Raw genomic sequence first — 112,038 nt, forward strand, 5'->3', positions numbered from 1 at the left:
GCCGGTGGTCATCTCCAATGTCGGCCCCGGCGTCGCCGGCACCGACGCGGTCAACGTCAACCAGCTGAACCAGGGGCTGGCCACGAGCATCAACACGTCCAACACCTACACCGACAAGGTGGCGGCCACGACGTTGCAGCAGGCCAACACCTATACCGACCAGAAGCTCAGTCAGCTCAATTCCGACATCGGCGGCATACGCGACGAAGCTCGGCAGGCGGCGGCAATCGGCCTCGCGGCTGCCTCGTTGCGCTATGATGACCGGCCCGGAAAATTCAGCGTCGCGGCAGGTGGCGGCTTCTGGCGGGACGCTGGCGCCTTCGCCTTCGGCGCCGGCTACACCAGCGAGGACGGCCGTATCCGCGGCAATGTCTCGGGCACGGCCGCGGGCGGCAATGTCGGCGTCGGCGCCGGCATCAGCTTCACATTGAACTGAGGCGCGAATGAAAGGACTTGCCGCACTGACGTGCCTGGTGCTGTGCGGCGGTCTCGCACCGGCTGCCGGGCAGGTTGCCTCGCCGTACCGGATCAAGCCTTCGGACGTGGCGCTGCCCCCCGAGGTGAAGCTCGGCGACTATCAGCGGACCATCCGTCCGTTCGAGAACTGGACGCTGATCTGCGACGAGAACCTCAAGGCCCGCAAGAAGGTCTGCAATGTCTCGCAGGTGATCGAGGATACCTCGGGCAGGATGGCCTTCAGCTGGTCGCTTGCGGCCACGCAGGACGGCAAGCCCTACATGATCCTGCGCACCGCGCCCAATGCCAGGAGCGATGGCCTGGTGTCGCTGAAGTTCGATGGGCGCAGCCAGGCGATAGACGTTCATCTGAACGGCTGCAACGAGATGGTCTGTGTCGGCATGCTGCCGGTCGGGCCGGTCATGCGCCAGCAGATCTCGCAGAATGCGACGCCGGCGATCTCCTATCCGACCGTCGACGGCAAGACGGTCACCGTGACCGCAACGCTCAAGGGGCTGTCGGCAGCCCTTTCGCCACTCAAATAACCGGGGCAGTACAATGAGCCAGCAGGACCAGTTCATGTCCGCAAAACGCAGCACCTCGGCCGTCGAGCCGGATCGGCAGAGGTTCGTCGAGCCCGCGCGGCGTCGGCGCTGGCCACGCGTCGTCGGATTTTCGTTGCTGGGGCTTGTCGTTGCGGGCCTTGGCTTTGCCGCCGGCAATTATGCCGCTATCGCCAATCTGGTCGGCAGCGCGACGGCCGCCCAGCCTGAGGCTGCCAACCCAGCGCTTCCCGACACGCCTTTCCTCCAGCACGTCAAGCAGGCCGGGGTGCAGGCCTGTTCGACCGTCTTTCCGGTGCTTGGGCAGATCTTGACGACCGGCACGAAGTACAGCGTCAAATCGCTGTGGAACGACCAGGCCGCCGACAAGCATGCCGTCCAGGCCTTTGTCGGCATGGACTATGCGACGGAACGCTACAGCGGGCCTGCCGCCGGCGTCGTTTTCGCGTCGCCCACCGCTTCGGGCTGCGAAGGGGCGATGGTGCGGGTGGCACCGTTCGCCAGCCCATGCGCCGACATCGCGTCCATTCTTCCGCAAGGCAGCAAGATCACCGACCATCTTGGGCAGGTCGAAGTGTACGAACTCGGCGGCAACGCCGGTGAGGCTCTTCTCCTGCCGACGGGCAAAAGCTGCGTGGTGATCTCCGTCGCTTCGGCGGCGAAGTAGGTGAAGCGAATGGGATCAGGGAAAGGGGTGCCGACCATGAGATTGCAGGCTGTCACAGTTTTGGGCTTGGCCGTGTTGTGGAGCGGACAAGTCGTCTCGGCCGACCTGTTGGCGCCTTCGGAGCCCCAGCAGGAGGAAAAAGGCATCTGGGCAGCCATCGCCTACTCTCAGACCGATAGCAGATACGGCTTCTTCTGGGGCGCCGACAAGCGGCAGGAGGCGAAGGACATCGCGCAGAAGCATTGCGAGAATGCCGGTGGAAAGGCCTGTAACGTCGTCTCCGTGTTCCGCAACCATCGCCATTGGAATGATGATGACGAGACCGGCTTTCCCTACAAGCACTGCGGTGCGCTCGCGGTGGCCGACAAGGTCGAGAACCGTTTCACGCCCTGGGGCGTGAACTCGGCCGAGACCCGCCGGGAAGCCGAAGACCTTGCTTTGCAGGCCTGCGAAGCGGCAGGGAGCAAATGCAAGGTCCGTGAATGGGTCTGCACATGAAGCCTGGCCTCAAGGCCGCCTCCGCATGTGGGGCAATCGTATTTTCGTTGATGTCGTCCGCTTGGGCTGAACAACAGGCAGCGGCTCCTGTGGATGGGCCGTCGTCGCTGCGCGAGGTCTACCAGGACTGGAGCGTGGCTTGCTCTATCCAGGACAATGCCAGGGTCTGTTCGCTTTCGCAGGATCAGGTCCAGCAGAACGGCCAGAGGCTGCTCGCCGTCGAGATCCAGAGGCGCGCGGACGGGTCGACGGTGGCCACCCTGCTTCTGCCCTTCGGCATCCTGCTCGATCCGGGCGTGACGCCCCAGGTCGACGATCAGCCGCCATTGTCCCGGCAGCGATTCAGGACCTGCCTGCCAACGGGTTGCCTCGCGGTGTTTTCCATCGATGCGGCGACGCTTGGAAAGCTGAGGGGAGGTTCGGTGCTGAAGCTCAACGTCACGACCGACGCCGAGACCCCGCTGACCTTCCCGGTGTCGCTGCACGGGCTGACCGCGGCTCTCGACCGCATGGTCGCGTTGAGCGCACGGTGAGGAGCGTCGTTGCTGAAGGCGTCGGATCGTAAAACTCGAGACACAAGGAGCGGATCATAGGCGACCATGCGGTGAGCGGCACGCAGCCGCCCGGCCATGGTGGATCGGGAGGCCATGGCGGCCGGTGCCGTCAAGCACCGCGATGCCGCCCCGGTTGGTTCTACCCGGCCTTTCTGTGACGAACCAGGGAGAACGAACCGGCAGCCAGCAGCGTCAGCACGCCGACGATGCAATATTGCAGCGCCGTGTCCGCCTGGAGGAACGATGACGCGCTGATGGTCGACTGGATGAGCAAGGCGCCTGCCATGGTGGCAAGAAATGAGCCGCGGCCGCCCGTGACGGCGGCGCCGCCAAGCACGACGGCGGTTATGCTCATCAGCGTATAGTCGACGCCCGCGCTTGCCGTTCCCATTCCCACCTGGCCTGCCAGGATGATGCCGGCCAGGCCGCTCAGGAACCCTGACAGTGTAAAGCTGATCACGGACATTCTCCCGGCGTTGACGCCGATGCGCTGGCACTGGTCGGGATCGGACCCGACGGCGCGCAGCCGCCGCCCGAAATCCGTCCTGAACAGGACAAGTTCAAGCAGCAGCGCGAGACCGATCGCCAGCCAGGCCGCGAGCGGGACCCACAGGAACATGGCCGAGAATCCGTCGGCCAGGCCCATGGCTATGGATCCGCCGGGCGTCGGGCGCAGCAGCAGCGACATGCCTTGCAAACCGACGAAAGTGCCAAGAGTCGCGGTGATCGCCGGCAGCCGTAGCCCGACGATGAGCAAGCCTTGCAACAGGCCGAACAGGGTTGCGCCCGCGAGCACCAGCAGCGTCCACAGCACGAGTTGCGCGGGCTCGAGGCTGTCGGGAAGGAGATAGGATGCGCTCACCACCACAAGCCCCATCAGCGGCCCTGTCGAGAGATCGATGCCGCCCGTGATCACCACGCAAAGCTGGGCCAGGCAGACGATGGTGAGGATGGCCATGAAGATGATCATGCTCTGGATGCTGAGCTCGGTGAGGAAGAACTCGCTGGCCCGGCTGGTCGCGAAGATGATCGCTGCCGTCAACAGCGCCAGGACGGCGATGGGGAAATGGTCGCCGCCAAGCAGCCGCGACCACTTCACCGGGGCCTCGACCGGTTCCGTCTTCGTCTCGCGAAGGCCGGTCGCCGACAGATTGGCGCCGGTGATCAAGTGATCGGTCACCTCGTCGCCAGCCAGCTCCCGAACCACCCGGCCTCTGGCGAACACCAGCACACGGTCGCAAAGTCCTTCAAGCTCGATGCCGTCGGACGCGGCGACGACAACGCCGACGCCATCGCTGGAGATGGCGCGCAGCTTGCGGTAGATCTCGCTGCGCGCGCCGATGTCGACGCCCTTGGTCGGTTCATCCGCCAACAGAACTTTCGGCCTGGTGGCGATTTCGCGGCCGACCAGAACCTTCTGCTGGTTGCCGCCGGAAAGCGACAAGATCGGCGACTGCGTCCCTTCGGCCCGCACATTCATATCGGATATGATGGCCGAGGCGCTGTCACGCTCGTCGGCGCCTCGCACAAGGCCCCAGCGCGCCAAGGTCTTCATCAGGCCGGCCCCGACATTGGCCTGGATGGTCAGTTCGGAAAAGAGGCCTTCGGCATGGCGATCGTCCGATACGAAGGCGATGCCGGCGGCGCGTGCCGCATTCACACCGGTGCCGTAAGGCGCGCCGTTCAGCGTGATCGTGCCGCTGCCGCGCGATTGCAGTCCCGCCAGGGCCCGGATGAATTCGCGCTGGCCTTGCCCCTCGACCCCGGTCAGGCCAACGATCTCGCCTGCCGCAACGTGGAGCGAAATGCCGGCGAAACCGTCGCCGGAGAGGTTGTCGACGGCAAGGACCGTTGCCCCCGCCTGTTCGGCCTTGGGCGGGAAAACCTGGTCGATGGGCCTGCCGGCGATCAGCGTGACGATCTCTTTGGTGGTAAAGGCGGAAGCCGGCCGGGAATCGACGATCTCGCCGTCGCGGATCACCGAAATGCGATCGGCGATCTGCTGCATCTCGTGCAACCGGTGCGACACGTAGATGATGGCGACGCCGCGCGACCTGACCTGGCGCAAAACGCTGAAAAGCTTTTCGACGTCCTGGGCCTGAAAAGGTTCGGTCGGCTCATCGAGGAACAGGACTTTCGGATCACCCGCCAACGCCCGGGCGATCTCGACAACATGCTTGCGCGCCAGAGTCAGCGTATCGACGCGCTGCCCGAGCTCAACCCGCAGATGATCCGTCGCCACCATCGCCAGCAATTTCTCGGCCTTCCCGCGGCCGGCGGTGCCGGAAAATTCGTCCGATACGAGCTGCAGGTTTTCCAGAACGGTGAGGTCCGGCAGCAGGGCAGGATGCTGGAACACGACAGCCACGCCCGCCTTGCGAATGCCGTCGATCGACGCATCCTTGTCGATGGGATTGCCATTGAGCCGGATCTCGCCCGCGCTGCGCGGCACCACCCCCGCCACCGCCGAAATCAGCGTCGACTTGCCGGCGCCGTTTTCGCCGATGATGGCGTGTATCTCGCCGGGAAAGAAGTCGAGCGTCGCATGCTTGAGCGCATAGGCCTCGCCATAGGCCTTGGACACCTCGATCAGCGACAGCGCCGGCTCCAGGCTCACGGAGCCGGCTTGCGCGACCATCGGCGGCTTCGATGCGATGATGTTCATGAGACACTCCACGCTTGCACCACTTCGTTCACCAGGACTAGGCCCGATTGGGGTTGAGGAGGCCGGTGAGAGCGACGCCGCCGATGATGATGACGGCCTGGATGATCTGCTGCAGGGATCGGTCGAAACCAAGTCCGAGCACGAGCTGGCTGAGATAGGTCAGGAAGAAGGCGCCAATCACCGTGGCCATCACGCTTCCCTGTCCGCCGCCGCCAATGGAATTGGTTCCCACCACAACCGCCGCCACGGTCCACAATATGTAGTCGTTGCCGAGAAACAGGCCGGGCGTGCTGAGAAAGCCGGCAAGCAGCACGCCGGCAATGGCATAGAGCGCCCCGGCCGCGGCATAGGTGCCGATCCGATAGAGCGTGACCGGCATGCCCAGCGCATGCGCGGCCGTGGCGTTCGCGGCGACGGCGACGAACTTTCGCCCCCAGACGGACACGTTCATGAAGCCGATCGAGGCACAGGCGATCAATGCCGCCACGTAGAGCGTGTTGGGGATGCCGAGGGTCTTGCCGATGATTGCGGAGGACAGGACCGTCGGGGCCTTGCTTGGCACGCCGCCGGAAGCGACGAGCGCGATGCCGATCAGTACGGCGTTGACGCCGATGGTCGTCACCAAAGGCGGCAAGCGGACAATCGTGACGAACAGGCCGTTGACGATGCCGGCCACCATGCCGACCGCTATCAACAGAAGCACGTAGAGAGCGACGCTCCACGCGCCGGCTTCGACGCCCGGCAAGAGCGTTACCAGAACGGCCGAAAGGGAGATCACTCCGGCCACGGACAGGTCGAGGCCCCGCTGCTGCACGACGATGTGCTGGCCGATCGCGGCAATGGCAAGCATCGCCGCGAAGGGGAGCATGGAGAGAAGCGCCGTGGACGAGAGCGAGCTCGGCGCCGCGACGCCCCCGATACAGAGCAGGACGACGACCGCCAGCGATGCCCTTCCGACGGTCGAGTTGAGCGCGGACAGGCCCGGCAAGGGGAGCTTGCGTGCGGACAACACCGAACCGCTCATCCTATGATCTCCCCTGGCTTCTTTGTGGCTGAACCGTTGCCTACTTGAACAGCTGCTTGAGCTGATCGACGGTGAGCTGCGAGGACAGCAAGGCGTCCGGCGGCAGCTCGCGGTTGCATTTCGGCTGCTTGCCGGGATCGTCGCTGTTTTCGAACAGCGGCAGCTTTATGATGCTCGGCTCGTCGTTGTTTATGCCCTGGGCGGCGGCCATGCCCTTGCGCAGGGCCAGACGCACCATCCAGTTGCGCGATGACGTGGTGGACAGCTTGAAGCCTGGATTGGCAGCCTTGTTGTCCTCCCAGAAGCAGGCAAGCTCATTGGCATCCTGCACCGCCCAGAGCGGGATGGGACGGCTGGCGGCGACGAAAGCACGCAGCGCCCCGACGGAGCCCAGGCCGTAATCGCCCATCACGGCATCGATCTTCGGATATTTGGCGAGCAGGCTGGCCATCACGCGCTGCGTCTCGGCCGGATCCCAGTTGGTGTCGACCGGACCTTCGAGCAGTTTGATGTTCGGATGGTCCTTGAATATCTCCTTCGCGCCTTCGACCAGGTTGATGCTGAGCGGATTGCCCGGCAGTCCGCCGAGCGAAATCACGTTGCCGCCGGCCGCGCCCAGCGTATCAACGATCCACTGTGCCTGCGTGCGTCCCTCGTCGCGAACGCTTTCGGTGGTCAGCGTCACATATTCGACCCCCGGCTTTCCCGGGAACGTCTCGCCGATGGAGTAGGGCACCACGGCGATGCCGGCATTCATCGCCTGTCGCATGACGCGAAACAGCGCCTCGCCGCTGTCGGGGAACACCAGGATGACATCGAACTTCTGGGCGATAAGGCCCTGAATGTCGGAAATCTGCTTTTGCGGATTGCCCTGGCCGTCCGTATAGCGAACCTCGGTGATGTTCTTGCATTTCGCGGCTTCGTCCTTGAACTCCGCCAGCGTGATCTTGCGCCAGGAGTTGCTGCCAAATCCATCGGACAAGGCCACTTTCACCGGCTTGGTGCCGCAGTATTTGGAAATGTCCTGCAGCTCGTCGACCGTGCCGACCTTGCCTGGCGAGACATCGACCTTGTCGAAGGACCCGGCGTGCGCGAACGATGATCCGAGCACCGAAACGGCGCCGGACAGCAGCGCCGCCGATAGAATTCGAGAGACGGTTTTCACTTGCTTGCTCCTCCACTGGGCGGCGCTCAAGGCCGCTTTTCCAAGACGTCTGTTGGTCTTTTGTTTGCGCAGGACCGGATGTCCGCGCGAGGCGCGCCCGGCTATTGGGCCAGGTAACCGCCGTCGATCACCAATTCGGCGCCCGTCATGAAACTGCTCTCGTCGCTGGCCAGAAACAGGCAGCCATTGGCAATCTCGCGCGGCGTTCCGGCGCGCTTCATCGGCGTAGCCGCTATTACGAAGGCATTGATCTCCGGAGCCTGTGACTGAGTGAGCGGCGTATCGATGAAACCCGGATGGATCGAATTCACGCGGATGCCGTCGGCGACATAAGTCAGCGCCGCGTTCTTGCTCATATTGGCCACGGCCCCCTTGGTGGCGTGATAGGCATGGGCGCCGGCAACGGCAGCGCTTCCCCAGATCGACGAGACGTTGACGATCGAGCCGCTTTTGTGCTGCCGCATCACTTTCACGGCCTCGCGCATGCCCAGGAAAACGCCGGTCTGGTTTACGGCGACGACTTTCGACCAGGCCGCGACATCCAGCTCATGGACCGGCTCATAGGCGATAATGCCCGCGTTGTTGACGAGGATATCGAGGCGTCCATGGCTGCGCACGACACGCTCGATGGCGCGCTCCCAATCCGCTTCATTTGCGACGTCCAGCTCAATGCCAATGACCCCGGCGGGGTAGGCGTCGGCTGGATTGCTCGTGCTGCCGGCGTAGACGACCGCGCCTTGCTCGCTAAACAATTCAACGATGCCGAGCCCGATGCCGCGTGACGCACCCGTCACCAGGGCAACCTTGTCCCTAAGCCTCATTGCCATTCCCTCCCTGGACGATCGTTACACCGTCATCCTGTATTACGGTATTCGTATAATATTTTGTTGTCAAGCCAGTCGGCTGCGGCGGAGTCCGGCGTCGTTTGGGCACGGCAGGCCAGCGGAATGTGCTTTCTTGCAGCTTCAATAATACCGTATTACGCAATTATTGACTGCCTGCCCGCGGAGTGCTACCCAATCGGCAAAGGAGGCTCGCATCGCGAGCGCAGGCATGGAGGAGGAACGCATATGCAAGCAGGCAGGGTCGCCGGAAAGGCAGCGATCGTCACGGGAGGAGCTCGTGGCATCGGCAAGGCCGCGGCTCTTCGCCTGGCGCAAGAGGGTGCCGCCGTGGCCATTTTCGACGTGCTTGCCGATGGCGAGGTGGTCGCCGAGGACCTTCGCGCGACCGGCGCGAGGGCGCAGTTCATCAAAGTCGACCTGACACAGGAGGCCGATGTCGAGGCCGGCATCGCCAAGGTGGCGGCCGACTATGGAACGGTCGATATCCTGGTCAACAACGCCGCCATTCCAGGCGTGAACAAGCTCACCCACGAGATCACGACGGACGAATGGGACCTGGTCTTCAAGATCAATGTAAGGGGCACTTTTCTGACGTCGAAGCACGTGCTGCCGCTGATGATGGCGCAGAACGCAGGTTCGATCATCAACCTGTCATCCATCTACGGCCTTATCGGCAGCAATGACTTGCCGGCCTACCACGCCACGAAGGGCGCGGTGCTTCTCATGACCAAGACGGACGCCATCTGCTATGCGCCACATGGCGTTCGCGTCAACGCGGTTCATCCCGGCTCCACCAAGACCGAACTGTTCATGCAGGCGGCCGAAACCTACCCCGACGGCAAGGACGCCTACCTGGCCATGATGAAGGTGAAACACCCGTTGACCCTCGGCGAGCCCGTGGATGTTGCCAACTGCATCCTCTTTCTTGCCTCCGACGAGTCACGGTTCGTCACCGGCACCAGCCTCGTCTGTGATGGAGGCTATACCGCGCAATAGCGGAATCGACGCAGCAATCGGGACCCGGGCGAAATCACGGCGCTCTTCGAGCGCACCCGGTCCGCGGGTCAAGACTTTGGAGGAAAGGAACTGACTGACATGAAAGAACAAACGAGAAAGCCCGTCGAAACACTCGACGCCGTGGTGCTTGGCGCCGGATTTGCAGGCATCTGCATGCTGCACAAACTCCAGAACGACCTTGGATTGAAGGCGCGCGTCTTCGACAAGGCTGGCGGGGTGGGGGGCACATGGTACTGGAACCGCTATCCCGGTGCGCGCTCGGACACGGAAAGCTGGGTCTATTGCTATTCCTTCGACCCGCAGCTCTATCGCGATTGGAAATGGACCGAGCGATACCCTCGTCAGCCTGAAATTCTCGCCTATCTCGAACATGTCGTCGATCGCTTCGACCTGCGCAAGAACATCCAGCTTTCGACGCTCGTCACCAAGGCCCACTACAACGAGGCGACCGATCGCTGGGACGTCGAGACCGACAAGGGCGACCGGGTTTCGGCAAAGTTCCTGATCACCGGCCTGGGCATTCTATCGGCCGCCAACAAGCCCTCGTTCAAGGGCGAGGAAATCTTCGAGGGGCAGGTCCTGCATACCGCTCTTTGGCCAACGACGCCCGTCGATTTCAGGGGCAAGCGGGTCGGTGTCATCGGCAACGGCTCGACGGGCGTGCAGGTGATGTCGGACCTGGCTTCGCAAGCAGGCCATCTGACGCTCTTCCAGCGTTCGGCACAATATTCGGTTCCGGCGCGCAACCACCCTATCGACCCTGCCTTCCTGGAAACGATTGCCGGCGATCTGGACGGTTATTTCGACCGGGTGCGCCGCACCGCGACGGTGTTCGCGTTCGAGGACGCCAAAAACGGAGCGATGGAGGTTTCGGCCGCGGAACGGGAACGTGTCTACGAACAGGCATGGCAGAGCGGCGGCGGCTTCAACTTCATGTTCGGCACCTTCAACGACATCGCCGTCAATCCGGATTCAAACGCCACCGCCAGCGATTTCATCAAGAAGAAGATCGCAGAGGTGGTGAAAGACCCGAAGAAGCGCGCGCTCGTGATGCCCACCGATATCTATGCGCGCCGGCCGCTCTGCGACAATCACTATTACGAGGCGATCAACCAGGACAATGTCGACGTCGTCGATATCAGAAAGCACCCGATCGTGGAGTTCACGCAGAACGGCATACGCACCGAGGAAGGCGAAATTGAACTGGACATCGTCATTTTCGCCACCGGCTTCGACGCGGTGACCGGCAATTTCGTGCGCATCGATTTCCAGGGCCGCAACGGCCGGAAGATGAAGGACCATTGGAAGGATGGTCCGCGCGCCTATCTCGGCCTGTCCGCTGCCGGCTTCCCCAACATGTTTTCCCTTTACGGGCCGCCGGGTCCCTTCACCAACCAGCCGCCAGCCATCGAATGGCAGTGCGAGTGGGTGTCGAAAGCCATTCGCGACGCCAATGCCGGGAATATTGCCTCGATCGAGGCCACCGCGGAAGCAGAACAGGCCTGGCTGGACGAGTGCATCCGCATCGAGGGCATGACGCTTTTCGGCAAGATCGACTGGTGGGTGTCCGGCGCCAACATTCCGGGCAAGGTGCGCGCGGTCAGCTTCTACATGGGTGGCTTCGGCGAATACATGAAGCATGCCGAGGCCTGCCGGGACAACAACTACCAAGGCTACAAGCTCACGGCGGCAAAAGCGGCGGCTGCGTGAACAAACGACAGAGCAAGGTGTCCGGAGCCTCCGGGCACCTTGAGGACAACGGGAAATGGGATCAATGACGCAGTCTTGCGCGGTTGTTACAGGCGGTGGCCGAAACATAGGTCAGGCGATCGCGCTGCGTCTGCAGCAGGACGGCTATCGCGTCATCGCGCTCGACATTGTCGAGCCGGAAGCGGACAGCCTTCGCGCCGATGCGCGGATCGTCGACCTTTCGGACCGTGCCGCCGCAGAGGCGGTTTTTGCCGAAATCGCCGGCGCGCTGCCGGTGACCTGTCTGGTCAACAATGTCGGCATTGTCGCCCCCGCTTCGTTCGACGAGGTGGATATCGGCGATTTTGACCGCCTGATGCATCTCAATGTGCGCACGGCAATCATCGCCGCCAAAGCCCTTGTTCCGGTCATGCGTCGCTCTGGCGGCGGCCGCATCGTCATGAACACCAGCCGCGTCACGCTGGGAAAACAGGCGCGAACCCTCTACAGCGCCACCAAAGGCGCGATGCAAAGCATGGCGCGCACCTGGGCGCTTGAACTGGGCAAGGATGGCATAACGGTCAATTGCGTTGCGCCGGGACCGATAGGCACCACGGCCTTCTGGAAGAACAATGCCCCGGATTCCGACTATACGATGGATCTTGTCCGCAGCATTCCCGTCGGCAGGATCGGTACAGCGGAGGACGTGGCCAATGCAGTCAGCTTCTTTTGCGACAGCCGCAGCGGTTTTGTGACAGGCCAGACGCTTTTTGTATGCGGTGGCGTTACCGTGGGATGATCGCACAGTGCGTCATTCCCGTATTACTGCCCGACAGGAGGCTCTATGACCCTGGGGTGTTAAGCGTTAAAATGAAACCGACTCAAATCTTGGGTATTGGGCGATGAAAACGGACAGGACAGCTCAACGTACCGCGGCCCCGCTTCGGCAGCAGGTGGTCAAGCTCATTCGTGAGGACATCCTGAATGGGCAGCTTGTACCGGGGCAGCGTCTGGTCGAAGTGGCGATGTGCGAGACCTACGGCGTATCGCGTACAGTGGTTCGCGAAGCGCTGCGGCAGCTCGAATCCGAGTATCTCGTCAGCGTGCTTCCCAACAGCGGGCCGATCGTGACGGTGCTGACCCAGGCGGAAATCAAGGCGATTTACGTGGTGCGGGCCGCACTCGAGGGACTTGCCGGAAAGCTGTTTGCGCAGAATGCTTCGCAGAAGGATTGCAACGCGTTCCTGAGGCTGCGCGACAGGCTCGACCGGGACTACCGCAAGGGTGATGTCGACAGCCGCGAGGAGTTCAAGGCGGAGTTTTATGCAGTGCTGTTGCGCGGCGGCGGCAACGAAGTGCTGAAGGAATCACTGCGCAGCATGCATGCGCGCATCGCCATGTTCCGCCGCTTTGCTTTCGTCGACGAAGCCCGCACCGAGGGCTCGATCGTCGAACTGGAGCACATCATCGATGCCGCCGCGAAGGATCGCGATGCGCAAGCCGCCTGGCATTGGTGCGAACATCATATCCTGGAAGCCGCCGATCTGGCGATCTACGAGTATGTCCGCCGCAACAAGGATCTGGCCAGCGTGGCCTGAGCGCCGGCGGCCGCGGCGTAAGACGGTCGCCAAGTCTGCCCTTCATGATTGTATGGCATAGGCGGCCAGCAGTTCCCTCATCTCGCGTTTGATGGCGATGGGTTGTCTCCGTTCGAGATCGAACGAGACTATGACGGTGCGGCTGTGTGCGGCGCAAGACTCGCCAAGGAACACTGCCTGCAGGATGTGGATCGAGCTGTTGCCGACCTTTTCTACCCCAACCGCCGCCGTGACCTGGGCGGGCCAGCCGATTTCGCGGACAAAATCGATATCGAGATGAGCCATTGTGAACCCGGTTGATGCCCCGGCTTTCCCCGCCGTTTCGACGAGGAGCCGCGTGCGGCTTTCTTCCATGATCGACATGTACGCCGCATTGTTGACATGTCCCATCGGGTCTAGGTCGGAAAACCGGATGTCGTGAACCGACCGCCAGGCAAATGTCGTCAGGTTCGGCAGTTCCGAGCGCATCGCTTCCCACCCGCTTCCATGAGCGGCCGCCAGCTTGCCCTGCCGCATCGCCGTTCGCAATCGGCGTTCCTGCCTCTCCGCCTTCGAAAAGGTCCGCGGATGCGTGCCGTCGCGGCCCGAGCCGGCACTTGCGAGTCAGATAAACATTCAGTATGATCGTAATACGGTATTAGATTATGTGAAAATGACCTGGTCGCGAACGGCAGGAGAGGCCCCCATGAACGAACAGTCTTCGAGGCTCGTTGCCACCCGCACGCCAGCTCCGATGGTGTCGCCCGAGCTCTACATCGATGGCGAATGGCGATCCGGTAGTGAGACCTTCGCGGTCCACAACCCCGCCGACGGATCGGTCCTGTGGGAAGTCGCCGACGCGACAGCCGACGATGCCACGGCCGCGCTCGATGCCGCCGTCGCGGCGCAGCCATCGTGGCGCAAGATGGCGCCCCGGGCGCGTGCGAACCTGCTTCATGCGGCGCATCGGCTGATGCTCGCCCGGGAAGCCGACATCGTGCTGGCCATGACGCTCGAAAGCGGCAAGCCGCTGACCGAATCGCGCGCCGAATTCAACCTGTCTGTCGACTTCCTGCTCTGGTTCGCCGAGCAGGTGGCCCATGTGCACGGTACCTATGCGGACAGCTCGAACGGGGGGTTCAGGATTGTCGTCTCGCACCAGCCGGTCGGGCCCAGCCTGCTGATCACGCCCTGGAATTTCCCCTTGCTGATGATCGTCAGAAAGGCGGGAGCGGCCCTGGCGGCCGGCTGTACCATCGTGGCGAAATCCGCACAGGAGACACCGTTGACGAACGCCTTGTTCGTTCAGGTGCTTCATGATGCCGGCTTTCCCAAAGGCGTGGTGAACCTGCTTCACACCTCGACATCGTCGGCGATTTCGGAAACGCTGATGGCCGACAGCCGGCTGCGCAAGGTGAGCTTCACGGGGTCCACGCGTGTCGGCAGCGTTCTGTTGCGACAGGGCGCCGAGAACATCTTGAACTGTTCTCTTGAGCTTGGGGGCGACGGCCCCTTCGTCGTTCTCGATGATGCCGATGTGGACCTCGCGGTGGCTCAGGCGGTCATCTGCAAATATCGCAACGCCGGCCAGGCTTGCGTGGCGGCGAACCGCATCATCGTCCACCGCGCCGTCGAGAAGGAATTCACCGCGAAGTTCGTGGAAATGGTCAGGGGACTCAAGGTCGGCAACGGGCTCGATGTCGTCGATGTCGGGCCGATGATATCGGCTCGACAACGCGACCGGCTGCAGGCAACGATTGCCGATCTGGTCAGGGGAGGTGGCGAGGTGCTGGCCGGCGGCAAGGCCATCGACGGGCCCGGTTATTTCTTCGAGCCTACCGTGGTCCGCTTCGGGCAGCGCAGCGACGTGATGTGCAATCAAGAATTGTTCGCGCCGGTGGCCACCATCTTCGCGGTGGACAGTGTGGCCGAAGCACTGGCGTTCGCCAACGATTCACGGTTCGGGCTGGCGTCCTACGTCTTCACGCAGGATCTGACCCGGGCCGTTGCCTTTGGCGAGCAGCTCGAGTTTGGAATGGTTGGCATCAATCGCGGCATCATGGCGGATCCCGCGGCGCCCTTCGGCGGCACCAAGGCGTCCGGGCTCGGCCGGGAGGCCGGACACGACGGCATCTATGAGTTTCTCGAAAAGAAATATATGGCCGTTACCGTTGGCGAGCCGACGGAGAGGTTCTGATGGCATTGGAAAATCGGCTCGGTCTCGGCTTTGCGCGGCAGCCCAAGATGGTGCTGTTCGGGCCCGGTCAGCGCCGGCAACTGCCCTATACGGTCAAGGCGGTTGCCCGGCATGCCCTTGTTGTCACCGACGAGCGCATGGCGACCACGCCGCAACTGAAAGAAATGGTCGCCTCGATCGAAGCCGCCGGCGTCAAGGTTTCGCTCTACGACCGCGCACTGCCTGACCTGCCGCGCGCCAACATAGTCGAGGCGACCGGGCGCTTCGCCGGCACGGGCATCGATGCGGTCGTCGGCATTGGCGGCGGCAGCTGCATGGATCTCGCGAAAGCGGTCGCGGTGGTGCTCGCCAATGGCGGCGACGTGCGCGACTATTACGGCGAGTTCAAGGTTCCAGGTCCGGCGCTGCCGATCGTCACCGTGCCGACGACGGGGGGCACGGGCGCCGAAGTGACGAGCATCGCCGTCATCTTCGACGACGAGAAGAACATGAAGATGGCTATCGCCGATGCCCACATCGAGCCACATGCCGCCATCATTGATCCCGAGCTTACGATTTCGTGTCCTCCAGGGCTGACGGCCGCGACCGCGGCGGATGCTTTGTCCCATCTCGTCGAGGCGTTCACCGCCCGGCCGAAGAACCCGTCGGCGGAAGAGATCGCCACGAAAATATATGTCGGCAAGAACCGGATCACCGACATGTTCTGCGCGCAGGGACTGGCCCTCATGAACACCGGGCTGGCACGCGTCGTGGCCGATCCGGGCGACCTCGCGGCGCGTTCCGACGTCATGTTCGCGGCCTATTGCGCTGGCATGGCGATCAACACCACCGGCACGGCCGCCGCACATGCGATCCAAAGCCCGATCGCCGCCGTCAGCCATGCCTCGCATGGCTTCGGCGTTGGCGCGCTGCTGCCTTATGTGATGCGCTTCAACCTGCCCTATTGTGTGCCGGAGTTCGCGGAGATGGCGCGCATCCTCAAAGCGGCGGATGGATCAGAGCCGTTGCTCGAACAGGCGCGCAACGGAATTGTCCGCATCGAGGCGTTGCTGGCAACGGTAGGCACACCGCTCAACCTCAGGGATATCGGCCTGCGGCCCGAGCATTTCCAGCAAGTCGCGAGACAATCCATGCTGGCGTCCCGCCTGGTTGTGAACAACCCCGGACCTATGAGCGAGGACGCGGTCGCCGCACTTCTGGCGCGCGGCTACAATGACGATCGAAGCTGGTGGGAGAGGCCCTGATTTCGCACCGGGGCGCCAGTTGAACGACACGCAAGGACGAACGTTGGGAGGTTTTATGGCGGCGCCGTTTCGCAAGAGTCAGAATGCCGGCTGGTTCCGGTTCTATCTCGGTGACTTCGAATGCACGGTGGTCTGGGACGGCTACATCCACCATGGATATGAGGGTATTTTCCCCAATGCCGATCCACAGGAGATGGGCCGTCTGCAGCATGACTGGCACCTGCCTTCGGACCATATTCCGATGGATCTCAACCCGGTGGTCGTCAATACCGGCGAGAAACTGATCCTGGTCGACACGGGAATGGGCAGGACGTCCACCATGTTCGGGAACACGATGGGGCGCATGCTGGAAAACATGCGTGCGTCCGGCATCGAGCCCGAGGAAATCGATGTCGTGCTGATGACCCATCTGCATCCGGACCACTCTTTCGGGTTGATCAATCCGGACGGGTCCGCGACCTTTGCGAACGCCGATCTTTACGTGACGCGGACCGATTGGAACGAATGGGCCAACGAAGCCAACCTGACGCGCAACGATTTCAAAGCGCCGTGGTCGGAAGGAACGCTGGCCGCCGTGGCGCCTTACCGGCAGCGGCTGCATTTCGTGACGCCGGGCAAGGAAGTGCTGCCCGGCATCGTCGCCTTCAGTGTCGCCGGTCACAGCAGCGGCCAATGCGCCTACATTTTCGAAAGCAGGGGCGAGAAGGTGGTCTTCACCGGCGATGTCGCACATCACCAGATCTACGATCCCGCCCATCCGGAATGGTTCTTCCACATGGACTACGACAGCGATCCCGAAATGGGGGCGGCGGCCAAGTCAGCCATTTTCGCCAAAGCTGTCGACGAGGGTATCCGGTTCCATGGCTATCATTTTCCCTACCCCGGCCTTGGGGACATGGTCCGGCGGCCGGACGGGACATATCGCTTCCATCCCCAGACCATGAATCCACGGCTATATCCCAGCGGTCAGGAAGGATAGTCCGTGGCTCGCTCCGCTCCGGCGGACGCAACTCGGATGCGTGAAAGCCTGTCCGCTCAAGGGTCAACGGAGCGCTTTGTGGCCGAACTTTCTCGGCAATGAATGTCGGCCCCGGGGGGTTCGAGAGCTTACGTTTCCTCAACGGAGCCGGCAGAATAGCCGGCTGTCGGCCTCTCCACGGCCGGGGTAAACCCGTTGCGCCCAGGGAGCGCAAGCGCGGAGGCGCATCTGCGATGCGGCTCTCGTCTTCGAGCAGTCGAGGTCGAAATCGCCGGGCGTCTGACCCACTCCTGGACGAGAAAGCCTTCTTCCCGACGGTGCGCCCAAGATTTGACGCGGCGACAGCCAGCATTCACCAAGCCCCAGGCTTGCGTCTGGCAAGCGCCTAATTTTCTGAGACTGGTCGATATTAATCATCGCTAATACACAGCCCGGCAATCAAAATACACTAGAAATTTTGCGATCACTTCAATCGATTCGACTGCGTTAAGCAGGTCGAAACCGTCTTGTGATTGTATAGTGCCATTGAGGTGTGCGGGTTACAGGGTTTATTGTGGAACAGCGTGAACGGCGGCACGACATCGACCTGTTGCGTGTGCTGAGCTTCGGCACGCTGATAATCTACCACACGAGCCTGCTGTACGGCACGAAGACCTGGCTCTTGAATTCTGAAGAAGATATCCGGCTGATCGATCTGATTGCGGTCGGATCTCATCCGTGGCGGATGAGCCTGCTTTTTTTCTTGTCGGGTCTGGTAACGTCGTCACTTCTCGACAGAAAATCCGTTGGCGAAATCCGGAGGTCGCGGACACGGCAACTGCTGCTGCCTTTGTTTGTGGGTGTTCTCCTGATCGTGCCTCCGCAAATATATCTATCCCAGTTCAACCCTCTCCCCGAATTGTCGTACTGGGAATTCTGGAAGGCTTACGTGATCTCCGGCCTTCGTCTGGAGCACATGTGGTTTCTGGCCTATCTCTGGATTTATATCTTCGTGTGGTCACTCGTATGGCCACGGCTTGCGAGGCACTGGCCAGGACTATCCGGCGCTTTCGCGTCTTTCCTCAAAGGCGCAAACCTGTTCGTGGCTCCGATAGTATACCTTTCGATCCTCAGGCTGTGGCTCTACCCGATCGTTGGGGAAACCTTGGTCATCACGAACGACCCCTATGCGCACATCCTTTATTTCTCGATGTTCATGGCGGGCTCCCTCCTGATGAACGAACAGAGTTTCTGGCGCGAGATCGACCGGCAAAGATGGATGAGCTGCGCCCTTGCAGTCCTCTCGTTCCTTGCCCTGGCGACAGTCGTGGTCGCCATTCCGCGCGAGCAGTGGCCAGATGCGCTTGTCGCGGTGATGCGTGTCGTCAGATCGATATTCCAGTGGTGCGCGATCATTGCATTGCTGGCGTTCGCAAGACGGATCGCCACGCGGCCCAACCGGGTCGTCGCGCATCTGAACAAGTCGATACTGACGTATTATATTGTCCACCAGACTATAATAATCATCCTGGCCCATTTCGCCGCGGTGTTCGGATTTCTGGATGTATCGTCTTTTGTTCCGATCGTATTGGCTACGGCACTCGTTTGCATAATGATTGCCGAGACGAAGAGACTATCGGCCGTTTACCTCTGGCCTTTGGCTCCAAGGTTGACGGCCTTTCGAAGGGCGGAGCGGGCGCCGGTATCGTGATGGGCAGGCTGGGTTTCCCCGAGGCAATCGCCGGTGGGGTTCTGGCGTAACCGGTTCAGTTCATTGCGGCGGCGCGGGCGTGGCGTTGCCGGAAAAACCAAGCCCGTCGGTGGTGCGGGATGCAAACGGCAATTCGATTGTCGATGGAGCCTCTGAACTCTTTGGCAATGAAACACAGGATGGCTTTACGGCCCTGGCGGCTTTCGACTCCATGGGGCAGGAGGTGGCCCTGAAGCTCTCGGCCTTCAATCAGCGTGTGACGCCGGAACTGAACGGGGTTGTCGAAGAGATCGCAGCTGATCTCAGTGTCGACGAGCGCAGCGGCGCGGGCTTCTACACGGTTCGCGTCAGCCTGCCGCTCGGAACTGAAGAAGTTGAAAGGCCTTACCCTGGCGCCGGGCATGCCCGTCGAGGCGTTCTTCTCCACCGGCAGCCGGACCATGCTGTCCTACCTGGTAAAACCACTGGCCGATCAGATAGCGCGGGCGTTCCGTGAGGAGTGACATGGAGGCCTTTGGGCAAGCTTCAATTCCAGGCGGTTCGGTGGCTGCCCAGGGCTCTTCTTCCGGTGCCATCCAGCGATGGTCGATCGGGCCATTGCTGGCAATGCTGGTGATCGCGACAGCAGGCTTGGCCCTTCGTCTTTTTGGCGCGCGGGGGGATCTCTGGCTTGATGAGATATGGACCTTTGCGCTGCTTGAGCCGCTGACCTCGGTCGATCAGATATTTTGGCGGATAAATCACGACAACAATCATTTCCTCAATTCGGTCTATCTCTATCTGGTCGGCCCTGACGCATCGTCACTGCTTCAACGTGGCCTGTCGGTGGCATTGGGCGTTGGGACCGTCGTTGCCGCCGGCCTGGTGGCGGCTTCACGCGGACGGCGCACCGCCATCGTTACCAGTGTGTTGTTTGCGACCAGCTACCCGATGGTCCACTACGGCTCCGAGGCGAGAGGCTATGCTGGTCTCGTGCTGTTCACGCTGCTCTCCATCCTGTTTCTGGAACGCCGACTGCAAGACCGCGGTTCCGCCATCGCCTTTGCGGCGATGGTCCTGCTTGGCTTCCTGTCCCATCTCACCATGGCAGAAACGGTGGCGATCCTTGTTGCCTGGGCTTCTTGGCGTGTCTGGTCACGTACGGGCAGCCTCGCCGCCACCAATCACGAGGTCGGCCTGATTTTCGCGCCGGCCTTTTTGGCCGTTCTTCCGCTTGCAGCTTGCGTGCTCCTTGGCGGTGTATTGTTCGGGTTCCAGATCGGCGGCGTTTCCCCGTTTACGTTCCAGACCTTCGCCCAAGGATATGGCGGTATGATCCGCTATCTGTTGGGCCTGCCTTGGGGGATAAGCGATTGGGCCTGCATAGTCTCGGCTTGCGGTCTGGTCCTTGTTTCTGCCGGAGTGTGGCGCGACCCACGGTCCAGCCTCTACGTCATAGGGATCTGCGGGCTGCCCCTGCTGATCGCGGTGGCGCATGTGCCGAATGTGGAGTTTCCGCGCTACTTTCTGGTCAGCGGAACGCTGTTGTTGCTTCTCGTTGGCCAGCTGTTGGGGCGCGGCCTCTACGCAGGGAGAAGAGGTATCGCGCTATCCGTTGCCGTCCTGGCGGCAATTCTGATCGGCAACACAGGCTCGCTGATTGAATTCTACAAATATGGGCGTGGGTCCTATTCAAAGATCGTCGACCAGGTCGCGCTGGGCGACGATTCCTCCTACGCGACAAGCCATGATCTTCGAACTGGGATGGTCGTCGATTATTTCACCGACCGTCTCGACCGCCAGGCAACGTTGGTGCCCGTGGACAAAATGTGCTTCGCACCCCCAGCCTGGCTGATCCTGGAGCGGGCTACCAATGAACAGCAGCAAATCGTCCAAGCGGCGCCGGGTTGCACCCTGACATTCGAACGGACTGACACGGCAACAGCCTGGGGTCTCGCAGGCACTGGCTGGACGTTGTATCGGCGCCACAACTGATGCGTCTCGAAGATGCCACCAGGAGGTAGCCACTCCCGATCTAACAGATGGATATTATGAGAAACCAACCGTCCGCCGGGAGGAGCTGTGCCGGCGCTGGTACGATATCCCCGGCGCCGGAGGTCTTCCAGCCACCATATGACTAGCCGAGCCTAGAGCGGTTCAGCGTTTCACAGAATCGTCGAACCGCTCTAAGCCTTTGTTTTTACGCAATTCCGAACGGAAAACCGCTACGCACTTTTCCTGGAATTGCTCTAGCCTTTCTCCAGTGCTGGGCAGGATTTTACGTCCCGTGCCGCGCTCCTTGCAGGCTTGCACGAAATTTCATGTGCTGATTTTTCCACCGGGTGCCTTGACGAGCATTGGCAAGCCGCATATGCAGTGTTGCGAGGGATTTCATGTGATGAAATTTCTTGCACAAATGCAGGTGATGGGCTTCTATCACCATGGGCTTCAAGCGGAGGAAAACATGAAAAGGGTAAAACTGGCCGGCGCGCTGAGCGCGGCCACGATGGCTGTTGCGCTCATGTCCACGGGCATCGCATCGGCCCAGAGCAAATTCCAGTGCAAGGAAGGCGAGACCTACGTCATGAACGTCATGGTTTCGGCGCATCCCTATTGGGTCCCGGTCTACCAGGGCTTCAAGCAGGCCGCCCAGGCTATGGGCTGCAAGACGGTTTTTTCCGGAACCCCGGACTATGACATCACCAAACAGATCGCATCGTTCGAACAGGACCTGATCAAGAAGCCGGCCGGCGTGCTGCTGCACCCGATGCAGGCCGATCCGTTCATCGAGCCCATCAACGCCGCGATCGCCAACGGCACCACTGTCGTGACCTTCGCCGCCGACTCGCCGAAGTCGAAGCGCGTCTCCTACATCACCTCGGACAATCTGGCGGAAGCCAAGTTCGCCGCCGAGGAGATCGTCAAGCAGGTCGGCGACAGCGCGGAATATGCGGTTCTCGAGAATCCCGGCCAGAGCAACCATGATCTTCGCGTCACCGCGCTGATCGATTATTTCGCCAAGAACTACCCGAAGATGAAGCTGGTCGGCCGCCAGGCCTCGAACCAGGACGCCACGGTCGCCAACAAGGCGGTCGCCTCGATGCTGCAGGCAAATCCCAACCTGAAGGCGCTGTGGATTCCGGAGGCCGGCTCGGCTGAAGGCGCGGTGGCCGCGGTTCTGGAAGCCAAGGCCAAAGTGCTGATCATGCACGCCGACATCACGCCGGCGACGCTCGAGCAGATCAAGGCCGGCAACATCCATATGGCGCTCAGCCCCAACCAGGGCATGCAGGGCTATCTCGGTTTCGTCGCAACCTTCATGGCGGCGCATCCGGACCTGATCGATCCTTTCAACGACTACAAGACCTCTGGCTTCAACCCGATGGCGATACCCTTTGCCGACAACGGCTTTGCCGTCATCACCAAGGAGAACGCCGACTCGTTCGACCTGAACAAGTACATGGAAGGTCGCGATCCGAGTTAGGATTGCAACTTTCTCGGCCCCGCGCCTCTTCATGGCGCGGGCCTGTCCTTCCAACGCTGTCGTGAATGCAATGGATCATCCCGTCATCCTCAAGATATCGAACCTCAGCAAGTCGTTCGGACCGGTCCGGGCGCTGCGAGGTGTCGACCTGGAACTGCGCCGGGGCGAAATCCACGCGATCGCCGGCGAGAACGGCGCCGGCAAATCGACCCTGATGAAGGTCATTGACGGTATCCTTCTTCCCGACGGTGGCGACATCGTCATCGACGGGAAACCCGTGACCATCGCGTCGCCGACCGAGGCGCAAAAGCTCGGCATCGGCTTCGTGCATCAGGAAATCGCGCTCTGCCCGGATGTCTCGGTCGCCGAGAACATCTTCATGGGCGTGACCAACACCAGCAAAGCCCTGCTGATGAATTACGCGGACCTCAGGAAACGCGCCTCGGCCATCCTTCGGCAACTCGGTGACATCAATGCTTCCGCCCTGGTGCGCACGCTTTCCATTTCCCAGCAGCAGCTGGTCGAGATCGCCAAGGCGCTGACGCTCGACTGCCGCATCCTGATCTTCGACGAGCCGACCGCCGCGCTGACCGAGCGCGAAGCCAAGATCCTGTTCGAGATCATCCACCGGCTGGCAAGCCGGGGCATCGCCATCATCTACATCTCGCATCGCATGGCCGAAATCTTCGACAACTGCGACCGCGTGACGGTCTTGCGCGACGGCCGTTACATCACCACGCACGACATCAGGGATACGACGCCCGAACAGGTCGTCGCCGCGATGGTCGGGCGCGTCATCGACAAGCTCTATCCGGAAAAGCAGCGCGCGGACGAGAGGTCGGAAGAGGTCATCCTCGATGTTTCCAACCTCTGCGAAGCCACGCGCTTCCGCGACGTCTCCTTTCAATTGAAGAAGGGCGAAATCCTCGGCCTCGGAGGATTGATCGGCGCGGGACGCAGCGAAATCGTCAAAGGCATCTGCCGCCTCGAAGGGGAGGTGACCGGCACGGTCGCCTTGCACGGCAAGCCGCTCTCGCTGGCGCATTATGGCGACAGCATCGACGCCGGCATGGTCTATCTCTCCGAGGATCGCAAGGGCGACGGCCTGTTCCTGGACATGTCGATCGCCTCGAACATTTCAGCGCTCGCGGTCGAACGGGTCGCTTCCCGCGCCGGGCTGATCAACGCTGGCCGCGAAACACGGCAGGCACAGGAATTGGGCCGCCGCCTGGCGCTCAAATGTGGCCATGTCAACGATGCGGTCTCCACGCTCTCGGGCGGCAATCAGCAGAAAGTGGCGATCGCCAAGATGCTGTCAGTGGCGCCGAAAGTGATCTTTCTCGATGAGCCGACCCGAGGCGTCGATGTCGGCGCGAAGGCCGAGATTCACCGGATCGTCCGCGACCTCGCCCGCAGCGGCGTCGGCGTGATTATCATCTCATCGGAACTGCCTGAACTGATCGGCGTCTGCGACCGCGTGCTGGTTGTGCGCGAGGGGCGGATAACAGGCGAGGTCACCGGCGACGACATGACGGAGGAGAACATCATGTACCTGGCATCGATCGCGGACGAACGGCCGCGCGCGGCATGAGTGTCGAGGGAGCCATGGCAACGACAAGCAACCCCGTGAATGGCGAGGCGGGTTCAACCGGCAACGCGCTTGGCCGCCTGTTCAGGATGCGCGAGACCGGCCTTATCCTGATCATCGCGGTGCTGTTCATCGTGATGTCCTTCGCGTCACCCTACTTCCTCACCTGGGACAATATGCGGGCGATGGCGATGGCCTTCGCGGTCGAAGGCATTGTCGTCGTCGGCATGACAATCCTGCTGATCTCGGGCGGCATCGACCTTTCCGTCGGCTCGGTCACCGCGCTGGCGATGGTGATCGCCGGCTGGCTCTTCCTCAACGGGCTGGACCCCTGGACGGCTTCCCTCGTCGCCATCATGGCGTGCACGGCGATCGGCGCGATCATGGGCTTTTTCGTCACCAAGGTGGGCCTGCATCATTTCATCGTGTCGCTGGCGGTGATGGTCATCGCGCGTGGACTTTGCCTGCTGGGCACGGGCGGGCGCCCGCTCGGCCTCTACACGTTGCCGCCGGAGTTCAAGTTCATCGGACAGGGTTCGATCGGACCGATCCCGGTGGTGATCGTCATTTTCGTGCTGTTCGTCGTGGTCTTCGACTTCATGCTTCGGCGCACGACGATCTTTCGCAAGGTGTTCTACACCGGCAGCAACGAGAAGGCGGCGGCCTATTCAGGCATCCGCACGACCAAGGTGATCTTCCTCACCACCACGCTCTGCGCGGCGCTGAGCGGAGTCGCGGGCATTATCTACATGGCGCGGTTCGGCTCGGCGCAGCCGACCTTCGGCGTCGGCATGGAACTGAACGTGATCGCCGCCGCGGTCATCGGCGGCGCAAGCCTCAAGGGCGGTTCGGGCACGATTCTCGGGGCAATCCTGGGGACCATCCTGCTTTCCGTGGTTTCCAGTTCGCTCGCCCTGCTGGACGTTTCCATCTACTGGCAGGACATTATCCGCGGCTCGATCCTGCTGACCGCGGTAACGATCGACCACTATCTGAACAAGCGTCGCGGCTGACCGGGGATCGAAAAAACCATGGCTGACGGCAAAGAAGAATTCTCGACCATCCGGCAAATCCACACCGTGCTGGTGCTGCATTTCATAGACGGCATGAAGCAGAACGACATCGCCGCCGCGCTCAACCTGTCGCCATCCAAGGTGAACCGGCTGATCGCGCAGGGGCGCAAGCTCGGCATGCTGAAGATCGCCATCGAAAGCCCGTTCCAGTTGCTGGTGGAGATCGAGCAAAAGCTTGTCGCGTTCTCGGGGCTCCAGAGCGCGCTGGTGACGCCGACGGTGATCGGCAGTCCCGACAGCACCCTGCAGCAGGTCGGTCGCGCCGCCGCGAACCAGTTGCTCGAAACGTTGCGTGATGGCGATGTCATTGCCATTACCGGGGGCAAGGCGGTGAGCGCCGTGGTCGAGAATATCGAGGCCGAGCGTGCGTTCGACGTGACGGTGGTTCCGCTGACCGGCGGGGTTCAGGGCAAGTTCTACACCGATGTCAATCATCTCGCGACGCGTCTGGCCGAGCGGCTCGGCGGCTCGACGCTCCTTCTGCACGCGCCGCTCTTTGCCGAAAGCTCCACGCAGCGCGACCTCCTGATGGACATGGCCTCGGTACGCGAGGTCTTCGATCTTGCCCGCAAGGCTGCCATCGCGCTGGTCGGCATCGGCTCGATCCAAACGCCGGGGTCGAGCTACTTCGACCTGCTTCCGACCTCCGGTCCAGATCGTGAAATCCTGGCCAGGAGTGGCGCTGTCGGCGAGTTCCTGGCCCACCTTATCCGAGAGGACGGGACGATCGCCGACTATCCGCCGAATTCGCGCCTGATTGCCCTGGACCCAGCGGACCTTTCGCGTTGCCGCACGGTCATGGGCGTCGCCTCCGGCGTCGAAAAGGTACAGCCGATCCGCGCCGCACTGAGCGGCGGCTATCTGAAATCGCTCGTCGTCGACGAAGACACGGCCCATGCCGTATTGGGCAATACCGGGAGCATTCGTAATGTCGCTTGAAACCTTGACGCGGAAGATCGGCCGATCCGGCATCGAAGCGTCCGCGGTCGGACTGGGCACGTGGGCGATCGGCGGGTGGATGTGGGGCGGAACCGACGAGAGCCAGTCGATCGACGCAATCCGCGCTTCCATCGACGAGGGCGTGTCGTTGATCGACACCGCGCCGGCCTATGGTCAGGGCCTGTCGGAAGAGATCGTCGGCAAGGCCATCAAGGGACGGCGCGACAAGGTCGTTCTGGCGACGAAGCTGGGACTTGTCTGGCACACGACCAGGGGCAACTTCTTTTTCGACTACGATGGCAAGCCGGTGCACCGTTATCTCGGGCGCGACTCCGTCGTCTATGAAGTGGAGCAGAGCCTGAAGCGGCTCGGCACGGATTACATCGACCACTACATCACGCACTGGCAGGATCCTACGACGCCCGTCGCCGAAACGATGGAGGCGCTGGAGCGGCTCAAGGCTCAGGGCAAGATCCGGTCGATCGGCGCCAGCAATGTCGTTCCGGCCGACGTCAAGGCCTACCTTGCCGCGGGCCAGATCGACGCGATCCAGCAGGAATACAGCATGGTGGCGCGCGACCTTGAGGTCGAACTGGCGCCCTATTGCATCGACAATGGCGTCTCAATCCTGAGCTATTCGTCGCTCGGTCTTGGACTTCTGTCCGGAAAGGTCGGCCCGGACCGGGTGTTCTCTGGAGACGATCAGCGCAAGGACAATCCGCGCTTCTCGAAGTCCAATCGCGAAAAGGTCGCCCGGCTCATGGGCGCCATTGGCCTGATCGCGCAAGCGCATGACGCCACCGAGGCTCAGATCGTCATCGCCTGGACGTTGCAGCAGCCGGGGATCACCTTCTCGCTGTGCGGTGCGCGCAATCCGCGGCAGGCGAAGGAAAACGCCAGGGCCGGGCGTATCCGGCTTTCAAACGACGAGATCAAACGCATCAGCGAGGCGGCGAAACAGAACCTGACTGATCTCGACGCCTGACATCGAACGCACAATCCGACGAATGATCGGCCACGCCTCAGGTGGTCAACAGCGAAGCCATGCCCGAACAAAGAGACGAAAATCTCAGGAAAATCCGCCTCGACGGTGCGTTCGACGTCATTGTTCTTGGCGGGGGCATCAACGGCATCGGCGTGTTCCGCGAGTTGGCCCTCCAGGGCGTGCGCGTGCTGCTGATCGAACGCAATGACTTCTGCTCGGGCTGCAGCGCGGCGCCATCGCGCATGATCCACGGCGGGTTACGCTATCTCGAAAACGGCGAGTTCGACCTGGTGCGGGAATCCCTGGCGGAGCGCGACGCCCTGTTGGCCAATGCACCGCACATGGTGAAGCCACTGCCGACGACGATCCCCATCCGCTCGACATTCTCCGGCCTACTGAACGGAGCCGCAAATTTTCTGGGATTGTCCGAAACGCCGTCAAATCGCGGAGCCCTGGCGGTAAAGGCCGGTCTTGCCCTTTACGACTGGACCACCCGCTATCGCCGGGTCCTGCCTCGCCACGTGTTTCGCGGCGCGCGGCAGACCTTTGCCCAATGGCCCGGTCTGGATCCGAAATTGCGCTATTCGGCCACGTATTACGATGCATGGATAAGCCACCCCGAAAGGCTCGGCGTCGAGCTGCTCCTCGATACCGCGCGCCTCGCCCCGCAAAGCGTCGCGTTGAACTATGCGCAACTGTCTCGGGAAGGGGCGGGATTGACCGTTAGCGATGGCGTCGCCGACATGCAGCTGGAGGTCACGGCGAAGGCACTGGTCAATGCCACCGGCGCATGGGTCGATCAATCCCTCGCGCAGCTTGGCATTGGCGTTCCCACCGAGGGCCGCCTTGTCGAAGGCACCAAGGGATCTCACCTGATCCTCGACTGCGAGCCGCTCTATCGCGCGCTCAATGGTCACATGATTTTCTACGAGAACCAGGATGGCCGGGTGTGCATCGTCTTCCCGTATCTGGGCAAGGTGCTCGCCGGGTCGACCGATATCCGCGTGAGCCAGGTCGACCGCGTTCGCTGCGAGCCCGAGGAACTGGACTACATCCTGGGCTCGCTGCGCGTGGTCTTCCCCGACATCGACGTCAAGGCCTCGCAAGTCGTGTACAGCTATAGCGGCATCCGGCCTCTGCCGAAGAGCGATCATGCCTTCACCGGGCGCATCTCGCGAGGGCATTTCGTGCACCGGCTCGACGGCGACGTTCCGCAATTCTGCATGATCGGCGGCAAGTGGACGACCTTCCGCGCCTTTGCCGAACAGACCGCCGACGCCGTGCTGGCCGAACTCGGCAAGCCACGGCTGACTTCAACCCTGGCGCTGGCGATCGGTGGCGGCGAAGGTTTCATCGGCGATGGGGCTGATACGGCCGAAGCACTGGTCAAAGGGTTCGGCATCGACCAATCGCGCGCCGACCATCTGGTCGCGGCATATGGAGCCAATGCCGTCACGGTGATGGCATTTTGCCACGGCCGGGCCGACGATGTCGGGCTTGATGAGCGCACCGAAATCACCGGCGCCGAGATTGCCTACCTGATCTCGAGCGAGTTCGTTGTCGGCTTGTCGGATCTGCTGCAACGGCGCACGTCGCTGGCGATCAGGGGGCAGCTTTCGAGGGAACTGATCGAGCGGGTCGCCACCATTCTCGGGCACGAGCAGGGCTGGAGCGCGACGCGTCGGCTCAAGGAAGTGCAGAGCTTCATCGGCGACCTCGAAACCTATCACGGCGTCTCCGGCGAGACGCTCGACCAACGCACACAAGACAGGAGTACCGCATGCGCCTGAGCACCAAGGCCCGCATGAACCGCATGTTCACGAACGGCAAATGCCTGGACGTGGCTCTGGACCACGGCGTTTGTAACGAGCCGAGCTTTCTGGCGGGTCTCGAAAACATGCCTGATGTCGTCGATGCCCTGATCCGAGCCAGGCCGGACGCGATCCAGATGGCTTATGGCCAGGCGGACCTCCTGCAGGCGCGTCCGGAGCGGGACAAGCCGGCGCTTGTGATGCGCATCGACATGGGCAATCCTTACAATTCCCAGCGCCATCGCGTGATGTGGTCCTTGCTGCAGAATGCCGACGAACCGATCATCGGCGCGCTCGAAATGGATGCCGCATGCGTGGTGGTCAATCTCTTCATGCTGCCCGATGAGCCCGAGCTCTTCCGCCAATGCGTCGAGAATATCAGCCGCGTGCGCGCTGCCTGCCATCGTTATGGCATGCCGTTGATGATCGAGCCGCTTGTCATGCTGCCCAACGATGTGCGAGGCGGCTATCAGGTCGACGGTGACGCCGAGAAGATCGTCACGCTGGTGCGGCTGGCATCGGAGATGGGCGCCGACATCATCAAGGCCGACCCGACCGAGCATGCCGACGATTTCCACAGGGTCGTCGAGGCGGCCAGAGTGCCGGTGCTGGTTCGCGGCGGCGGCAAGGAGGATCTGAAGGTCGTCCTGAACAAGTCGGCGGCGCTGTTGAACACCGGCGCCAGGGGACTGGTCTATGGCCGCAACATCTACCAGCATCAAAACCCGAAGGCCGTCGTTGGCGCCTTGATGGCCCTGATCCACAATGGGGCCAGCGGCGACGAAGCATGGGATATCTACAATCGTGGCTGATCGACAGCGCTATCTGCTAGGCCTCGACGCCGGCAACACAGTCATCAAGGCCGTCCTGTTCGACCTCGCCGGCCGACAGATCGCCATGCACGCGATCGACGGCCGCTCGCATACGCCGCGGCCCGGGCATGTCGAACGCGATCTGAACGAGCTGTGGGCCAACGCGCGCGAGGCGATCCGCAGCTGCATTTCGACGGCCGGGGTTGATGCATCGGCGATCGCAGCCGTCGGATGTGCCGGCCATGGCAACGGCCTCTATCTTGTCGACGCGACCGGCAATCCCCTCCTGGGCATCCAATCGCTCGATACGCGCGCCGCAGACCTCGCAGCATTGCTGGACGCCAGGGCAGGCGATGCGCTGCACGCGATCTGCCTGCAGAAGCCCTGGCCATCGCAGACGCCGACCCTGCTTGCCTGGGTGAAGGCCAATCAGCCAGGACTGTATGCCACCGCGGTCACCGTCATGCTGTGCAAGGACTTCATCACCTTCCGGTTGACCGGAGAGCGGGTGAGCGACATTTCCGATATGTCCGGGGCCGGCTTCGTGCGAATGCCCGAGGCGACCTACGATGACGGATTGCTGGCGCTCTATGGGCTCGAGGATGCCAGGGCAAAACTGCCAAGCCTGCTCGACCCGGCTGACATAGCGGGTTTTGTAACGGCCGAAGCCGCGGCTCAGACAGGTCTTGCAGCCGGTACGCCGGTGATCGCCGGCTACTTCGACGTGGTGTCGAGCGCGATGGGCGCCGGCGTTGTCGGGGCAGGCGAGGCGTCCATCATCGCCGGAACGTGGTCCATCAACCAGGTATTTTCCGAGACGGCGGGGGTCGATGCCGGCGTCTTCATGGTGGCGCGGTTCGGACCCGGCCGCTTCGTCAACATCGAATCCAGCGCCACTTCGGCGGCAAACCTCGAATGGTATGTACGTGAGCTTGTCGAACGCGGCCACCACCATGACGACCCGTTCGGACATTGCAACGCGCAGATCGCCAATGTCACGCCGTCGGCCGACGATCCGATCTTCCATCCGTTTCTCCATGGCTCCCGCCTCGGTTCGGATTATCGTGGCGGCTTCTATGGTTTGGGCGGATGGCACAGGGAAGGCCACCTGCTGCGCGCGCTTTTCGAGGGCGTCATGTTCGAACACCGACGGCATATCGAGGTTCTGGCCAAGGCTGGCGTGACCTTTGACCGCGCCGTCCTGTCGGGCGGTGGCTCGCGCAGTCCGCACTGGCCGCAAATGTTCGCCGATGGCCTCGGCGTGCCGATCACCGTGCCCGAGGCGCGCGAGACCGGGGCGCTGGGCGCGGCGATCGGAGCCGGTGTCGCTGCGGGATTGTTTGCCGATTATGAGGCCGGCATCGCCGCAATGACGCGCCCGCGCTCCGTCTATCAACCCGATCTGGCAATGACCGCGCATTACGACAGGCGCTATCGCCTCTACAATGCCATTGCCGATGCCATGCGCCCGCTGTGGAACGATCTGATTTCGGGGCCCAAGCAGGCATGAGCCAGCGCGCCGACATGGGGACGTTCGACTATGTGATCGTTGGCGCGGGTTCGTCCGGCTGCGTGCTTGCCAACCGGCTGAGCGCCGATCCGGCCAAACGCGTGCTGCTGCTGGAGGCCGGCGGGTCCGACAACTACCACTGGATCCACATCCCGGTTGGATATCTCTACTGCATGGGCAATCCGCGTACGGATTGGTGTTACCGCACGGGTGAGGAGCCGGGATTGAACGGCCGCTCGCTCGCCTATCCACGCGGCAAGGTGATGGGCGGCTGCTCCTCGATAAACGGCATGATCTACATGCGTGGCCAGGCCGCCGATTACGATCAATGGCGCCAGCTCGGCAATCCCGGTTGGGGCTGGGATGACGTCCTGCCGCTGTTCAGGAAGTCCGAGGACCACCAGCGGCTGGACGGCGCGTTCCACGGCCAGGGCGGCGAGCTGCGGGTCGAACGCCAGCGGCTGTCGTGGCCGATCCTTGACGCGGTGCGCGAGGCCGCCGAGGAGCTTGGCGTGCCGAAGGTCGACGACTTCAACACCGGCGACAATTTCGGATCGTCCTATTTCGAGGTGAACCAGAAGGCCGGCTTCCGTTTCAACGCGGTTCGCGCCTTCATCCGCCCGATCCGCCACCGTCGGAATCTCACCATCCTGACCGGGGCGCAGGCAGAGCGTGTGGTGTTGACGGGCCGCAAGGCGACAGGCCTGGAGTTCCGGCACAAGGGCGTGCCGACAAGGGCTTCCGTTGCGGGCGAACTCATCTTGTCCGCCGGCGCCATCGGCACGCCACAGATCCTGCAGCTCTCCGGCATCGGACCGGGATCGCTGTTGCAGCGGCACGGCATCGACGTCCTGCACGACTTGGCCGGCGTTGGCGAGAACCTGCAGGACCACCTCCAGATACGCACCGCGTTCAAGATCACCGGCGCGCGGACCTTGAACGAGCGGCAGGGGTCGCTATCGGGCAAGGCGCGCATCGCGCTGGAGTACGCCTTCAAGCGCTCGGGTCCGATGTCGATGGCTCCAAGCCAGCTCGGCATCTTCATGAAATCCGATCCGCGCTTCGATACCGCAAACGTCGAGTTCCACGTCCAGCCGCTGTCGCTGGAAGCCTTCGGGCAGCCGCTGCACAATTTTCCGGCCATCACGGTCTCCGTCTGCAATCTGAGGCCGGAATCGCGCGGGACCGTGCGCATCGTCTCGCCGCGCTTCGAAGATCATCCGGCCATCGCGCCGAACTATCTCTCGACCGAAAGCGACCGCGAAGTCGCGGCCGGCTCCATTGTCGCCGCGCGCCGGCTGATGGCGACGAGGCGGATGGCCCGCTTCAAGCCGGAGGAGTTCAAGCCGGGCGTGCATATCCAGACGCCCGACGACCTCGCTCGCGCAGCGGGCGACATCGCCACGACCATCTTTCATCCGGTCGGCACCGCCAGGATGGGAGGCGACACCGCCGCCGTGGTCGATCCCGAGCTGAGAGTGCGGGGCCTTGAGGGCCTGCGCGTCGCCGACTGTTCGATCATGCCGACCATCGTATCCGGCAACACGCACGCGCCCGCCGTCATGATCGCCGAAAAGGCGGCGCAGATGCTGCTGGCGGTGCACTGACGAAACAGAGGGCAACAGTGCCGACTTCCTTTCCGGGCGACTGCCCGCCGGTATCGACGCCGCGACGCCAGGCTGCTTCCCTGGCCGTCGTATGGTCACCGGCCGCGCACCTGCACGCACAGGGTTCGAAATAGAGGTCAAGCTCGCCGCCCTTGTTGGCGGAGCCGCGTTCCCTACCGCACGCTACACTGGAAAGCCCGCCCCATTGGGCGATCGCTATGGTGCCGCGGTCGGAGACGATAATGGGTTTGAAGTGGTAGCGGGAGGGCGCTACCGCCTTTCCTCCCACACATCGAACCATCAGTTCCGGCTTCGTTGTCTTGGATGACGATCCATTTGAATACCACTACTCAACGCAGACGTTGGTATCTTGTCCGCATATGCAGGAAAGACAACTGACCCTTGAGGCTGTCGACCGGTTCGCTCGTTATGTTCAAAACGATCTGGCTGACTATGGAGCAAGGATGCCCTGCTGAATGCCGAGTGCTACAAGTTTGTCCGCCAGTGAACCGAGGGTTGAGGAGGCTTTTGCTATCGGGACCTTGCGTCGATCGACATCGGCAGCGGTTACTCCCGTCGTGCGCCAGGTGCCCCCTCGGTGAAGAAATTGTGCAAGAACGGCTGCAGGCGGTCCATGGCATTGGCAAACCGTGACTCGGCGGAGGCCTTGGCCTCGAATTCATCCCAGAGCGCCCGAAATTCCAAGGCCTGGTCCGTCGGAAGCAAGGCGAATATGCGCTCGGCGGCCCTCATTTCCCTGTCGGCTTGATCGCTCAGGCCGACACTGCCGAAGGCGAACGTGTCGCCCGCATCGATCTCGACAATATCGTGTATCAACAGCATTTTGAGGACGCGAAGCAGATCGACGGGCTCGTTGGAATGTTCGACAAGCACCATTGCCATAAGGGCTAGTTCCCAAGTGTGCTCGGCGTCGTTTTCTACGCGGGATTTATCGAGTAGCGGCGTTTTGCGCAGGACCGTCTTGAGCTTTTCCACTTCGAAAATGAACGCAAGTTGCTCCACGAGACGTCTATCGCCGAGAAGCGTCTCCAGATAGTCCGCATTGATTGGTCGCGTCATATCGATAATCCTCAACGAAACGGCTTTCCGACGAGAGTCGAGACACTGCGATGACCCGCCTTCCTGTCGAGACCTAAGGCGGCCCTTGCCAAGGGTTATTCAAAAGGCGCCTGGTGGAAGCCGACCTCCAACTCTATTGCTCGGCGGAAGTTGGCGCCGATGGCCTCGGCCTGTGCCGGGTCGGCGGCATCGACCTGCCGCCGCAGCCAATCGGCCTGGGCCAGAAACTCGGGTTCCGCATGCAGGTCGACCCAGCGCCTCAGGATCGGGTCGCTGATAGTGTGACGCGCGGCGCGCGAGCACCAAGTCGCGTATAGCCACTCGGCCGCCAGCATGATCGCCACGCCATCGTGATAGGTGCCGTCGCGCGCAATGGCCAGCATGCCATCGCGGAAGGCGAGCACCGAGGCGGGCAGGGCGCGCGCACGGTCCTGCGGCGTGATCTTCAGCGCAGCGAAGGTACGCTCGAAATAGCCGATCTGCTCGACCGCGAGCGCCTGCAGCACGCCGGCCAGCCAACGCCGCTCTTCCAGGCCAGGCGCCTTGACCAGCATATGGCCGAAGATTAGCATCGCCGTCTCGACGAAATCGCATTCGTAAATCAGGTAGGCGCGAAAGGCCTGTGGGCTCAGCCTGTCGGCCTCGATGTCGACGACGAAGCGATGCGCCTGCATCTTGTCCCAGACATCGGCGTTTGCTTGGCGGATGCGGTCGGAAAGCCTTGCCTTGGTCATCGGTGTCGTGTTGTCCTTGGCCGTCATGCTGAACGGATCCCGTTTACCTTGTCCATGAAGGCGGCAACCCTATCGCGGTCGACCGCGTTCCACCACCGGCCGCCCTTCTTCAGCGCACTGGCGATGATGACGCCGTCAAGCAAGGGAAGGATCGTGCCGATATTGTCCAGCGTAGTGCCGCTGCCGACAAGCAGCGGCAGACTGGTTGCCTGACGCATGGCCGTGATTTCTTCGACGGTCGCGGCATCGCCAGTGCGCTGCCCCGTGCAGATGACTGCGTCGGCGTCGAAAAACTCGACATCGCGCACGAGCTCGGACAAGGGCCGGTCGGCAACGATGGCATGGGCGCCGTGCTTGACATGTGCATCGGCGAAGATCGCGACATTCTCGGCCGCGATAGCGGCTCGGTAGCGCAGCGCGGTCGCTGCAGCGCCCTCGACGAAACCTTCATTCGCGACATAGGCATTGGCCCACTGGTTGACGCGAACGAAGTTGGCCCCGGCGGTCTTGGCGATGGCGAGCGCCGGCAGCGCTGCGTTGGCAAGCACATTGATGCCGATCGGCACGTCCGTTTTCTGGCGGATGCGATCGGTGATGATGGCAAGCCCGGTCGAGACCTCATGGCCGATCTCATCCGGTTTAAGGAAGGGAATATCGCCGTGGTTCTCGACGATGAGGCCGTCGACGCCGCCGGAGATGTAGGCAAGGCCATCCTCGACAGCAGTATTTATTGAAGAGATAAAATCTCCACGAGAATATCTAGGAGTTCCAGGCATTGGAGGGCAATGAATTACTCCAATAATTACTTGGCTTTTACCAAATATTTTGTTGATTGTGTTCTGCTTTTCGTGCGATATGGTTCCCACAATTTACTCCTGCAGGTTAAGTGATATGTTGTTGATACTTGGAAACGCTACTATCGATGAATCGATGGAGGTCGAAGCGTGGCCGTCGCCGGGCCAGACCGTCCTGGTCGGCGCGCCCAGGCGCGATCTCGGCGGCAAGGGCGCCAACCAAGCTCTCGTCGCAAGCCGGGCCGGAATGGATGTGCGCTTCGTCGCCGCCATCGGCCGCGACGGCAATGGCGACCATATCGCGACCATGCTGGCGGGAGTGGGCCTCGATCCGGCCGACCTGATGCGGGTCGATGCCGACACCGATCGTTCGATGATCTTCATCAGCCGTGAAGGCGAAAACGCGATTGCCAGCACCACCGACGCCGCGCGCGCGATCGGCAGCCGGCAGGCCGACGCCATTGCCGCGCGGCTCGGGTCCGGCGATCAACTGCTGATGCAGGGCAACCTCTCGGTCGATGCCACCAAGGCGGCGCTCGCCTCGGCGCGCCGGGCGGGCGCGACGACGATCTTCAATCCATCCCCGGTGCATGCCGAATACGCGGAGCTTCTGCCATCGATCGACCTCCTGGTGCTCAACGAAGGCGAGGCCGCGGCCATTAGCGGAAGGACTTGTCACGAGGAGGCGGTCGCTGCCCTGCGCGAAGCCGGCGCGCGCACGGTGGTGCTGACGCTGGGCGGCAAGGGCGCGATGTTCGGTTCCGGCGAGGGGACGTTCCACGTGCCGGCCAGGCCGGTTCGCGTCGTCGACACGACAGGGGCGGGCGATACCTTCATGGGCGTGCTCGTCGCCGCGATGTTCAGGGACGCGATGTCGCCCCGCGCGGCCATCGAAGCCGCAAGCGCCGCTGCCGCCATCACGGTGCAGCGCAAGGGCACGTTCACGGCGTTCCCGAGCGCGGCCGAGATCGGCGCGATCCTGCGCGGCTAAAGCAATTCCGGGAAAAGTGTAAAGCGGTTTTCCGTCAGGAATTGCTCCAGGCAGGATCCGCGACCAAACCGGCCGCTTGTGCGACACGGATCTGTCGTGGAACCTGCCTGGATCGTCGAAAGACTTTTGGGACGGATCGTTCATCGCGTTCTTCAACGCTTCCCGCCGCCTCGATCGAAAATGCGCATGTTCAGCCATATCGCGATCAGGATGATCGAGCCGGTGACGATCTGGGTGTAGAAGGCATCGATATGGGCAAGGATCAGGCCATTGCCGATCACCGAGATCGTCAGCGCGCCGAGCACGGTGCCAAGCATCGTGCCGCGACCGCCGGCAAGCGAAGTGCCGCCAAGCACCACTGCCGCGATGACGTCGAGTTCCATTCCGACCGCCGCGTTGGACGAGCCGGAGCCAAGCCGGGCGGCAATGACCAGCGCTGCGAGTGCCGCTGCGCCGCCGCTCCAGACATAGACCGACAGCAGGATCCGCTTGGCCGGCATGCCGACGCGGCGCGCCGCTTCGGTGTTGGCGCCGACCGCGCAGACGCGTCTGCCGTATACGGTCGAGGTCAGCACGACGTATCCGACAACGGCCACCACAAGCCCAAGCAGTGCCGGCAAGGGGATCCCCAGCAACGTGCCGCGGCCGAGCGTCAGGAACAGGCTTGGCGGGATCAGGATCGAGAAGCCGCCGGTGAGCACCAGGGCGACGCCGCGAATGGCCGACAGGCCGGCGAGCGTGACGATGAAGGCCGGAATCCTCTGGTAGGCGATGAAATACCCCTGGAACGTACCGATCAGAGCACCGAGTACGATCATCAGCACCGACACGATCGGCCAGTCCCAGCCGTCCCGCAAAAGGATCGCCGCCACCGCGTTGACCAGCGCGATGATGGAGCCCACCGAAAGGTCGATGCCGCCGGTGGTGATGACGAAGGTCATGGCGACCGCCACGATCAGCGTCGGTGCGGCCTGGCGCAAAAGGTTCAAAAGGTTGCCCGGCGACAGGAAAACGTCGTTGAGCACGGTGAAGAAGGCGCAGCACGCGACCAGGAACAGCGCGATCGACAGCACATGCGCATTGGCTTCGAGAAAGTCCTGCAGGCGCGATCCCTGCTGGCGTTCGGTGTAGAGCGTCATGTGTGATGTCCCTCGCCAACGATCAGGCGCACGATCTCCTCGAGATTGGTCTTGTCCATCGCGCGCTCGGCGACCTTGGTGCCTTCATACATCACGGCAATGCGGTCGCAGACGCGGAACAAATCCTGCAGCCGATGCGTGATGAGGATCACCGCCACGCCTTCGGCCTTCAGCCGCATGATCAGCGCGAGCACGGCCTCCACCTCGGCCACGGCAAGCGCCGAGGTCGGCTCATCAAGGATCAGCACGCGCGGGCCGAACGAGGCCGAGCGCGCGATCGCGATCGATTGCCGCTGTCCGCCGGAAAGCTGCGCCACCTTGGCCGCCACGTTCGGGATGCGGACTTCCAGGCGCTTCAGCATGGCGCGGGCGCCGTCCTGCATCGCCGCTTTGTCGAGGAAGGGGCCGCGCCGAAGCTCGCGCCCGAGATAGAGATTGCCGGCGACATCGATCGTGTCGCACAGGCTGAGGTCCTGATAGACCATCTCCACGCCATTGTTGCGCGCTTCGGCCGGGCCGGAATAGCGCACGCCCTTGCCGTCGAGTTCGATCGAGCCTTCGTCGGGGATATAGGTTCCGGCCAGGATCTTGGTGAAGGTCGACTTGCCGGCGGCGTTGTCGCCGACGATGCCGAGGCACTCGCCCGCCCAAAGGTCGAGATCGACGCCGCGCAACGCCTGGATCGAGCCGAAGCTTTTCCTGATCCCGCGCACGCTGATGCGCGGGGTTCCGTCGCGAGGGATCGAGGCGGCTTTCGCCGCCTCCGCCAGATGCGCGTTCATTGGCTGAACTGCGCGCGGAACTGGTCGAGATTGTCCTTGGTGACGATCGTGACCGGCACCTTGATGGACTTCTCGACCTTGCCGCCGCCGATGAGCGTGACGAGCGATTCCACGGCCTTCTTGCCTTCGCCGGCCGGATCCTGCTGCACGACGCCGACTAGATAGCCCTTGTCGATGGCCGCCACCGCCTGGGCGCTGAGATCCCAGCCGAAGATCTTCAGCCTGTCGGTGCGGCCCTGGCTCTCGGCCGCCGCGATGGCGCCGATCAGAGCCGGCTCGCCGGTGGCATAGAGGGTCGGCAGGTCGGGGCTGCCGGTCAGAAGATTCTCGCCGGCGGCCAGCGCCTGATCCTGGATGTTGCGGCCATCGACGACGCCGGCATTGGTTGCCATGCCGGAAGCTTTGACCACGTCCTCGAATCCCTTCTGCCGCATGTTCTGCAAGTCGGAGTTGAGCGCGCCGAGCACGCCATAGGCTGCCTTGCCGCCAAGGTTCTTCTTGACGTAGTCGACGTAGAAGTCGCCCATCAACTTGCCGGCGGCGTAATTGTCGACCGAGATCTGCACCGCTTGCGGGCCGTCGGGCAAGGCGGCGTCGACCGCGACGACCGGGATGCCGGCACTGGCGGCTGCGCGCACCGCCGGCATGATGCCATTGGTGTCGATGGCGACGATGATGATGCCGTCGACCTTCTGCTGGACGTAGTTTTCGAAGGCGCTGTCCTGTGCCTGGGCGGAGTTGCTGGCGTCGAACGTCAGCAACTTGTCGCCGGACTTGTCGGCGGCCTCTTTGGCGCCGCGCGTGATCTCGGCAAAGAACGAGACCTGCTGGTTGTACTGGATCAAGGCGAAGGTCTTGCCGGCGGCGTGCGACACGGTGGTAAGCGACGTTGCCAGAAGTGCCGACAATGCGATTTTGGTGATGATTTTACGCATGGTGGATAGTTCCCCTTACTGTTGGTTACGGACGCTTTGTTTTTCTTGTTATTGCTTCCCGCGGAGGCCTGGCGACCGACTGTCGCAAGACGAGTTCCACGGGAAGATGTTCGACCACCCCATCGACGTCCTCACCCTTGAGGCCGCGGATCAGAAGATCGACGGCCCGCCGCCCCATCGCTTCAACGGGTTGGCGGATTGAGGTCAGCGGTGGATCGAAAAGGACAAAGGGCGCGATGTCGTCGAAGCCGATCAGCGACAGCTGGTCGGGCACCCGCACGCCCTCGCGGCGGAAGATCTCGAGCGCGCCGATCATGATCTCGTCGCTGGTGACCAGCAGCGCGGTCGCGCCGAGGCCGGAGCTCAGGAAGCGCTCGGCGCAGGCGCGCCCGTGCTCGGGCGAATAGCTGCCGAAATAGATGTCGCGAAGTTCGGCCGGCTCGCCGGATTCCTCGATGGCGCGGCGCACGCCGGCCAGCCGCGCCTGTGTGCTGCGCATGGCCTCCGGGCCGCCGAAGAAGGCGATCTGACGATGGCCCATCTCGATCATATGACGGCCAGCAAGGTAGCCGCCCTGCTCGTTGTCGCTGAACACTTTTGAGCCGCGCACACCGGCGATGTCCTCATCGAGGATGACGATGCGCCGGTTGCTGGAATTGATCGGATCGCGCAGCGATCCGTCATCGGCGTGGTTTGAGACGAAGATGATGCCGTCCACCGCGGTGCGGCTCAGCCGCGCCAGATATTCGCGCTCGCGCTCCTGGGTGTTGAGCGAAGCACAGAGCGTCAAGCCATAACCCTGGCGCGCCGCCTCGCGTTCCACCGCCGCCGCCAGCCTGGCGAAATAGGGGTTGGCGATATCAGGCACGACCAGGCCGAGCGTTTCGGAGCGGCCGAGGCTGAGGCTGCGGGCGTGCGGATTGGGCTGGTAGCCATGCTGCGCGATCGCCTGGCGGATGCGGGTCGCCGTGTCGTCGGGCAGCTGCAGCTGATTGTTAAGGTAACGCGACACGGTGGCGACCGACACCTGTGCGGTGCGCGCCACGTCAGCCAGTCGTGCAACCTTGTCGCTCATTTACGTAACCGGTTTACAAAACGAGGCCACATTAGCAGTTCGAAATGGGTGCGCAAGTCCCGTGTTGGAAATTTTTATGAAGCCAAAATGGCAAGAAATGGCGGAAATGTGAGCGCTTTGCTAAACTTTGAGCGGCAGCAGGCCATCACAAGGCCGTTGACATCTCTTCGAATCCATCAGTAAATGGATTTACTAAATTGGCTTTTCGAATGGGATGAATCGTCGTGGAGATCAACAATCCGGATGTGCTGGCAGAGGTCAGCGAGGCCTATCGGCGGTATGAGCAGGCTTTGCTCGACGCCGACGCGAAAACCCTCGATTGGCTGTTCTGGGACTCCGACATGACGGTACGCTACGGACCGGCCGAGATGTTGCGCGGCCACGCCGAGATCGCCGCCTTCAACGCCCGTCGGCGCCTCAATCCGGAGCGGCGGTTGACGCAGACCATCGTCACCACCTATGGCTCGCATTTCGCCACGGCCTCGACGCTCTACACCGATGTTCCCGAAGGCCAGATCGGTCGCCAGATGCAGAGTTGGGCCAAGATGGACGATGGCTGGCACGTCGTAGCCGCCCATGTCAGCGTCATCGACCAGCCCCAGGGTTTCAGGCCGTGAGCCGCCTTCTGCCTGATCCGCGTCCGGCTGCAGGACTTGGCGCCTTTGTGCCCGGCGGACGGCTCGTCGTCTCCGGCGCCAGCGATGGCCCGCTCAAGGGGCTGACCTTCGCTGCGAAGGATCTCTTCGACGTCGAAGGGCATGTGACCGGCTGTGGCAGTCCGGACTGGGCCGCCAGCCATGAACCGGCGTCGAAGACCGCCGAGGCAATACGCCTGCTGCTTGACGCCGGGGCGACGCTGGCCGGCAAAACCGTCACCGATGAGATTTCGCTCGGACTACTTGGCCGCAACCGTCATGTCGGCGCGCCTGTCAATCCGCGCGCGCCGGAGCGCTATGCCGGCGGCTCGTCCAGCGGCTCGGCCTCGGCGGTCGCCGGCGGCATCGTACCGTTCGCGCTGGGCAGCGACAGCGGCGGCTCCATGCGGGTGCCGGCCAGCTTTTGCGGCATTTACGGCCTGCGGCCGACACATGGAGCGATCCCCACCGCCGGTCTAATGGTCCAGTCGCCATCCTTCGATTCGGCCGGCTTCTTTGCCCCCGAGGCCGAGATGATGGCGCGGGTCGGAGATGTACTGCTTCCGCTGGCGCCCATTGACGTCGTGGACGAGGTGCTGATCGCCGAGGACGCTTTTGCGCTCGCCTCCGACGAGATCCGCGATGCCCTGCGGCCGGGCCTAGCCCAGGTTAAGCGATTGGTTGGCTCGGCCCGTTCGGTGACGATCGCCGAGGAAGGTCTGTCGACCTGGAATGCCTTGCATGTCCATTTGCAGCATCCCGAATTCGCTCGCACCTTCGCGGCCTGGGTGGACGAGGTGGATCCGCGGCTTTCCTTCGATGTCGCCAAGACCATCGCCAATGCCGGCCGGCTACCGGAAGCGGCATGCCGGGAAGCAAAGTCGATGCGCCCGGTTCTGCGCGAGCGAATCGATACGCTTCTCGATCGGCGGCGCATCATCTGCTTGCCAACCACGCCGATCCTGCCGCCGATGCGCAACATCAGTCTGGCTGAGACAGGCGCTGCCTGCGATGCCATTGTCGACCTCACCTGCATTGCAGGATTGACCGGCCTGCCTCAGATCAGCCTGCCGCTCGGCGATGCCGGCGGGCTGCCGGTCGGCCTTTCGCTCATCGGCTGGCGTGGTTCGGACCGCACGTTGATCGATTTCGCCGGACGACTGGCCTTCGCATAGCGAGAGAGGAATGTGCGGCATCGGACTCTGCATTGCGCCGCGGGCCACGGCCGGCCCGTTTGAAGTAGGTTCAGTTGTTGCTCATAGCACGCAGGCACAGTTTCGTTGCGTTTGGTAGCGGCAGGGTTTTGAACCCCCGTAACGAAACACCTTTGTTATCAATCGGTTATTAGGACTCAAGACTGCCAGCCCCGTACTCTTGGCGCAGCTCCAAGAAAATTGATAACAATATCAAATGGTTAGTAAGACATAGTGGTAGCGGGAGAGGGACTTGAACCCCCGACCCCAGGATTATGATTCCCGTGCTCTAACCAACTGAGCTACCCCGCCAGGGCGGCGAAAGGCCCGAAATCCGCCTCAAATCGAAAGGCATTTCGGAGCGTTCGCCAAGGTCGCGCGGATATAAGGTTGGGAGGGCGAGCCTGTCAAGCTTCGAAACATTCCATACCGCCGCATATTCTCGTTGCCCAAAAAAGCTTTGCCGCGCCGACATTTGGTTGCAGCCGTCGGGGTTGAGTTCGAAGGGGCGCGCCGCTATGTCTCGACCACGAGTTTTTAGAGTTTGAAACAGATGAAGCCGCGCATTGCAGTCCTCGGTTGCGGATACTGGGGCTCAAACCACATCCGCACCCTCAAGGCGCTTGGCGCGCTGCACGCGGTTTCCGATGCCAACAAGGCCCGCGCCGAAGGATTTGCCAGCGAACAGGATTGCCTGGCGATCGAGCCCGACCAGCTGTTCGTCCGCGACGACATCGATGCCATCGTCATGGCCCTGCCGCCGCAGTTCCATGCCGATCTTTCGGTGCGCGCCGTCGAGAGCGGCAAGGACGTTCTGGTGGAAAAGCCGATCGCGCTGACGGTGCCCGATGCGGAGCGCTCGGTGCAGGCGGCCAAGGACAATGGCCGCGTCTTCATGGTCGGCCATGTCCTGCGCTTCCACCCGGCTTTCGAGACGCTGAAGGCGCTGATCGACAAGGGCGAACTCGGCGAAGTCCGCTATATCCATTCGCACCGGCTTGGCCTTGGCAAGTTCCACACCGAAAACGACGCGCTGTGGGACCTAGCGCCCCACGACCTGTCGATGATCCTGGCGATCACCGGTACGGAGCCGATCGAGGTGCGCGGCGAGGGGGCGGCACTTCTCGACAATCTCAGCGATTTCGCGCATCTGCACATGCGCTTTCCCAACGGGTTGCGCAGCCATCTGTTCACCTCGCGGCTCAATCCCTACCGCGAGCGGCGGCTGACCGTTGTCGGCACCAAGGCCATGGCGGTTTTCGACGATGTCGAACCCTGGGAGCGCAAGCTTGCCGTCTATCGCCACGCGGTCTGGCAGGACAGCGGCCAATGGGCCTTCACCACCAATGAACCGTCCTATGTGGCGGTGGCGCAAGGCATGCCGCTGACGCGCGAGCTGGAACATTTCATCCAGTGCATCGAAACGCGCGCCGAGCCGCGCACCAGCGGCGAGGAAGCGATCCGGGTGCTGCGCATCCTGACGGCCGGCACGGTCACCCACACCAAGTCTTGAGACCGTTTGACCTCTGAGAGGGTAGTGCCTACTCGGCCGGGATCTGTGCCGGCCTGGCGGCAAGCCGGCTCAGCATCGCCTCGGCCTCGGCGCCTCGCTCGGAACGCTCGATGAAGCCGCCGCCGAAGACGCGGGCCTCGTTGCCATCGTCGGAATAGAGCACGCAGGCCTGTCCGGGCGCGATGCCGGACTCGCCGTCGGCCAGTTCCACCGATGTAACGCCCGCCTCGTGGCGCAGCACCGCAGGGCGCGGTGGCCTGGTCGAGCGCACCTTGGCAAACAGCTCCATGCCGCCTGCGGGGACGCCGGCGAGCGCGCCGTCACCCAGCCAGTTCATGTTGCGCAGGTAGATCTTGTGCGTTTCCAGCGCCTCGCGCGGGCCGACCACGACGCGCGCCCGCTCGGCATCGAGATGGACGACGTAGAGCGGCTCGCCCGACGCGATGCCGATGCCGCGGCGCTGGCCGATCGTGTAGCGCAGGATGCCTTCATGCCGGCCAAGCACGCGCCCGTCGATATGGACGATGTCGCCCGGATTGGCTGCTGCCGGCTTCAGCTTGGCGATGATGTCGGAATATTTGCCCTGCGGCACGAAGCAGATGTCCTGGCTGTCCTGCTTGGCGGCGACCGTCAGGCCCATTTCCTCGGCGATTGCGCGGACCTGCGGCTTCGACAGCCCGCCGAGCGGGAAGCGCAGATAGTCGATCTGCGCCTGCGTGGTGGCGAACAGGAAATAGCTCTGGTCGCGGTCGGCGTCGACCGGCCGGTAGAGCGCGCGGTGGGCGCCATTGGCGCCGGAGCGTATATAGTGGCCGGTGGCCAGCGCATCCGCGCCCAGTTCCTTGGCGGTCGCCAGGAGATCGGCGAACTTCACCGTCTGGTTGCAGGAGACGCAGGGGATGGGGGTCTCGCCGGCGACATAGCTTTCGGCAAAGGGGTCGATGACCGCCTTGCGGAAGCGCTCCTCATAGTCGAGCACGTAATGGGGAATGCCCAGCGTTTCCGAAACGCGGCGGGCGTCATCGATATCCTGGCCGGCGCAGCATGAGCCGGCGCGATGGGTCGCCGCGCCATGATCGTAGAGCTGCAGGGTGACGCCGACGACATCGTAGCCCTCGCGCTTCAACAGGCCGGCGACCACGGACGAATCCACGCCGCCCGACATGGCGACGACGATGCGGGTGTTTTCGGGGCGGCCGGGAAGATCGAGACTGTTCATGATGCTTTCATTCTGCGCGGCATCTCAAATGCCAATGTCGAGAATATAGGTCAAGCTTTGCGGCGGCGCCAGCTTGCAGGGCTGTTCCAGCATCGTGCCGGATCCCCGCCAAGCGCGTGTATTTCTTCCAGCTAAATCAGCGCTTCAAGCCCGATGATTCAAATGCCGGCGAAAAGACTAACGGGGCGTTCACGATCCTTACCTAGTCATTAGGGTCTGCTTAGGCAATTTTTAAAGCTGTGGCGGTAACGTGGCCGGGATTGGGTCTTTGAGTTTTTTGTAGAGAGTACGATGACCGATCTGGTTAGACCTAGAGTCAAGTATGTTATCGGGCCTGACGGCAGCCCCCTTACGATTGCCGATCTGCCGCCGACGAATACGCGTCGCTGGGTCATCCGGCGCAAGGCGGAAGTGGTTGCAGCAGTGCGCGGCGGACTTCTGAGCCTCGAAGAGGCTTGCCAGCGCTATAAGCTGACCACGGAGGAATTCCTGTCCTGGCAGGCCTCGATCGACGAATATGGCCTCGCCGGGCTGCGCACCACGCGCATCCAGCAATACCGGCACTAGGCCGGGCTGAATAACATCAAAAGGGCGCGGTCTTCCGCGCCCTTCTGCTTTTCAAGGCAGCCTTGTGGGTTGGCGGCGGTCAGGCCGTCAGCGCCACCTTGCCGATCGGCCTGGTCGCGAGGAAGGCGTGGGCTGCTCCCGCCTGGTCAAGCGGAAAGGTCCGGGCCACGTGGACCACGAGCTTGCCCGCGTCGATCAGCCGGCCGAGTTCCAGCAGGCCTTCACGGTCGGGAACGACGGACATACGCTCGACCCGGATGTTGCGCGCACTGGCGTCGGCGCGCGTGGCGTCGTTGACATTGAGCAACGAGACCAGCACGCCGCCTGGCTTCAGCACCTTCAGCGAGCGATCGGCGTGGTCGCCGCCCACCGGCTCAAGCACCAGGTCGATGTCGTGGGCCTGGGCCGTGAAGTCACCCTTGGTGTAGTCAATCACTTCATCGGCGCCGAGCTTGCTGACGAAATCGAGCTTTTCCGGGCTGGCGGTGGCGATGACGTAGGCGCCGCGCGCCTTGGCGATCTGCACGGCCAGATGGCCGACGCCGCCGGCCCCGGCGTGGATCAGCACGCGTTGGCCCGGCTTCAGCGCGCCATGGCGGACAAGGCCTTGCCAGGCAGTGAGGCCCGCCAGCGGCAACGCGCCTGCCTGGATGTGGTCCACACCCTTCGGCTTCAGCGCGATCTCGTCGGCGGGCACGGCCGCCAGTTCGGCGTAGGCGGCCGCCTGCTTGGGGAAGCGTGGCATGCCGAAGACCTCGTCGCCGACCTTGAAGCCGGTGACGCCGGCGCCCAGAGCCTCGACCGTGCCGGAAATATCCCAACCGAGAATGAAGGGTGGCTCGCCGAGTAGCGGATAGTAGCCGGCCCGCACGGCGCCATCGACCGGATTGATGCCCGCGGCCTTGACGCGGACCAGGACCTCGCCGGCGCTGGGCGACGGATCGGGCCTGTCGGCGATGACGAGCACGTCGGGCCCGCCGACGGTATTCTGGATAACGGCACGCATGGGAGCTCCTGCTGATGTTGATGCCACTATCATTTGGATAGTAATGTCGCCTTGTCTAGTATGTACCTTGGTGATACATAGGTACCTCATGGATAGTGACTTCGACTCCCCCTTCGGCTACGACGCGTTCCGCCGCACATGCCCCTCGCACACCGTGCTCGAAATGCTGTCCAGCAAATGGGTCTATCTGGTGGTTTGCGCGCTGCGCAAAGGCCGGCAGCGCAATGGCGAGCTTGCCCGCAAGCTCGAGGGCATAACGCCCAAGATGCTGACGCAGACGCTGCGTGTGCTGGAGCGTGATGGGTTGGTGCGGCGGGAGGTCTACCCGGTCATTCCGCCGCGCGTCGATTATGAATTGACCGAACTCGGCCTGAACCTTGCGGGACTGCTCACCCAGATCAGATCATGGGCCGAAGAGCACGCGCCCGACATCAAGGATGCCCGTGCCAGGGCGGTTGCCGGAACTGATGGGGCCGGAAACAATGGGGAATGGGCCGCCTAGAGCGTTTCACGGAATCGCCGAACCGCTCTAAGCTTTTGTTTTTAAGCAATTCCGGACGGAAAACCGCTACGCACTTTTCCTGGAATTGCTCTTGAGCGGCAATTCCGGCGGCAATTCAGTTTGTGCCGGTTCGCGGCCTTGTCAACGAGATGCGCGCCGGCGCGCATGCGCGGGTGATGTGGAAGCCGGGTGCCTTAGCCGATCATGGCGCTGCGGCCGCCGGTTTCGGCGTCGCGGATCTTGGTGTCGCGCGATTCCAGCATTTCAGCCTTGGAAAGCTCCGCTTCAGCTTCGCCGAGTAATGATTCGGCGGCGCTTCGCTGCTGAGCGAGGTCACCCTGGGAATTTCTGAGATTGTCGCGGCGCAGGCGTGCCGCCTTGGCGAAGGTCGGATAGGCGAAATGGTTGATGTCGGTGATGCCGGCCTTCTTTTCCTCGGCGGTGATCTGAAGCTCCAGTTCGACGGCCATGCGTTCGAACTCGGCGATCATCATGTCGAGCTGCAGCAGCTGCCGCCGCTTCTCATTCACCTGAAACTGTTTCAGCCGAACGAGGTTTTCACGTGACTTCATGATTCGGTACTCCCGGAAACGCACACCCGCACATATCGTCCATCCGCCCGCAAAAGCTCAGGCGGTGCCCGTTTCCACCGGGTTTCCCGGAACTATGGGAAACAAAACCCTAAAGTTTTTTGCCGACGGTAACCATTCGTTTACGGGCATTGTTAATCATACGGGTCAGGGCTTAAGGCCGGGTAAAAATTCCGGCCGCCGAAGCGGAAGCTGCGTCGATGAGTCCCTGGAGTCACTTAGTCCAGGTTATTAATGTGTTGCATTAGGAATTTGGGTCTGTGATTCGTTATTAGATTCAAGAGGGTGTAGAAAGGGGTTAAAAAATCTGATACCGTCGTGGACGGGAAATTAGGTTTTGTTAACCATTCAATGGCAGCCTCTGCACAAGGCAACCACTGCTCCGGGGCAGGACGGGTCGTGAAATGGTCCGGCAGCAGAAAAGGGGAATGAAATGCGTGTTCTGCTGATAGAAGATGACAGTGCAACCGCACAAAGCATCGAGCTGATGCTGAAATCGGAAAGTTTCAACGTCTACACGACCGACCTCGGCGAAGAGGGTGTCGATCTAGGCAAGCTCTACGACTACGACATCATCCTTCTCGATCTCAATCTGCCGGACATGTCCGGCTATGAAGTCTTGAGAACGCTTCGCCTCTCCAAGGTAAAGACGCCAATCCTGATCCTCTCCGGCATGGCCGGCATCGAGGACAAGGTCCGCGGCCTCGGCTTCGGCGCCGACGACTACATGACCAAGCCGTTCCACAAGGACGAACTGGTGGCGCGCATTCACGCCATCGTGCGCCGCTCCAAGGGCCACGCCCAGTCGGTCATCACGACCGGCGATCTGGTGGTCAATCTCGATGCCAAGACCGTTGAAGTCGGCGGCCAGCGCGTGCACCTCACCGGCAAGGAATACCAGATGCTGGAGCTGCTCTCGCTGCGCAAGGGCACGACGCTCACCAAGGAAATGTTCCTCAACCACCTCTATGGTGGCATGGACGAACCGGAACTGAAGATCATCGACGTCTTCATCTGCAAGCTGCGCAAGAAGCTCGACGCGGCATCCGGCGGCCAGAACTATATCGAGACCGTCTGGGGCCGCGGCTATGTGCTGCGCGAGCCCGAAGATATCCGCGTCAGCGCCTGAGCAGCCGGCGCCGCTTCATCACCAGCGATAAAAACCCGGCTTCGGCCGGGTTTTTTGCGTCGTGGGTCAAGATCGGGATGGATCGGCGCCGTGTCAGGCGGCGATCTTCAGGGTGCGGAAGCGCTCGAGCAATTGCGGGCGATTGAAGGGCTTCAGGAGATAGCCCTGGGCGCCGGCACGCTTGGCCCGCATGATCGAGGCGATATCGAGCTCGACCAGCGAGATCAGGATCTGCGGCTTGATCGGGCTTTCCATCGCGCGCACGCGGCGGATGAGGTCGACGGCCTGCACGTCCGGCAAGGCACCGTCGACGACGATGATGTCGGGCATGTCGGCGGCGCACATTTCCAGGGCGTCGAGCCCGCTGGCCGCTTCGATGACCATCATGTCGGACCCGCCCAGGATGCGTTTTGCAACCTTCCTGATGACGCTTGAATCGTCGACGAACATGCAGCGTTTCATTTCCGGGTCCTCTTTGCCGTATGGCAATCCGGTCGTGGCGGGGCGTCCGGCATTCACCATAGCCCGATCTGGTAAAAAAGCCGAAAAGCCGTTAGGTAAAATTTTTGCAAAGATGCCCTTTCGGGTGCTGTTCTTTGCAATGCTTTGCGGTCGGCGATCGAGCAAAGCTCATCACGCCCGCACCGAGGTGCCGGAGCAATATTTCAGGTTGAAATACTTTGTTTTCCCGAGGGCAATGCGGCCCTCAGGCAGCCGAGAGCACGATCTCTTCCGCCGTCGCGTGGATCGATATCGTCATGCCGGCTTCACGGGCGAGCAGCAGGGTGTAGTAGGGCTGCACCGAATGCGCGTCGATCGGCTCTTCCGGCTTGTGGCCGGAATGCAGTTCGAGGAATTTCGGCGGCACGCGCAGCATCGGTCCGGCCGCGGAAAGCGAAAAGCGCGGCTCGGTTTCGAGGTTTTCCAGGGTGACGACCAGCTTGCCGCCGCGCGGGATCGCGGCATTGGCGACGAGGATCAGGTTGAGCAGCAGCTTGACCTTGTTCTTGGGCAGCAGCGCGCGGCTCCCGTTCCAGATCAGTTCGGGCTTTTCGTTCTTGAGGAAGGCGATTGCCACCGCCTCCGCGTCGCCGGTGTCGATCAGCATGCCGGCGGAGCCGGCGGCGCCAAAGGCGATGCGGGCGAACTGCAAGCGGGCCGAGGCATTCTTGGCGCTCTGGCGGATCAGCCGCATGGCGTCTTCGTCGGCGCCACCCTCGTCGAGCAGTTCGAGCCCATTGTTGATCGCGCCGACCGGCGAGATGATGTCGTGGCAGACGCGACTGCACAGGAGTGCAGCCAGGTCAGGGGCGGAAAGGGTGAACAGATCGGCCATCGGTGAAAATCCCTGCAAATTCCACTAGTCGTGACCAGGCGATCGATTGTCGCACCGCCCGCACGAATCACGCTCCAATCCGAGGCTTTCTGAATACACAGCACTCGTACGTACAGCAACAAACCCAAAATTGTCGTCGGGGCAAATGGCGTGTTCGCGCAGGCTCGACGTGCCGCGCGACCCCCAAAGCCAGCCTTCGAACCGCCATCTTCCTGTGCGAGTTAATGGTTGAAAAAGAATTACGGCATAGTTTGCCCCTAACAGTCATCCTTAACGGCCGCCTAAAGAGCCGTACGGGTGCGAGGCGTCGGCGAAAGTGCTCCCTGACGGAGATTGGAAGCATGTTTTCCCGATACTACGACCGGAGCTTTCTCCGTGTCCTCTCACTGGCGGTCACGCTCCTGGGCGTTCTCGTCTTCTCGACTTCAGCCCTGCGAGCCCAGGAGTACACCGCTCAGGAAATCATTGATTCCGGCCACAAGTTTTTCGGCGCGACATCGGGCGGCCTGGCCACGGTGATCGAGAAGATTTTCGCTTCCTACGGCCTGCCCAACGGCTATCTGCTTGGCGAGGAGGGGTCCGGGGCGCTGATCGGCGGCCTGACCTATGGCGAAGGCACGCTCTACACCAAGAATGCCGGCGACCACAAAGTGTTCTGGCAGGGCCCGTCGCTGGGCTGGGATTTCGGCGGCGAAGGGTCGCGCGTGATGATGCTGGTCTACAATCTCGACGATGTGGGCAACCTCTACAACCGCTATGGCGGCGTCGCCGGGTCGGCCTATGTGGTGGCGGGTGTCGGCTTCAACGTGCTGAAGAACAACAATGTGCTGCTGGTGCCGATCCGCACCGGCGTCGGCGCGCGGCTCGGGGTCAATCTCGGCTATCTCAAACTTACCGAACGGGCGACCTGGAATCCGTTCTGACCCACTATTTGCCGCAACTGCGGCGCCCGCGATGCGATTTGTAGGCCTATGACCCCTGATGCGCCGCGGCAGGCCCTTGCCGCGGCGTCTGATTTCCGCCATCCCAATGTGGCACGGTCCAGTTGAGATGGACGTCGATAGCGGGTTGTCCTTTGGTTCAGTCGGTTCTGTTCTTTGCCCTAGGCTTTCTGTGTGCCGGCTTTCTGGCGCTCATCATCGCCCCGGCGGTCTGGCGGCGCGCGGTCGCCTTGACGCGCCGGCGCATCGAAGCCTCGATCCCATTGACCCAGTCCGAGATCCAGGCCGACAAGGACCGGATCCGCGCCGAATATGCGATGTCGGCGCGCCGTCTCGAGATGAACGTCAAGGCGCTGCGCGAGAAGGCGGCCGAGCAACTGGTCGAGATCAACCGCGGCCGCGAGGCGCTGAAGGGGCTCGCCATCGAGCGTACCGACAAGAATGAGGCGCTGGCCGAGCTCGGCGCCAAGAGCGAGGCGTTGCGGCAGCGCGAAGGCGAACTGCACCAGCTTTCGGAGCGCCTCAAGGAGACGGAGCGCAAGCTGGAGAGGCGCGCGCTCGAACTGGAGAAGCTGGAGCACATGTATGACGATGCCAGTTTCGCCTCCAGCAGCCGTCAGATCGAGCTCGTGGCGCGCGAATCCGAATTGCAGAAGCTCGCCAGCGATATCTCGCTGCTGCGCGGCCAGCGCAAGGAAGCGGATCGGCGCCAGCAGGAAATCGCGGCCGAAAGCAAGGCCGCGCGCGATGCGCTGAAGGCCGAGAAGAAACGGGCCGCCGAGCTCGACAAGAAGGTCGAGCGGCTGCTGGCAACGCTCGCCGACCGCGAGGACAAGCTCGATCGCCGCGAAAAGGAGCTGGAGCGCCTGCGTGAAAAAGCCAAGGCCGCGGACGGCGCGCCGGCCTTGCGGCTCGTTGGCAAGCCAAATCAAACCGGGTCGAATCAAGCCGGGCCGAATGAAGCGCTGCCGAATGGAGCGGGAAGGCATGACGAGGTGGGCGGGCGTGATGACGTCGACCGGGCGATCGCCAAGCTCGACAGCGATCGCGAACGGCTGGAGGCCAGGCTGACGGCGCTGGCGCGCGAGAACAAGCGGCTGAAGGCCGATCTCGGCGCCATGGCGACTTCAGGTTCCGCCAATGGCGGGGCAGCCCTTCGCGAGCAGATGAACGACTTGGCGGCGGAGGTCGTCCATATGACGGCCAAGCTCGAGGGACCTGATTCACCGATCGCCAAGGCCCTGGCGGCGCCGCAGGAGCCCAGCAATGGCAACCGCAGCCTTGCCGACCGCGTGCGCGCCTTGCAGAAGGCGGACGCGAACTGAGGCCTGGGCGCAGGCTGCCCGGCGACACGGCCGGACCATTTCATCGTTTCGCGGAAACGGTGAAGCTTTACGAGAAATGATGCAGCGCTATCGCTGACGCAGCGGCCACGTTCAGGCTGTCGAAGCCTTTCGACATGGTGATGCGCACGGTTTGCAGAGTGGCGAGCAGGCTTTCGGGAAGGCCTTCGCCCTCGGTGCCGAGATAGAGCGCAAGGCGCGCGCCGCGCCGCGCGTCGCGTATTTCGGTGCGCCCGCGCGGCGAAAGCGCGAACTGGTCGTAGCCTTGGCGGCCGAGTTCGGCCGTGAAGGCCGGTGTGTCGGTGAACGAGGCGAAAGGGACCTTGAGCGCGGCGCCGACGGAAACGCGGATCGCCTTGCGGTAGAGCGGATCGCAACAGGTCGCGTCCATCAGCACGGCGTCGGCGCCGAAGGCGGCGGCGTTGCGGAAGATCGCGCCCATATTGTCGTGGTTGGCGATGCCGACGAGCACGACGACCAGGGCGCGGGCGGGCAAGGTGTCAAGCAAGGTCCCGGCCGGCTGCTGTGCCTGCTTGCGGCCGATGGCCAGTATGCCGCGATGCATGTGGAACCCGGCGATAGCGTCCATCACCGCGCTGCTGACGACATAGACCGGCAGATCCGCGGGGGCCTTGCGCAGTATACCCTCCACGCCGCCGAGCCGGTTCTCCAGAACCAGGACGGATTCCGCACCGAAGCGTGAGGACGACAAAAGCAGGTCGAGCACGACCTTGCCCTCGGCGACGAAGCGTCCCTGCCGGCCCGCGAGATCGCGCTCGCGAATGTCGAGATAGGCTGCCACGCGAGGATCGCGTGGATCGTCGATGCGCGCTGGCTCCATGGTCTCCGCTCAATGATCAAAGCCTGGTCCGTGCTTGCTGCACGAGCCAGGCTCCGGAAATCGTCGGCGAGGTAAGCGGTAGCGCAGGCGTCCGGTCAAGTGCCGGCGCGGCGCAATCTCTGTGCCATCTGGGAGAGGTCCTCCTTGCCGTCGCCGAAAATACCATCCAGCATGACAAGCAGTTCGCGCACCGCATCGGATTTGCAGGAGTAGTAGATCATCTGCCGGTCGCGGCGTGTCTCCACGAGGTCGAGCGCGCGCAGCTTGGCCAGGTGCTGGGAGAGGGCGGACTGGCTGAGCATCACCTTCTCGGCGATGGCGCCGACCGACATTTCACCTTCGATCAGATAGCTCATGATCAACAGTCGTTTCTCGTTGCCCATCAGCATGAGAAATTCGGCCGCCGATTCGGCGTTGGCGATTAGCTTTGTCGAGACCATAAATGCCCCATGCTCTTTGCTCATCGAGGCGCCATGGGGGCAATGGAGCCTGAATCCATAAACTCACTTGTGAAAGGCGGCTGACGAGTCAGCACCACCTCCAAAGCCTAGAACATTTCTTTCAAATCTCAAGCGTTGCTTTTGATCAAACGCGATTAAGTATCGCCGGGCGGCTGCGTGTCGGCCCGTCCGCCACGGGCCATGTCGACCAGAACGGGCCGCAATTCCCGTGCAGTTACCAGGGGTTGCGGGAAGAAAACCCTGCAGACATCGTCCCCTCGGGACAAATCCATGCCATCGGCGTCAAAACCGGTGATGGTCCAGCCCTCGCCGGATGCCCTGGCAAAATGATGTGCATAAACGGCGATCGCGTCGAGATGGTCCGCGTTCATGTGGTCGAGCGCGGACTGTTCGCTCGCGCCAAGCTCTTCGACAATGGCGCCGGCGGTGACGAGGTCGGCCCTGTCGAGCAGATAGGCCTTGCCGAATCCACCATTCAGGCTGGCACGACTTGGCTCAAGGCGAAAGATCGAGAAATCGCCGAGACCGGAATAGAGTTTTGCCTTGGTATTGCGGTTGAGATAGCGGCGCTCGGCCCTGATATGTTCGCCCGATCCGCGTTCTAGCCGCGTCGCCTGGCAGGCAAGGGACAGGCGCGGATGCGCAAGCGGGTCGCCTTTGCCGGGCTCGCCGAGCAGCAGCGAACAGCTGGGATTGGCAAGCAGGGCCGGCGTGTGCGCCGACAGCATCGACACCAGGATCAGCGGCGCGCCATCGACGTCGGTGGCCACGCCCACCCGGCTCGCCAAGGGCGCACCGGTTTGCGGCTCCAGCACAGCCAGGGCGCCGAAGCGGGCACTGCGCAGAAGCGTTTTCGCCAGGCGCACCGCTTCGGCATCGGTCTCGCGGATCACGTCCTTCCCGGGGGCTTCCACGGACATGCCTCGCCTATTTCGGCGCCATGCGGATGGCGCCGTCGAGGCGGATGGTCTCGCCGTTCAGCATCTGGTTCTCGATGATGTGCAGGGCAAGGGCCGCATATTCGGAAGGTTCGCCCAGGCGCGACGGGAAGGGCACGGCCGCACCCAGCGAATCCTGTACCTCCTGCGGCATGCCGGCCATCATCGGCGTCTTGAAGATGCCGGGCGCGATGGTGCAGACCCGGATGCCGGACCGGGCGAGGTCGCGTGCCACCGGCAGCGTCATGCCGACCACGCCGCCCTTGGAGGCGGAATAGGCGGCCTGGCCGATCTGGCCGTCATAGGCGGCGACAGAGGCGGTGTTGACGACAACGCCGCGCTCGCCGCCCTGCAGCGGCTCGAGCTTTGAAGCGCGGTCGGCGACGAGGCGGATCATGTTGAAGGTGCCGATCAGGTTGACCTCGATCACCTTGCGGTACTGATCGAGCGGATGCGGGCCGTCCTTGCCGACGGTCTTCACGCCGATGGCGATGCCGGCGCAATTGACCAGGATGCGCGGCTCGCCAAGTTTCGCCGCGGCCTCGGCGATGGCCGCGGCGCCGCTGTCGGCGCTGCTGACGTCGCACTGTACGGCCATGCCGCCGATCTCGCCGGCGACCTTGGCCGCGCGGTCGATGCCGACATCGAGGATGGCGACGCGCGCGCCCTTGGCGGCAAGCGCACGCGCCGTCGCCTCGCCAAGGCCGGAGCCGCCGCCGGTGACGATCGCGATCTGGCCGTTCGGATTCATGACGTCATCCCTTTCTGCTGAAAACAGGACGGATCAGGCCCGGTTCGACTGACAAGGTCAAGCTAGAGCATGATGTCTGGACAAACGGAACGTATGTCCAGACATCATGCTCTAGTTCTTTGATTTAGAGACGGATTCAGATTTCAGGTCGAACAGACCTGAAATCATCCGGCTCTAGGCGTGCTCGGCGACCCTTGCCTGGCTGGCATGGCCGACTTCGCCCGTGAGCCTGGCAACCGCGCCCGGGACGATCTCGTGCGACAGCAGGCGGTCGAGGTCGACAGGGCGCGGCATCGAGATCTGGCCGCGCGGAATGCGCTTGAAGCCGAGCGGTCCGTAATAGGGCTCGTCGCCGACCAGCATGACGGCCGGCGCGCCGGCCTTGGCGGCGGCTTCGAGCGCGATCGCCACCAGGCGGCGGCCGATGCCGAGATTCTTGAAGGCAGGGCGCACGGCGAGCGGACCCAGCATCAACGCGCGGCCGGCGCCCGCCGCTATGCGGGTCATGCGCACCGAGGCGATGACGGTGTCGCCGTCGACCGCGACGAAGGACAACGCGCGCTCGTGGCCGCCGGCTTCGCGGATCTTGTAGGCGGCCAGCACGAAACGTCCGGGCCCAAAGGCTTCGTCGTTGATGGCTTCGATTTCAGGGTCGTGCGCCGGAGTTTCCGGCAGGTATTTCACGTCGGCAAGGCTCATGGTCTTTGCGTTCCGGTAAGGAGAAAGGTTTGCTGCAAACGGCAGCGTTCGCCAGTCAGCGCTTCATCAAGCGCGGGCGTCCTTTCGTCGTCGGTCGAACCGGATCAAGGCAAAGTCGAACATGCGGATCGTCCGCTAGCATCAATTTTGCGCCGCTGCAATCGACGCATTCGCTGGCCCAGCCGATTGACGATCTGTTCAGCCCTGGATGATTTCCGCCTTGCCGCATCGCGTCCTACATCTGTGGAAACGCGAAAGGACTTCCCATGGGACTACTGGTCGACGGCAAATGGCAGGACCGCTGGTATGACACCAAGGAGAGCGGCGGCAAGTTCGTGCGGGCGCAGTCGCAGTGGCGCGACTGGATCACACGCGATGGCAAGCCGGCCGAGAGTCGCGGGCGCGGCTTCAAGGCCGAGCCCGGCCGCTACCATCTCTATGTCTCGCTTGCCTGTCCCTGGGCGCACCGGACGCTGATCTTCCGGGCGCTGAAAAAGCTCGAGGGCGCCATCTCGGTGTCGGTCGTCCACCATTTCATGGGCGCCAATGGCTGGACGTTCCTGGCCGAGGACGGCGCCACTGGCGACGCGCTCTACGGCCTGGATTTCCTGCACCAGGTCTACACCAAGGCCGATCCGCGCTATTCGGGACGGGTGACGGTGCCGGTGCTGTGGGACAAGCAGGAACAGACCATCGTCTCCAACGAATCCTCCGAAATCATCCGGATGCTGAATTCCGCCTTCGACGCATGGGGCGATCCCGGCCTGGATTTCTATCCGGAAGCCTTGCGCGGCGAGATCGACGCCATCAACGCGCTGATCTATCCGGCGATCAACAACGGCGTCTATCGCGCCGGCTTCGCCACCACGCAAGGTGCCTACGAGGAAGCGTTCGGCGAGTTGTTCCGCGCGCTCGACGCGCTGGAGGACCGGCTGTCGAAGCAGCGTTATCTCGTGGGGGATCGCATCACGGAGGCCGACTGGCGGTTGTTCACGACGCTGGTGCGCTTCGATCCGGTCTATGTCGGGCACTTCAAATGCAATCTGCGCCGCATCGCCGACTATCCGAACCTGTCGAACTATCTGCGCGACCTCTATCAGGTGCAGGGCGTTTCAGACACGGTCAACCTGCACCATATCAAGGCGCATTATTACGGGAGCCACGACACGATCAACCCGACGCGGATCGTGCCGGTCGGACCGGAACTGGACTATGGCGCGCCGCATGACCGGGCGCGGTTCGGTGGATCGGTGGCCTGATTACCAGTAGGCGGATGCAGCCTCGCCCTCGAAAGCTTCCGCGATACGCCGCAGCGTCGCCGGCGTGGTGCCTTGCGGCAGGCGGTCGAGCGGAAAGAAGCCGGCCTCGGCGATCTCGTGATCTGGGAGTTTCGGCGTTGCCTGGGTGAAGTGCTCGATCAGGTAGAAGCCGACATGGTCGCGCCGGCTGGAGCGACGGTTGAAGTGCATCGACTTCAGGACCGGCGGGCCAGAGAGCTTGATGTTGCCTTCCTCGACCAGTTCGCGCGCCAACGCTTCCGCCATCGTCTCGCCGACCTCGACGCCGCCGCCGGGAAGCTGCCAGCCGGGTACGTAGGTGTGGCGGATGAGAAAGACCGAATTGGACGCCTTGTCGTGGACGAGGCCACGCACTCCCAATGTCATCGGTCGCCGCAGCACGAAATAGAGATGGAACAGCCTGGCTCTCAAGCCTGGCCAGCCGGTCTGGCGGAAGGCGTCTTCCTGGCCCGCCATCAGGAACGAAACCGCGGGTGGAAAGGCAAGCTGTTGTGGAAAGAGGGGCGCGTGTCGCCTATGAAAGAAACATGTTCAGGCTCGCGCATATTTCCGATGTCCATCTGGGGCCGTTGCCCGATGTATCCTATCGCGATCTCGCCTCCAAGCGCGTGCTCGGTTATGTGAACTGGCAGCGCAACCGCCGCCGCCACATGCACGATGCCGTCATCGATGCCATCACGGTCGACATCAAGGCGCAGAACCCGGACCATCTCGCCGTCACCGGCGACCTCGTCAACCTGGCGCTCGACGGCGAGATCGAGATGGCCAAACATTGGCTGGAGACGCTGGGGTCGCCGCACGACGTTTCGGTGGTGCCGGGCAACCACGATGCCTACGTGCCCGGCGCTTTCGACAAGGTCTGCCGCTCCTGGGCGGCCTGGATGAGCGGCGACGGCGTCAATACGCCGGTCGATCGCAATGCCTTCCCGTATCTTCGTGTTCGCGGCAAGGTCGCGCTGATCGGCGTCTCTACGGCGCGCGCCACGGCACCCTTCATGGCCAATGGCTTTTTCATGGAAGGGCAGGCGGAACGCCTCGGCGCGATCCTGCGCGACACTGCCGGACGAGGCCTGTTCCGCGCCATCATGATCCATCATCCACCGGTGCGCGGCGCGGTTTCGCAGCACAAGCGGCTGTTCGGCATCGCGCGCTTCCACAAGATCATCCGCCGGCATGGCGCCGAGCTTGTCCTGCACGGCCATTCGCATCTGCCGTCGCTGTTCCAGATCGGGGTCCGCGGCGCCAAGGTTCCGGTGGTCGGCGTCGCTGCCGCCGGCCAGGCGCCAGGCGGCAAGCATCCGGCGGCGCAGTACAATCTGTTCGAGATCGATGGCGAAAAGGGCGCCTGGCGCATCCGCCTGACCCGGCGCGGGCTGACCGGACCGGCGACGTCGCCATCCGATCTGCAGACCATGGAGCTCGGTGTGGAGACCGATGCCGCTATGGCCGCCAACTGAGGACCAGGGCCGCGACGCGGTCCCAGAACAGGGCGGCCGATACCGCCAAGCCGACCAGAGCGCCCGCGGCGATCAGGCCAAGCCCGGACAGGAAAGCCGACCAGCCCCTGCCGCGTTGAGACGATGTGAGCGGCGGCTCGGCTTCGGCCACCTCGGCGCGCCTGATGCCGGCGAGGGCCGGTTCGACGCCGCCCTCCATCATCCTCTGACGCTCCACGATGCGCTCGGCGACATAGCGGGTCACGGCATCGGCGACCGGTTTCATCTCGGTCGATTCGGCAAGCACCACGCGGCCGATGCGTGTGTCCTTGAGGAAGCGGTAGGTGCGGCGGTCGCGCCCCATCGCGACGTGGCTGACGGCATCGATCCACAGGCGCGGCTGGAGTCCCGAAGAGACGACAAAGTCGAAACTGTCGATATCGGCCGGCACATCGGCGAAGACGGGCGCCAGTTCGGCCGCCAGCAGATCAAGGCGCATGCGATGCGCCTCGCGCATGTCGACGACGACATCGTCCCGGTCGGCGAAGGCATTCTTCACATCACGGATTGCGTCGGACAATTTTCTCGACTGGTCGATCTTCTCGCCTGCATCCTTCATCGGCGTCTGCCTCGCGGGTTTGGTTAACACGCAGTTAACACAGCCGCCGGCAAAATGCACTGGCGATCAAGGAGATCGGGGTGTTCAGAGGGGGCGCCGGAGAAAGGCTAGCCGGCCTCGGCGAGCTTCGGGCGCGCGGACCTGGAGCGACGGTTCATATTGCGCTGGATGATGCTCGCGACCAGATCGGGAGCCTCTTCGATCAGCATATGGCCGGCGGCCAGGACATGATGGACATGGAAGTGCGGCGGCAGGTCGTCCGCCTGGGTGGAAGGCAACACCGGGTCGTCGCTTCCCCACACCGCCATCACCGGCATGGACAGCGTGTCCAACTGGTCGCGCGGGATGACACCCTGCCGGTCGTCCCTGGTCATGGCGTCCGCCACCTCGATGAGTTTTTCCACCTGGCCTGGCCGGCCGCGCATGTCGCATAGCACATCGGCGATATGCCGCGCGGGCGGGCTGCCATGTCCCGACATCGCTTCGAGGCAAGCAAGGATCTCCGTCAGGTCGCTGGCGGCGGCATAGCGGCGCAACAGCGGCGCATTGATCTCCGGCCCAAAACCGCCGGGGGCCAGCAGGGTGAGCGAAGCCACTTTGGCGGGCTCGATGAGCGCCATGAGGGCCGCCACCGCTCCCCCCATCGAATGGCCAACCAGATGGATCCGTTTGGCTGCACGGACCGCCGGGTCGGCAAGCACCGCCCTGGCAGCCACTTTCGCCGGCCCGGCGCCGGGGAAGTCCAGCGACAGGCCATGCCCCGGCAGGTCATAGGCAAGCGTGCGCGCGAGGGGCGACAGCGCGGCGGCAACATCGCGCCAGACCTCGTGGCAACCGCCAAAACCGTGCAGCAGGACGATGGTCTTCGAGCCAACACCCTGTTCGGCGCAATAGAGCGATGAGTTCATGAAAGCGGAGGACATGAAATTGCGGGAAAGGTTGAAATGTGGCTGGATTGCTCCTTGTCCAGTATCATGGCCAGTAAAGTTTTCGCGATTGCTGTCCCGACAGGAGCACGTCATTTGACGATTTTGCCGGGCAAAGCCGGCAAATCAACAAGAGCGGCACTGTGCTGTGCGTGTGCGAATGCTCAACAATTCGATTGGTCCAACCAGCCCGTCCTGTCGGACATCAACTCGGATTGCCGAGCCCGGCTGCGCGCAGGGCGCCAACCAGTCGCTCGGTCAGGTCGGCCGGATATTTCCGGTCGACGAAGGTCGCGCGCGGGTTGGCGGCGAATTTGGGAAATTGAGCGGTCAGTTCATCGAGCAGCTTGCGCGCCTGACCGTTCTGGCCGGCGATCCTGGCCCCGATCACCCTGGCGGCGAGATAATGCGATTTCGTCGCGGTCGTTCTCAAAGCGGTGCTGGCGATGGCGGCCTTGTTCATGTCGCCAAGCATGAATTCGCCGGCGAAGAGCCCGAAATCCCACCATGTCGGATGACCGCTGGAAGCATCCACGGCATGAGCCAGGATAGGTGTTCCCTCGGCATACCGGCCAGCGAAGATCAGCCCGTAGCCATAAGCGGCGGCCATGGCGAGATCGTAGGGATTGAGATCGTAGGCCTTGCGCATCCAGCGCAGCGCCTCGTCGGCATTGCCGAGGCGCGAATTGATATAGCCGTAGGCGCGATGCGCGTACGGGCTGGTCGGTCCCATCTGCACGGCCCGATGGGCGAACGTCACGGCTTTCTCGATCGTGGCGTCAGGCGGATAGGCGTAGTGGTCGTTCACGGCCTCCAGATGGAGCGAGGCCAGTTCCGAATAGACCAGTGACGATCGGGCGCCGCTGTTGGCCATGGTTTCGAGGCAGCGATAGGCGGCCTCGTGGGTCCTGGCGTTCTGGTCGAGGTAGTATTTGTCATTGAGCAGCAGGCACTGCGTCAGCGCGGTCTGGATGCCGGCCTGCTCGATATAGCTGTAGATCGTGCCGGAGGCGGGCAGGGCCGAACTCAGGATGCCCGCCATGCGGTCCTCTACAGCGGATGGCGCGCTGTCGGCGGCGGTCAGATTGCGCGACATCAGCACCCGGCCGGTCGCTACGCTCTGCAGTTCGACGGTGATGTCGCCCGCGCCCGGTCCAGGCAGGACATCGAAGATGAAGCTCGTCGCACTGGTGACCGGATCGACCTTGTTGACGGTGTCGCGGCCGATGAAGTCGATCGTATCGAAGCCGCTCAGGCCAGCCCGTAGCGACGCCGCGACGCGGCTGGCATCCGGTCCATTGGCCTTGACCGCGATGTAGACCAGCGGCAGGGCTTCGCTCATCGGCGATGGCGTGATGCTGGCGGTCAGACCGGCGGGGTCGGCCGTGGCCGGCATGTTGCCGCCAGCCAGCAGCGCGCCGCTGCCCTGACGCAGGATCAGAACCCCGAGCATGGCGATAACCACGGCGATCGCCATCCAGAAGAATTGGAGATGGCGTGCTACCGAAGGCACGGTCGCCGGCAATGCCGCGGCCGCCGGCGTGTCCTCGGCGGTGCCGGCAGACCCGGACAGGGTGGCCGCCTCCGCCTGCAAGGCCGGTTCGTCCACTTCGGGCAACCGGATCGCGTTGAGCTCGTAGGCCGGAACATAACCGCCGCGCGGGATGGCGATGCGAACCGGCTCGGCGATGCCCTCATTGGCGAAATACTGCTGCAGCAATTCGCGCAGCCTGCCTGCCTGCACCCGCACCACGGCATCGGTCGACGGATCGAAATCTCCGTCCTTGCCGAACACGTCCATGGCGATGGAAAAGCCCTTCAGCCTGTCGGCTTCGCCGGCCTGTTCGCGTTCGACAAGATAACGGATCAGCTTGCGCGCGCGCTCGGACCTTCCGAACGTTTCGCTGGCAAGCAGTCGCTCCAGTGTCTCGCGCACTGCGGGGGCGGCAGGCGTGGCATGCTGCAAGTGTCGATCCTCTCGAAGTCGGCACAGGTTAAGGCGCGATCATATAGCGCCCGCATCGCCACACAAGTGTACAGCCATTATGCGATCGCGTACCTAACCGGATAATTTGCCGGTGGTTAATGGCCGGGGCCGATATCAGCTTCCCAACAGCGCCCCGGGGGCAGGACCAAACTCTTGTTCGGCCTCACGAAATGGCGGCGCGGGAGGCGATTCCGCCTCCCGCGCCAACGAGCTGAAATTTGCCTCAGCGCGCCTTGCTGCCGACGATGCGGTTGGCGGCCGAAGTCACCGCTTCCAGGGAGGCGGCGACGATGTTGGTGTTGATGCCGGCGCCGAACAATTTGCCGCCGGGATACTCCATCTCCACGTAGGAAATGGCCGAGGCGTTCGAGCCGCGCTGCATGGAGTGCTCGGAGTAGTCGAGCACCGACATCTCGATGCCGACATGGCGCGACAGCGCGTCGACGAAGCCGTCGATCGGGCCGGTGCCGGTGCCGGTGATGGTCATCTCCTTGCCATTGTCGAGAATGACGGCCTCGACGACGCGCCGGCCCTTGACCACGGTATCGGGATAGGTCTGGTGGTCGACGAATTTCAGGCGCGCGCCCGGCTGGTCGACATAGGTTTCGAGGAAGCGCTCATAGATGCGCTTGGCCGGTACTTCCTTGCCTTCGGCATCGGTGATCGCCTGGATCGCCTGGCTGAACTCGATCTGCAGGTTGCGCGGCAGGTTGAGGCCGTAGTCGGCCTGCAGCACATAGGCGATGCCGCCCTTGCCCGATTGCGAGTTGATGCGGATGATGGCCTCGTAGCTGCGGCCGACATCGGCCGGATCGATCGGCAGATACGGCACTTCCCAGAGGCTGGTGTTGGCCTTCTTCAGCGCCTTCATGCCCTTGTTGATGGCATCCTGGTGCGAGCCGGAAAAGGCGGTGTAGACCAGTTCGCCGACATAGGGATGGCGCTCGGGGATCTTCAGCTGGTTCGAGTATTCGTAGACGTCCTTCATCCGGTTGATGTCGGAGCAGTCGATGCCCGGATCGACGCCTTGCGTGTACATGTTGAGCGCCAGCGTGACGATGTCGACATTGCCGGTGCGCTCGCCATTGCCGAACAGCGTGCCTTCGACGCGGTCCGCGCCTGCCATCAGGCCGAGTTCGGTGGTGGCGATGCCGGTGCCGCGATCGTTGTGCGGATGCAGCGAGATGATCAGGTTCTCCCTGTTGTCGAGATTGCGGCACATCCATTCGATGCGGTCGGCATAGACGTTGGGTGTCGACATCTCGACCGTCGACGGCAGGTTGATGATCAGCTTGTTGTCCGGGGTCGGCCGCACGATCTCGGTGACGGCGTTACAGATCTCCAGCGCCACTTCGAGTTCGGTGCCGGTAAAGCTCTCGGGCGAATACTCGAAGCGGTAGCCGCCGCCGGCCTTGGCGGCCATGTCGGTGATCATCTTGGCCGCGTCGGTGGCGATGCGCTTGATGCCACCGACGTCCTTCTCGAAGACGACGCGGCGCTGCAGTTCGCTGGTCGAATTGTAGAAATGCACGATCGGGTTGGTGGCGCCCTTGAGCGCCTCGAAGGTGCGGGTGATCAGTTCAGGCCGGCACTGCACCAGCACCTGGAGGGAGACGTCTGATGGTACGTTTCCCTGCTCGATGCACCAGCGGGCGAAGTCGAAATCGGTCTGCGAGGCGGAGGGAAAGCCGATCTCGATCTCCTTGAAGCCCATGTCGAGCAGCAGGGCGAACATGCGCGCCTTGCGCTCATGGCCCATCGGGTCGATCAGCGCCTGGTTGCCGTCGCGCAGGTCGACCGAGCACCAGATCGGCGCCTTCTCGATCATTTTCGAGGGCCAAGTCCGGTCGGCGAGGCCCACCGTGGGATAGGGCTGATACTTGCGGGCAGCGTCCGGCATGCCGCTCGCGGCCTTGGCTGTGTCAGCCGCGGCGCGGATTTCTTCTCGTGCGTTCATCGTCTTGTTCTCCCGGCGGCCTCGCATCCGCCTTCAGGCGGATTGTTGGCGAGCGGCGCCTTTACCAGATTTTCGTTCGCTTGATGTGACTGCCAATTTTGAGACTGGCCAAGGAGCATGCGCTTGCGCGGCGGTTCGACCGCCGGGCGCTCCTTCAGCGAACCCGGCGATCGCCGATAAGGCCGAGAAGAAGCAGCGTCGAGGCGAGCGCGCGCACGGTCTCGCCGGCAAAGCCGGTCTGACGGGAAGCGATGATGGCGCGCTTGTTCATGGCGGTTCTCATACAGGAGCGGCCTGCGTGAGGCAAGCGGGGGCCGTATCGCACGAATATTATCCCTAACGCGGACGCTCTTTCGCGCGCGCCGCAAATGCGCCAGACTTGGGCGACAGCGGGGCTGCGGTGCCCTGCCGCCGGTAGGGGGTCGTCCATGAATTTCGTGTTCTTCTCGCCGCATTTTCCAGCCAACGGCGCCGATTTCTGCGACCGGCTGAAAAAGGCCGGCGCGACCGTGCTCGGCATCGGCGATGCGCCCTACGACGCGCTGGACAGCAAACTGAAGGCAGCGCTTTCAGAATACTACCGCATCGCCGACATGGAAAATTACGACGCCGTATTCCGGGCAATGGGCCATTTCATCCACAAATGGGGCCGCATCGACCGCTTCGAATCGCTCAACGAGCACTGGCTGGAGCTGGAAGCCAACATCCGCACCGACTTCAACATCTACGGCACCAAGCTCGATTTTGTGAAGAATCTCAAGCGCAAGAGCCGCATGCGCGCCTTCTTCCGCAAGAGCGGCGTGGAAACCATCGCGCAGCGCAAATGCTCCGACCGGGCCGGCGCCATGACCTTTATCCGCCGCGTCGGCTATCCCGTGGTGGTGAAGCCGGATTCGGGCTCCGGCGCCTCCAACACCTTCAAGATCTCCAACACAGGGGAGCTCGACCAGTTCTTCCGCGACAAGCCCGAGGGCGTGACCTTCGTCATGGAGCAGTTCATCGAAGGGCTGGTGGTGACCTATGACGGGCTGGTCAACCGCGACGGCGAGGTGGTGCTGGCGGCGAGCCATCGCTACGACCAGAGCGTCATGGAGGTGGTCAACAAGGACCGCCACATGAGCTACACCTGCTTTCCCCGGATCCGGCCCGTCGTCGAGGAGGCCGGCCGCAAGATCCTGAAGGCGTTCGATGTGCGCGAGCGCTTCTTTCACATCGAACTGTTCGAGACCAGGGACGACCGCATCATCGCGCTGGAGGTCAACATGCGGCCGCCTGGCGCCTGGATGACCGATGCGATCAACTATACGTTCGATATCGACGTCTATGCGGCATGGGCCGACATGGTGGTCAAGGATGTCGCCGGCGGTCCCTATGAGGGCAAGTTTTTCACGGCCTATGCCAGCCGCAAGCGCCATCTCGACTATTTGCACAGCCATGCCGACGTGCTAGCCGCGCACCGCGACAAGATCGTCCACCACCAGGCCATCGAAGAGGTTTTCAGCCGCGCCATGGGAAACTACGCCTACCAGATGCGCTCGAAGGACCAGGCGGCGCTGCGCGAAGCGGTGGCCTATATCCATGCGGAAAAGGGCTGAGGCGATGGACATCTCCTATCACAAGGCATTTGCCCGCAATCTCGGCCGCGACATGGAATACAAGCGCTACGGCCATGCCGGCCGTCCGGTCGTCGTGTTCCCGACCTCGCAGGGGCGGTTCTACCAGTTCGAGGATTCCGGCGGCGTGGGCGCGCTGGCGGAGTTCATCGACACCGGCCGCATCCAGCTGTTCACGGTCGACGGCATCGATTCGGAATCGTTCTTCGACAAGCGTGCCGACGCCGCGCACCGCATCGGCCGCCACGAGGCCTATTTCCGCTATGTTCGCGAGGAAGCGCTGCCCGAATTCGTCGCCGTCGCCGCGCAGGCCAATGGCGGCCGCAAGCTCAAGCCGCTGTTTTCGGGCTGTTCGATGGGCGGCTATCATTCCTCGAACTTCGTCTTCCGCTTTCCTGAATTGGCCAGCGGCGTGATCTCCCTGTCGGGCGTCTATTCAGCCCGCGACTTCTTCGGCAAGGCGCTGGAGGGCGACATCTTCTACAACTCGCCGCTCGACTACCTGCCGGGGATCGTCGATCCGAAGCTCCTGGCCCGGCTGAAGGCGCTGAGGATGATCTTCTGCTGCGGGCAGGGCGCGTGGGAAGAGCGCATGCTGGTCGAGACACGCGCGCTCGAACAGATCCTGCGCGACAAATCGATACCGGCCTGGGTCGACTATTGGGGCGGGGATGTCAGCCATGACTGGCCATGGTGGCACAAGCAACTGGTCTATTTCTTCGGCCGCTGGCTGGATGATGATCTGATGCACAGGCTTGATTGATGAATCAGATAACCAGCCTCGTCATCACCTGACAGAAGCCGAACGCGCTATCCTTCCTGGCAGACCGGCAGAGAAACGGCTTCGTGCTCCGCCGCCGATCCGCGCCGCAGGCCGAGGAAGACGACCAGGGCCGCCAAGGCGGTGATCGCCGCCAGCACGATCAGCAACCTGTCGAATGCCATTTCGTAAGCCTGGACCAGAACAGCGGCGCCTGCCATGGGCAGATGGGCCGCGGTCTCGCCGACATTTCCCGTCACCAGAAGCTGAGCGGCGGTGGCCGCATCTGCAGAAGACAACGTTGCCTGGGTGGCAAGCTGGGCGGCGGTGAAGCCGGACAGGATCGCCATGACGACCGCCAGCGCCACGCCTTCGCCCGCGACGCGGGCCGTGTTGAAAATGCCGACCGCCATGCCGGCGCGCTCGGTGGGTACGACGCTGACGGCCAGCCCGTCCATCAGCCCCCAGGGCAAGGCGATGCCGATGCCGATCAGGGCGAGCGGCGCGATCAGGGCGATGTCGCCCCGTGGCATCAGACTGAGCCATACGAGGCCGGCGGCGGCGACAAACAGACCGATTCCGCAGATGGTGGCCGGAGCGATCCAGCGCGCCGCCTGACCGGCGAGCAGGGGCAGGACCAGCAACGGCCCGGAGAGGCAGATCATCAATTGGCCCGCCCGGATCTCGCTCATTCCCTCGATGGCGATGAAGCGGATGGGCAACAGCACCAGCAGGACGACGAAACCATAGGCGGGTGCTGCCGCCAGGAACTGAACGCCGACGAAGCGCGAGTAGCGGAACAGGCTGAGGTCGAGCATCGGCCGCTTTGCATGCCGCTCGACGACAACGAAGGCAATGAGGAAGAGGCCAGCGACCGCCAGCAACGCGACGACGAGGCGATCCGTCCAGCCGCTCTGCGGCGCCTGCAACACACCGTAGGTCAGCGAGGCCAGCGCGGCCGTGAAGGTGCCGGCCCCTGCCCAGTCGAGCCCCATGGCATCCGGATCGCGTGAATCCCGCATGGCGCGCAGTCCGAGCGCCGCGGCGGCAACAGCAAGCGCTGCGACCAGAACGAAGATCGAGCGCCAGCCGAGTGCCGAGATCAAGAGGCCCGACGCGATCGGGCCGAAGGCAAGCCCGATGCCAAAGCTTGTGCCGAGAAAAGAGAAGGCGCGCAGCCGCGACGGCCCTTCGAACTCCTGGGCAAGCGCAGAGGCGCCGCCGGCGAAGGCCGCGGCACTGCCCAAGCCTTGTGCCGCCCTGAACCAGTCGAACCAGACGATATCGGGCGCCAGCATCGCGCCGAGCGAGGCCAGGACATAAAGGCCGAGGCCGGCGAGGAAAACGCGCTTGCGGCCATGGCTGTCGGCCAGGGCGCCCGCCGCCATCAGACTGGCGCCGAAGGTCAGCATGAAGGCATTCGTCACCCAGTTGAGAGCGATCGGACTGCCGCCGAGATCGGCCGCGATGCGGGAAAGCGCGACGGCCGGCCCGGTAAAGGTCAGCGGCATCGTCATGGCGGCAAGGCAGACCGACAAGAGCACGAGCCATCTGCCGGCTGAGCCGGGTGTGGTCTTCGAGGTCATGGATTTTCCTATCTGAAGCAGCGTGTGCCGGCATGCCGCATGATCTGGCCGCCGGTCTCGACAGCAAGATAGGTCGGCGACATATGCGGAAAAATAGTGTTAAATCTCCTGACATACCGGACAAAAATGCTCGAATGGAGAGGGTTGTATGGACCGCCTCAGTGGCCTTCTGGCGTTTGCCCGCACTGCTGAATTCGGCAGTTTCATTGCCGCCGGACGAGCGCTCGGCATTTCGGCGTCCGCCGTCGGCAAAAGCGTCGCAAAGCTCGAAGAGGAGCTCGGTGTGCGCCTGCTGCAGCGTTCGACGCGGCGGATCGGCCTGACGCAAGAGGGCAAGCTGTTCAACGAGCGGGTGCGCCGCATCCTCGACGATATCGACGATGCCGAGGCGATGCTGTCACGCACGCGGGAGACACCGCGCGGGCGGCTGCGGGTCTCGACCCCGATCGTCACCTACCACCTGCTGTTGCCGGTGCTGTCGGAGTTCATGGAGCGCTATCCGGAGATCGAACTCGATATCGATTTCAACGACCGCATCGTCGATGTCATAGAGGAAGGCATCGATGTCGCCATCCGCAGCGGCCAACTGCCCGATTCACGGTTGGTGTCGAGACCCGTTGCGCCCTTTCGCATGCTTTTGTGCGCGGCGGCTTCCTATCTCGAGCGCCATGGCACGCCCGGCGAGCCGGCGGATCTCGCCAGGCATTTCGGCATAAACTTTCGCTTTCTCAACAGCGGCAGGCTGCTGGAGTGGCCGTTCATTACGGGAAGTGCCGAGCCGCAGATACGCTCGATGCTGACCTGCAACAATATGGAAGCCTTGAAGGGCGCGACGCTCGCCGGACTGGGGATCGCCTGCATGCCCGATTTCCTGGTTTGCGAGGCGCTGCGCGACGGCAGGCTGCGCAGCGTGCTGGACGATCATGTCGACGGCCGTGGCCAGTTCAGGATGCTGTGGCCGTCCAATCGTCACCTCTCGCCGAAGGTACGTGTCTTCGTCGATTTCCTTCCCGACCGGCTCGCAGCGGCGGCCAGCCAGCGAGGCACGGCATAAGGCGGCGGCCCGGCACGGCCTTCGGTCGGCCAGATGTCACGACCTTGTGATGTCTAGATATGAAGGTAGACTTTGAAGTTTACCTTCATATCCGATACGAAGCCGGCATGAAAAATCGGCTGCCTCCGCAACACGACCCTGAAACCGCGCATGCTCTTGCCCTTGCGGCCGAGCTTCGCGTCGTGGCCGGCAGGCTGATCCGGCGCCTGCGTGAACAGGCCGATGACGGCGATCTGACCACGTCGCAGAAGTCCGTGGTGCTGCATCTTGACCGGGAGGGACCGGCGACGGTGACAACGCTGGCGCGCGCTCTCGGAATGCGCCCGCAATCGATGGGCGCCATTGTTTCGGCGCTGCAAGGGGCGGGTCTGGTGGAAGGTGCGCCGGATCCGGCCGACGGCCGGCAGACCTTGCTGTCGCTCACGCCGGCCTGCCGGGACATGATCGCGACCGGACGGGCGGCAAGGCAGGACTGGCTGTTCCGCGCCATCCGATCGAAGCTTGACCGCGACGAGGAGGAGCAGCTCGCGGGCGCGGTCGAACTGCTCAGGCGCCTTGCCGATTTCTGACCAATCGCCCGGCGTCCGACGCGCCGCTGTTCCAATCATCGGAAGGAGAACATGGATGGCAGTCACCACGCTTGACCGGAAGACGGCACTCGTCGTCATCGACCTGCAGAAAGGCATCGTCTCCTTGCCCTCGGTCCATCCGATGGCTGAGGTCGTGCGGCACGCCAGCAAGCTTACCGAAGCGTTCCGCGGTCACGGCCTGCCGGTCGTGCTCGTCAATGTTGCCGGCGCGCCTCCAGGCCGGACGGAGCAGGCGCCTCGCCTGGGAGCCCGTCCCGATGGCTGGACCGATCTTGTCGCCGAACTGAAGCAGCAGCCGGGAGACCATTTGGTGACCAAGCGAACGGCTGGTGCCTTCGTCAACACCGATCTTGAAGCCTGGCTGCTGGGCCAGGGCGTTACCCAGGTGGTGATCGCCGGCGTCGCCACCAGCATGGGTGTCGAGGCGACAGCGCGCCATGCCCGCGACCTCGGCTTCAACGTTACGCTGGCGCTGGACGCCATGACCGATACCAACCTCGATGCTCACGCCAACAGCATCGCGCATGTCTTCCCGAGGCTCGGCGAAAGCGGCACGACGCGGGAGATCATCGCTCTGCTCGAAAACAGGAGTGTCTGACAATGCAATGGATGGACTGCGTGTCCTATTTCTTCGGTGGCGCGGTGCTGACCAATGCCGTGCCGCATTTCGTCAGCGGCGTGATGGGGCGGCCGTTTCAAAGCCCCTTCGCCAAGCCGCGCGGCCAGGGTCACTCCTCTTCGACCGTGAACGTATTGTGGGGGTTCCTGAACATGGCGATCGGCTATCTCCTGGTGCTCCGTGTCGGTGATTTCGATCTGCGATCCACGGCCGATATCGTCGCGCTGGGGCTGGGCACCCTGCTCATGGGCGTGATGACGGCACGCATGTTCGGCCGCTTCAATGGCGGCAATTCCCCGGCCGACGGATGAGCGGTCCGGCAAAAGGCACGTTCCGGTCGCTGGCCAAGTTCAACTACCGGATCTGGGCCGGCGGCGCGATCGTGTCCAATGTCGGGACATGGATGCAGCGCACAGCGCAGGACTGGCTGGTGCTGACCCAGCTGACCCATAACAACGCGACAGCCATGGGCGTGGTGATGGCGCTGCAATTCGCGCCGCAGATCCTGCTGCTGCCATGGACCGGCTTTGCCGCCGATCATCTCGACCGGCGCAGGTTGCTGCTCGCCACGCAAGCCGCCATGGGCCTGCTTGCTCTCGGCCTTGGGCTGCTTACCGTCGCCGGGCTCGTGCAATTGTGGCACGTCTATGTGTTCGCCTTCCTGCTCGGCTGCACCACCGCGTTCGACGCGCCGGCGCGCCAGACATTCGTCTCGGACCTGGTCGGCGAGACAGACCTGTCGAATGCCGTGGCGCTCAACTCCACCTCGTTCAACGTGGCGCGGATGATCGGGCCTGCCGTCGCCGGCGCTCTTATCGCTTCCGTCGGCTCCGGCTGGGTTTTCCTGATCAACGCGGCATCTTTTGCCGCCGTCCTTGCCTCGCTTGGCCTGTTGCGTATCGGCGAGCTTCACCTGAAGGACAAGGCACAGCGCAGCCGTGGCAGTGTTGCCGACGGGTTTGCCTATGTGTGGAACCGTCCCGACCTGAAGGCCATCCTTCTGATGCTCTTCCTGATCGGCACGTTCGGGCTGAACTTCCCTATCTTCATCTCGACCATGTCGGTTTCCGTCTTTCACGCGGGCGCCGGCCAATACGGGCTGCTGACGTCGACCATGGCGATCGGATCAGTCAGCGGCGCGCTGCTGGCCGCCCGGCGCGAGCAGCCCCGCCTGGGTTTTCTCCTGGCGGGTGCCGCGATTTTCGGCTTTGGCTTCAGCCTGGCCGCGATCATGCCCAATTATTGGCTGTTCGGCCTCGCGCTCGTGGTGATCGGCGTCTCGGCACAGACGATGACCACCTCGACGATCGGCCTGGTGCAGCTCTCGACCGATCCTGCCATGCGCGGCCGGGTGATGGCGATCCTGCTCGCCACAACGCTGGGCGGTACTGCTCTCGGCGCGCCGGCGGTCGGCTGGGTGGCCGATGATGTCGGCCCGCGCTGGGCGCTTGGGGTGGCCGCCGTCGCCGGCTTTGCGGCTGTTGTCGTCGGGCTTCGCTATCTCGCGAGGCATCGCCACATGCGCGTCCGGATCGAGGCGGGACGCCTCCGCTTCGACCTCGATGATGGCACCGCCGAGCCGGCCATAGGCTGAATGCGCCGCCAGCCTCCCAACATAAATATGATTACTTAACTCAAGTTTTTCTGGAAACCTCGGCGGTGCTGTGGCATCCCGGCCTTGGCGACGAAGCCAGGACCTTTCGGCGGCTTCGTTTGAACCGCTATCGAAGGATTTCGGCGATGGACCAGTTGAGCGCGCAGACACGGATCAGCGACGAGGCAATCCGGTCGGCGATCGAGCATTTGCGCGCCGAGCACGGCGAATGTGAGATCGAAACCGGCGCTGCCGATCGATGGGAGCTTCGCATGTATTACGGGTCTCTGAGCGCGACGCTTGAAGGCGACGCCATGCTGGTCCGAGTCGCGGCGTCAGATGAAACCTGCCTCTCCTACATGAAGATGACAGTCGCTGGTCACGTCGCACAGCATCTCGGCACCACCGGTGGATTGCGCTGGCAAGGTGACGGCACTGATGCCGGCACGCCGGTGTTCTTCCGCGAGATCAGTGTGGTGTCTTCGAGGCGGATCTCGCCGCACATGCAACGGCTGCGCTTTGCCGGTTCGGATCTCGATCGTTTCACCCATGGCGGCCTGCATATGCGGCTGCTGTTGCCGCCGCAGGGCCGGCGGCCGGTCTGGCCATCCATGGGTGTTGACGGCCTGCTGGTCTGGCCCGGCGGCGAGGACGCGCTCACCGTGCGGGTCTACACGATCCGCGTGATCGACGCGGCAAGCGGCTGGCTGGATGTCGATTTCGTGCTGCACCCCGGCCAGGACACGCCCGCCGCGGTCTTCGCGCAGAACGCGCGGGCTGGGGACGTAATCGGCATGATCGGGCCCGGTGGCGGCGAGGCGCCGGAGGGGCAGACCCTGCTTCTCGTCGGCGACGACACGGCGCTGCCGGCCATCGGCCGGATCCTGGAACACCTGCCGCCGTCAACCCGTGCCGAGGCGCTCATCGAAGTCGACGGCCCCGATGACCGGATCGCGCTGCGGCAAGGCGACAACATCGACATCACCTGGCTCTACCGGCATGGCCGCGAGGCCGGCACCGCCGGCCTGCTGCCGGCTGCGCTCCGGGAGCGCAGCCATGCCGCGCTCGCCGACGGCCTCTTTGTCTGGGCCGGGTGCGAATTCGCCGACTTCCGCGAGATCCGCAGAATCGTGCGCAAGGAATGGGGACTGGCGCGCGACAGGCATCTGGTCACGGCCTACTGGCGTCGCGGCGCCCAGGGCGAGAACGGAGGCGGCGAGGAGTAGCCGCCGCCTGCAAGGATTTGGCTAGAATAGGGAGCGCGGGCTGGCGAAGCCTTTCGGTTGGCTCAGCCCGTCTTGCCGTCAGGCAGCCCGAAGCCACCGACGGGGTGGGTCTCGACCTGGAACTCGAAACCGGCGATGAACGGTCGCGCCTTGGCGATTGCCGCCTGGACTTCGGGGAGTTGCAGCGAGGCCTTGTGGCTTGCCTGATCGGTCCACACTTCGGTCACCCAGATCGCGTCGGCGTCGACCGGGTCGGTGCCGATGATGTAGCTCAGGCAGCCGGGCAGGGCGCCCGTGCTGGCACGTAGCAGATCCAGCACCTCATCACGGTGGCCGCGCGCCGCCCGCATCTTGCCGATCAGTCCGTACATTCCTTGTCTCCCCCTGGAGTTGGCGCGAAAGGAGTTTGCGAGGCGTCAGTATGCCGGTCGCGGCTCACGGCATCAACTGGCCGCCATTGACCTCGATGACCTGGCCGGTGATGTAGCCGCTCAGGAGATCGGACGAGAGGAAGAGGTAGGCGCCGACGCAGTCTTCAGCCGTGCCGGCTCGGCCCTGGGGAATGGTGGCGACCATGCCCTTGATCTGCTCGTCCGTCGAATAGCGGTCGTGAAACGGGGTGAGGATCACGCCGGGCGCCACCGCGTTGACGCGGATGCCGAAGCCGATCAGTTCCTTGGCCATGCCGCGCGTGACGTTGGAGACGAAGGCCTTGGCCGAACCATACAGGCCGGCACCGCCGCCGGCGCCGTTGCGCGCGGCGATCGAGGATGTGTTGACGATGAAGCCGCCCTGCGTCTTCAGCCACGGGATCGCCTTGCGCGAGGCGGTCAGCACCGAGCGCGCGTTGAGATCCATCACCGCGTCATAGTGGGCTTCGGTCTGCTCGGCATAGGGCACGCGGCCGAGCATGCCGCCGGCATTGTTGACGAGGCCTTCAAGGCGCCCGAAATGCCGCGCGCTGTCCTCCACGACACGCTCGACATCGGCGGCCACGGAAAAATCACCCTGGACGAGAAAAACCTCGCCGCCCCGGTCGCGAATGGTCCCGGCCAGTTCCTCGGCGGCGTCACGGCTCGAATTGTAGTGCAGGGCGACGCGGCACTTCTGTTCGGCATAAGCGAGCGCAAGTGCGGCACCGATGCCGGTCGAGGCGCCGGTGACCAGCACCGCCTTGCCGGCGAGATCGGGGATGTTGAGCCCGGAAGGCGTGGTTGTCGTCGCTGGCACTGTGTTCCTCCGGCTTTCGCGTTCGTCCGTCACGGGCGCCGCCACAGTTGCATTCAAGCCGGTGGCGCTTCAAGGCCTGAGATAGACGTAGCCCTGGCTTTGCAGTTCGGCGAGCTTGACGACCCCGCCCTTGTCGGCGGCATGGAAGCCTTCGAGCAGGTCGGCGAGCGAAATATCCATGCCGTGCATCGTGTTGGCGCAGGCCTGCGGCTCGAGCCCCTGCTGCACCAGGCTGGCGAAGCGGCCGGACACAGCGGCCGATATGCCTTTCGACTTGAAGCTGGCCAGGGCAGGCCCATGCACGACCAGCGCGATGTCGACATTGCCGCCGGTGCCCTCATAATGGTTCTTGATGTTGCCGAGCACGAAATTGACCTTGTCCACGTCGCTCAGATGATAGGCGACCTTCAGCCTGGCGGGCTCTGTGGTCGCGGCCTGCACCGCCCGCAAGCCAAGAAACGTTCCGGTTCCGGCAAGGGCCGCACGGAAGATGTCGCGTCGGCGCATGGCGTTCCTCCCTGCATTCCAGCGTGATTTGCGTGGTTCGGGCCGCAATACTAGCATAGATTGACGTTACGTCCTGTCGATGCGGAGGAGGATCACATGGCGTTCAATGGGTGGAAGACAGCGGCAAGTGCGGGATTTGCCGTCTTGTTTGGCGGCCTTGCGGGCTCTGCCCTTGCCGGTGATGCGCTGAAGCTTACCGAACTCAGCCCGAAGGGCGCGGACGCCTGTTTCGGCCGGGTCTATGACGCGGCGCATCTGAAGGCGCATCCCAGGCAGAAGGTGGCGCGGATCTTTTTCTACTATGGCCATGATCCGGTCAGCCATCCGAATGAGGAGCCGGCCGCGAATTCGGATACCTCCTACAATGGCTTTCTCACCACGACGGTTCGTGGCGCCAAGGCGCCGCAATGGGCGGGCGGCTGGTGCAATCATGAGTCCGAGGATGGCAAATCAGGTGCGATCCGGTGCGGCATGGATTGCGACCGCACGCTGGCGTCGCTGAAGGTCGACGACAAGGGCCGGCTGATCCTCTCTGACCTGTCTTCCGACATTTACCTCGATCCGGACTCGGAGGAGCAACTCGGCAAGGCGGAATATGCCAGGCAGGCGCTCGGCCCGGAGGATGACAATTTCCGCCTGGACCCCATGCCGGCGGCAACCTGCCAGGCCGAGTTCGCGCGCATCGATCCGATCGATCCGTCGCTCGGAGCTCCGTTGCGGGAGCGGCTGAAGCCCGACCAGCCTTTCTGCTACGGACGCGACTATGACGCGGCGCATATGGGGTCGCATCCCAACCAGCTGACGCAGTCGATCCGGGTGTTCCGCGGGCCTGTGGAATTGGCATCCTTCGCCGCGGGCGGCGACGCCGCCAATTGGCCTGATGGCGCCGACATTGCCGTCTCGGTCACCACGCGGCAGAAAGGCGCCAAGGTCACGCAGACTTATTCGTGCCAGGGCGAGGCTGACCAGTGGCGTTGCGCGGCGAGCTCGAAGATGAGCGATTTCTCCTGCGACATCGCGCAGAAGGAAATATTCCTCAAGCGCGGCGCTGACGGCACCATGATGCTGGCAAACCCCAACAGCAGCCTGGCAATTGTCGACCTGTGCTCGAAGGCCGCCGACGGCAAGACGAAGTCGGACGACAAGGTCTATCGGCTGCAGCCAATGCCGCAATCGGCCTGCGCGCCTTGAGCATTTCTGGAGGGGTAAATGGATAAGGCAAAGGTCTTTTGGTCTGGCCGATCGCAAGCAGTACGCGTGCCGAAGAAATACCGTTTCGAAACCGGCGAGGTGTCGATCAGCCGCCAGGGCCGAGCGATCGTTCTCGAACCGCTCGCGCAGGATTGGGACTGGCTCGACCGTCTGACTGGACCGCTTGACGATGATTTTGTGGAGGCGGTCTTAGAAGGCCGATAGCGACGAGTTTCCTCGGCGCTGAAGTTTTCGGGAACTACGCCTATCGCCTCGTCATCTTATGGCGGAGCAAGGAGCGAAGCGACGCGGCGCAGACCCCTGGAGCTGCTCTGCAGCCCAAGGGATCCATGCCGGGACTCGGAAGCGCTGCTACGGTGCGGAATTCTGCGCCGCTGCACTCTGCGGCTGAGGTCGCGGCATGGATCTTCGGGTCTCCGCGTCGCTTCGCTCCTGCTCCGCCCGTGGATGACGAAATCGAGAGTCTTCGGCAATTTTCCAGGTCGTGACGGCGAACCTTCTCAGGCAAACGGCACGGCCGTCGTGCCCTTGGGCAGTTTTGCCTCGTCGTCCGGTTCGACATGGATGGTGACGCGCACCGAGGGGATTTCGGCTTTCAGCGCATCCTCGATGCGGTCACAGATGACATGGCTGGCGCCGACCGACATGTCGGCGTCGACGACCAGATGAAACTCGATGAAGGTGGCGCGGCCGGCGATGCGGGTTTTGAGGTCGTGAACCTCCATGGCACCCTTGCAGTTGGCCGAGATGATGTCGCGGATACGCATGTGCTCCGATGTGTCGACGGCGCGGTCCATCAGCCCGTTCATCGACGAGCCAATGACGTGCCAGCCCTGCCACAGGATGTTGAGCGCCACGATCACGGCGAGCGCGGGATCGAGGATGCGCCAGCCGGTCAGGATCGCGCCGACGAGACCGCCGAAGACGCCGATGGAGGTCACAACGTCGGTCATGATGTGGTTGCCGTCGGCGACCAGAGCCGGCGATTTCGCCGCCTTGCCGGCGCGGATCAGCAGCCAGGCCCAGAAGGCGTTGATGGCGGTGGCGACGCCGTTGACGGCAAGACCTTCCCAGGGCTGTTCGAGTGGCGCCGGCGTCTGCCAGGAGCGCCAGACCTCGTTGAGGATCAGAAGCGCCGCGACCACGATCAGCACGCCTTCGAGCACCGCCGAGAAATACTCGGCCTTGTGATGGCCGAACGGATGGTCCTGATCGGCCGGCTTGTGGCTGACCTGGATCGCCCAGAAGGCGGCGACCGAGGCGATGACGTTGACGATCGATTCCAGCGCGTCCGAATAGAGTGCGACCGAGCCGGTCAGGTACCAGGCGACAAGTTTCAGGCCGAAGACGACGGCGGCGACGGTGATCGACCAGAACGCCAGGCTGGCTACCCTTTGCTTGGCCGTGGCCCTGCCGTCCGCGGCCATCGTGTTGCCGGCTTCAGCCATTGCGTCAGGCAGCCTTTTCCTTGGCCTTGCGGGGCAGGTGGGCGACGATGTTCTCGATGATGCGCATGCCGGCATTGTGGCCGAGCGTCATGATCGATTCCGGGTGGAACTGCACGGCCGCAATCGGTTCCTTGCGGTGCTCGAAGGCCATGATGATGCCGTCCTCGGTTTCAGCGGTGACGACGAAATCATCGGGCAGCCGCACCGGGTCGGCGAAGATCGAGTGGTAGCGGCCGACCGTCACTTCCTTGGGCAGGCCCGAGAAGATGATGCCCGGCTTGGAGACGCGGATGCGCGAGGGCTTGCCATGCATCGGGATGTGCAACTGCCTCAACTCGCCGCCATAGGCCTCGGCGAGGGCCTGCAGGCCGAGGCAGACGCCGAAGATCGGCAGGTCGCGGGCGCGCGCCTTCTTGATGGTCGCGGCACAGTCGAAATCCTTCGGCGTGCCGGGTCCGGGCGACAGCACGACAAGGTCCGGCTTCAGCCGCTCGAACACTTCTTCCGGCACCGGTGAACGCACGGTCGAGACATTGGCGCCGGTCTGGCGGAAATAATTGGCCAGTGTGTGGACGAAAGAGTCCTCATGGTCGACGAGCAGGATGTTGACGCCGTCGCCGACGCGCGCGGTGGCGCGCTCGGTGCTGGCGGAATTGCCTGATTTGGCGTCGCGGATGGCGGAGAGCATGGCGGATGCCTTCAGTTCGGTTTCGGCTTCTTCTTCCTCGGGAACGCTGTCGAAGAGCAATGTGGCGCCGGCGCGCACCTCGGCGATGCCATCCTTGATGCGAATGGTGCGCAAGGTCAGGCCGGTGTTCATGTCGCCGTTGAAATTGACCATGCCGATCGCGCCGCCATACCAGGCGCGCGGGCTCTTCTCGTTCTGCTCGATGAAGCGCATGGCCCAGAGTTTCGGCGCGCCGGTGACGGTAACCGCCCAGGCATGCGAGAGGAAGGCGTCGAAGGCGTCCATGCCTTCGCGCAGGCGCCCCTCTATGTGGTCGACCGTGTGGATGAGGCGCGAATACATCTCGATCTGGCGGCGGCCGATGACGCGCACTGAACCCGGCTCGCAGACGCGCGACTTGTCGTTGCGGTCGACGTCCGAGCACATGGTCAGCTCGGATTCGTCCTTCTTGGAATTGAGCAGCTTCAGGATCTGCTCCGAGTCGGAAATGGCATCGTCGCCGCGCTTGATGGTGCCCGAGATCGGGCAGGTCTCGACGCGGCGGCCGTTGACGCGCACGAACATTTCGGGGGAGGCGCCGATCAGATATTCGTTTTCGCCCAGATTGATGAAGAAGGAATAGGGCGAGGGGTTGATCGATTTCAGCTTGCGCGAAATCTCCGACGGCTGCGTTTCGCAGCGCTCGTAGAACATCTGGCCGGGCACGACCTCGAACAGGTCGCCGCGCTTGAACGAATCCATCGCCCGGCGCACGAGGTTGGCGTATTCGCCCGGCTCATGGTCGCCGCGCGGCGGAATACGGTCCGCGGTCGTGAACGGCTCGGCGATCTGGTCGCGCGGCAGTCCCTCCGTGGAGAAGCCGTCGCCCGCATAGTCGTAACGGTCGGTCCAGGCCTTGGCCGAGTAATGGTCGACGACCAGGATCTCGTCCGGCAGGAACAGCACGAGGTCGCGCTGGCTCGGCTTGCGCTCCAGCTTGTAGTCGACCGGGTCGAACTGGAAGGCGAGGTCGTAGCCGAAGGCGCCGTAAAGGCCGAGATTGGCGTCTTCCGCGGTCTTGAACAGGGCCGTGATGGCGCGCAGCACGGTGAAGACCGAAGGCACGCGGCTGCGCTCTTCCTCAGTGAAGACGCGGCCGGGCTTGGCGACATCGAGCCTTATCAGCGTCTTGGACGTTTCGGCGACCGTGACGTCGGCGAGGTTGCCCAGCGTCTTGCCGATGATCGGCAACAGCGTCTCGCCGCGACCGTTCAGCGCCTCGATGCGCATGGCGCGGCCGCGCGCGGAAATGACCAGCGGCGGGTCGATGATGGCGGTGTCCCAGCGCGTGTAGCGGCCGGGATATTCGTAATTCGAGGAAAACACCGCGCCGCGCCGGGAGTTCAGCCCATCGACATAGGCGTCGATCGCACCCGCATAGGGCCGGTCGTGGCGCTCGCGGGTGATGGTGATGCCACCCGCCGTCACGAAGCTTTCAGCGCCGTTTTCCAGAACCTTCATCGTCATTGCCGTCTCCATCAGCTTGTTGGGGCAACGGACCCGGGACTGGCTTGGAAAAACAAATGGCCGCCCGGACTTTCCGTTGCGGCCACCCTCTCTTTCACGCACGCGCGTTCGAACAGGCCGCTGTCAGCAGGCCCACCACCAAATGGTCTTGGTCGAACGCATGTTCATGGGCAAATCCATAGCGGCGAAAAACCGGATGCGCAACTGATTTGAGGGGTCTGTTCGTGGCCGCCGCTTCCCCGGCCCATGGCACATCGCCAGCATCCGCCGCCGTGGCTAGATTGCGCATCCGGTACCGAAAACGGGAAACCCATGACCCAGCAGATCGAGCGTGCACGCACATTCCATGCCCTCCACGTCAAGGGCGACCCTGTCGTGCTCTACAATGCCTGGGATCCGGGCTCGGCCAAGATCGTCGAGAAAGCCGGCGCCAGGGCGATCGCCACGGGAAGCTGGCCGGTCGCTGCCGCATTCGGTTATGCCGATGGCGAGAAAATTCCGCTCGAACTGGCGCTCGACAACATCAGGCGCATCGTGGCGGCAGTCGACCTGCCTGTCACCATGGACCTCGAAGGCGCTTATGGCGTCGAGCCGGAAACCGTCGCCCGCACCGTATCGCTTGCCCTTGAGGCCGGCGCCATCGGCTTCAATTTCGAGGATCAGGTGGTCGGCGGCACCGGGCTGCACGATATCGCCTTGCAGGTGAAGCGGGTCCAGGCCGCTGCCGCCGCCGTCAAGGCATCGGGTGTTCCGGCCTTCCTCAACGCCCGCACGGACGTTTTCCTGAAGGCCAAGCCGGACACGCATGACAAGGCCCTGCTCGACCAGGCGATCGAGCGGGCGCAAGCCTATGAGCAGGCCGGAGCCAGCGGCTTCTTCGCGCCCGGGCTCGGCGATGAACGCCTGATCGAGACGCTGTGCACATCGATAGCGCTGCCGGTCAACATCATCGCGCTGGCGCATGTACCGCCACGCCAGCGGCTGGCCGAGCTCGGCGTCGCCCGCATCAGCCACGGGCCGGTGCCATGGCGGCAGATGGCCGAATGGCTGGAGGCGAAGGCGCGGCAGGCGATTTCGGGGTAGGACGAAAGCTTCTTGTCTTCGTCATCCCAGGGCGAAGCAGGAGCGAAGCTCCGTCGCGGAGACCCTGGGATCCATTCCGTGACCTTGGTCGTGGAGTGCAGCAGCCCAGAATCCTGCACCGTTGTGGTGCACAGATGTCCCGGCATGGATTCCCTGGGCTGCAGAGCAGCTCCAGGGGTCTGCGCCGCGTCGCTACGCTCCTTGCTCCGCCCTAGAATGACGAAGTCGTGGGGTGCTTCGGTAAAAAACCACCAGGCAAAGCCTCCTCAATCCTCCAGCGTGCCCGACCTGGCGTCGGCGCTCTTCCTGTCGCCGGCCAGTTTCAGCAGATCCTCGCCGGCGCGGATGATGCGGCGCGAGCGGCGGGTCAGGATGATGCCGTCCTGCGGCGCGAACACTTCGGTGCGGCCGTCGGCCTCGCCGGGCGCATGCACGATGGTGGCCAGGCGCGCGCCCGTGGCGACGCGGTCGCCCGGTTTCACGTCATAGAGGATGGCGCCGGCGCGCGGCGCCGGCATCATGTCGATGTTTTCCAGCGGCGTGACGATACCCTTGAAGGCGCCGGGCGCGGGCAGGGCGGCATCGGCAATCACGCCGCGCGCCACCAGCAGCCGGTAAAGCCCCTCGGCATCGGCCTTCGCCAAGGCGCCATCGACGTCCAGGATGCCGCGATATTCGACCGTGGTGACGACACGGCGGTCGAGCTTCGCCACGTCGGCGGGGACATTCTGATAGGGCATGATCTGGGCGCCCTCGAACGTGCCATCGGTGTCCTCGCTCCACAGCACCACTGCATCGACGCCCATGGCGGCTGCGCAATCGGCCATGGCAGGCCACAGGCTGGTGTGGATGTAGAGATAGGCAAGGCCTTCGTCATCGCAGTGCAGGTCGATCACCATGTCGTTGCCCAGCGATAGCTGCACGAGCCTGGTCTTCAGCCGCTGGTCGGCGCCGCCATGCGCGGCGTTCGGCAACAGGCTGGCGTCGGGCGCGGCCAGCAGCGGGAAGCCGCGGTTGAAGTTGGTTCGGGTGCCCAGATGGAAACGGCCCTGGTGCTCGCCGAAATGATATTGCGCGCGGCCGATCGGGTTGGCCCAGGGGACGAGGGTGATATTGCCCCGGATGCGGCCTTCGGCTTGCGCCTTGTTCAGCGCCGGCATCAGCGCATCGATGGCGACGACGCCCGGCAATTCGCCGGCATGCAGGGCCGCCTGCAGATAGGCCGAGGGCGCCGCCTTGTCGCTGCCCATGAAGCGCAACACCGGGAATTCGTAGACGACACCGTCGCTGTCGCCGGCGATGCGTTCGATCGATTTCTGCATGACTTCCTCCCTGGGCAATGACAAGTCATGCCCATTTGAAGGCGCCGATGTCGATTGGTCCAGCCCGCCCCGCTATGGGCGCAAGATTGTCCTTGGGACTTGCCGAGGGTCGCGGCCCGTCGGGCGCCGGGAGTTACTCCGCGACGGCTTGCAACGATGCCACCGGCGCACGCCGGTCCAGCGCCTGCGACAGCACCGCCACAGTGACCGCCAGCAAGGCGAGCACCGCGCCAACCAGCGGCAAATGGGCATAGGAAACCCCAGCCGAAAGGGCCGCGCCGCCGATCCAGGCGCCGCTGGCATTGCCGACATTGAAGGCGCCCTGGTTGAGCGTGGCGGCGAGGTTCGGTCCTTCCGACGCCGCCTCGACGACGCGGATCTGCAATGGCGGCACGACGACGAAAATGAGCAGGCCCCACAGGAAGACGACTCCGATGGCGACACTGGCGATGGCGCCGAACTGCATGAAACCGACAAACAGAACCGCCATCAGCAGCAGCGTGCCGATGACCGTCGGCATCAATTTCCAGTCGGCGAGCCGGCCGCCGATGACATTGCCGATGGTCATGCCGGCGCCGAACAGCAAGAGCACCCAGGTAACCGCAGAGGTCGACAGGCCGGACACGTCGGTGAGGTAGGGCTTGATGTAGGTGAAGACGGCGAACAGGCTGGCGGAGGCAAGTGCTGCGATCAGCATCGCCAGCCAGACCTGCAGCTTGCCCAGCACGCGCAATTCGCCGCGCAGGCCGCCGCCGCTCGGTTCGGCGACATCGGACGGCACCAGCCAGGCGATGGCCGCCACCGAGATCAGGCCGATGCCGACCACGGCGAGGAAGGTTGAGCGCCAGCCGAACGCTTCGCCGAGCGCGGTGCCGGCGGGAACGCCCAGAATGTTCGACAGCGTCAGCCCGGCGAACATCAGGGCGATGGCGCTGGCGCGCTTGTTGCGCGGCACGAGGCTGGCGGCCACGACCGAGCCTATGCCGAAGAAAGCGCCATGGCCGAAGGCGGTGAAGACGCGCGCGGCCATCAGCAGCCAGTAGTTCGGGGCGATGGCGCAAAAGAGATTGCCGACGACGAACAGGGCCGCAAGGCCGACAAGCACAGGCTTGCGCGGCAGATGCGCGGTCGCCATGGCAACGATCGGCGCGCCGAAGACGACGCCCAGCGCATAGCCGGTGACCAGCAGCCCCGCCGAAGGGATCGACACGCCGAGATCGGCGGCCACCTCCGGCAGAAGGCCCATGATGACGAATTCGGTGGTGCCGATGCAGAAGGACGCAATGGCAAGCGCAAGGATCGGCAAAGGCATGAGACGTCCAGTCTGAATCGGTTCAATTTTAGACTGCGCGAAGAGCCATGCCAGGCGCAATGCATATTGCCGCATTGCAGCAATGCAGAAAGCTGGGAGCAGATAGGGAACGGGGCGCCCAGACGCCCCGTTGGTTTATCCTTCGCGGGAAACCTTCCCCGTCATGGCGCCTTCGGCAAGGCATAGGCGATGATGTAATCGCCACGGTCCGGCGACTGGCGTGAACCGCCCGCCGAGACGACGACGAACTGGCGGCCGCTTTCGGGCGAGGTGTAGGTCATCGGTGTCGCTTGCGCGCCGACCGGCAGGCGTCCCTTCCAAAGTTCCTCGCCGGTCGCGACGTCGATGGCGCGCAGATAATAGTCCTGCGTGCCGGCGTAGAAGACCAGTCCGCCGGCCGTCGTGACGGGGCCGCCGAGCGAAGGCATGCCGATCGGTATCTGGAGCCCGGTCTTCATGCCGAGCGGGCCGGTGTCCTGCAGCGTGCCGGCCGGAATCTGCCAGACCAGCTTGCGTGATTTCAGGTCGATGGCGCTGATCGTGCCGTAAGGCGGCTGATGGCAGGGCACACCGAGCGGCGACATGAAGCCGTTCTTCAAGGCGCCATAAGGGGTGCCGAGCTGGGTACCCAGCCCGTCATGCGCTGCCGAGGGACCATAATTGTCGGCCACAGCGCGCGGCAGCAATTCGACGAATTGCGGCATGCGGATGTCGTTGACGATCAGATAGTCATTGGCCTCGTCGATCGAGGCGCTGCCCCAGTTCATGCCGCCGTAATAGCCTGGAAACTGCAGCGAACGCGTCGGGCCCGGAGGCGTGAATTCACCCTCGTAGCGCAGCTTCTTGAAACCGATGCGGCAATAGAGCTGGTCGAGAGGGGTGGCGCCCCACATGCGGGCTTCGGTGAACGGCTCGTCGCCGATCGAAGGCATGCCGACCGAATAGGGCTGTGTCGGCGACAGGAAATCCTCCTTGGCGCCGCCGTCCTGCGGCACGGGCTTTTCCTGAACCTCGGCGATCGGCTTGCCGTCGCGGCGGTCGAGCATGAAGATCTGGCCGCGCTTGGTCACCTGGATCAGCGCCGGCACCTTGCCGCCCTTGCCGTCGGGCACGTCATAGAGCGCCGGCTGCGAGGGCAGGTCATAGTCCCAAAGGTCGTGATGCACGGTCTGGAACTTCCAGCGCTCGCGCCCGGTGGCGATGTCGAGCGCGACGACGGACGCGGTATAGTCCTCCGCCGCCTTGGAGCGCTCGGCGCCGAAGAAGTCGGGCGTGGCATTTCCGGTCGGCAGGTAGACCAGGCCGAGCGCGTCGTCATAGCTCGGCGTCGACCATACATTGGGCGTGCCGCGCGTGTAGCTCTGGCCTTCCGGCGGCAATTTGGTGATGGCGGGATTGCCGAGGTCCCAGGCCCAGACCAGTTCGCCAGTCCTGGCGCTGAAGGCCCTGACCGCGCCAGATGGCTCGCCCGTCTCGACATTGTCCCAGACCCAGCCGCCGACCATGATCAGGTCGCGCATGACCGTCGGGGCCGAGGTCTGGAAATAGAAGCCGGCCTTGACCTCGCCCATGCCCTGCTTGAGGTCAACCGTGCCGCCCTGGCCAAAATCCGCGCAGGGTTGGCCGGTCTTAGCGTCGATCTCGATCAGCCGTGCATCGATCGTGGTCATGACGATGCGGCCGGCACAGAGCTGCGACCCCGTGGCCGTCGACACGGCCGGTGCGGCGCCGCTGCTCGCGGCATCGGCCGAAGGCTCGTAATAGCTCACGCCACGGCAGCGCTGCCAAAGCGGCGAGGAGGCCTTGGGGTCGAACTTCCAGCGCGGCTCGCCGGTCTCGGCGTTGAGCGCGTTGATGACGTTCTTAGAAGAGCAGCTGTAGACCGTGTCGCCGATCTGCAGCGGCGTGTTCTGGTCTTCGGCGCCCTTGACCGGAATGTCGCCGGTCCGGAACGTCCAGGCAACTTTCAGGTCTTTGACATTGTCCTTGTTGATCTGGCCGATCGGGGCGTAACGCGTGCCGGCGGCGGTGCGGCCATAGTGGCGCCAGTCCGTGTTGCCGGCGGCAGCGGCGGGAGCCGGGGTCGCGGCGGCTGTAACCGTCTCGCGGATCACGCCATGCGGCTGGAAGGCGTAAGCCGCGGTCGCGATCAGGCCGATCACGAGGACGCCGGCAAGGGCGAAGGGACCGCGCTTGCCGCCGGCCGACGACGGAAACAGCGGCGCCAGCAACAGAGCGATCACCGCCAGCACCGTGGGCGCGACCAGTCGCGGCACCAGCGGCCAGAAGGTCAGGCCTGCCTCCCACAGCGCCCAGGCAATGGTGGCGAGGAAGATGAGGATATAGAGCCAGAAGCCCGCGCGCCGCCGCAAAGCGTAGAGGAAGCCGGAGACGATGATGCCGGCGCCGGCCAGCGCGTAGTACCAGGAGCCGCCGAGACCGATGAGCTGGACGCCGCCATAGAGCAGGGGCAGGCCGATGATCATCAGGATCAGGCCGAAAAGAACGAGCAGCCAGACGCCGCCGGAGCTGTTGGAATCTTGATTTGTCATGTCGGTCCTCACATTTCCGGCTGCAGTGCCTCGCGGTCGCGGCGGCCGGAAAGGGCCGTCAGGGCGATCTGGGAGCTTGGTCGTCGGCATCCGGTTCAGGCGACGGGGGCTTCGCCATCAAAAAGAATTTTATCGCAACCTAATAAATAGGATGTTATCTTTTTCGCCATGCGCAATCAAGACCCGGATAACGCCAGATTTGGCCAACTCGTTATATCAGTCGCGAGGCTGTGGCGGCGCGCGGCCGACAAGGCGCTCGACGATTGCGGCCTGTCGCACGCCACCGCCATGCCGCTGGTGATGCTGTCGCGGCTGGGCGACCATCTGCGCCAGGGCGTGCTCGCCGACCATCTCGGCTTCGAAGGGCCGTCGCTGGTGCGTATCGTCGACCTGCTGGTCGAGGAAGGACTGGTGAGGCGCGTCGAGGACGCCGCCGACAGGCGCGCCAAGATCCTGTCGCTGACCAATGCCGGGCGAAAGCGGGTGACCGAGATCGAGCGCCTGCTGGCGGTGCTGCGCGCCGATCTGCTGAGCGGTGTCGGCGCCGATGAATTGAAGGGCGCCGTGCTCCTGCTCGGCCGGCTGGAGGCGAAGCTGACGGGACCGGACGCCTGATCGGAAAAGGCTTCAGGCCAGCGGCTTCAGCTCCTGCGCGATGGTGACCAACAGTTCCGAGACGGTCGGATGGATGTGGACGGCGCGCGCCAGCGTGTCGACCGGGGCCTTGGCATACATGAGGTCGAGCACGCCGTGCACCGCCTCGTCGCCACCGGGGCCGAGCACCGAGCAGCCGAGGATTTGCCTGGTTTCGGCGTCGACCACGATCTTCATGAAGCCTTGCGTTTCGCCTTTCTCGACGGCCCGGCCGACACGGGTCATCGGCCGCTGGCCGACCAGCGCCCGGCGGCCGGTTTTCTTCACCGCCGCCTCGGTCATGCCGCAGCGGCCGAGCGGCGGATCGATGAACAGGCCGTAGGTCTCGATGCGGTCGCTGACCTTGCGAGGTTCGTTGTCGAGGAGGTTGGCGGCGACGATCTCGTAGTCGTTGTAGGAGGTGTGGGTGAAGGCGCCCTTGCCGTTGCAGTCGCCCATCGCCCAGATGCCGGGCACGCTGGTGCGCAACTGGTCGTCGACGACAACGAAGCCGCGCTTGTCGACTTCGACGCCGGCTTTGTCGAGGCCGAGATCGTCGGTGTTGGGCGTACGCCCCAGCGCCAGCAGCACGTGCGAACCGACGGCCGGCGGCTTGCCGGCCGAGAAGGTGACGGCGATGTCGTTCCCCTGTTTCGCGAAGCCGATGTCGCCGGCGCCGACATGGACGGTGACGCCTTCGTTTTCGAGGATCGACAGGATGGCGGCCGAGACGTCCTCGTCCTCGCGGCCGGTCAGGCGCGGGCTCTTTTCGATAACGGTGACTTCCGAGCCGAAGCGGCGGAACATCTGGGCGAATTCAAGCGAGATATAGCTGCCGCCGACCACCACGAGATGACGCGGCAGGACATCGAGGTCCATCATCGAAGAGTTGGTCAGGTAGTCGATGTCGTGGATGCCGGGCAGGTCGGGCACCGAGGCGCGGCCACCGGTGTTGAGGAAGATCTTTTCGGCGGTCAGAAGGTCGTCGCCGACGCGCACCGTGTTGGCGCTCTCGAAGCGCGCATGGCCGCGATAGAGCGTGCAGCCCTTCATGCCGGCGATCCATGTTTCCAGATTGCCGCGCGCGTCATTGGTGACCTTGTCCTTGCGCGCCTTGATCCTGGCATAGTCGACGCCAACCCGGCCGGAGAAGGTCACGCCATAGTCGGCGGCGCGGCGGGCCAGATGCGCGGCATAGGCGCTGGCGACCATGGTCTTGGTCGGCATGCAGCCGGTGTTGACGCAGGTGCCGCCGACGAGCTTGCGCTCGATCAGCGCCACGCTCATGCCGGCCGCGCTCAACCGGCCGGCCAGCGAAGGGCCGGCCTGGCCGGCGCCTATGACGATGGCGTCGAAGGCTTTCGCGGTCATGCCACCGCCGCCACGATCAGCAGCGCGCCGATGATCGCCACAGCGTCCTCGATCAGGGCTGCGGGAAGGTCCTTGCCGAAAGCAGCGGCCAGCCGGCCACGCACCGCCGCGCCGCCCAGCGTGCCGATGACGGCGCCGATGATGCCGGCAATCAGGCAGACGACGGTGGCGCCGCCGGCCGCGCCGATCACCGCGCCGGTCAAGGCGCCCATGACGATGCGGGCGCCGAATTGTTGCGGCACCTTGCGGCTCGGCGTCGACGGCAACTGGTCGGTGATGAGCTCGACAATGGCCAGGATGGTGAAGATGCCGACGGCGGCCCAATGGCCCATGAAACCAGCCCAGGTGCTGGCGACAGGCAGCCAGCCGAGATAGGCGCCCCAGGCGACAGCGGCCGGCGCGGTCATGGCGCGCAGACCGGCTACGACGCCGATCAGAAGTGCTAAGAGATAGAGCATGTTGATCCCCCTCGATCACCAGGCCGGATGGCCTTGAGACGGCAGGCTATCATAGGCCGTATATTTGGCCAGTACTTGCCCGGGTGCTTTTCTGCTCGCCGTAACTGTGCTTTGGAATGACCCCGAACGGAGGCATTGCCATGGCTGAGAGCGAGCGCGCGAAAATGGCGGCCGGCGAATGGTATACGTGCCTCGATGACGAGCTCGAGACGCTGCGCGGCATCGCCGCGGATGCCGTGTTCGAGCACAACACGCTGCCGCCCCGCCGGCGCGGTAATCTCGGCCCGGGCCTGCGGGCATTGCTCGGCGGCGTCGGCGAGGCCGCCCGCATCGAGGCGCCGTTACACTGCGCCTATGGCTTCAACATCTTTCTCGGCGACGGGGTCTTCCTCAATGCCGGCTGCACCATCCTCGACACGGCGCGTGTGCGGATCGGCAAGGGGACGCTGCTCGGGCCCAATGTGCAGATCTACTGCGCCGAGCATCACAGGCAAGCCGCCGGGCGGCAGGCCGGGCTGGAGATCGCGAGGCCGGTCGAGATCGGCGCCCATGCCTGGATCGGCGGCAGCGCCATCATCCTCGGCGGCGTCAGCATCGGCGAAGGCGCCATCGTCGGTGCGGGCGCGGTGGTGACGCGCGACGTGGCCGCCAACACGACCGTGGTCGGCAATCCGGCGCGGGTGATCAGACGGGGCTGATGCCAGGTCCTGCAAAACGGATTGTCGCTTCAAAACCGTCCTGCCGGTCGGTTGCGGGTGAATTCAGCGCGAGCGTCGCACCGATCTGCTGCAAGATACGACTGACAATAGCGAGGCCAAGGCCGGATCCTGAGACTCGGGTCGCTCCGCGCTCAAACCGTTTGACGAGTTCACTCGGCGCCGCAACCGCTGGACCATCGTTGATGACGCTGAGGCTGGATTCGTCCGTGCGCAGGATCACTTCCGCCCCTTCGGCGCCGTGTCGCAACGCGTTCTCGATGAGGTTGCGCAGGACGATCGCCAGTGCGTCGGTGTCGATGGCTGCATAAAGCTTGACCTGCGTCTCGAGGCGAAGGCGGCCCTTGTACGGGTCATGCCGTTCGAAGTCGGCGGCGACCAGTGCCGCTATCGCCGCGACATCGGTTGGCTTGCCCGCCACTGCCACTCCCGCGTCGGCTCGCGCCAGTTGCAGCAACTTTTCAGACAGGCTGGCGAGATCGTCGAGGGCCGCCTTGATCTGCCGTGGCCGTTTCCTGGCTGCTTCATGGGGAGATTCCGCGATCAACCGCTCCGTCTGGGCCAGCGCGCCCGCGATCGGCGTGCGCAATTCATGCGCGGCATTGGCCGTAAATTCCTTTTCGGCATCCAGTGCCATGTTCAACCGTTGCATCAGGCTGTTGACCGATCTGGCGATGGCGGCGAGTTCGGAAGGAAGCGCTTCGGCCTGGATGGGGGCCAGGTTGTCGCCGTGGCGGGCACTGATCTGCCTGCGCAAGCTGGCGATCGGTCTCAGCGAGCGCGCCAGGGTCAGCCAGGCAACAAGCGCACTTAACGGGATCAGGATCACCATCGGCACAAGGAAGCCGGTAGCGGCCTCGAATGTTTCCTCATCGCGGCGTGCGTCGAGTTCGGCGACCTGGACAAAGATTGTGCCGCTGACCGCCGGTTCGGTATAGACGCGCCACCCGGCCTCTTCAGAGAATCCCCCCGCCAATCGGCTGGTCAGCGGTGCGGCGGGAGCGCCGTAGGAGTGTATGAGGACGCGGCCGGTGCCATCGCGAACCTGAAAGATCATTCGGCCCCCGTCGTCATCGGGAACGGCTTCGGCCAGTCTGCGTGGCGCCTGTGACGCTTCGCGTCCAAACAAGTCGTCGATGACGAGCGGCAGGAGGCGACGCGCCGCCTCGCGCATCGAGTTGTCCATGGCCTCATTAATCTCCCTGTGCAGGGTGATGCTGCCGGTGGCCGCGGCAATCAGTCCGAACACGACCGTCACCAGAAGCAAGGACGTGACGAGCCGGCCAACAAGGCTGCCGGGAATTCTCATGGCGGCGCCAGACGGTAGCCTAGCCCCCTTACCGTGGTGAGGGCATCGCGGCCGATTTTCTTGCGCAGGCGGCTGACATAAACTTCGACGGTATTGCTCTCGATTTCGGCGCCGAAGGCATAGAGCGCATCCTCTATCTGGCCCTTACCGACCGTCATTCCAGGCCGGCGCAGGAACTGCTCAAGCACAGCCCATTCGCGCGATGTCAGCAAGGCTTCCGCGCCGCCGACGAAGACACGGCGGGCGGCATGATCGATTTCGATCGATCCGAGCCGGATCAGGGGGTTGGGGTTTCCCGCATAGCGGCGCGCGACGGCGGCGAGGCGCGCGGACAGCTCCTGGAGATCGAACGGCTTGACCAGATAGTCGTCCGCGCCGGAATTCAGCCCCTCTATCCGATCGGAAAGCTGATCGCGTGCCGTCAGGATGATGACGGGCGTATCGGTGCCCTTGCGGCGTAGCGCCTTCAGAAGCTCCAGGCCCTTGCCGTCCGGCAGGTGCAGATCGAGCAGAATAAGCTCGTAGGATACGACATGCAGGTGGTCGCCGGCTTGATCGAGGCTCATGCTCCAGTCGACGGCATGCCCGTCGGCGACGATATGATCGCGCACCGCTTCGCCAAGCACCAGGTCGTCTTCAATCAGCAGAACGCGCACCCTACCTCCGGTCTTGCAGCCCAGCGCTTCATGCGGCGCGAGGCTGACAGGAAGCTGAATGAAAGCCAATCGCTGCTTTTGAACGATAGAAAGTGTTCAGGTGGCTGTCAGCTTTCGCGGCCAGGGTTCGTGAGATCGGAATTGTCCGATGGAGAACCAAGATGAAAACCCTGATCCTGACGGCGCTGGCCATGACCGTTGCCGCGCCGGTCTTCGCCGCAGACAAGTGCGATGTACCCACCAACCAGTGGCAGCCGCGCGAGGCGTTGCAGAAGAAGCTCGAAAGCGAAGGCTGGAAGGTGCGCAGCATCAAGACCGAAAACGGCTGTTATGAAGCCAAAGCGCTGGACGCCAACGGCAAGAAGCTGGAAGCGGTGTTCAATCCCAAGACGCTCGCGCCGGTCGGTGCCGACTCCGACGACGGCTGATTGTGATGAACTCCGCTTTCTCGACCCGAGAAGCTTCAGTGAAGGTCTGGAGCTCTTACGTGCGCCTGTTTCACTGGTCGCTGGTCCTGTGCGTCGCGGTGGCGTGGCTGTCATCCGGCGAGATCAGGAAGGTGCATGAACTGGCCGGCTATTGTGCCGGCATATTGATCATCTCCCGGCTGATCGCTGGGCTGGCTGGATCCGGATACACGCGGTTCCGCCAGTTTGTGCGCGGACCGCGAAACGTCAGCCTCTATCTTGCCGATGTCAGGCACGGCCGGGAGCGGAGATATCTCGGCCACAATCCGGCTGGTGGCGCGATGGTCGTGGCGCTTCTGACCTGCGTTGCCGGAATTGCCCTGACCGGCTGGATGCAGACGACGGATGCCTGGTGGGGCGTTGCCTGGGTGGAAGACCTGCACAAGATCCTGGGGAATGGCATTCTGGCGCTGGTCGCACTTCACGTTGGAGGCGTGATCCTGGCCAGCCTGCGCCATGGTGAGAACCTTGTCAGCGCCATGATCACCGGCCGAAAACGGGCGCCGTCGCCGGAAGATTTGGCCTGACCACCGAGACCCCAAACGCTGGAGGGATGCCGCATCAGTGTGGCGTCCCTCCGGCATTCAGGATGCAAGTTCGTTCGCCATGCGTGCGTCCTGACAGGGCCGCTTCGAGAATTCGCGCCGGTACTGCACCGGCGATGTCCTTACTCTCGCGGCAAAGTGCTGGCGCAGCGAGGCGGCACTGCCGAAGCCGGCCTCGAAGGCGATCGTGTCCATCGGCTTGTCCGTCGTCTCCAGCAATCTCTGCGCCAGCGTGATGCGCTGGTCGGCCAGCCAGTCGCCGAAGCTGGTGCCTGTCGTCTTCTGGAAGCGGCGCGTGAAGGTGCGGCGCGTGAGGCCTGCCGCCTCGGCCACACTGTCGAGACTATGGGCCTCACCGAGCGACGCGCGGACCGTGTCGAGCGCCTGGGTGAAGCGGTCGGCCGTTGAACTCGGCGCCACCGGCCGTTCGATGAACTGCGCCTGTCCGCCCTGCCGGTGCGGCGAGAGGACAATGTGCCGGGCAAGCCGCAATGCCGCCTCGGCGCCGTAGCGGGCGCGCAGGATATGCAGGCAGCAGTCGAGCCCGGCGGCGACGCCGGCGGAGGTGACGATATCGCCATCGTCGACATAAAGAACATCCGCGTCGACCGAAATGTCGGGGTGCAGCGCCTGCAACTGGTCGGTATAGGCCCAATGCGTGGTGGCCTTCCTGCCGGACAGGAGGCCGGCGGCGGCGATGGCGAAGGTGCCGAGGCACAAGCCGACGATCAGTGCGCCGCGCCGGTGCGCGCGACCGAGCGCGTCCTGGAATGGCCTGGTCAGGGGCGCCTCGAGATCCTTCCAGCTCGGAATGATGACGATATCGGCGCCGTCGATCGCGGACAGCCCGTGCGGCACCAGGATGCTCAGCCCGGCATCGGTCTGGATCTGTCCCTGTTCGAGGCCGCAGACACGGAAGTCGAAGCGCGGCAGGCCGAGCCTTGTGCGGTCCGCGCCGAAGACAAGGCACGGTACGGAGAGATGGAACGGGCTTATGCCGTCGAAGGCAAGCACGGCGATGATCGGAGCGGTCATGGGCATTTTCCGGATGGGATTGCGGATTGTCCCAATTCTTTCGAATGATGTCAATCGGGCCACTTTTGGGGCGACGGTAAGCAGCCTATTTTCGGGTCATCCAATTCAAGTCTTGAGAGGAAGCACCATGTCTGACCCAGCCAACACCACGCCGCGCCGGGCGCTCGTCGTTATCGATGTTCAGAACGATTATGATGGCGGCAGCCTCGCCATCCAGCATCCGCCGTTCCGCGACAGCATCGTCAATGTGGCGCGCGCCATGGACGCCGCTGCCGCTGCCGGCATCAAGGTCGTGGTCGTCAAGCAGATGGCGCCGGAGACCTCGCCGATCTTCGCCAGGGGCAGTCATGGCGGCGAGTTGCATCCCGAGATCGCCAGGCGTGCCCGCGACCATTATGTCGAGAAGGTCCTGCCTTCGGCCTTCACCGGTACGGACCTTGAAGCATGGCTGCGCGCCAATGCCATCGATACGATCACGGTGGTCGGCTACATGACGCATAATTGCGACCTGTCGACCATCATCCATGCCGTTCATATGGGCTTTGCGGTGGAGTTCCTGTCGGACGCGACGGGTTCGGTGCCTTACGCCAACAGCGCCGGCTATGCCTCGGCCGAGGAGATCCACCGCGTGGTCACCATCATCCTGCAGTCGCGCTTCGCCGCCGTGCTCAAGACCGCCGAGTGGGTCGACTGCCTGAAGACAGGCGCCTTGCCCGAGCGCGATACGATCTACGCGTCAAACCAGCGGGCGCTGGCACGCAGCGCCGCTTAGAGGATGCTAAAAAAAAAGGGGCGCCGCATCGCTGCGGCGCCCTTTCTGTTGTCGAGACAAGAAGATCAGAACAGGCCTTCGATCTGGCCGGCCTCGTTGAGGAAGATCTTTTCCGAGGACGGCGCCTTGGGCAGGCCGGGCATGGTCATGACCTCGCCGCAGATGATGACGACGAAGCCGGCGCCCGCCGAGAGCCGGACCTCGCGCACCGGCACGGTGTGGCCAGTCGGCGCGCCGCGCAGGTTCGGGTCGGTCGAGAAGGAGTACTGGGTCTTGGCCATGCAGACCGGCAGATTGCCGAAGCCGGCGTCTTCCCAGGCCTTGAGCTGGTCGCGCACCGACTTGTCGGCGATCGCTTCCGAGCCGCGATAGATGCGCTGGACGATAGTGTTGACCTTCTCGAACAGCGGCATGGCGTCGGGATAGAGCGGCGCGAACTGCGAGGCGCCGGATTCGGCCAGCGCCACCACCTTGTTGGCGAGGTCCTCGATGCCGGCCGAGCCGTTGGCCCAGTGCTTGCACAGGATCGCCTCTTCGCCCATCGCGGCGACATAATCCTTGAGCGCCTGGATTTCGGCGTCGGTGTCGGAATAGAAGTGGTTGATGGCGACCACCGCCGGCACGCCGAACTGCTTCACGTTCTCGATGTGGCGGCCGAGGTTGGCGCAGCCCTTCTTCACCGCCTCGATGTTTTCCTTGCCGAGGTCTTCCTTCTTGACGCCGCCATTCATCTTCATGGCACGCACGGTGGCGACGATGACGGCCGCCGCCGGCTTCAAGCCCGCCTTACGGCACTTGATGTCGAAGAACTTTTCAGCACCAAGGTCGGCGCCGAAGCCGGCTTCGGTGACGACGTAGTCGGCGAGCTTCAGCGCGGTCGTGGTGGCGACGACCGAGTTGCAGCCATGCGCGATGTTGGCGAACGGGCCGCCATGCACGAAGGCCGGATTGTTTTCCAGCGTCTGCACCAGGTTGGGCTGCATGGCGTCCTTGAGCAGAACGGCCATGGCGCCGTCTGCCTTGAGGTCGCGGGCGTAGACCGGCGTCTTGTCGCGGCGGTACGCGACGATGATGTCGCCGAGGCGCTTTTCAAGGTCCTTGAGATCGGTTGCGAGGCACAGGATCGCCATGACTTCCGAGGCCACGGTGATGTCGAAGCCGGCCTCGCGCGGATAGCCGTTGGCGACGCCGCCGAGCGAGCAGATGATCTCGCGCAGCGCGCGGTCGTTCATGTCCATGACACGGCGCCAGGCGACGCGGCGCGTGTCGATGCCGAGTTCATTGCCCCAATAGATATGGTTGTCGATCAGCGCCGAAAGCAGATTGTGCGCCGTGGTGATGGCGTGGAAGTCGCCGGTGAAATGGAGGTTCATGTCCTCCATCGGCACGACCTGCGCGTAGCCGCCGCCGGCAGCACCACCCTTGACGCCGAAATTCGGGCCGAGCGAGGCCTCGCGAATGCAGACGATGGCCTTCTTGCCGATCCGGTTCAAACCGTCGCCGAGGCCGACCGTGGTGGTGGTCTTGCCTTCGCCCGCCGGCGTCGGGTTGATGGCGGTGACCAGGATCAGCTTGCCGTCCTTGTTGCCCTTCACCGACTTGATGAACTCGGCCGATATCTTGGCCTTGTCGTGGCCATAGGGCAGGAGGTGTTCGGTCGGAATGCCGATCTTCTGGCCGATCTCCTGGATCTGCTTCTTCTTGGCGCCGCGCGCGATCTCGATGTCGGACTTCACTTCGGCCATGACGGCTTTCCTCTGGATTGGTCGGTGGAGGGGACGGGGTTGATTTCTAGAGCAGTTCACCGTTTCAGGGAAACGGCGATCTGCTCCAACTCTTTGTTTCGACGCAATCCCGGACGGAAAACCGCTTCACACTTTTCCTGGAATTGCTCTGTGGCAAGAAGGCTGGAACCGGACGCGCGGGCATCTAACCCTGTCGCTGCCGTGGCGTCAACTTTCATGCAACTATGTTTCCTATAGAGAAAATTCCTCTGCGGCCGGCCGACCGTTCCCCGGTTGTTTCTGGCTCCGCTTGCCGCGCCGTATAGAAGCCAGAGCGGGGGCGCTTCCGCCGTCTCAAAACAGCCGCACAATGCACGGAATGCGACAGAGGCCACGGCGCAAATCCGCCATCGCCTGGCTAAGGCGCATCGCGCTTTAGCCTTTTGTTTTTATGCATGTCGTTGTCCAAAAACCGGGACCACTCTTGGGCGACATGCATTGTGTCCGAGCGGCCTACTGCGTCAGCACGTTGCTGATTTCGACCATGTTGGAGCGTACCCGCAGCACATAGAAGCCCATGGTCGTCAGATGCGTCGGCAGCAGCCAGCCGTCCTCGCGGCCATTGGCGATGATGAAGGGCTGGATCTTCAACGCGGAGACGAACTGCGCGTCCATCGTGTCCCACAGGCTCTGCAGGTGCTTTTCCTTGATGACGTCCTCGAAGTCGGCCTGCGCACCCTTCATCAGCCCGTAATAGGCGTAAAGCTGGCCATAGGCGAACCAGTAGCGGTCGTCGGCGCGGAAGTCGAACCAGCCGTTGTTGTGGTTCTCGGCGCGTTCCTTGAGGATGGCCGAGGTCGAGCCGATGTCGCTGGCGATGCGATCGATATATTGCTTCAGATTGTCGGCACGGGCATCGAATGTGGCCTGGCAGGTTGCGAGCCGGGCATTGAACGAACGCAGCTTGCGCACCGCGTCGCGATAGTAGCTCGGCGTCGGCGTCTTGGGGCCGAACGGATTCAGGCCGAAATACCAGGTGTATTCGTCGAACTGCAGATTGCCGCGCGCATCCTGCAGATCGGAGTCGATCTGCGAGGTGGTGCGCACACGGCCGAGATTGTCGGCAAGCTCGGTCGCCGTGCGGCGCACCGCCTGGTTGATGCCGCGCTGGAAAGAGGCCTTGTTGTCCATCCACGGCGTGTCGTCCCAGTTTATGCCGAACAGGCCGAGCTTGTAGAGGATCATCGACGAGATCCAGGCATTCTGGTTGACATTGAAATCGGTCAGGTCCGCGGCCACCTGGGCGATGCCGGAGTTGCCGCAGGTCTTGGCGGTATCCGTGCCGGTGCCGGCGGCCACCTGCTCGCCGGCGGAGACGTTGCGCTTTTCGAACGTGTAGGCGTCCGGATAGTTGGGGTTGAAATTGTTCCACCATTGCGTGGCGTAGAAGAAGTTGGCGTAGAGCCCGATCAGCACCAGCAACGCCAGGCCGACCACCGCCTTGAGGATCCAGCCACGTTGCGTGTACCAGCGGCCGACCCACATGAACGGCCACAGGATGACGCCGATCAACAGGCCGATGCCTCGGCCGATCCACTGGAAAATCCTGGTGAAGAAGTTCACGACCGGATCGAGCATGGCAATGTCACCCCTCAAAGCATGATGCCCGGAAGTTCCAGACTTCCTGGGTAACATCATGCGCCGAAACAATAAGTCTGAACGAAATGACGGTCATTTCGTTCTAGTCAGTCAGACCATAGAGGCGCGCGCGGAACGCCACCTTGTCCTTCAAATATGTGGTTTTCAGAACGTCCACAACATGCGATCGCCAGGCGTCGCTGAAGCCTTCGTAATCCTTGTAGAAGCCGTCCTTGTTGAAGATGTAGCGCGAGACGAAGTCGGTCGGCACGAAATCCGAAATCAGCCGGTTGGTCAGCCAGGCATCGGGATGGCCGGGCTTGGCGCGGATCACCAGGAAGCGCTGCCGGGGCGGCACATCCTCGATCTTGAGGTGGCCGAACTGGGCGATCTCGCGCTTGGCGGCGTTGAGGAAGGGGAAATTGCCGTCCCTGGTGATGAGGTCGGCATGGCTCTGGATCCAGGTCTGCAGCCAGACCTTGTCGGTGTCGGTCAGATTGCGGTTGGGTTCGGCATCGCGGATCAGCGCGCGAACCACCATCTCGGCGCGATGCTCCAGATAGCCGGAGGCCTCGATCCAGGAGGCGCGCGGCAGTTCAATGCGTCCGGTCGCGGCCAGGAACTTGAACACCTTGTCGGCGTCATTGATGGAGAGATAGCTCACCTGCCACGGCCGCGAGCGGCGGAAGCCGGGGGCGGCGGGATCGCTGATCACCGTCGTCATGTCGGGGTCGACAAAGACATAGAGACCGCCGAAATGGCTGGTCCAGTAGGCGTTGTGGCGGAAGATCACCTGGTCGGGCACCAGCGCGTTCTCTCTGATGTCGCCGCAGACCTTGGCAAGCTCCACCATGCGGGTCAGCATGGCGTCGTCACGCCAGGCATCGGGCTCCTGCTTCAGCCGGTCGACCAGCTTGCCGAGTTCGGCGGCCTTGCCCAGCACATCCTCGGCCGACAGCACCTTGAACTCGACCTGGTTGATCGACAGCAGGTCCTCGATGTCGTTGACCTTGGGAACGGAATCCTCGATCTCGCCGTAGATGACGTCCTTGATGGTCAGCGCGTCGATGGCGCGCTGGTTCGCGGTCATGAACTCGAACATCAGTTGCGAGGTGTTGGAGAACGCCGTGTGCACCACCGGCAGGCCGATCTGCGACGGCGTCAGGATGATGAAGCGGCGATTGACCTCGTTGGGGTCGAGATAATCATAGTCGCCGCATTCCTCGGCGATCTCGGGCGAGAAGCCGGTGCGGTCGATCTGGAAACTTTTGAGCTTTGTCGGCTTGAGGCCGAAGGCGGCCAGCGCCTTGTTGTAGCGCTCGATGAGATGCGGCTCGTCGACGGTGAGCAGCCGGCCGTAGATGAGGTCGTTGTCGCGGAGGAGATCGGTTTTTTTGCTCACTATTCCTTCTCCCCGTTCACGGGGAGAAGGTGCCCGAAGGACGGATGAGGGGCGCGGGCTTCCCTTCTCCCCCTGTGGGAGAAGGTGGATCGGCGCGCAGCGCCGAGACGGATGAGGGGTGTTGGCCGGAGTACCGCGGGTGCCAAGCTGGAACACCCCTCATCCGTCGCCTTCGGCGACACCTTCTCCCACAAGGGGAGAAGGGGGCGTCGACGCTTTTCACGCATTCCACAGCCCCTTCTTCTTCATCTCCTCCATCTCGCGCGCCGCCCGCTCGCGCAGCCTCGCGTCGCGCAGCAGCTTTTCCACCGCGGCGTCGTCGGACTTGTCGGAATAGCGGAATTCGGAATCGGCGTAGCGGTTGATCTCCTGCATGACCATGTCAAGCGAGAACGGTCCGCGCAGTTCCTCGATCATGGCTTTCTTGTCGTCATAGCTCTTGTGCATGAAGGCTTCCGGCTTCTCGAACCAGTCGTCGGGAAGCTCGATGTCCATGGCGCGCATCTTGATGGCGTCGGTGACGTTCTTGATGGCGCGGCCGGTAAAGCGCGGCTCGGCGTCCTTGATCAGGTGCAGATAGGTGCCGATGTCAGCCATCGTTTTTGGCGCGCCGTTTTCCTTCATGTAGCGCTCGTAGACCTTGATCAGCCCATCTTCCCTTGGCTTCTCATGTTCCTCATAGGCCTCCTCGACAGCGCGCTGGATTTCCTGCGCGGCGTAGAGCTTGTGGTCGCCGAGCGGGATCTTGTGGTTCTTGCCGGCGAGCAGCACGAAGATGTCGATGTAGTCGTCGCGGGTCTGCGGTCCGTCGACCAGCCAGCGGGCGCCGGCGCGCTGGCGCAGGGCATCGTCGACATTCTCGGGATAGTTGGAGAACATGCCGAAGGAGCAGTTGCCGCGCACCACGGTGGCAGCACCCGCGAAGGCATCCATCAGGACGCCCGTGATTTCCTGCTGGCCGGCCGAGGCGCGGTCATCGGAGCGGCGCGCCGCCACCTGGTCGATATCGTCGATGGTGCCGAAGCCGATGACGCGCGGATTGAGCACGTTGTTGATGAACTGGCGGCAGTTCTGGCCCGATTTGCCCTGGTAGGACGAAATCTGGTCGACGCCGAAATTCTCGTAGGCGAAGGGGTAGCCGGCGACCTGGCAGTAATCATTGACGAGGCCGGCGATCATCTGGATCAGCGTCGTCTTGCCGGTGCCGGGCGCGCCGTCGCCGATGAAGGTGAACAAGAAGCCGCCGAGTTCGACGAAGGGGTTCAATTCGCGCTCGAAATCATAGGCCATCAGCATCTTGGCGAGCTTGACCGACTGGTACTTGGCGATGTGGTTGCCGACGACCTCTTCCGGCTTCTTGAAGGTCATCACCAGCGGTTTGGAACGCTTGCCGGGCGCGACGTCGAAACCGTCGAGGGTGAAATCATCGGCGTCTATGCGGATATGGGCGTTCTCGAACGGTCCGATGCCGTCGAAGCGGCCCTTGCGCGCCAGAAGCCCGTCGATGGCGACGCGGGCGAAGGCGCGCGCCCTGGTCATCAGGTCGGTATCGTCCGAGGCGCCCGTAATCGCCTTGTCGAGGCCGGCCAGGATCGACTTCACCGCGTCCTGCGGCGTGTCGAACAGGAAGTCGGGCTCCGCAATGTCGTTGGGCGCCTCGCCATCGCTGGCGATCAGCTGGAACAGATAGGAGGACAGGCTGAAGGCGGCTATGTAGGCCGAGGCAGCAAGCAGCTTCTTGAAGGTCGCGGCGTCATCGCCTTCCAGCGGAGCGCGTACGTTCCTGGCCTGCAGGCTTTCAAGATCGGAGCCCTCGGCGAAAACATCGGACACGGCGAGTGCTATCGCCGTGCCGCGCCGGGCGCGGAACAGGAGCGTGTGCTGCGCGATGGTCAGCAACTGGTCGTCGGGGTGGACAGCGGCCACGGTCTTGGCCAGCTCGACCTCGCGCGTGCGGCGCACCGATCCGACCGAGACGGTGGAGACGAAGCGGCGATTGGTCCCTGCGAGCGCCGTTCCGGATTCGCGCGAGGGGTCCTCCAGCACGACGATGCGGGTGATGAAGCTCTGCGCCATGGCGCGGTGCTTTTCGACGGCTGCTTCCGGGATGGTGGTCAGGCCGGTGTCCATGAAGGGTGCTCCGTGGTGTGACGGTCAGACATCTGAGATGACCTGTCCGTTGGACAGGATGTGGACCTTGTAGCCGCCGAAGATCTTCTGCGCCTCGCCGGCGGCGTAGAGCGCCTGGTAGGCCTCGTGCGGGATCAGCGCGTGATTCTCGTAGCTCGACACGCCCTGGCGTGCGGCCTCCAGGTCATCGGTGTTGATGAAGAATTCCTGCGTCGTCTTCTCGCTCGAGAACAGGCCCTTGCGGCCGGGTTTCTCGCCCTTGGAATAGACCTCCTGGATTGTCCAGGTCAGCAGCCAGGCATTCTCCGGCTTGCGCACCTTCGCCAGCACCTCGGTCACTGTCGAATTGTTGTCGGTAATGCCCGAGGAATAGAAGGGGCCGAGCACGACGCGGCGCAACTGCTTGGGATGCAGAGGCTCGAAATCCTTGTCGAGATTGACCGCGATCGTCGCCGGGGACAGCGTGTAGGCCGAGTTCTTCTCGGTGAAATCGTCGAAGCGATGGGCAAGCTCGGGGTTGAGCAGGCCATCGACTGGTAGCGGAATATCGACCTTTTCATTGAGCTTGCCACTCCGGTCGACGAGCTGGCGGATCATCGCCTCGGAGGAATCCTCAACCGTCACCATGTAGACCAGCGGCAGGTTGGCGCTGCCGTCGAACGTCGCCCAGTGGACGAGGTAGTAGGGCCGGGCAGTCTTTGGGTTGACCGAGACCTTGACGGTCTGCGCCAGCGTGAACGGCCCGAAAGTCTGCTCGCTCTTGACGTCCTCCAGATAGAGCCGCTCGGCCATCGACTTCTGCAGCGCCTCGGGGAATTCCTTGCGGCGCAGGATGAAGTCGGCCATCTCCTCGCGCAGTTCGCTGGCCTGCGGAATGTTGGCGAGCCGCGCGTCGGCCTGGCGGCGGTCGTTCTCCAGCTCGAGCAGATTCTGGAAGACCGGAAAACCGCTTTCGGCGCGCGAGATGCGGAACGTGTCCATGAAACCCAGCCGGTTGCGCCAGCAGGCGAAGGACTTGTCGAGCCGGGCGATGTACTCCGCGACGATCTTGGCGACGATGCCGTGCCGGTAGAGCGGCGAGCGGTCGTCGCGCATGAACACTTCCAGCCCGCTGAGCGCGGCCGTGATCGCCGAGAAGTACCGCGCCGCCGCGTCGTTTTCGGGGGTCATGCTATTGGCCCTGGGATTGTCGCACCGGTGCGCGCGGCAATTACGACTGCACGTAATTGGCCGAATTGTGCTTCTTCATCACCTCGTCGAAGCGGCGGGCGAAGGCATCGTCGGCGAGTTTCTTGCGGCGCTGGATGTCGGCGCTCGCCACCATGTTCTTCTCGTGCATCTCCAAGAGATCGCCGATGTGCTTCTGCGAGGCGGCGCCGATGCCGGCCATGGTTTCCTCGGCCGTCGTGTCGACCTGGCTGCCCAGTGTGTTGATCTTGTGGGCGACGTCCTGCTGCGCGGCGGTCTTCAGCGAATCCTCCAGCGCCTTGTAGAGCACGATGCGCTGCTCGGTATCGATGGTCAGCTTGTTGATCAACGTCGACTGGGCGGCAATCTGGTTGTTGAGCGAATCGACGAAGGTCTGGAACATCGAGGTGTAGCGCTCGAGCGTCTGGCTCTCGGCCAGCAGTTCCTGCTCCTTGGCCTGCTTTTCATTATATTCGGTGGCGAGCTTGGAGCGATCGCCTTCAAGCTGGGTGCGGTCCTTCTGGGTGGTCGAAGCGGCGATCCTGTTTTCGATGTCGAGCAGCATCGGATTGAGCTCCTCGATGCGCTTCTGCACGGCTTCCAGATTGGACATGGTGATCTTGCGCCGCTCGATGACCTGCGAAAGGCTGGTCTCCGAGGTCTTGTAGCGCTGGTCGAGCACTTCCTTCTGCGCCTTCAGGATGCCGACGATGGTGTCGGATTTGGCCAGCAGTTCCTGCAGGTTGCCGGCCAGCGACATGTTGCGCACGCGGTCGGTGCGCATGCGCTGCTTGCGCTGCGCCGAAAAGATGCCGACGAAATTTTCCCAGCCCGAATAGTTCTTCATGCTCTCGAATTCGGCGCCGAAGACGTTGGTGGCGTCCTCCAGCCCGATGATCAGGTCGGCGATGTTGCCTTCCATGACCTTCTGTTGCTTCAGCACATCCTGGATGCGGGCGTTCTCGATGTCGAAATTGGCGTCGCCGATCTTCTTGTCGGCGGTGGCGAGCGTGTCGAGCACGGTGCCGGACTGCTCGATCTTGGAGCGCATGTCCTGGACGACCTGCTTGGTCTTGGCAATTTCGGCATCGAAATTCTGCAATGTCGCCATAAGGGCCTCCCGCTTCGACATCAGGTCGCTGATTGCGAACAGCGGCGAATATATGTGGGGCGTCAGGGGATTGAAAGACGTGAAGACAACGGTGGCCGGAAAACAAAAAATCCGGCAGCGCCCTTGAAAGGCAATGAAGCCGTGGTCATGGCGTGATTAGGCTATGAGCCTGTTCAAGTTCAGCTGTCTTTGAACTTTCGTGCCGGCAAAGCAATCAGTGCATGCGGATGTCCGCGGCCCTGAAACCTGACGACAATTGGCCTGTTATGGCCGCTCAGGGCTTGGGGTCGGCCTTGAGATAGGCGATGACGTTGGCGATGTCGTCGTCGTTGGTCAGGCCGCCGAAAGCCATCCTGTTGCCGGGTACCTTCAGCCTTGGCGCCTTGAGGTATTCTGCAAGGTTCGCCTCGTCCCAGACCAGGCCGGCGGCGCCGGCGTTTTTCATGGCGTCCGAATAGTGGCCAAGAAAACTCTCTGCGGTTCCCGCCGTGCGCCCGACGACGCCCATCAGATGTGGGCCGACCTTGTCGCGGTCGCTCGCCGCCTCGTGGCAGGCGATGCAGCGGTTGAAGACATGTTTGCCCGCCACGGGGTCGCCGCCGGCGTGAGCGGCAATAGATGAGGCAAGGAGAAGGATGCTGGCTGACGCGATGGTGCGAAGCATGGCTGACCCCGGGGAGTTCTGGCTGGCAGCCTTCTTAAGACCCAGGCCTTAACAAACGCTGCATCGCGGCATCGGGGAGGGCGTCGGCACCTGATCGTCAGGCCTGTTGCGCCAGGTCGCGGCGCAGGAAATCGTGCAGCCGATCCACAGCGGCCGTGGTCGATAGCGGGTTCCGCAGGATGCCGATTTCCAGATCCGGCAGCACCGGAAGCCCTTCATTGGAGCCGATGACGCGCAATGAAGGCGGCACGCTGCGCTGTGCCAGGCCGGCGACCGCGAGCCCGGCCTGAACGACCGCGATCAGGCCGAGCAAAGAGGCGCTGGAATAGGTGCAGCGATAGGACCGGTCGGCTTCGCCAAGCGCTTGCAGGACATTTATCCGGGCGGCGCATCCCGGCTCGAACAGGGCGACGGGCAGGGGATCGCTTTCCCAGGCGACATGGTTAGGCGAGGCGACCCAGACGAAGCGCTCCAGCCGGATCACATCCAGCGGCTGATCCGGCAACCGGGTGACGATCGCCAGATCGAGCCCGCCATCCGCCAGTGTCTTCACCAGCGCGGTGGATTGCTCGCAGATCAGTTCCACCGTGACCAGCGGATGATCCTCGGCAAAGCGCGACAGCACGGGAGGCAGAAGGAAGGCGGCATAGTCGTCCGGTACGCCAAGGCGCACGCTGCCCGTTTCCTTTGGCCGCGTGACGCTTGCCCATGCCTCGTCCGACAGCTTCAGCAGCCGTCGCGCATAGATGAGGAAATCCTCGCCGATGGCGTTGGGGGTGACCGTTCGCGGCCCCCTGACGAGAAGCTGGTTGCCCACCATCTCCTCCAGCCGCTGCATCTGCATGCTGACCGCCGACTGGCTGCGGCCAATGCGCGGCGCGGCATTGGACAGGCTGCCGCTTTCAACGACGGCGACGAAGGTTCTCAGCAGATTGAGGTCGAGCGGGGCTGCCATGTTGCCATCAGCATATCGAATAGCATGTTCCAAATCTATTCGCTTGTTTGAAGGCGATGCCGCTGGCCTGATGAGCCCGATCCGCTCGAGGGAACTTTGATGAAGGACCTGCCAACTGCCCGCTTCCCCGCCGCCAGCCTGGCGGTGGCGATGACGATCGCCGGAACGGTCGGCGCCTTCGTCACGGAATCGGGGCTACATCCCGTGACCGTGGTTTTCTGGCGGTGCGTGTTCGGCGCGATGTTCCTGGCTGCATGGTGCCTGCTGCGCGGCTATCTGCCGGACCGGACATTGTCACCGTCGCGGCTTTTGCTTGCAGCGCTTGCCGGGGCCTGCATGGTGCTGAGCTGGACCGCCTTCTTCGCGGGCTTCGCCATGACCTCGATCGCCACGACGACGATCGTCTATCACGTCCAGCCCTTCTTCGTGGTCCTCATCGGCGTGGTTTTTCTCAAGGAGCGGATCTCGACCGATCAGATATTGTGGATGCTCGGCGCCTTCCTTGGCGTCGTGCTGGCCAGCGGGTTGGTGGTTTCGCATGCGCAGGCCAGCGCCGGATGGGCGCTCGGCATCGCGCTGACGCTTGGCGCCGCGCTGCTCTATGCGGTGGCCACGATCCTTGCCAAGGGCCTCGGCCAGCAGCGTGCGGAGATCACCGTGCTTTGCCAGACGGTCGTCGGCATCGTCATGCTCGCGCCGTTCGCCGGCATCGGCGAGCCTGTACCGGTGCATGCGTGGGGTTGGCTGGTCAGCATCGGCGTTGTTCACACCGGCATTGCCTATGTGTTGATGAACGCCGCCTTTCCGCGCCTGACGACGCCGGTGATCGGCATCATCACGTTTGTCTATCCGGTCGTCGCCATCATCATCGACTGGGTTCTCTACGCGCATCCGCTCAGACCGGCACAGGCGGCCGGCATGGTGCTGATCGCGGTGGCGACGCTTGGCGTACGGCTCGGCTGGCGGTTTCCAATGCGGCGGGCCTCGGCGGCCTGAGCGGGCTCAAGCCCTGGTGAAGCCGATGAAATCGTCGGGCGCGGCGCGGCCCATCTCTTCCTCCCAGTGGCGACGGCAGAGCGACACGTAGACGTCCTTGCCGATCGCCACCTGTTCGCCTTGCCGCGCCACCTTGCCGTCGGGGCCGAGGCGCACCACCATCGTCGCCTTGCGGCCGCAGCGGCAGATGGTGCGCACCTCGCGCAAATCGTCGGCGATGGCGAGCAGCGCGCGCGAGCCGGAAAACAGCTTGCCCTGGAAATCGGTGCGCAGGCCGTAGCACATGACCGGAATGTTGAGCCGGTCGGCGATGCGGGCAAGCTGCCACACCTGCTCCTCCTCGAGGAACTGGGCCTCGTCGACAAAGACGCAATGCACCGGCGTGTGCCCGTGATGCTCGGCGACGCGGGCATAAAGGTCGTCGCCGTCGCGGAACATCTCGGCCTCGGTCTCCAGGCCGATCCGAGACGAGATCAGGCCGCTGTTCCCCTTACGGTAGTGGCCGGCGACGAACAGCATCGTGGTCATGCCGCGCTCGCGGTAATTGTAGGACGCCTGCAGCAGCATCGTCGTCTTGCCGGCATTCATCGTCGCGTAGTTGAAGTAGAGCTTGGCCATGCCACTCTTTAAGCCGACTTGGCGCCGCGCGGGGAGGGGCGCCGGCCGCATTCCCCTGAAAAAGCCCGCCTGCTTCTGAAAAGATGGCTCCCTTGAAAAGGATGCTGCCACGACAAAAGCGTCAACCGTGTCGCTGATTGGCCAGTCCGCGCCGTTGATCGTGATTGCCTTGACGCTTGAAACCGCACCAGAATGGTGTTTGGCTGACGAAACAAGGCGGGCTGAGAAACCGTAACTACGCTTCGCCAAAGAATCACAATGGGAGACTGACTATGTCGCGTATGAATTCCTTCGTCGCCGGCCTCGGCCTGGCGGCTTTGTTGTCCACGAGCGCCGCCTATGCCGGCGATGCGGCAAGCTGCAAGGCTGTCCGCCTTTCCGACGTCGGCTGGACCGATATCCAGGCGACCACCGGTCTCGCCTCGGTGCTGCTCACCGCGCTCGGCTACGAGCCGCAGACGATCCAGCTTTCGGTGCCGGTTACCTATGCATCGCTGAAGAACAAGGACCTCGACGTCTTCCTCGGCAACTGGATGCCGTCGATGACCAACGATATCAAGGACTACACCGCCGACGGTTCGGTCGAAACCATCAGCCAGAACCTGGCCGGCGCCGGCTACGGCATCGTCGTGCCGACCTATGTCGCGGATGCGGGCGTCAAGTCGCTCACCGATCTGGGCAAGTTCAAGGACAAGTTCAACGGCAAGATCTACGGCATCGAAGCCGGCAATGACGGCAACCGCATCATCCTCGACATGATCAAGAACCCGAAGGACAATCTGGGCGGGTTCGAACTGGTCGAGTCCTCGGAAGCCGGCATGCTGACGCAGGCCGAGCAGTCGATGAAGAACAATGAGTGGATCGCCTTCCTCGGCTGGACGCCGCATCCGGTGATGGGCGCCATGAAGATCACCTATCTCGACGGCATGGGCGACAGCGGCTTCGGCGCCGCCACCGTTTCGACCAATGTGCGCAAGGGCTACACGACCGAGTGTCCGAACGTCGGCAAGTTCGTCGCCAACCTGAAGTTCAATCTGGACATGGAAGGCGAGATGATGGACGCGATCCTCAAGGGCGGCGACGCCCAGAAGGTGGCGACCGACTGGCTGAAGAAGCATCCCGACGCGGTTGCCCCCTGGATCGCCGGCGTGACCACCTTCGACGGCGGCGACGCGGCGGCGGCAATCAAGACCGCGCTTGGAAGCTGAGCCGACTGTGATTTCGGCATAGCCGAAAATTCAAGGGCAGCCATTCTGGAAAAGGCTGCCCTTTTTCATATGCTGTGAGAAGATGACGCAGCGACAGCGCAGGCCGAGGGCAGGGCGGTCTCGTGCAGGAGAGGGGCGATATGGATCCGATTTCCAAATTCCTGGTCGACTACAAGATCCCCATCGGACCGTGGGGCAAGGCTTTCTTCGGCTTCCTGACCGATCATTTCGACACTGTGTTCAGGGCCTTTTCAAACGGGCTGAATTTCATCCTGGACGGGCTGGTCAATATCCTGCTGATGGTGCCGCCGGTGCTGCTTGCCCTGCTCATCGCCATTGTCGCCTGGCTTCTGCAGCGCTCGCGGCCGCTGGCCATCGGCGTCTTCCTCGGCCTGATCTTCATCATCAACCAGAATCTCTGGAAGCAGACGGTGCAGACGCTGGTGCTGGTTGTCGCGGCCGCCGCCATGGCGATGGCCATCGGCGTGCCGCTCGGCATCTGGGCGGCGCACAAGCCAAAGGTCTACCGTGTCATGCTGCCGGTACTGGACCTGATGCAGACGCTGCCGACCTTCGTCTACCTGATTCCGGTGCTGACGCTGTTCGGCCTCGGCAATGCGCCGGGCCTCATCGTCACCATCATCTTCGTCATCCCGACCGCGGTCCGGCTCACCCATCTCGGCGTCGTCTCGGTGCCGAAGTCGATCGTCGAGGCCGGCGAGGCGTTCGGCGCCACCAAGCGGCAGCTGTTGTGGAAGGTGGAACTGCCGTCGGCGCTGCCCACCATCATGGCGGGACTGACCCAGTCGATCATGCTGTCGCTGTCGATGGTGGTGTTCGCGGCCCTCATCGGCGCCGGCGGACTCGGCACCGAAATCAACCGGGCGCTCGGTTCGCGCCGCATCGACCTCGGGCTTGAAGCCGGGCTGGCCATCGTCGTGCTCGCCATCGTGCTCGACCGCATGACCCGCATTGGCGTTGGAGGCAAGAAATGACCATCGCCGTCGATTTCAAGAACGTAGACATCGTCTTCGGCGCCGACCAGGCGGGTTCGCTGGCGCTCATCGACAAGGGCGCCACGCGGGCCGAAATCCTGGAGAAGACCGGCAATGTGCTGGGCTGCGCGGGAGCGAGCCTCACTGTGCACGAAGGTGAAATCTCTGTGCTCATGGGCCTGTCGGGCTCCGGCAAGTCGACGCTGCTCAGGGCCGTCAACCGGCTCAATGTGGTGTCGCGTGGCCAGGTCCTGGTCAAGGATGGCGACAAGACCGTCGATGTCGTCACCTGCGACGACGCGACCTTGCGTCGCCTGCGCCAGAAGCAGGTGGCCATGGTTTTCCAGCAGTTCGGCCTGCTGCCATGGCGCACGGTGGAGGAGAATGTCGGCCTTGGCCTCGAACTCGCCGGCGTGCCCGATGCCGAGCGCAAGGAGCGGGTGCACAAGCAGCTCAAGCTGGTCAACCTCGACCAGTGGTCGAAGAAATACGCGCATGAGCTTTCGGGCGGCATGCAGCAGCGCGTCGGCCTGGCGCGCGCCTTTGCCACCGAGGCGCCGATCCTGTTGATGGACGAGCCGTTCTCGGCGCTCGACCCGCTGATCCGCACCAAGCTGCAGGACGAACTCCTGCAGCTCCAGGCGGAACTGAAGAAGACCATCATCTTCGTCAGCCACGATCTCGAGGAAGCCCTGAAGATCGGCAGCCACATCACCATCATGGAGGGCGGCCGCATCGTCCAGACCGGCGCGCCCGAGGATATCGTGCTGCGGCCGGCCAACGATTATGTGCGTGATTTCATCGCCAACGTTAACCCGCTGTCGGTGCTGACCGCCTGGAACGTGATGCGCGACCGCCGCGACCTCGAACAGGGCGCCGACGGCTGGGTGTGGCTCGACCGGCGCAAGACGACGCGCTTCAGGATCGACGACCACGGCCTCGTGGCGGCGGCCGAGCGCGACGGCAAGCCGGCGGTGTGGGTTTCCTGCGCCGATGTCGAAGGCCAGTCGGAGGAAGCCGCGCAAGTGTTCTGGGCCAATCCCGGCACGCCGCTGAAAACCGTGATGCTGGCCATGCATCGCTCGCAGACAGCCCCGGTGGCGCTGTTCGACGAAGGCTCGCGGTTTGTCGGCTCGATCGGCATCCGCGACGTTCTGAGCGCGGTGTTGCGGCGCTAAAACCGTTCAGCGCTTCATCGAAGCGCTGAACGGCTCAAGTTCTTTTGTTTTCAAGCAATTCCCACGGGAAGCGCGACGCGCTTCTCCCGGGAAACCGATTCCAGCTTTTTCTGGAATTGTGTGCTTTTCGGATGCCTCATCCCGCCAGCGGCAGGCGCAGTTCCGTCAGCAGCCCGCCCTGCGGGTGGTTGGAGAGGCGAATTTCGCCGCCGGCGGCGCGCGCGATGTTGCGGGCGATGGTAAGCCCCAGGCCGAGGCCGCCGGTCTGGCGGTTGCGGGACTGTTCGAGGCGCACGAAAGAGCCGAACACGGCGTCGAGCTGGGCCTGAGGTATGCCGGGGCCTTCGTCGCGGATGGCGAGCGTGATCGTGCCGTCCGACCGATGCAGGCTGAGATGCGCCCTCTTGCCATAGGTGACGGCGTTCTGCACCAGATTGGTGATGCAGCGCTTCAGCGCCACCGGCCGCGCCATGCAGATCAGCCCGCGCGAGCGGGCATCGTCATTGTCGAAGGAGACGGTCTCGTAGCTGTCGGCGATCGATTCGACGAGTGACCAGAAATCGATCCGCTCGGCCTTCTCCTCCGTTACCTCGAACTTGGCGAAGTCGATCACGGAGCTCGCGATGCTTTCTATGTCGGCGAGGTCGTGGGTCAGGGCCTCTCGCGCCGGCGATTTGCGCAGCAGCTCGAGGCGCAGCCGCATCCTGGTCATCGGCGTGCGCAGATCGTGCGCCAGGGCGGCGGCGAGATGCTCTCGATCCTCGACATATTCGCGCAGCCGCGTCTGCATGGAGTTGATCGCCTTGGCGGCGGCGCGCACCTCGCGGCTGCCGCTCTCGGCGATCGGCGGGCTTTTCAGGTCGTTGCCGATCCGGTTGACGGCGGTTTCCATCATCCGGTAGGGCGCCGTCAGGCGGCGCAGCGACCAGATCGACATGATCACCACCAGGCCTGCGATCAGCGAATAGAGGGGGAGGCTGTCGACGCTCAGGATCGGCCCGACCGGCGTGATCGGCTCGGTGAAGTTCAGCCACTGGCCGTCGGCGAAGCGCAGCGACGCCGTCAGCTTGTCGCTCTGGGCGAAATCGGCGGCCAGCACCAGGAGGTCGCGCTCGACCTGGCCGATATCGGGGCCGGACACGGCGCTGGCGTCGTCGGCCTCCCGGGTGGCGGGATCGCGGCGCACGCGTGCGTCGGTGACGCCGAATTTCGACAGCCGGCCGACGAGAATGTCTTCAAGTTCGGCCAGTTCGTCGTCGCCGGCGATCGAGGAAGTGACGGCCGGCGTGTCGGAGACCGTGAGCGCGTAGGTCGAGTTGAACAGGCCGGCCGCGGTCGCCTTGCGCTCCTCGGGCGTGGCGTTGCTCATCAGCTGCACCAACGAGAAAGCGCGGTCGTTGAGGCGATAGAGGTCGACCACGTCATTGGCGGCGGCGCGGTCGCGCGACACGATGTAAAGGGTCGCGACCTGGCTGATCAGCAGCCCTGCAATGACGATCAGCAGCACCCAGACGGGCAGGGTCTGCGGCAGAAAACGTCTCATTCGGAGGTCGTCTCGGGCAGGAACTGGTAGCCGCCGCTTCGCACGGTCAGGATGAGCTTGGGCGTCTTGGGGTCGTCCTCCATCTTGCGCCGCAGCCGGCTGACCAGGATGTCGATGCTGCGGTCGAAGGAATAGTCGCTGTCGCCGCCGGAGAGCTCGATGAGCTGATCGCGGGTCAGGACGCGCTGGGCGCTCTTGACGAAGGTCTGCAGCAGATTGAATTCGGCCATGGTCAGTTCGACCCTGACATCGTCGGGCGCAGTCAGACGGCGCCGCGCGCAGTCCATGGTCCAGCCGGCGAAGCGGTAGATCTGCTTTGATGTGGCGCGTTTGGGCTCGGGGGCGCCGTTGCGCCGCAGCACGGCGCGGATGCGGGCGAGGAGTTCGCGCGGATCGAAGGGTTTGGGCACATAGTCGTCAGCGCCCATTTCCAGGCCGACGACGCGGTCCGTCGTCTCGGTGACGGCGGTCAGCATGATGATTGGCGTCGTATACTGGGCGCGCAGATCGCGGCAAAGTTCCAGCCCGCTCTTGCCGGGCAACATCACGTCGAGGATTATCAGGTCCACCTGCGAGCGGCGCAGGATGGTTTCCATCTCGGTGCCGTCGGCGGCGACCGAAGTGTGCAGGCCCCGCTTCTGGAAGAATTCCTGCAGCAGGTCGCGAATGCCCTTGTCGTCGTCGACGATCAGTATGTGCGCGTCTGATTTCACGGAAGTCCTGTCTCGTTTGTCGGCCAAATCATCCCTGGCCGGGGAGCCACACAGTAGAATTCGGGCCATATGTTGG

Annotated in this window: 107 protein-coding genes, 1 tRNA gene and 1 pseudogene (1 of these 109 cut by a window edge); 55 read left to right on the forward strand and 54 right to left on the reverse strand. The window is 63.4% G+C overall.

The window, feature by feature from the left end:
* The 5 genes in view from FFS37_RS18105 to FFS37_RS18125 are tightly spaced (at most 36 nt apart) and all read left to right on the forward strand, a layout consistent with a single transcriptional unit that may run on beyond the window.
* On the forward strand, positions 1-436 hold the end of the coding sequence (locus FFS37_RS18105; protein WP_137932328.1) for a YadA-like family protein. The gene continues 4,046 nt to the left of window position 1, outside the view; only the last 436 of its 4,482 coding nucleotides appear in the window; its start codon lies beyond the left edge, outside the window; it ends in the stop codon at positions 434-436.
* Positions 437-443: 7 nt separating this feature from the next.
* Positions 444-1,001, forward strand: a complete 558-nt coding sequence (locus tag FFS37_RS18110) for an invasion associated locus B family protein (protein WP_137932329.1) — start codon at positions 444-446, stop codon at positions 999-1,001.
* Positions 1,002-1,014: 13 nt separating this feature from the next.
* Entirely contained in the window at positions 1,015-1,686 is a 672-nt protein-coding gene (locus FFS37_RS18115; protein WP_137932330.1) for a hypothetical protein, read from the forward strand.
* Positions 1,687-1,722: 36 nt separating this feature from the next.
* On the forward strand, positions 1,723-2,184 hold the full coding sequence (locus FFS37_RS18120) for a DUF4189 domain-containing protein (RefSeq protein WP_137932331.1): 462 nt from the start codon (positions 1,723-1,725) through the stop codon (positions 2,182-2,184).
* The gene (locus FFS37_RS18125) at positions 2,169-2,717 is read left to right on the forward strand and encodes an invasion associated locus B family protein (protein ID WP_137932332.1); all 549 of its coding nucleotides are present in this window, start codon (positions 2,169-2,171) and stop codon (positions 2,715-2,717) included. The genes FFS37_RS18120 and FFS37_RS18125 overlap by 16 nt, the downstream gene beginning before the upstream one ends.
* A 160-nt stretch (positions 2,718-2,877) precedes the next feature.
* Here the strand turns inward: FFS37_RS18125 and FFS37_RS18130 are convergent, their stop codons facing one another.
* The 4 genes from FFS37_RS18130 to FFS37_RS18145 form a co-directional block, all read right to left on the reverse strand.
* Positions 2,878-5,403 (reverse strand): ATP-binding cassette domain-containing protein, encoded by a 2,526-nt coding sequence (locus FFS37_RS18130; RefSeq protein WP_137932333.1) that lies wholly within the window; start codon positions 5,401-5,403, stop codon positions 2,878-2,880.
* 37 nt (positions 5,404-5,440) lie between these two features.
* On the reverse strand, positions 5,441-6,427 hold the full coding sequence (locus tag FFS37_RS18135; RefSeq protein WP_137932334.1) for an ABC transporter permease: 987 nt from the start codon (positions 6,425-6,427) through the stop codon (positions 5,441-5,443).
* 40 nt (positions 6,428-6,467) lie between these two features.
* Positions 6,468-7,592 (reverse strand): substrate-binding domain-containing protein, encoded by a 1,125-nt coding sequence (locus FFS37_RS18140; RefSeq protein ID WP_171026323.1) that lies wholly within the window; start codon positions 7,590-7,592, stop codon positions 6,468-6,470.
* Positions 7,593-7,693: 101 nt separating this feature from the next.
* Entirely contained in the window at positions 7,694-8,413 is a 720-nt protein-coding gene (locus FFS37_RS18145) for an SDR family NAD(P)-dependent oxidoreductase (RefSeq protein WP_137932336.1), read from the reverse strand.
* 249 nt (positions 8,414-8,662) lie between these two features.
* On the opposite strand from FFS37_RS18145, the gene FFS37_RS18150 reads away from it, so the two are divergent.
* The 4 genes from FFS37_RS18150 (at position 8,663) to FFS37_RS18165 (ending at position 12,741) form a co-directional block, all read left to right on the forward strand.
* Positions 8,663-9,433 (forward strand): SDR family NAD(P)-dependent oxidoreductase, encoded by a 771-nt coding sequence (locus tag FFS37_RS18150; RefSeq protein WP_137932337.1) that lies wholly within the window; start codon positions 8,663-8,665, stop codon positions 9,431-9,433.
* A gap of 99 nt (positions 9,434-9,532) precedes the next feature.
* Positions 9,533-11,164: a flavin-containing monooxygenase gene (locus tag FFS37_RS18155; RefSeq protein WP_137932338.1), complete on the forward strand. Its 1,632-nt coding sequence runs from the start codon at positions 9,533-9,535 to the stop codon at positions 11,162-11,164.
* A 64-nt stretch (positions 11,165-11,228) separates the two neighbouring features.
* Positions 11,229-11,942, forward strand: coding sequence for an SDR family NAD(P)-dependent oxidoreductase (locus FFS37_RS18160; RefSeq protein WP_137932339.1), 714 nt, complete (start codon positions 11,229-11,231; stop codon positions 11,940-11,942).
* Positions 11,943-12,045: 103 nt separating this feature from the next.
* A complete protein-coding gene (locus FFS37_RS18165) occupies positions 12,046-12,741 on the forward strand; it encodes a GntR family transcriptional regulator (RefSeq protein ID WP_137932340.1) in 696 nt (231 codons plus the stop codon).
* A gap of 42 nt (positions 12,742-12,783) precedes the next feature.
* Here the strand turns inward: FFS37_RS18165 and FFS37_RS18170 are convergent, their stop codons facing one another.
* A complete protein-coding gene (locus FFS37_RS18170; protein WP_137932341.1) occupies positions 12,784-13,269 on the reverse strand; it encodes an acyl-CoA thioesterase in 486 nt (161 codons plus the stop codon).
* Positions 13,270-13,426: 157 nt separating this feature from the next.
* On the opposite strand from FFS37_RS18170, the gene FFS37_RS18175 reads away from it, so the two are divergent.
* The 15 genes and pseudogenes from FFS37_RS18175 (at position 13,427) to FFS37_RS18245 (ending at position 32,618) form a co-directional block, all read left to right on the forward strand.
* Positions 13,427-14,917, forward strand: coding sequence for an NAD-dependent succinate-semialdehyde dehydrogenase (locus FFS37_RS18175; protein WP_137932342.1), 1,491 nt, complete (start codon positions 13,427-13,429; stop codon positions 14,915-14,917).
* Positions 14,917-16,161 (forward strand): iron-containing alcohol dehydrogenase, encoded by a 1,245-nt coding sequence (locus FFS37_RS18180; RefSeq protein WP_137932343.1) that lies wholly within the window; start codon positions 14,917-14,919, stop codon positions 16,159-16,161. Before FFS37_RS18175 ends, FFS37_RS18180 begins: the two co-directional genes overlap by 1 nt.
* Before the next feature lie 55 nt (positions 16,162-16,216).
* Positions 16,217-17,140: an MBL fold metallo-hydrolase gene (locus tag FFS37_RS18185; protein WP_137932344.1), complete on the forward strand. Its 924-nt coding sequence runs from the start codon at positions 16,217-16,219 to the stop codon at positions 17,138-17,140.
* 553 nt (positions 17,141-17,693) lie between these two features.
* Positions 17,694-18,830 carry an acyltransferase family protein gene (locus FFS37_RS18190; RefSeq protein WP_171026324.1) on the forward strand — a complete coding sequence of 379 codons (1,137 nt, stop codon included), beginning with the start codon at positions 17,694-17,696 and terminating at the stop codon, positions 18,828-18,830.
* A 211-nt stretch (positions 18,831-19,041) separates the two neighbouring features.
* Positions 19,042-19,333 (forward strand): annotated as a pseudogene (locus FFS37_RS18195) (HlyD family type I secretion periplasmic adaptor subunit); the annotation flags it as partial.
* A 1-nt stretch (position 19,334) separates the two neighbouring features.
* A complete protein-coding gene (locus FFS37_RS18200) occupies positions 19,335-20,804 on the forward strand; it encodes a glycosyltransferase family protein (RefSeq protein ID WP_137932346.1) in 1,470 nt (489 codons plus the stop codon).
* A 469-nt stretch (positions 20,805-21,273) separates the two neighbouring features.
* Complete coding sequence (locus tag FFS37_RS18205; RefSeq protein WP_137932347.1) at positions 21,274-22,293, forward strand: substrate-binding domain-containing protein; 1,020 nt, start codon at positions 21,274-21,276, stop codon at positions 22,291-22,293.
* Between the two features lie 70 nt (positions 22,294-22,363).
* Entirely contained in the window at positions 22,364-23,884 is a 1,521-nt protein-coding gene (locus tag FFS37_RS18210) for a sugar ABC transporter ATP-binding protein (RefSeq protein ID WP_137932348.1), read from the forward strand.
* 14 nt (positions 23,885-23,898) lie between these two features.
* Positions 23,899-24,894: an ABC transporter permease gene (locus tag FFS37_RS18215; protein WP_137932349.1), complete on the forward strand. Its 996-nt coding sequence runs from the start codon at positions 23,899-23,901 to the stop codon at positions 24,892-24,894.
* Positions 24,895-24,912: 18 nt separating this feature from the next.
* Positions 24,913-25,893 carry a sugar-binding transcriptional regulator gene (locus FFS37_RS18220; protein ID WP_137932350.1) on the forward strand — a complete coding sequence of 327 codons (981 nt, stop codon included), beginning with the start codon at positions 24,913-24,915 and terminating at the stop codon, positions 25,891-25,893.
* Positions 25,883-26,878: an aldo/keto reductase gene (locus FFS37_RS18225; protein WP_137932351.1), complete on the forward strand. Its 996-nt coding sequence runs from the start codon at positions 25,883-25,885 to the stop codon at positions 26,876-26,878. Before FFS37_RS18220 ends, FFS37_RS18225 begins: the two co-directional genes overlap by 11 nt.
* Positions 26,879-26,937: 59 nt before the next feature.
* Entirely contained in the window at positions 26,938-28,668 is a 1,731-nt protein-coding gene (locus tag FFS37_RS18230; RefSeq protein ID WP_137932352.1) for a glycerol-3-phosphate dehydrogenase/oxidase, read from the forward strand.
* Entirely contained in the window at positions 28,659-29,501 is an 843-nt protein-coding gene (locus tag FFS37_RS18235; RefSeq protein ID WP_137932353.1) for a class I fructose-bisphosphate aldolase, read from the forward strand. Before FFS37_RS18230 ends, FFS37_RS18235 begins: the two co-directional genes overlap by 10 nt.
* Positions 29,494-31,011 (forward strand): FGGY-family carbohydrate kinase, encoded by a 1,518-nt coding sequence (locus tag FFS37_RS18240; RefSeq protein WP_137932354.1) that lies wholly within the window; start codon positions 29,494-29,496, stop codon positions 31,009-31,011. The genes FFS37_RS18235 and FFS37_RS18240 overlap by 8 nt, the downstream gene beginning before the upstream one ends.
* A 14-nt stretch (positions 31,012-31,025) precedes the next feature.
* Positions 31,026-32,618 (forward strand): GMC family oxidoreductase, encoded by a 1,593-nt coding sequence (locus FFS37_RS18245; RefSeq protein ID WP_137932505.1) that lies wholly within the window; start codon positions 31,026-31,028, stop codon positions 32,616-32,618.
* 567 nt (positions 32,619-33,185) lie between these two features.
* On the opposite strand, the gene FFS37_RS18250 is transcribed toward FFS37_RS18245, so the two are convergent.
* The 3 genes from FFS37_RS18250 to FFS37_RS18260 form a co-directional block, all read right to left on the reverse strand.
* A complete protein-coding gene (locus FFS37_RS18250; protein WP_232375708.1) occupies positions 33,186-33,698 on the reverse strand; it encodes an HD domain-containing protein in 513 nt (170 codons plus the stop codon).
* Positions 33,699-33,793: 95 nt separating this feature from the next.
* Positions 33,794-34,459, reverse strand: coding sequence for a TenA family protein (locus tag FFS37_RS18255; RefSeq protein ID WP_137932355.1), 666 nt, complete (start codon positions 34,457-34,459; stop codon positions 33,794-33,796).
* Positions 34,456-35,298: a BtpA/SgcQ family protein gene (locus FFS37_RS18260; RefSeq protein WP_137932356.1), complete on the reverse strand. Its 843-nt coding sequence runs from the start codon at positions 35,296-35,298 to the stop codon at positions 34,456-34,458. The genes FFS37_RS18255 and FFS37_RS18260 overlap by 4 nt, the downstream gene beginning before the upstream one ends.
* Positions 35,299-35,323: 25 nt before the next feature.
* On the opposite strand from FFS37_RS18260, the gene FFS37_RS18265 reads away from it, so the two are divergent.
* Positions 35,324-36,217, forward strand: a complete 894-nt coding sequence (locus FFS37_RS18265; protein WP_269750905.1) for a ribokinase — start codon at positions 35,324-35,326, stop codon at positions 36,215-36,217.
* Between the two features lie 152 nt (positions 36,218-36,369).
* On the opposite strand, the gene FFS37_RS18270 is transcribed toward FFS37_RS18265, so the two are convergent.
* From FFS37_RS18270 to FFS37_RS18285, 4 genes are read right to left on the reverse strand one after another with little or no spacing between them, the layout of a single operon-like run.
* Positions 36,370-37,356: an ABC transporter permease gene (locus FFS37_RS18270; RefSeq protein ID WP_137932358.1), complete on the reverse strand. Its 987-nt coding sequence runs from the start codon at positions 37,354-37,356 to the stop codon at positions 36,370-36,372.
* Positions 37,353-38,138: an ATP-binding cassette domain-containing protein gene (locus FFS37_RS18275; RefSeq protein WP_137932359.1), complete on the reverse strand. Its 786-nt coding sequence runs from the start codon at positions 38,136-38,138 to the stop codon at positions 37,353-37,355. The genes FFS37_RS18270 and FFS37_RS18275 overlap by 4 nt, the downstream gene beginning before the upstream one ends.
* On the reverse strand, positions 38,135-39,073 hold the full coding sequence (locus FFS37_RS18280; protein ID WP_137932360.1) for a substrate-binding domain-containing protein: 939 nt from the start codon (positions 39,071-39,073) through the stop codon (positions 38,135-38,137). The genes FFS37_RS18275 and FFS37_RS18280 overlap by 4 nt, the downstream gene beginning before the upstream one ends.
* Positions 39,074-39,098: 25 nt before the next feature.
* The gene (locus FFS37_RS18285; RefSeq protein WP_137932361.1) at positions 39,099-40,148 is read right to left on the reverse strand and encodes a LacI family DNA-binding transcriptional regulator; all 1,050 of its coding nucleotides are present in this window, start codon (positions 40,146-40,148) and stop codon (positions 39,099-39,101) included.
* Positions 40,149-40,372: 224 nt separating this feature from the next.
* Between FFS37_RS18285 and hpxZ the strand changes: the two genes are divergently transcribed.
* The gene (gene hpxZ / locus FFS37_RS18290) at positions 40,373-40,765 is read left to right on the forward strand and encodes an oxalurate catabolism protein HpxZ (protein WP_137932362.1); all 393 of its coding nucleotides are present in this window, start codon (positions 40,373-40,375) and stop codon (positions 40,763-40,765) included.
* Entirely contained in the window at positions 40,762-41,958 is a 1,197-nt protein-coding gene (locus FFS37_RS18295) for an amidase (protein WP_210240467.1), read from the forward strand. Before hpxZ ends, FFS37_RS18295 begins: the two co-directional genes overlap by 4 nt.
* A gap of 253 nt (positions 41,959-42,211) precedes the next feature.
* On the opposite strand, the gene FFS37_RS18300 is transcribed toward FFS37_RS18295, so the two are convergent.
* Positions 42,212-42,288 (reverse strand) — tRNA-Met (locus tag FFS37_RS18300).
* Positions 42,289-42,529: 241 nt separating this feature from the next.
* On the opposite strand from FFS37_RS18300, the gene FFS37_RS18305 reads away from it, so the two are divergent.
* Positions 42,530-43,489, forward strand: coding sequence for a Gfo/Idh/MocA family protein (locus FFS37_RS18305; RefSeq protein WP_137932363.1), 960 nt, complete (start codon positions 42,530-42,532; stop codon positions 43,487-43,489).
* 28 nt (positions 43,490-43,517) lie between these two features.
* Here the strand turns inward: FFS37_RS18305 and mnmA are convergent, their stop codons facing one another.
* The gene (gene mnmA, locus FFS37_RS18310; RefSeq protein WP_137932364.1) at positions 43,518-44,708 is read right to left on the reverse strand and encodes a tRNA 2-thiouridine(34) synthase MnmA; all 1,191 of its coding nucleotides are present in this window, start codon (positions 44,706-44,708) and stop codon (positions 43,518-43,520) included.
* 291 nt (positions 44,709-44,999) lie between these two features.
* On the opposite strand from mnmA, the gene sciP reads away from it, so the two are divergent.
* On the forward strand, positions 45,000-45,275 hold the full coding sequence (gene sciP / locus FFS37_RS18315; RefSeq protein WP_006203587.1) for a CtrA inhibitor SciP: 276 nt from the start codon (positions 45,000-45,002) through the stop codon (positions 45,273-45,275).
* A gap of 79 nt (positions 45,276-45,354) precedes the next feature.
* Here the strand turns inward: sciP and FFS37_RS18320 are convergent, their stop codons facing one another.
* Positions 45,355-46,281, reverse strand: a complete 927-nt coding sequence (locus tag FFS37_RS18320; protein ID WP_137932365.1) for an NADP-dependent oxidoreductase — start codon at positions 46,279-46,281, stop codon at positions 45,355-45,357.
* An 88-nt stretch (positions 46,282-46,369) separates the two neighbouring features.
* On the opposite strand from FFS37_RS18320, the gene FFS37_RS18325 reads away from it, so the two are divergent.
* On the forward strand, positions 46,370-46,783 hold the full coding sequence (locus tag FFS37_RS18325) for a winged helix-turn-helix transcriptional regulator (RefSeq protein ID WP_137932366.1): 414 nt from the start codon (positions 46,370-46,372) through the stop codon (positions 46,781-46,783).
* Between the two features lie 194 nt (positions 46,784-46,977).
* Here the strand turns inward: FFS37_RS18325 and FFS37_RS18330 are convergent, their stop codons facing one another.
* On the reverse strand, positions 46,978-47,355 hold the full coding sequence (locus FFS37_RS18330; RefSeq protein WP_137932367.1) for a flagellar export protein FliJ: 378 nt from the start codon (positions 47,353-47,355) through the stop codon (positions 46,978-46,980).
* A gap of 451 nt (positions 47,356-47,806) precedes the next feature.
* Between FFS37_RS18330 and ctrA the strand changes: the two genes are divergently transcribed.
* The gene (gene ctrA, locus FFS37_RS18335; RefSeq protein ID WP_006203583.1) at positions 47,807-48,502 is read left to right on the forward strand and encodes a response regulator transcription factor CtrA; all 696 of its coding nucleotides are present in this window, start codon (positions 47,807-47,809) and stop codon (positions 48,500-48,502) included.
* 93 nt (positions 48,503-48,595) lie between these two features.
* Here the strand turns inward: ctrA and FFS37_RS18340 are convergent, their stop codons facing one another.
* A complete protein-coding gene (locus tag FFS37_RS18340) occupies positions 48,596-48,964 on the reverse strand; it encodes a response regulator (protein ID WP_056578130.1) in 369 nt (122 codons plus the stop codon).
* Between the two features lie 244 nt (positions 48,965-49,208).
* Positions 49,209-49,838 (reverse strand): histidine phosphotransferase ChpT, encoded by a 630-nt coding sequence (chpT, locus tag FFS37_RS18345; RefSeq protein WP_137932368.1) that lies wholly within the window; start codon positions 49,836-49,838, stop codon positions 49,209-49,211.
* Between the two features lie 341 nt (positions 49,839-50,179).
* Here chpT and FFS37_RS18350 point away from each other — a divergent pair, with 341 nt between their 5' ends.
* Positions 50,180-50,761, forward strand: a complete 582-nt coding sequence (locus tag FFS37_RS18350) for a DUF1134 domain-containing protein (protein ID WP_137932369.1) — start codon at positions 50,180-50,182, stop codon at positions 50,759-50,761.
* Between the two features lie 152 nt (positions 50,762-50,913).
* Positions 50,914-52,104: a coiled-coil domain-containing protein gene (locus FFS37_RS18355; RefSeq protein WP_137932370.1), complete on the forward strand. Its 1,191-nt coding sequence runs from the start codon at positions 50,914-50,916 to the stop codon at positions 52,102-52,104.
* A 67-nt stretch (positions 52,105-52,171) separates the two neighbouring features.
* Here FFS37_RS18355 and FFS37_RS18360 read toward each other — a convergent pair whose 3' ends face one another.
* The 5 genes from FFS37_RS18360 to FFS37_RS18380 all read right to left on the reverse strand — a co-directional run bounded on the left by FFS37_RS18360 (position 52,172) and on the right by FFS37_RS18380 (position 55,812).
* Entirely contained in the window at positions 52,172-52,963 is a 792-nt protein-coding gene (locus FFS37_RS18360; protein ID WP_137932371.1) for a TrmH family RNA methyltransferase, read from the reverse strand.
* A 95-nt stretch (positions 52,964-53,058) separates the two neighbouring features.
* Positions 53,059-53,403: an ArsR/SmtB family transcription factor gene (locus FFS37_RS18365; RefSeq protein WP_137932507.1), complete on the reverse strand. Its 345-nt coding sequence runs from the start codon at positions 53,401-53,403 to the stop codon at positions 53,059-53,061.
* 155 nt (positions 53,404-53,558) lie between these two features.
* Complete coding sequence (locus FFS37_RS18370; protein ID WP_171026326.1) at positions 53,559-54,344, reverse strand: HugZ family pyridoxamine 5'-phosphate oxidase; 786 nt, start codon at positions 54,342-54,344, stop codon at positions 53,559-53,561.
* A 7-nt stretch (positions 54,345-54,351) separates the two neighbouring features.
* Positions 54,352-55,113 carry a 3-hydroxyacyl-CoA dehydrogenase gene (locus tag FFS37_RS18375; protein ID WP_137932372.1) on the reverse strand — a complete coding sequence of 254 codons (762 nt, stop codon included), beginning with the start codon at positions 55,111-55,113 and terminating at the stop codon, positions 54,352-54,354.
* Positions 55,114-55,287: 174 nt separating this feature from the next.
* The gene (locus tag FFS37_RS18380; RefSeq protein WP_137932373.1) at positions 55,288-55,812 is read right to left on the reverse strand and encodes a GNAT family N-acetyltransferase; all 525 of its coding nucleotides are present in this window, start codon (positions 55,810-55,812) and stop codon (positions 55,288-55,290) included.
* Between the two features lie 266 nt (positions 55,813-56,078).
* Between FFS37_RS18380 and FFS37_RS18385 the strand changes: the two genes are divergently transcribed.
* Positions 56,079-57,071 (forward strand): glutathione S-transferase family protein, encoded by a 993-nt coding sequence (locus tag FFS37_RS18385; RefSeq protein ID WP_137932374.1) that lies wholly within the window; start codon positions 56,079-56,081, stop codon positions 57,069-57,071.
* Here the strand turns inward: FFS37_RS18385 and FFS37_RS18390 are convergent, their stop codons facing one another.
* Positions 57,072-57,566 carry an NUDIX domain-containing protein gene (locus tag FFS37_RS18390; protein ID WP_137932375.1) on the reverse strand — a complete coding sequence of 165 codons (495 nt, stop codon included), beginning with the start codon at positions 57,564-57,566 and terminating at the stop codon, positions 57,072-57,074.
* 71 nt (positions 57,567-57,637) lie between these two features.
* Between FFS37_RS18390 and FFS37_RS18395 the strand changes: the two genes are divergently transcribed.
* Positions 57,638-58,567 (forward strand): metallophosphoesterase family protein, encoded by a 930-nt coding sequence (locus FFS37_RS18395; protein ID WP_137932376.1) that lies wholly within the window; start codon positions 57,638-57,640, stop codon positions 58,565-58,567.
* Here FFS37_RS18395 and FFS37_RS18400 read toward each other — a convergent pair.
* The 4 genes from FFS37_RS18400 to leuA all read right to left on the reverse strand — a co-directional run bounded on the left by FFS37_RS18400 (position 58,551) and on the right by leuA (position 64,035).
* Entirely contained in the window at positions 58,551-59,165 is a 615-nt protein-coding gene (locus FFS37_RS18400; protein ID WP_137932377.1) for a hypothetical protein, read from the reverse strand. The two genes, FFS37_RS18395 and FFS37_RS18400, sit on opposite strands and share 17 nt — an antisense overlap.
* Before the next feature lie 107 nt (positions 59,166-59,272).
* Positions 59,273-60,073, reverse strand: coding sequence for an alpha/beta fold hydrolase (locus tag FFS37_RS18405; protein WP_137932509.1), 801 nt, complete (start codon positions 60,071-60,073; stop codon positions 59,273-59,275).
* Between the two features lie 223 nt (positions 60,074-60,296).
* Positions 60,297-62,057 (reverse strand): tetratricopeptide repeat protein, encoded by a 1,761-nt coding sequence (locus FFS37_RS18410; protein ID WP_137932378.1) that lies wholly within the window; start codon positions 62,055-62,057, stop codon positions 60,297-60,299.
* Positions 62,058-62,301: 244 nt separating this feature from the next.
* Complete coding sequence (leuA, locus tag FFS37_RS18415) at positions 62,302-64,035, reverse strand: 2-isopropylmalate synthase (protein WP_137932379.1); 1,734 nt, start codon at positions 64,033-64,035, stop codon at positions 62,302-62,304.
* A 428-nt stretch (positions 64,036-64,463) separates the two neighbouring features.
* Between leuA and FFS37_RS18425 the strand changes: the two genes are divergently transcribed.
* Together FFS37_RS18425 and FFS37_RS18430 are read left to right on the forward strand one after the other, a co-directional pair.
* Positions 64,464-65,630: an ATP-grasp domain-containing protein gene (locus tag FFS37_RS18425; RefSeq protein WP_137932381.1), complete on the forward strand. Its 1,167-nt coding sequence runs from the start codon at positions 64,464-64,466 to the stop codon at positions 65,628-65,630.
* A 4-nt stretch (positions 65,631-65,634) separates the two neighbouring features.
* Positions 65,635-66,411, forward strand: a complete 777-nt coding sequence (locus FFS37_RS18430) for an esterase family protein (protein WP_137932382.1) — start codon at positions 65,635-65,637, stop codon at positions 66,409-66,411.
* A gap of 47 nt (positions 66,412-66,458) precedes the next feature.
* Here the strand turns inward: FFS37_RS18430 and FFS37_RS18435 are convergent, their stop codons facing one another.
* Entirely contained in the window at positions 66,459-67,994 is a 1,536-nt protein-coding gene (locus tag FFS37_RS18435) for an MFS transporter (protein ID WP_137932383.1), read from the reverse strand.
* Positions 67,995-68,142: 148 nt separating this feature from the next.
* Between FFS37_RS18435 and FFS37_RS18440 the strand changes: the two genes are divergently transcribed.
* From FFS37_RS18440 to FFS37_RS18465, 6 genes are all read left to right on the forward strand, one after another.
* Entirely contained in the window at positions 68,143-69,048 is a 906-nt protein-coding gene (locus FFS37_RS18440; RefSeq protein ID WP_137932384.1) for a LysR substrate-binding domain-containing protein, read from the forward strand.
* Between the two features lie 107 nt (positions 69,049-69,155).
* Positions 69,156-69,617: a MarR family winged helix-turn-helix transcriptional regulator gene (locus FFS37_RS18445; RefSeq protein ID WP_137932385.1), complete on the forward strand. Its 462-nt coding sequence runs from the start codon at positions 69,156-69,158 to the stop codon at positions 69,615-69,617.
* A gap of 55 nt (positions 69,618-69,672) precedes the next feature.
* Positions 69,673-70,236, forward strand: a complete 564-nt coding sequence (locus tag FFS37_RS18450) for a cysteine hydrolase family protein (protein WP_137932386.1) — start codon at positions 69,673-69,675, stop codon at positions 70,234-70,236.
* A gap of 2 nt (positions 70,237-70,238) precedes the next feature.
* Positions 70,239-70,568 carry a hypothetical protein gene (locus FFS37_RS18455; protein WP_137932387.1) on the forward strand — a complete coding sequence of 110 codons (330 nt, stop codon included), beginning with the start codon at positions 70,239-70,241 and terminating at the stop codon, positions 70,566-70,568.
* A complete protein-coding gene (locus tag FFS37_RS18460; protein ID WP_137932388.1) occupies positions 70,565-71,851 on the forward strand; it encodes an MFS transporter in 1,287 nt (428 codons plus the stop codon). Before FFS37_RS18455 ends, FFS37_RS18460 begins: the two co-directional genes overlap by 4 nt.
* A gap of 146 nt (positions 71,852-71,997) precedes the next feature.
* Positions 71,998-73,077 (forward strand): siderophore-interacting protein, encoded by a 1,080-nt coding sequence (locus FFS37_RS18465; protein ID WP_137932389.1) that lies wholly within the window; start codon positions 71,998-72,000, stop codon positions 73,075-73,077.
* 62 nt (positions 73,078-73,139) lie between these two features.
* On the opposite strand, the gene FFS37_RS18470 is transcribed toward FFS37_RS18465, so the two are convergent.
* The 3 genes from FFS37_RS18470 to FFS37_RS18480 all read right to left on the reverse strand — a co-directional run bounded on the left by FFS37_RS18470 (position 73,140) and on the right by FFS37_RS18480 (position 74,814).
* Positions 73,140-73,448, reverse strand: coding sequence for a putative quinol monooxygenase (locus FFS37_RS18470; protein WP_137932390.1), 309 nt, complete (start codon positions 73,446-73,448; stop codon positions 73,140-73,142).
* 64 nt (positions 73,449-73,512) lie between these two features.
* A complete protein-coding gene (locus tag FFS37_RS18475; RefSeq protein WP_137932391.1) occupies positions 73,513-74,307 on the reverse strand; it encodes an SDR family NAD(P)-dependent oxidoreductase in 795 nt (264 codons plus the stop codon).
* Between the two features lie 69 nt (positions 74,308-74,376).
* Entirely contained in the window at positions 74,377-74,814 is a 438-nt protein-coding gene (locus FFS37_RS18480; RefSeq protein ID WP_137932392.1) for a DsrE family protein, read from the reverse strand.
* Positions 74,815-74,910: 96 nt separating this feature from the next.
* On the opposite strand from FFS37_RS18480, the gene FFS37_RS18485 reads away from it, so the two are divergent.
* Together FFS37_RS18485 and FFS37_RS18490 are read left to right on the forward strand one after the other, a co-directional pair.
* On the forward strand, positions 74,911-76,005 hold the full coding sequence (locus tag FFS37_RS18485; RefSeq protein ID WP_137932393.1) for a hypothetical protein: 1,095 nt from the start codon (positions 74,911-74,913) through the stop codon (positions 76,003-76,005).
* 18 nt (positions 76,006-76,023) lie between these two features.
* Complete coding sequence (locus tag FFS37_RS18490; RefSeq protein WP_137932394.1) at positions 76,024-76,230, forward strand: antitoxin; 207 nt, start codon at positions 76,024-76,026, stop codon at positions 76,228-76,230.
* A gap of 296 nt (positions 76,231-76,526) precedes the next feature.
* Here the strand turns inward: FFS37_RS18490 and FFS37_RS18495 are convergent, their stop codons facing one another.
* Both FFS37_RS18495 and FFS37_RS18500 read right to left on the reverse strand, forming a co-directional pair.
* Positions 76,527-77,474: a cation diffusion facilitator family transporter gene (locus FFS37_RS18495; RefSeq protein WP_137932395.1), complete on the reverse strand. Its 948-nt coding sequence runs from the start codon at positions 77,472-77,474 to the stop codon at positions 76,527-76,529.
* 4 nt (positions 77,475-77,478) lie between these two features.
* Complete coding sequence (locus tag FFS37_RS18500) at positions 77,479-79,668, reverse strand: anthranilate synthase (RefSeq protein WP_137932396.1); 2,190 nt, start codon at positions 79,666-79,668, stop codon at positions 77,479-77,481.
* A gap of 312 nt (positions 79,669-79,980) precedes the next feature.
* Between FFS37_RS18500 and FFS37_RS18505 the strand changes: the two genes are divergently transcribed.
* The gene (locus FFS37_RS18505; protein ID WP_137932397.1) at positions 79,981-80,751 is read left to right on the forward strand and encodes an isocitrate lyase/PEP mutase family protein; all 771 of its coding nucleotides are present in this window, start codon (positions 79,981-79,983) and stop codon (positions 80,749-80,751) included.
* Positions 80,752-81,017: 266 nt separating this feature from the next.
* On the opposite strand, the gene FFS37_RS18510 is transcribed toward FFS37_RS18505, so the two are convergent.
* The 3 genes from FFS37_RS18510 to FFS37_RS18520 form a co-directional block, all read right to left on the reverse strand.
* Positions 81,018-82,073, reverse strand: a complete 1,056-nt coding sequence (locus tag FFS37_RS18510) for a M14 family metallopeptidase (protein WP_137932398.1) — start codon at positions 82,071-82,073, stop codon at positions 81,018-81,020.
* A 133-nt stretch (positions 82,074-82,206) separates the two neighbouring features.
* Positions 82,207-83,385, reverse strand: coding sequence for an MFS transporter (locus tag FFS37_RS18515; RefSeq protein WP_137932399.1), 1,179 nt, complete (start codon positions 83,383-83,385; stop codon positions 82,207-82,209).
* Positions 83,386-83,546: 161 nt separating this feature from the next.
* A complete protein-coding gene (locus FFS37_RS18520) occupies positions 83,547-85,937 on the reverse strand; it encodes a membrane-bound PQQ-dependent dehydrogenase, glucose/quinate/shikimate family (RefSeq protein ID WP_137932400.1) in 2,391 nt (796 codons plus the stop codon).
* Positions 85,938-86,105: 168 nt separating this feature from the next.
* Here FFS37_RS18520 and FFS37_RS18525 point away from each other — a divergent pair, with 168 nt between their 5' ends.
* A complete protein-coding gene (locus FFS37_RS18525) occupies positions 86,106-86,552 on the forward strand; it encodes a MarR family winged helix-turn-helix transcriptional regulator (RefSeq protein WP_137932401.1) in 447 nt (148 codons plus the stop codon).
* Positions 86,553-86,564: 12 nt separating this feature from the next.
* Here FFS37_RS18525 and FFS37_RS18530 read toward each other — a convergent pair whose 3' ends face one another.
* Together FFS37_RS18530 and FFS37_RS18535 are read right to left on the reverse strand one after the other, a co-directional pair.
* Complete coding sequence (locus FFS37_RS18530) at positions 86,565-87,941, reverse strand: FAD-containing oxidoreductase (RefSeq protein WP_137932402.1); 1,377 nt, start codon at positions 87,939-87,941, stop codon at positions 86,565-86,567.
* The gene (locus FFS37_RS18535; RefSeq protein ID WP_137932403.1) at positions 87,938-88,399 is read right to left on the reverse strand and encodes a DUF4126 domain-containing protein; all 462 of its coding nucleotides are present in this window, start codon (positions 88,397-88,399) and stop codon (positions 87,938-87,940) included. The genes FFS37_RS18530 and FFS37_RS18535 overlap by 4 nt, the downstream gene beginning before the upstream one ends.
* 140 nt (positions 88,400-88,539) lie before the next feature.
* Between FFS37_RS18535 and FFS37_RS18540 the strand changes: the two genes are divergently transcribed.
* Positions 88,540-89,097: a sugar O-acetyltransferase gene (locus FFS37_RS18540; protein ID WP_137932404.1), complete on the forward strand. Its 558-nt coding sequence runs from the start codon at positions 88,540-88,542 to the stop codon at positions 89,095-89,097.
* On the opposite strand, the gene FFS37_RS18545 is transcribed toward FFS37_RS18540, so the two are convergent.
* Both FFS37_RS18545 and FFS37_RS18550 read right to left on the reverse strand, forming a co-directional pair.
* Complete coding sequence (locus FFS37_RS18545) at positions 89,084-90,424, reverse strand: ATP-binding protein (protein WP_137932405.1); 1,341 nt, start codon at positions 90,422-90,424, stop codon at positions 89,084-89,086. The two genes, FFS37_RS18540 and FFS37_RS18545, sit on opposite strands and share 14 nt — an antisense overlap.
* Positions 90,421-91,080 carry a response regulator gene (locus FFS37_RS18550; RefSeq protein WP_137932406.1) on the reverse strand — a complete coding sequence of 220 codons (660 nt, stop codon included), beginning with the start codon at positions 91,078-91,080 and terminating at the stop codon, positions 90,421-90,423. The genes FFS37_RS18545 and FFS37_RS18550 overlap by 4 nt, the downstream gene beginning before the upstream one ends.
* Positions 91,081-91,241: 161 nt before the next feature.
* On the opposite strand from FFS37_RS18550, the gene FFS37_RS18555 reads away from it, so the two are divergent.
* Both FFS37_RS18555 and FFS37_RS18560 read left to right on the forward strand, forming a co-directional pair.
* Positions 91,242-91,508 (forward strand): PepSY domain-containing protein, encoded by a 267-nt coding sequence (locus tag FFS37_RS18555; RefSeq protein WP_137932407.1) that lies wholly within the window; start codon positions 91,242-91,244, stop codon positions 91,506-91,508.
* A 5-nt stretch (positions 91,509-91,513) separates the two neighbouring features.
* Positions 91,514-92,074, forward strand: coding sequence for a cytochrome b/b6 domain-containing protein (locus FFS37_RS18560; protein WP_137932408.1), 561 nt, complete (start codon positions 91,514-91,516; stop codon positions 92,072-92,074).
* A 57-nt stretch (positions 92,075-92,131) separates the two neighbouring features.
* On the opposite strand, the gene FFS37_RS18565 is transcribed toward FFS37_RS18560, so the two are convergent.
* Positions 92,132-93,127 (reverse strand): GlxA family transcriptional regulator, encoded by a 996-nt coding sequence (locus FFS37_RS18565; RefSeq protein WP_137932409.1) that lies wholly within the window; start codon positions 93,125-93,127, stop codon positions 92,132-92,134.
* 127 nt (positions 93,128-93,254) lie between these two features.
* On the opposite strand from FFS37_RS18565, the gene FFS37_RS18570 reads away from it, so the two are divergent.
* The gene (locus FFS37_RS18570) at positions 93,255-93,899 is read left to right on the forward strand and encodes a cysteine hydrolase family protein (protein WP_137932410.1); all 645 of its coding nucleotides are present in this window, start codon (positions 93,255-93,257) and stop codon (positions 93,897-93,899) included.
* Between the two features lie 65 nt (positions 93,900-93,964).
* Here FFS37_RS18570 and FFS37_RS18575 read toward each other — a convergent pair whose 3' ends face one another.
* From FFS37_RS18575 to FFS37_RS18615, 9 genes are all read right to left on the reverse strand, one after another.
* Positions 93,965-95,644: a formate--tetrahydrofolate ligase gene (locus tag FFS37_RS18575; RefSeq protein ID WP_137932411.1), complete on the reverse strand. Its 1,680-nt coding sequence runs from the start codon at positions 95,642-95,644 to the stop codon at positions 93,965-93,967.
* 56 nt (positions 95,645-95,700) lie between these two features.
* Positions 95,701-95,862 (reverse strand): hypothetical protein, encoded by a 162-nt coding sequence (locus FFS37_RS35790; protein WP_171026327.1) that lies wholly within the window; start codon positions 95,860-95,862, stop codon positions 95,701-95,703.
* A gap of 274 nt (positions 95,863-96,136) precedes the next feature.
* Complete coding sequence (locus FFS37_RS18580; RefSeq protein ID WP_137932412.1) at positions 96,137-97,261, reverse strand: DUF2333 family protein; 1,125 nt, start codon at positions 97,259-97,261, stop codon at positions 96,137-96,139.
* A 103-nt stretch (positions 97,262-97,364) separates the two neighbouring features.
* The gene (locus FFS37_RS18585) at positions 97,365-98,663 is read right to left on the reverse strand and encodes a DUF6638 family protein (protein WP_171026328.1); all 1,299 of its coding nucleotides are present in this window, start codon (positions 98,661-98,663) and stop codon (positions 97,365-97,367) included.
* A gap of 219 nt (positions 98,664-98,882) precedes the next feature.
* Positions 98,883-100,793: an AAA family ATPase gene (locus tag FFS37_RS18595; RefSeq protein ID WP_137932414.1), complete on the reverse strand. Its 1,911-nt coding sequence runs from the start codon at positions 100,791-100,793 to the stop codon at positions 98,883-98,885.
* A 24-nt stretch (positions 100,794-100,817) separates the two neighbouring features.
* The gene (locus FFS37_RS18600) at positions 100,818-101,963 is read right to left on the reverse strand and encodes a hypothetical protein (protein WP_137932415.1); all 1,146 of its coding nucleotides are present in this window, start codon (positions 101,961-101,963) and stop codon (positions 100,818-100,820) included.
* A 40-nt stretch (positions 101,964-102,003) separates the two neighbouring features.
* On the reverse strand, positions 102,004-103,092 hold the full coding sequence (locus tag FFS37_RS18605) for a hypothetical protein (protein ID WP_137932416.1): 1,089 nt from the start codon (positions 103,090-103,092) through the stop codon (positions 102,004-102,006).
* A 274-nt stretch (positions 103,093-103,366) separates the two neighbouring features.
* Positions 103,367-103,756 (reverse strand): c-type cytochrome, encoded by a 390-nt coding sequence (locus tag FFS37_RS18610; RefSeq protein WP_137932417.1) that lies wholly within the window; start codon positions 103,754-103,756, stop codon positions 103,367-103,369.
* A 97-nt stretch (positions 103,757-103,853) separates the two neighbouring features.
* Positions 103,854-104,711 carry a LysR substrate-binding domain-containing protein gene (locus tag FFS37_RS18615; RefSeq protein WP_137932418.1) on the reverse strand — a complete coding sequence of 286 codons (858 nt, stop codon included), beginning with the start codon at positions 104,709-104,711 and terminating at the stop codon, positions 103,854-103,856.
* A 99-nt stretch (positions 104,712-104,810) separates the two neighbouring features.
* On the opposite strand from FFS37_RS18615, the gene FFS37_RS18620 reads away from it, so the two are divergent.
* Positions 104,811-105,707, forward strand: coding sequence for a DMT family transporter (locus FFS37_RS18620; RefSeq protein ID WP_137932419.1), 897 nt, complete (start codon positions 104,811-104,813; stop codon positions 105,705-105,707).
* A 6-nt stretch (positions 105,708-105,713) separates the two neighbouring features.
* On the opposite strand, the gene FFS37_RS18625 is transcribed toward FFS37_RS18620, so the two are convergent.
* Entirely contained in the window at positions 105,714-106,325 is a 612-nt protein-coding gene (locus FFS37_RS18625) for a thymidine kinase (protein WP_137932420.1), read from the reverse strand.
* Positions 106,326-106,597: 272 nt separating this feature from the next.
* On the opposite strand from FFS37_RS18625, the gene FFS37_RS18630 reads away from it, so the two are divergent.
* The 3 genes from FFS37_RS18630 (at position 106,598) to choV (ending at position 109,706) form a co-directional block, all read left to right on the forward strand.
* Positions 106,598-107,533: a choline ABC transporter substrate-binding protein gene (locus FFS37_RS18630; protein WP_137932421.1), complete on the forward strand. Its 936-nt coding sequence runs from the start codon at positions 106,598-106,600 to the stop codon at positions 107,531-107,533.
* A gap of 140 nt (positions 107,534-107,673) precedes the next feature.
* Positions 107,674-108,528 (forward strand): choline ABC transporter permease subunit, encoded by an 855-nt coding sequence (gene choW, locus FFS37_RS18635; protein ID WP_137932422.1) that lies wholly within the window; start codon positions 107,674-107,676, stop codon positions 108,526-108,528.
* Complete coding sequence (gene choV, locus FFS37_RS18640; protein WP_137932423.1) at positions 108,525-109,706, forward strand: choline ABC transporter ATP-binding protein; 1,182 nt, start codon at positions 108,525-108,527, stop codon at positions 109,704-109,706. Before choW ends, choV begins: the two co-directional genes overlap by 4 nt.
* A 136-nt stretch (positions 109,707-109,842) precedes the next feature.
* On the opposite strand, the gene FFS37_RS18645 is transcribed toward choV, so the two are convergent.
* Positions 109,843-111,249 (reverse strand): ATP-binding protein, encoded by a 1,407-nt coding sequence (locus tag FFS37_RS18645; protein ID WP_137932424.1) that lies wholly within the window; start codon positions 111,247-111,249, stop codon positions 109,843-109,845.
* Positions 111,246-111,962: a response regulator gene (locus FFS37_RS18650; protein WP_137932425.1), complete on the reverse strand. Its 717-nt coding sequence runs from the start codon at positions 111,960-111,962 to the stop codon at positions 111,246-111,248. Before FFS37_RS18650 ends, FFS37_RS18645 begins: the two co-directional genes overlap by 4 nt.
* Between the last annotated feature and the right edge of the window lie 76 nt (positions 111,963-112,038).

Origin of the sequence: Mesorhizobium comanense, from assembly GCF_005503535.1 — a bacterium.
In the GTDB taxonomy this organism is placed as follows: Bacteria; Pseudomonadota; Alphaproteobacteria; order Rhizobiales; family Rhizobiaceae; genus Mesorhizobium; species Mesorhizobium comanense.

What these genes read in the sequence shown, in the direction of transcription:
- FFS37_RS18110 (WP_137932329.1), top strand. Translation starts at nt 444, where the DNA reads ATGAAAGGACTTGCCGCACTGACGTGCCTGGTGCTGTGCGGCGGTCTC.
- FFS37_RS18115 (WP_137932330.1), top strand. Translation starts at nt 1,015, where the DNA reads ATGAGCCAGCAGGACCAGTTCATGTCCGCAAAACGCAGCACCTCGGCC.
- FFS37_RS18120 (WP_137932331.1), top strand. Translation starts at nt 1,723, where the DNA reads ATGAGATTGCAGGCTGTCACAGTTTTGGGCTTGGCCGTGTTGTGGAGC.
- FFS37_RS18125 (WP_137932332.1), top strand. Translation starts at nt 2,169, where the DNA reads ATGGGTCTGCACATGAAGCCTGGCCTCAAGGCCGCCTCCGCATGTGGG.
- FFS37_RS18130 (WP_137932333.1), bottom strand. Translation starts at nt 5,403, where the DNA reads ATGAACATCATCGCATCGAAGCCGCCGATGGTCGCGCAAGCCGGCTCC.
- FFS37_RS18135 (WP_137932334.1), bottom strand. Translation starts at nt 6,427, where the DNA reads ATGAGCGGTTCGGTGTTGTCCGCACGCAAGCTCCCCTTGCCGGGCCTG.
- FFS37_RS18145 (WP_137932336.1), bottom strand. Translation starts at nt 8,413, where the DNA reads ATGAGGCTTAGGGACAAGGTTGCCCTGGTGACGGGTGCGTCACGCGGC.
- FFS37_RS18150 (WP_137932337.1), top strand. Translation starts at nt 8,663, where the DNA reads ATGCAAGCAGGCAGGGTCGCCGGAAAGGCAGCGATCGTCACGGGAGGA.
- FFS37_RS18155 (WP_137932338.1), top strand. Translation starts at nt 9,533, where the DNA reads ATGAAAGAACAAACGAGAAAGCCCGTCGAAACACTCGACGCCGTGGTG.
- FFS37_RS18160 (WP_137932339.1), top strand. Translation starts at nt 11,229, where the DNA reads ATGACGCAGTCTTGCGCGGTTGTTACAGGCGGTGGCCGAAACATAGGT.
- FFS37_RS18165 (WP_137932340.1), top strand. Translation starts at nt 12,046, where the DNA reads ATGAAAACGGACAGGACAGCTCAACGTACCGCGGCCCCGCTTCGGCAG.
- FFS37_RS18175 (WP_137932342.1), top strand. Translation starts at nt 13,427, where the DNA reads ATGAACGAACAGTCTTCGAGGCTCGTTGCCACCCGCACGCCAGCTCCG.
- FFS37_RS18180 (WP_137932343.1), top strand. Translation starts at nt 14,917, where the DNA reads ATGGCATTGGAAAATCGGCTCGGTCTCGGCTTTGCGCGGCAGCCCAAG.
- FFS37_RS18185 (WP_137932344.1), top strand. Translation starts at nt 16,217, where the DNA reads ATGGCGGCGCCGTTTCGCAAGAGTCAGAATGCCGGCTGGTTCCGGTTC.
- FFS37_RS18200 (WP_137932346.1), top strand. Translation starts at nt 19,335, where the DNA reads ATGGAGGCCTTTGGGCAAGCTTCAATTCCAGGCGGTTCGGTGGCTGCC.
- FFS37_RS18205 (WP_137932347.1), top strand. Translation starts at nt 21,274, where the DNA reads ATGAAAAGGGTAAAACTGGCCGGCGCGCTGAGCGCGGCCACGATGGCT.
- FFS37_RS18210 (WP_137932348.1), top strand. Translation starts at nt 22,364, where the DNA reads ATGGATCATCCCGTCATCCTCAAGATATCGAACCTCAGCAAGTCGTTC.
- FFS37_RS18215 (WP_137932349.1), top strand. Translation starts at nt 23,899, where the DNA reads ATGGCAACGACAAGCAACCCCGTGAATGGCGAGGCGGGTTCAACCGGC.
- FFS37_RS18220 (WP_137932350.1), top strand. Translation starts at nt 24,913, where the DNA reads ATGGCTGACGGCAAAGAAGAATTCTCGACCATCCGGCAAATCCACACC.
- FFS37_RS18225 (WP_137932351.1), top strand. Translation starts at nt 25,883, where the DNA reads ATGTCGCTTGAAACCTTGACGCGGAAGATCGGCCGATCCGGCATCGAA.
- FFS37_RS18230 (WP_137932352.1), top strand. Translation starts at nt 26,938, where the DNA reads ATGCCCGAACAAAGAGACGAAAATCTCAGGAAAATCCGCCTCGACGGT.
- FFS37_RS18235 (WP_137932353.1), top strand. Translation starts at nt 28,659, where the DNA reads ATGCGCCTGAGCACCAAGGCCCGCATGAACCGCATGTTCACGAACGGC.
- FFS37_RS18245 (WP_137932505.1), top strand. Translation starts at nt 31,026, where the DNA reads ATGGGGACGTTCGACTATGTGATCGTTGGCGCGGGTTCGTCCGGCTGC.
- FFS37_RS18250 (WP_232375708.1), bottom strand. Translation starts at nt 33,698, where the DNA reads ATGACGCGACCAATCAATGCGGACTATCTGGAGACGCTTCTCGGCGAT.
- FFS37_RS18255 (WP_137932355.1), bottom strand. Translation starts at nt 34,459, where the DNA reads ATGACGGCCAAGGACAACACGACACCGATGACCAAGGCAAGGCTTTCC.
- FFS37_RS18265 (WP_269750905.1), top strand. Translation starts at nt 35,324, where the DNA reads ATGTTGTTGATACTTGGAAACGCTACTATCGATGAATCGATGGAGGTC.
- FFS37_RS18270 (WP_137932358.1), bottom strand. Translation starts at nt 37,356, where the DNA reads ATGACGCTCTACACCGAACGCCAGCAGGGATCGCGCCTGCAGGACTTT.
- FFS37_RS18275 (WP_137932359.1), bottom strand. Translation starts at nt 38,138, where the DNA reads ATGAACGCGCATCTGGCGGAGGCGGCGAAAGCCGCCTCGATCCCTCGC.
- FFS37_RS18280 (WP_137932360.1), bottom strand. Translation starts at nt 39,073, where the DNA reads ATGCGTAAAATCATCACCAAAATCGCATTGTCGGCACTTCTGGCAACG.
- FFS37_RS18285 (WP_137932361.1), bottom strand. Translation starts at nt 40,148, where the DNA reads ATGAGCGACAAGGTTGCACGACTGGCTGACGTGGCGCGCACCGCACAG.
- FFS37_RS18305 (WP_137932363.1), top strand. Translation starts at nt 42,530, where the DNA reads ATGAAGCCGCGCATTGCAGTCCTCGGTTGCGGATACTGGGGCTCAAAC.
- mnmA (WP_137932364.1), bottom strand. Translation starts at nt 44,708, where the DNA reads ATGAACAGTCTCGATCTTCCCGGCCGCCCCGAAAACACCCGCATCGTC.
- sciP (WP_006203587.1), top strand. Translation starts at nt 45,000, where the DNA reads ATGACCGATCTGGTTAGACCTAGAGTCAAGTATGTTATCGGGCCTGAC.
- FFS37_RS18320 (WP_137932365.1), bottom strand. Translation starts at nt 46,281, where the DNA reads ATGCGTGCCGTTATCCAGAATACCGTCGGCGGGCCCGACGTGCTCGTC.
- FFS37_RS18325 (WP_137932366.1), top strand. Translation starts at nt 46,370, where the DNA reads ATGGATAGTGACTTCGACTCCCCCTTCGGCTACGACGCGTTCCGCCGC.
- FFS37_RS18330 (WP_137932367.1), bottom strand. Translation starts at nt 47,355, where the DNA reads ATGAAGTCACGTGAAAACCTCGTTCGGCTGAAACAGTTTCAGGTGAAT.
- ctrA (WP_006203583.1), top strand. Translation starts at nt 47,807, where the DNA reads ATGCGTGTTCTGCTGATAGAAGATGACAGTGCAACCGCACAAAGCATC.
- FFS37_RS18340 (WP_056578130.1), bottom strand. Translation starts at nt 48,964, where the DNA reads ATGAAACGCTGCATGTTCGTCGACGATTCAAGCGTCATCAGGAAGGTT.
- chpT (WP_137932368.1), bottom strand. Translation starts at nt 49,838, where the DNA reads ATGGCCGATCTGTTCACCCTTTCCGCCCCTGACCTGGCTGCACTCCTG.
- FFS37_RS18350 (WP_137932369.1), top strand. Translation starts at nt 50,180, where the DNA reads ATGTTTTCCCGATACTACGACCGGAGCTTTCTCCGTGTCCTCTCACTG.
- FFS37_RS18360 (WP_137932371.1), bottom strand. Translation starts at nt 52,963, where the DNA reads ATGGAGCCAGCGCGCATCGACGATCCACGCGATCCTCGCGTGGCAGCC.
- FFS37_RS18365 (WP_137932507.1), bottom strand. Translation starts at nt 53,403, where the DNA reads ATGGTCTCGACAAAGCTAATCGCCAACGCCGAATCGGCGGCCGAATTT.
- FFS37_RS18370 (WP_171026326.1), bottom strand. Translation starts at nt 54,344, where the DNA reads ATGTCCGTGGAAGCCCCCGGGAAGGACGTGATCCGCGAGACCGATGCC.
- FFS37_RS18375 (WP_137932372.1), bottom strand. Translation starts at nt 55,113, where the DNA reads ATGAATCCGAACGGCCAGATCGCGATCGTCACCGGCGGCGGCTCCGGC.
- FFS37_RS18380 (WP_137932373.1), bottom strand. Translation starts at nt 55,812, where the DNA reads ATGAGCCTTGCCGACGTGAAATACCTGCCGGAAACTCCGGCGCACGAC.
- FFS37_RS18385 (WP_137932374.1), top strand. Translation starts at nt 56,079, where the DNA reads ATGGGACTACTGGTCGACGGCAAATGGCAGGACCGCTGGTATGACACC.
- FFS37_RS18390 (WP_137932375.1), bottom strand. Translation starts at nt 57,566, where the DNA reads ATGGCGGGCCAGGAAGACGCCTTCCGCCAGACCGGCTGGCCAGGCTTG.
- FFS37_RS18395 (WP_137932376.1), top strand. Translation starts at nt 57,638, where the DNA reads ATGTTCAGGCTCGCGCATATTTCCGATGTCCATCTGGGGCCGTTGCCC.
- FFS37_RS18400 (WP_137932377.1), bottom strand. Translation starts at nt 59,165, where the DNA reads ATGAAGGATGCAGGCGAGAAGATCGACCAGTCGAGAAAATTGTCCGAC.
- FFS37_RS18405 (WP_137932509.1), bottom strand. Translation starts at nt 60,073, where the DNA reads ATGAACTCATCGCTCTATTGCGCCGAACAGGGTGTTGGCTCGAAGACC.
- leuA (WP_137932379.1), bottom strand. Translation starts at nt 64,035, where the DNA reads ATGAACGCACGAGAAGAAATCCGCGCCGCGGCTGACACAGCCAAGGCC.
- FFS37_RS18425 (WP_137932381.1), top strand. Translation starts at nt 64,464, where the DNA reads ATGAATTTCGTGTTCTTCTCGCCGCATTTTCCAGCCAACGGCGCCGAT.
- FFS37_RS18430 (WP_137932382.1), top strand. Translation starts at nt 65,635, where the DNA reads ATGGACATCTCCTATCACAAGGCATTTGCCCGCAATCTCGGCCGCGAC.
- FFS37_RS18435 (WP_137932383.1), bottom strand. Translation starts at nt 67,994, where the DNA reads ATGACCTCGAAGACCACACCCGGCTCAGCCGGCAGATGGCTCGTGCTC.
- FFS37_RS18440 (WP_137932384.1), top strand. Translation starts at nt 68,143, where the DNA reads ATGGACCGCCTCAGTGGCCTTCTGGCGTTTGCCCGCACTGCTGAATTC.
- FFS37_RS18445 (WP_137932385.1), top strand. Translation starts at nt 69,156, where the DNA reads ATGAAAAATCGGCTGCCTCCGCAACACGACCCTGAAACCGCGCATGCT.
- FFS37_RS18450 (WP_137932386.1), top strand. Translation starts at nt 69,673, where the DNA reads ATGGCAGTCACCACGCTTGACCGGAAGACGGCACTCGTCGTCATCGAC.
- FFS37_RS18455 (WP_137932387.1), top strand. Translation starts at nt 70,239, where the DNA reads ATGCAATGGATGGACTGCGTGTCCTATTTCTTCGGTGGCGCGGTGCTG.
- FFS37_RS18460 (WP_137932388.1), top strand. Translation starts at nt 70,565, where the DNA reads ATGAGCGGTCCGGCAAAAGGCACGTTCCGGTCGCTGGCCAAGTTCAAC.
- FFS37_RS18465 (WP_137932389.1), top strand. Translation starts at nt 71,998, where the DNA reads ATGGACCAGTTGAGCGCGCAGACACGGATCAGCGACGAGGCAATCCGG.
- FFS37_RS18470 (WP_137932390.1), bottom strand. Translation starts at nt 73,448, where the DNA reads ATGTACGGACTGATCGGCAAGATGCGGGCGGCGCGCGGCCACCGTGAT.
- FFS37_RS18480 (WP_137932392.1), bottom strand. Translation starts at nt 74,814, where the DNA reads ATGCGCCGACGCGACATCTTCCGTGCGGCCCTTGCCGGAACCGGAACG.
- FFS37_RS18485 (WP_137932393.1), top strand. Translation starts at nt 74,911, where the DNA reads ATGGCGTTCAATGGGTGGAAGACAGCGGCAAGTGCGGGATTTGCCGTC.
- FFS37_RS18490 (WP_137932394.1), top strand. Translation starts at nt 76,024, where the DNA reads ATGGATAAGGCAAAGGTCTTTTGGTCTGGCCGATCGCAAGCAGTACGC.
- FFS37_RS18495 (WP_137932395.1), bottom strand. Translation starts at nt 77,474, where the DNA reads ATGGCTGAAGCCGGCAACACGATGGCCGCGGACGGCAGGGCCACGGCC.
- FFS37_RS18500 (WP_137932396.1), bottom strand. Translation starts at nt 79,668, where the DNA reads ATGACGATGAAGGTTCTGGAAAACGGCGCTGAAAGCTTCGTGACGGCG.
- FFS37_RS18505 (WP_137932397.1), top strand. Translation starts at nt 79,981, where the DNA reads ATGACCCAGCAGATCGAGCGTGCACGCACATTCCATGCCCTCCACGTC.
- FFS37_RS18510 (WP_137932398.1), bottom strand. Translation starts at nt 82,073, where the DNA reads ATGCAGAAATCGATCGAACGCATCGCCGGCGACAGCGACGGTGTCGTC.
- FFS37_RS18515 (WP_137932399.1), bottom strand. Translation starts at nt 83,385, where the DNA reads ATGCCTTTGCCGATCCTTGCGCTTGCCATTGCGTCCTTCTGCATCGGC.
- FFS37_RS18520 (WP_137932400.1), bottom strand. Translation starts at nt 85,937, where the DNA reads ATGACAAATCAAGATTCCAACAGCTCCGGCGGCGTCTGGCTGCTCGTT.
- FFS37_RS18525 (WP_137932401.1), top strand. Translation starts at nt 86,106, where the DNA reads ATGCGCAATCAAGACCCGGATAACGCCAGATTTGGCCAACTCGTTATA.
- FFS37_RS18530 (WP_137932402.1), bottom strand. Translation starts at nt 87,941, where the DNA reads ATGACCGCGAAAGCCTTCGACGCCATCGTCATAGGCGCCGGCCAGGCC.
- FFS37_RS18535 (WP_137932403.1), bottom strand. Translation starts at nt 88,399, where the DNA reads ATGCTCTATCTCTTAGCACTTCTGATCGGCGTCGTAGCCGGTCTGCGC.
- FFS37_RS18540 (WP_137932404.1), top strand. Translation starts at nt 88,540, where the DNA reads ATGGCTGAGAGCGAGCGCGCGAAAATGGCGGCCGGCGAATGGTATACG.
- FFS37_RS18545 (WP_137932405.1), bottom strand. Translation starts at nt 90,424, where the DNA reads ATGAGAATTCCCGGCAGCCTTGTTGGCCGGCTCGTCACGTCCTTGCTT.
- FFS37_RS18555 (WP_137932407.1), top strand. Translation starts at nt 91,242, where the DNA reads ATGAAAACCCTGATCCTGACGGCGCTGGCCATGACCGTTGCCGCGCCG.
- FFS37_RS18560 (WP_137932408.1), top strand. Translation starts at nt 91,514, where the DNA reads ATGAACTCCGCTTTCTCGACCCGAGAAGCTTCAGTGAAGGTCTGGAGC.
- FFS37_RS18565 (WP_137932409.1), bottom strand. Translation starts at nt 93,127, where the DNA reads ATGACCGCTCCGATCATCGCCGTGCTTGCCTTCGACGGCATAAGCCCG.
- FFS37_RS18570 (WP_137932410.1), top strand. Translation starts at nt 93,255, where the DNA reads ATGTCTGACCCAGCCAACACCACGCCGCGCCGGGCGCTCGTCGTTATC.
- FFS37_RS18575 (WP_137932411.1), bottom strand. Translation starts at nt 95,644, where the DNA reads ATGGCCGAAGTGAAGTCCGACATCGAGATCGCGCGCGGCGCCAAGAAG.
- FFS37_RS35790 (WP_171026327.1), bottom strand. Translation starts at nt 95,862, where the DNA reads ATGAAAGTTGACGCCACGGCAGCGACAGGGTTAGATGCCCGCGCGTCC.
- FFS37_RS18580 (WP_137932412.1), bottom strand. Translation starts at nt 97,261, where the DNA reads ATGCTCGATCCGGTCGTGAACTTCTTCACCAGGATTTTCCAGTGGATC.
- FFS37_RS18595 (WP_137932414.1), bottom strand. Translation starts at nt 100,793, where the DNA reads ATGGACACCGGCCTGACCACCATCCCGGAAGCAGCCGTCGAAAAGCAC.
- FFS37_RS18600 (WP_137932415.1), bottom strand. Translation starts at nt 101,963, where the DNA reads ATGACCCCCGAAAACGACGCGGCGGCGCGGTACTTCTCGGCGATCACG.
- FFS37_RS18605 (WP_137932416.1), bottom strand. Translation starts at nt 103,092, where the DNA reads ATGGCGACATTGCAGAATTTCGATGCCGAAATTGCCAAGACCAAGCAG.
- FFS37_RS18610 (WP_137932417.1), bottom strand. Translation starts at nt 103,756, where the DNA reads ATGCTTCGCACCATCGCGTCAGCCAGCATCCTTCTCCTTGCCTCATCT.
- FFS37_RS18615 (WP_137932418.1), bottom strand. Translation starts at nt 104,711, where the DNA reads ATGGCAGCCCCGCTCGACCTCAATCTGCTGAGAACCTTCGTCGCCGTC.
- FFS37_RS18620 (WP_137932419.1), top strand. Translation starts at nt 104,811, where the DNA reads ATGAAGGACCTGCCAACTGCCCGCTTCCCCGCCGCCAGCCTGGCGGTG.
- FFS37_RS18625 (WP_137932420.1), bottom strand. Translation starts at nt 106,325, where the DNA reads ATGGCCAAGCTCTACTTCAACTACGCGACGATGAATGCCGGCAAGACG.
- FFS37_RS18630 (WP_137932421.1), top strand. Translation starts at nt 106,598, where the DNA reads ATGTCGCGTATGAATTCCTTCGTCGCCGGCCTCGGCCTGGCGGCTTTG.
- choW (WP_137932422.1), top strand. Translation starts at nt 107,674, where the DNA reads ATGGATCCGATTTCCAAATTCCTGGTCGACTACAAGATCCCCATCGGA.
- choV (WP_137932423.1), top strand. Translation starts at nt 108,525, where the DNA reads ATGACCATCGCCGTCGATTTCAAGAACGTAGACATCGTCTTCGGCGCC.
- FFS37_RS18645 (WP_137932424.1), bottom strand. Translation starts at nt 111,249, where the DNA reads ATGAGACGTTTTCTGCCGCAGACCCTGCCCGTCTGGGTGCTGCTGATC.